82 protein-coding genes, 1 other RNA gene and 1 other annotated feature (1 of these 84 cut by a window edge) are annotated in these 82,939 nt (G+C 51.8%); of the genes, 40 read left to right on the forward strand and 43 right to left on the reverse strand.

Annotated features, from left to right (window positions below):
• On the reverse strand, positions 1-660 hold the 5' end (the start) of the coding sequence (gene gdhA, locus BZK41_RS13955) for an NADP-specific glutamate dehydrogenase (RefSeq protein ID WP_003832501.1). It extends 684 nt beyond the left edge of the window; the window shows 660 of its 1,344 coding nt (coding positions 1-660); the start codon lies at positions 658-660; the stop codon falls past the left edge of the window.
• A gap of 237 nt (positions 661-897) precedes the next feature.
• On the opposite strand from gdhA, the gene BZK41_RS13960 reads away from it, so the two are divergent.
• On the forward strand, positions 898-1,173 hold the full coding sequence (locus BZK41_RS13960) for a YnjH family protein (protein ID WP_003832503.1): 276 nt from the start codon (positions 898-900) through the stop codon (positions 1,171-1,173).
• Here BZK41_RS13960 and BZK41_RS13965 read toward each other — a convergent pair.
• A complete protein-coding gene (locus BZK41_RS13965; protein WP_079938581.1) occupies positions 1,133-1,546 on the reverse strand; it encodes a pyrimidine (deoxy)nucleoside triphosphate diphosphatase in 414 nt (137 codons plus the stop codon). The two genes, BZK41_RS13960 and BZK41_RS13965, sit on opposite strands and share 41 nt — an antisense overlap.
• 79 nt (positions 1,547-1,625) lie before the next feature.
• On the opposite strand from BZK41_RS13965, the gene BZK41_RS13970 reads away from it, so the two are divergent.
• Positions 1,626-2,195 carry a carboxymuconolactone decarboxylase family protein gene (locus BZK41_RS13970; RefSeq protein WP_079938523.1) on the forward strand — a complete coding sequence of 190 codons (570 nt, stop codon included), beginning with the start codon at positions 1,626-1,628 and terminating at the stop codon, positions 2,193-2,195.
• Positions 2,188-2,811: a CDP-alcohol phosphatidyltransferase family protein gene (locus BZK41_RS13975; RefSeq protein ID WP_079938524.1), complete on the forward strand. Its 624-nt coding sequence runs from the start codon at positions 2,188-2,190 to the stop codon at positions 2,809-2,811. The genes BZK41_RS13970 and BZK41_RS13975 overlap by 8 nt, the downstream gene beginning before the upstream one ends.
• Before the next feature lie 100 nt (positions 2,812-2,911).
• Here BZK41_RS13975 and BZK41_RS13980 read toward each other — a convergent pair whose 3' ends face one another.
• From BZK41_RS13980 to xthA, 7 genes are all read right to left on the reverse strand, one after another.
• On the reverse strand, positions 2,912-4,219 hold the full coding sequence (locus tag BZK41_RS13980; protein WP_079938525.1) for a sulfurtransferase: 1,308 nt from the start codon (positions 4,217-4,219) through the stop codon (positions 2,912-2,914).
• Positions 4,220-4,307: 88 nt separating this feature from the next.
• Positions 4,308-4,940 (reverse strand): ATP-binding cassette domain-containing protein, encoded by a 633-nt coding sequence (locus BZK41_RS13985; RefSeq protein ID WP_079938526.1) that lies wholly within the window; start codon positions 4,938-4,940, stop codon positions 4,308-4,310.
• Positions 4,940-6,475 (reverse strand): thiamine ABC transporter permease, encoded by a 1,536-nt coding sequence (locus tag BZK41_RS13990; RefSeq protein WP_079938527.1) that lies wholly within the window; start codon positions 6,473-6,475, stop codon positions 4,940-4,942. Before BZK41_RS13990 ends, BZK41_RS13985 begins: the two co-directional genes overlap by 1 nt.
• Positions 6,448-7,617 carry an ABC transporter substrate-binding protein gene (locus BZK41_RS13995; RefSeq protein WP_079938528.1) on the reverse strand — a complete coding sequence of 390 codons (1,170 nt, stop codon included), beginning with the start codon at positions 7,615-7,617 and terminating at the stop codon, positions 6,448-6,450. Before BZK41_RS13995 ends, BZK41_RS13990 begins: the two co-directional genes overlap by 28 nt.
• Before the next feature lie 32 nt (positions 7,618-7,649).
• The gene (locus BZK41_RS14000; protein ID WP_079938529.1) at positions 7,650-8,351 is read right to left on the reverse strand and encodes a TVP38/TMEM64 family protein; all 702 of its coding nucleotides are present in this window, start codon (positions 8,349-8,351) and stop codon (positions 7,650-7,652) included.
• Entirely contained in the window at positions 8,348-9,031 is a 684-nt protein-coding gene (locus BZK41_RS14005; protein WP_253193763.1) for a TVP38/TMEM64 family protein, read from the reverse strand. The genes BZK41_RS14000 and BZK41_RS14005 overlap by 4 nt, the downstream gene beginning before the upstream one ends.
• Positions 9,032-9,236: 205 nt before the next feature.
• Positions 9,237-10,043 carry an exodeoxyribonuclease III gene (xthA, locus tag BZK41_RS14010; RefSeq protein ID WP_079938531.1) on the reverse strand — a complete coding sequence of 269 codons (807 nt, stop codon included), beginning with the start codon at positions 10,041-10,043 and terminating at the stop codon, positions 9,237-9,239.
• A 444-nt stretch (positions 10,044-10,487) separates the two neighbouring features.
• On the opposite strand from xthA, the gene BZK41_RS14025 reads away from it, so the two are divergent.
• The 6 genes from BZK41_RS14025 (at position 10,488) to spy (ending at position 17,346) form a co-directional block, all read left to right on the forward strand.
• Positions 10,488-11,708: an aspartate aminotransferase family protein gene (locus BZK41_RS14025; protein ID WP_079938532.1), complete on the forward strand. Its 1,221-nt coding sequence runs from the start codon at positions 10,488-10,490 to the stop codon at positions 11,706-11,708.
• The gene (astA, locus tag BZK41_RS14030; protein WP_079938533.1) at positions 11,705-12,739 is read left to right on the forward strand and encodes an arginine N-succinyltransferase; all 1,035 of its coding nucleotides are present in this window, start codon (positions 11,705-11,707) and stop codon (positions 12,737-12,739) included. The genes BZK41_RS14025 and astA overlap by 4 nt, the downstream gene beginning before the upstream one ends.
• Positions 12,736-14,214: a succinylglutamate-semialdehyde dehydrogenase gene (gene astD / locus BZK41_RS14035; RefSeq protein WP_079938534.1), complete on the forward strand. Its 1,479-nt coding sequence runs from the start codon at positions 12,736-12,738 to the stop codon at positions 14,212-14,214. The genes astA and astD overlap by 4 nt, the downstream gene beginning before the upstream one ends.
• Positions 14,211-15,554, forward strand: coding sequence for an N-succinylarginine dihydrolase (gene astB, locus BZK41_RS14040; RefSeq protein ID WP_079938535.1), 1,344 nt, complete (start codon positions 14,211-14,213; stop codon positions 15,552-15,554). The genes astD and astB overlap by 4 nt, the downstream gene beginning before the upstream one ends.
• Positions 15,547-16,512, forward strand: coding sequence for a succinylglutamate desuccinylase (gene astE, locus BZK41_RS14045; RefSeq protein WP_079938536.1), 966 nt, complete (start codon positions 15,547-15,549; stop codon positions 16,510-16,512). Before astB ends, astE begins: the two co-directional genes overlap by 8 nt.
• Positions 16,513-16,860: 348 nt before the next feature.
• Complete coding sequence (spy, locus tag BZK41_RS14050) at positions 16,861-17,346, forward strand: ATP-independent periplasmic protein-refolding chaperone Spy (RefSeq protein ID WP_079938537.1); 486 nt, start codon at positions 16,861-16,863, stop codon at positions 17,344-17,346.
• Positions 17,347-17,371: 25 nt separating this feature from the next.
• Here spy and BZK41_RS27695 read toward each other — a convergent pair whose 3' ends face one another.
• The gene (locus BZK41_RS27695; RefSeq protein WP_275052641.1) at positions 17,372-17,500 is read right to left on the reverse strand and encodes a hypothetical protein; all 129 of its coding nucleotides are present in this window, start codon (positions 17,498-17,500) and stop codon (positions 17,372-17,374) included.
• Positions 17,501-17,699: 199 nt separating this feature from the next.
• On the opposite strand from BZK41_RS27695, the gene ves reads away from it, so the two are divergent.
• Positions 17,700-18,275, forward strand: a complete 576-nt coding sequence (ves, locus tag BZK41_RS14055) for an environmental stress-induced protein Ves (protein ID WP_079938538.1) — start codon at positions 17,700-17,702, stop codon at positions 18,273-18,275.
• Here ves and cho read toward each other — a convergent pair.
• On the reverse strand, positions 18,235-19,122 hold the full coding sequence (gene cho, locus BZK41_RS14060; RefSeq protein ID WP_079938539.1) for an excinuclease Cho: 888 nt from the start codon (positions 19,120-19,122) through the stop codon (positions 18,235-18,237). The two genes, ves and cho, sit on opposite strands and share 41 nt — an antisense overlap.
• A gap of 131 nt (positions 19,123-19,253) precedes the next feature.
• Positions 19,254-20,084, reverse strand: a complete 831-nt coding sequence (nadE, locus tag BZK41_RS14065) for an ammonia-dependent NAD(+) synthetase (protein WP_032936096.1) — start codon at positions 20,082-20,084, stop codon at positions 19,254-19,256.
• Between the two features lie 211 nt (positions 20,085-20,295).
• Between nadE and osmE the strand changes: the two genes are divergently transcribed.
• The 7 genes from osmE (at position 20,296) to chbG (ending at position 26,207) form a co-directional block, all read left to right on the forward strand.
• Complete coding sequence (gene osmE / locus BZK41_RS14070; protein ID WP_003030621.1) at positions 20,296-20,637, forward strand: osmotically-inducible lipoprotein OsmE; 342 nt, start codon at positions 20,296-20,298, stop codon at positions 20,635-20,637.
• Positions 20,638-20,935: 298 nt separating this feature from the next.
• Positions 20,936-21,256: a PTS N,N'-diacetylchitobiose transporter subunit IIB gene (gene chbB, locus BZK41_RS14080; protein ID WP_003840900.1), complete on the forward strand. Its 321-nt coding sequence runs from the start codon at positions 20,936-20,938 to the stop codon at positions 21,254-21,256.
• A gap of 86 nt (positions 21,257-21,342) precedes the next feature.
• Positions 21,343-22,701, forward strand: a complete 1,359-nt coding sequence (gene chbC, locus BZK41_RS14085; protein WP_003030619.1) for a PTS N,N'-diacetylchitobiose transporter subunit IIC — start codon at positions 21,343-21,345, stop codon at positions 22,699-22,701.
• Between the two features lie 54 nt (positions 22,702-22,755).
• Complete coding sequence (chbA, locus tag BZK41_RS14090) at positions 22,756-23,103, forward strand: PTS N,N'-diacetylchitobiose transporter subunit IIA (RefSeq protein WP_048214339.1); 348 nt, start codon at positions 22,756-22,758, stop codon at positions 23,101-23,103.
• Positions 23,104-23,113: 10 nt separating this feature from the next.
• On the forward strand, positions 23,114-23,956 hold the full coding sequence (chbR, locus tag BZK41_RS14095; RefSeq protein ID WP_085951046.1) for a transcriptional regulator ChbR: 843 nt from the start codon (positions 23,114-23,116) through the stop codon (positions 23,954-23,956).
• A 124-nt stretch (positions 23,957-24,080) separates the two neighbouring features.
• A complete protein-coding gene (locus BZK41_RS14100; RefSeq protein WP_079938540.1) occupies positions 24,081-25,436 on the forward strand; it encodes a 6-phospho-beta-glucosidase in 1,356 nt (451 codons plus the stop codon).
• Positions 25,437-25,448: 12 nt separating this feature from the next.
• A complete protein-coding gene (chbG, locus tag BZK41_RS14105) occupies positions 25,449-26,207 on the forward strand; it encodes a chitin disaccharide deacetylase (RefSeq protein ID WP_079938541.1) in 759 nt (252 codons plus the stop codon).
• Positions 26,208-26,243: 36 nt separating this feature from the next.
• Here chbG and katE read toward each other — a convergent pair whose 3' ends face one another.
• Positions 26,244-28,502 (reverse strand): catalase HPII, encoded by a 2,259-nt coding sequence (gene katE, locus BZK41_RS14110; RefSeq protein ID WP_079938542.1) that lies wholly within the window; start codon positions 28,500-28,502, stop codon positions 26,244-26,246.
• 192 nt (positions 28,503-28,694) lie between these two features.
• Here katE and cedA point away from each other — a divergent pair, with 192 nt between their 5' ends.
• Positions 28,695-28,958 carry a cell division activator CedA gene (cedA, locus tag BZK41_RS14115; protein WP_072025560.1) on the forward strand — a complete coding sequence of 88 codons (264 nt, stop codon included), beginning with the start codon at positions 28,695-28,697 and terminating at the stop codon, positions 28,956-28,958.
• Between the two features lie 61 nt (positions 28,959-29,019).
• On the opposite strand, the gene tcyP is transcribed toward cedA, so the two are convergent.
• From tcyP to hxpB, 4 genes are all read right to left on the reverse strand, one after another.
• Positions 29,020-30,411, reverse strand: coding sequence for a cystine/sulfocysteine:cation symporter (gene tcyP / locus BZK41_RS14120; protein WP_079938544.1), 1,392 nt, complete (start codon positions 30,409-30,411; stop codon positions 29,020-29,022).
• A 135-nt stretch (positions 30,412-30,546) separates the two neighbouring features.
• Positions 30,547-31,146, reverse strand: coding sequence for a metal-dependent hydrolase (locus BZK41_RS14125; RefSeq protein WP_008784570.1), 600 nt, complete (start codon positions 31,144-31,146; stop codon positions 30,547-30,549).
• Between the two features lie 83 nt (positions 31,147-31,229).
• Positions 31,230-31,991, reverse strand: a complete 762-nt coding sequence (kduD, locus tag BZK41_RS14130) for a 2-dehydro-3-deoxy-D-gluconate 5-dehydrogenase KduD (RefSeq protein ID WP_079938545.1) — start codon at positions 31,989-31,991, stop codon at positions 31,230-31,232.
• Between the two features lie 146 nt (positions 31,992-32,137).
• A complete protein-coding gene (gene hxpB / locus BZK41_RS14135) occupies positions 32,138-32,806 on the reverse strand; it encodes a hexitol phosphatase HxpB (RefSeq protein WP_079938546.1) in 669 nt (222 codons plus the stop codon).
• Positions 32,807-32,973: 167 nt separating this feature from the next.
• On the opposite strand from hxpB, the gene BZK41_RS14140 reads away from it, so the two are divergent.
• Complete coding sequence (locus tag BZK41_RS14140; protein WP_008784573.1) at positions 32,974-33,510, forward strand: YniB family protein; 537 nt, start codon at positions 32,974-32,976, stop codon at positions 33,508-33,510.
• A gap of 64 nt (positions 33,511-33,574) precedes the next feature.
• On the opposite strand, the gene BZK41_RS14145 is transcribed toward BZK41_RS14140, so the two are convergent.
• Both BZK41_RS14145 and pfkB read right to left on the reverse strand, forming a co-directional pair.
• Positions 33,575-34,435, reverse strand: coding sequence for a fructosamine kinase family protein (locus BZK41_RS14145; RefSeq protein WP_003030598.1), 861 nt, complete (start codon positions 34,433-34,435; stop codon positions 33,575-33,577).
• Between the two features lie 268 nt (positions 34,436-34,703).
• Complete coding sequence (pfkB, locus tag BZK41_RS14150) at positions 34,704-35,633, reverse strand: 6-phosphofructokinase II (protein ID WP_079938547.1); 930 nt, start codon at positions 35,631-35,633, stop codon at positions 34,704-34,706.
• Positions 35,634-35,920: 287 nt separating this feature from the next.
• Here pfkB and BZK41_RS14155 point away from each other — a divergent pair, with 287 nt between their 5' ends.
• Complete coding sequence (locus BZK41_RS14155) at positions 35,921-36,679, forward strand: YdiY family protein (protein WP_079938548.1); 759 nt, start codon at positions 35,921-35,923, stop codon at positions 36,677-36,679.
• A 163-nt stretch (positions 36,680-36,842) separates the two neighbouring features.
• On the opposite strand, the gene yniD is transcribed toward BZK41_RS14155, so the two are convergent.
• The gene (gene yniD / locus BZK41_RS26960; RefSeq protein ID WP_003030590.1) at positions 36,843-36,950 is read right to left on the reverse strand and encodes a small membrane protein YniD; all 108 of its coding nucleotides are present in this window, start codon (positions 36,948-36,950) and stop codon (positions 36,843-36,845) included.
• A 304-nt stretch (positions 36,951-37,254) separates the two neighbouring features.
• Here yniD and thrS point away from each other — a divergent pair, with 304 nt between their 5' ends.
• The 14 genes from thrS to selO all read left to right on the forward strand — a co-directional run bounded on the left by thrS (position 37,255) and on the right by selO (position 50,071).
• The gene (gene thrS, locus BZK41_RS14160; protein ID WP_003832572.1) at positions 37,255-39,183 is read left to right on the forward strand and encodes a threonine--tRNA ligase; all 1,929 of its coding nucleotides are present in this window, start codon (positions 37,255-37,257) and stop codon (positions 39,181-39,183) included.
• A 3-nt stretch (positions 39,184-39,186) separates the two neighbouring features.
• On the forward strand, positions 39,187-39,729 hold the full coding sequence (gene infC / locus BZK41_RS14165; RefSeq protein WP_048997935.1) for a translation initiation factor IF-3: 543 nt from the start codon (positions 39,187-39,189) through the stop codon (positions 39,727-39,729).
• A 96-nt stretch (positions 39,730-39,825) separates the two neighbouring features.
• Positions 39,826-40,023 carry a 50S ribosomal protein L35 gene (gene rpmI, locus BZK41_RS14170; protein WP_003030583.1) on the forward strand — a complete coding sequence of 66 codons (198 nt, stop codon included), beginning with the start codon at positions 39,826-39,828 and terminating at the stop codon, positions 40,021-40,023.
• 55 nt (positions 40,024-40,078) lie between these two features.
• Positions 40,079-40,435, forward strand: a complete 357-nt coding sequence (rplT, locus tag BZK41_RS14175) for a 50S ribosomal protein L20 (protein WP_003030578.1) — start codon at positions 40,079-40,081, stop codon at positions 40,433-40,435.
• Between the two features lie 120 nt (positions 40,436-40,555).
• Positions 40,556-40,680 (forward strand) — a sequence feature (Phe leader region).
• A complete protein-coding gene (gene pheM, locus BZK41_RS27285; RefSeq protein WP_001386830.1) occupies positions 40,561-40,605 on the forward strand; it encodes a pheST operon leader peptide PheM in 45 nt (14 codons plus the stop codon). It overlaps the preceding feature by 45 nt.
• A 124-nt stretch (positions 40,681-40,804) precedes the next feature.
• Positions 40,805-41,788, forward strand: coding sequence for a phenylalanine--tRNA ligase subunit alpha (gene pheS, locus BZK41_RS14185; RefSeq protein ID WP_003832580.1), 984 nt, complete (start codon positions 40,805-40,807; stop codon positions 41,786-41,788).
• A 15-nt stretch (positions 41,789-41,803) separates the two neighbouring features.
• The gene (pheT, locus tag BZK41_RS14190) at positions 41,804-44,191 is read left to right on the forward strand and encodes a phenylalanine--tRNA ligase subunit beta (protein WP_032943162.1); all 2,388 of its coding nucleotides are present in this window, start codon (positions 41,804-41,806) and stop codon (positions 44,189-44,191) included.
• A gap of 4 nt (positions 44,192-44,195) precedes the next feature.
• Positions 44,196-44,495, forward strand: a complete 300-nt coding sequence (ihfA, locus tag BZK41_RS14195; RefSeq protein WP_003030571.1) for an integration host factor subunit alpha — start codon at positions 44,196-44,198, stop codon at positions 44,493-44,495.
• Positions 44,496-44,650: 155 nt separating this feature from the next.
• Positions 44,651-45,631, forward strand: a complete 981-nt coding sequence (gene btuC / locus BZK41_RS14200) for a vitamin B12 ABC transporter permease BtuC (RefSeq protein WP_043016594.1) — start codon at positions 44,651-44,653, stop codon at positions 45,629-45,631.
• A gap of 60 nt (positions 45,632-45,691) precedes the next feature.
• A complete protein-coding gene (locus tag BZK41_RS14205) occupies positions 45,692-46,243 on the forward strand; it encodes a glutathione peroxidase (protein WP_079938549.1) in 552 nt (183 codons plus the stop codon).
• Positions 46,243-46,992, forward strand: coding sequence for a vitamin B12 ABC transporter ATP-binding protein BtuD (gene btuD / locus BZK41_RS14210; protein ID WP_079938550.1), 750 nt, complete (start codon positions 46,243-46,245; stop codon positions 46,990-46,992). The genes BZK41_RS14205 and btuD overlap by 1 nt, the downstream gene beginning before the upstream one ends.
• A 77-nt stretch (positions 46,993-47,069) precedes the next feature.
• Positions 47,070-47,534: an NlpC/P60 family protein gene (locus BZK41_RS14215; RefSeq protein ID WP_003836644.1), complete on the forward strand. Its 465-nt coding sequence runs from the start codon at positions 47,070-47,072 to the stop codon at positions 47,532-47,534.
• 319 nt (positions 47,535-47,853) lie between these two features.
• Entirely contained in the window at positions 47,854-48,567 is a 714-nt protein-coding gene (locus tag BZK41_RS14220; RefSeq protein ID WP_079938551.1) for an EAL domain-containing protein, read from the forward strand.
• Positions 48,568-48,628: 61 nt separating this feature from the next.
• Positions 48,629-50,071 (forward strand): protein adenylyltransferase SelO, encoded by a 1,443-nt coding sequence (selO, locus tag BZK41_RS14225; RefSeq protein WP_079938552.1) that lies wholly within the window; start codon positions 48,629-48,631, stop codon positions 50,069-50,071.
• Here the strand turns inward: selO and BZK41_RS14230 are convergent.
• The 8 genes from BZK41_RS14230 to ppsR form a co-directional block, all read right to left on the reverse strand.
• Positions 50,068-50,847, reverse strand: a complete 780-nt coding sequence (locus tag BZK41_RS14230) for a heme ABC transporter ATP-binding protein (protein WP_079938553.1) — start codon at positions 50,845-50,847, stop codon at positions 50,068-50,070. The two genes, selO and BZK41_RS14230, sit on opposite strands and share 4 nt — an antisense overlap.
• Entirely contained in the window at positions 50,840-51,832 is a 993-nt protein-coding gene (locus BZK41_RS14235) for an iron ABC transporter permease (protein ID WP_003832595.1), read from the reverse strand. The genes BZK41_RS14230 and BZK41_RS14235 overlap by 8 nt, the downstream gene beginning before the upstream one ends.
• Positions 51,832-52,653: a hemin ABC transporter substrate-binding protein gene (locus BZK41_RS14240; protein WP_079938554.1), complete on the reverse strand. Its 822-nt coding sequence runs from the start codon at positions 52,651-52,653 to the stop codon at positions 51,832-51,834. The genes BZK41_RS14235 and BZK41_RS14240 overlap by 1 nt, the downstream gene beginning before the upstream one ends.
• Positions 52,650-53,681: a hematinate-forming heme oxygenase ChuS gene (gene chuS, locus BZK41_RS14245; protein WP_079938555.1), complete on the reverse strand. Its 1,032-nt coding sequence runs from the start codon at positions 53,679-53,681 to the stop codon at positions 52,650-52,652. Before chuS ends, BZK41_RS14240 begins: the two co-directional genes overlap by 4 nt.
• Positions 53,682-53,728: 47 nt before the next feature.
• Positions 53,729-55,711 carry a TonB-dependent hemoglobin/transferrin/lactoferrin family receptor gene (locus tag BZK41_RS14250; protein WP_079938556.1) on the reverse strand — a complete coding sequence of 661 codons (1,983 nt, stop codon included), beginning with the start codon at positions 55,709-55,711 and terminating at the stop codon, positions 53,729-53,731.
• Between the two features lie 74 nt (positions 55,712-55,785).
• Positions 55,786-55,974 (reverse strand): hemin uptake protein HemP, encoded by a 189-nt coding sequence (gene hemP, locus BZK41_RS14255; protein ID WP_079938557.1) that lies wholly within the window; start codon positions 55,972-55,974, stop codon positions 55,786-55,788.
• A gap of 169 nt (positions 55,975-56,143) precedes the next feature.
• On the reverse strand, positions 56,144-57,190 hold the full coding sequence (gene aroH / locus BZK41_RS14260; protein WP_003030555.1) for a 3-deoxy-7-phosphoheptulonate synthase AroH: 1,047 nt from the start codon (positions 57,188-57,190) through the stop codon (positions 56,144-56,146).
• 126 nt (positions 57,191-57,316) lie between these two features.
• The gene (ppsR, locus tag BZK41_RS14265) at positions 57,317-58,150 is read right to left on the reverse strand and encodes a posphoenolpyruvate synthetase regulatory kinase/phosphorylase PpsR (RefSeq protein WP_043016583.1); all 834 of its coding nucleotides are present in this window, start codon (positions 58,148-58,150) and stop codon (positions 57,317-57,319) included.
• A gap of 328 nt (positions 58,151-58,478) precedes the next feature.
• On the opposite strand from ppsR, the gene ppsA reads away from it, so the two are divergent.
• Positions 58,479-60,857, forward strand: coding sequence for a phosphoenolpyruvate synthase (gene ppsA, locus BZK41_RS14270; RefSeq protein WP_003832604.1), 2,379 nt, complete (start codon positions 58,479-58,481; stop codon positions 60,855-60,857).
• A gap of 66 nt (positions 60,858-60,923) precedes the next feature.
• Here the strand turns inward: ppsA and fadK are convergent, their stop codons facing one another.
• From fadK to BZK41_RS14295, 5 genes are all read right to left on the reverse strand, one after another.
• A complete protein-coding gene (gene fadK, locus BZK41_RS14275; RefSeq protein WP_079938558.1) occupies positions 60,924-62,561 on the reverse strand; it encodes a medium-chain fatty-acid--CoA ligase in 1,638 nt (545 codons plus the stop codon).
• Positions 62,562-62,643: 82 nt separating this feature from the next.
• Entirely contained in the window at positions 62,644-62,937 is a 294-nt protein-coding gene (locus BZK41_RS14280; protein WP_003832609.1) for a ferredoxin ydiT, read from the reverse strand.
• Positions 62,934-64,223 (reverse strand): FAD-dependent oxidoreductase, encoded by a 1,290-nt coding sequence (locus tag BZK41_RS14285; RefSeq protein ID WP_079938559.1) that lies wholly within the window; start codon positions 64,221-64,223, stop codon positions 62,934-62,936. Before BZK41_RS14285 ends, BZK41_RS14280 begins: the two co-directional genes overlap by 4 nt.
• A gap of 56 nt (positions 64,224-64,279) precedes the next feature.
• The gene (locus BZK41_RS14290) at positions 64,280-65,215 is read right to left on the reverse strand and encodes an electron transfer flavoprotein subunit alpha (protein WP_079938560.1); all 936 of its coding nucleotides are present in this window, start codon (positions 65,213-65,215) and stop codon (positions 64,280-64,282) included.
• A 21-nt stretch (positions 65,216-65,236) separates the two neighbouring features.
• Positions 65,237-66,001 carry an electron transfer flavoprotein gene (locus BZK41_RS14295; protein WP_079938561.1) on the reverse strand — a complete coding sequence of 255 codons (765 nt, stop codon included), beginning with the start codon at positions 65,999-66,001 and terminating at the stop codon, positions 65,237-65,239.
• A 506-nt stretch (positions 66,002-66,507) separates the two neighbouring features.
• On the opposite strand from BZK41_RS14295, the gene BZK41_RS14305 reads away from it, so the two are divergent.
• Complete coding sequence (locus BZK41_RS14305) at positions 66,508-67,398, forward strand: AraC family transcriptional regulator (protein WP_079938563.1); 891 nt, start codon at positions 66,508-66,510, stop codon at positions 67,396-67,398.
• Between the two features lie 54 nt (positions 67,399-67,452).
• On the opposite strand, the gene BZK41_RS14310 is transcribed toward BZK41_RS14305, so the two are convergent.
• From BZK41_RS14310 to ydiK, 9 genes are all read right to left on the reverse strand, one after another.
• The gene (locus tag BZK41_RS14310) at positions 67,453-68,604 is read right to left on the reverse strand and encodes an acyl-CoA dehydrogenase (protein ID WP_003832619.1); all 1,152 of its coding nucleotides are present in this window, start codon (positions 68,602-68,604) and stop codon (positions 67,453-67,455) included.
• Positions 68,605-68,617: 13 nt separating this feature from the next.
• Entirely contained in the window at positions 68,618-70,213 is a 1,596-nt protein-coding gene (locus BZK41_RS14315; protein ID WP_079938564.1) for an acyl CoA:acetate/3-ketoacid CoA transferase, read from the reverse strand.
• A 155-nt stretch (positions 70,214-70,368) separates the two neighbouring features.
• Positions 70,369-71,127 carry a type I 3-dehydroquinate dehydratase gene (aroD, locus tag BZK41_RS14320; protein ID WP_079938565.1) on the reverse strand — a complete coding sequence of 253 codons (759 nt, stop codon included), beginning with the start codon at positions 71,125-71,127 and terminating at the stop codon, positions 70,369-70,371.
• Positions 71,128-71,163: 36 nt separating this feature from the next.
• Entirely contained in the window at positions 71,164-72,030 is an 867-nt protein-coding gene (gene ydiB, locus BZK41_RS14325; RefSeq protein WP_079938566.1) for a quinate/shikimate dehydrogenase, read from the reverse strand.
• Between the two features lie 21 nt (positions 72,031-72,051).
• Positions 72,052-73,287, reverse strand: coding sequence for an MFS transporter (locus BZK41_RS14330; RefSeq protein ID WP_032943180.1), 1,236 nt, complete (start codon positions 73,285-73,287; stop codon positions 72,052-72,054).
• A 240-nt stretch (positions 73,288-73,527) separates the two neighbouring features.
• Positions 73,528-74,748: an MFS transporter gene (locus tag BZK41_RS14335; RefSeq protein WP_079938567.1), complete on the reverse strand. Its 1,221-nt coding sequence runs from the start codon at positions 74,746-74,748 to the stop codon at positions 73,528-73,530.
• 48 nt (positions 74,749-74,796) lie between these two features.
• Positions 74,797-75,153 carry a YdiL family protein gene (locus BZK41_RS14340; RefSeq protein WP_079938568.1) on the reverse strand — a complete coding sequence of 119 codons (357 nt, stop codon included), beginning with the start codon at positions 75,151-75,153 and terminating at the stop codon, positions 74,797-74,799.
• 157 nt (positions 75,154-75,310) lie between these two features.
• Positions 75,311-75,418: antisense sRNA RprA (rprA, locus tag BZK41_RS14345), an RNA gene on the reverse strand.
• Positions 75,419-75,602: 184 nt separating this feature from the next.
• Positions 75,603-76,712 (reverse strand): AI-2E family transporter YdiK, encoded by a 1,110-nt coding sequence (gene ydiK / locus BZK41_RS14350; protein WP_003832632.1) that lies wholly within the window; start codon positions 76,710-76,712, stop codon positions 75,603-75,605.
• 213 nt (positions 76,713-76,925) lie between these two features.
• On the opposite strand from ydiK, the gene BZK41_RS14355 reads away from it, so the two are divergent.
• The 3 genes from BZK41_RS14355 (at position 76,926) to BZK41_RS14365 (ending at position 80,655) form a co-directional block, all read left to right on the forward strand.
• On the forward strand, positions 76,926-79,982 hold the full coding sequence (locus BZK41_RS14355; protein ID WP_079938569.1) for an FAD-binding and (Fe-S)-binding domain-containing protein: 3,057 nt from the start codon (positions 76,926-76,928) through the stop codon (positions 79,980-79,982).
• Positions 79,979-80,389 (forward strand): 1,4-dihydroxy-2-naphthoyl-CoA hydrolase, encoded by a 411-nt coding sequence (menI, locus tag BZK41_RS14360; RefSeq protein WP_079938570.1) that lies wholly within the window; start codon positions 79,979-79,981, stop codon positions 80,387-80,389. The genes BZK41_RS14355 and menI overlap by 4 nt, the downstream gene beginning before the upstream one ends.
• Before the next feature lie 77 nt (positions 80,390-80,466).
• On the forward strand, positions 80,467-80,655 hold the full coding sequence (locus BZK41_RS14365; RefSeq protein WP_003030540.1) for a YdiH family protein: 189 nt from the start codon (positions 80,467-80,469) through the stop codon (positions 80,653-80,655).
• Between the two features lie 67 nt (positions 80,656-80,722).
• Here BZK41_RS14365 and BZK41_RS14370 read toward each other — a convergent pair whose 3' ends face one another.
• Positions 80,723-81,574, reverse strand: a complete 852-nt coding sequence (locus BZK41_RS14370; RefSeq protein WP_079938571.1) for a Vmh family MBL fold metallo-hydrolase — start codon at positions 81,572-81,574, stop codon at positions 80,723-80,725.
• A 122-nt stretch (positions 81,575-81,696) separates the two neighbouring features.
• On the opposite strand from BZK41_RS14370, the gene BZK41_RS14375 reads away from it, so the two are divergent.
• Positions 81,697-82,572: a LysR family transcriptional regulator gene (locus BZK41_RS14375; protein ID WP_079938572.1), complete on the forward strand. Its 876-nt coding sequence runs from the start codon at positions 81,697-81,699 to the stop codon at positions 82,570-82,572.
• The last annotated feature ends 367 nt before the right edge of the window (positions 82,573-82,939 follow it).

Here is an 82,939-nt window from a genome sequence, read left to right on the forward strand (position 1 = left end):
TTCGGTGAAGTACACCAGACCGTAGCCGGTGGCTTCCGGGCGGATCAGGCTGCCGCCGAAAGAGAGACCTTTACCGGTAAAGACACAGGCGCTGTTGTTAGACAGTTTTTTCATCATCCCGGCCATAAAGCCGACTTCACGACCACCCACGCCGATGTCGCCCGCCGGGACGTCGGTATCAGGGCCTAAATGGCGGAACAGTTCGGTCATCAGTGCCTGGCAGAAACGCATGATTTCGCCTTCGCTTTTACCTTTCGGATCGAAATCGCTCCCGCCTTTACCACCGCCCATTGGCAGTGTGGTGAGGGCGTTCTTAAACGTCTGCTCAAAGCCAAGGAATTTCAGGATCGACAGGTTTACTGAAGGGTGGAAACGCATACCGCCTTTGTACGGGCCGATGGCGGAGCTAAACTGTACGCGCCACGCACGGTTAACCTGCACCTGATTGCGATCGTCCAGCCAGACTACGCGGAACTGAATCACGCGCTCCGGTTCAACCAGACGTTCAAGCAACGACATCTGACGATAACGCGGGTTCTGCTCAAGGAAGGGCCACAGCGTCGTCATTACCTCACGAACGGCTTGCGCGAACTCGGTCTGATTCGGGTCGCGCTTTTGCACATGGTTAAGGAATGACTCCAGAGAACATGTCTGATCCATAGATATAAAAACCTCTTATGTATTGATATGGTTATATTTTTGATATTTATGTTATGTGTTGTGCAGTTTTTGACTATACCATCAGCAGTGTGACGTGACGCAAGAAAAAATTAACCCCGCTAAGTAAATTAATATTGCGCCGTGGGTCATAACCAAAAACGATGATGGAAGGGACTAAAGTTTCTGCCGATTTATACCGTTATACTGAGCATAAATGTCAGTTAAAAAGGAAAGACAATGCGCCGTTTAATCATGGCAGGAGCGTTGGTACTGGTTTCCAGCGCGACGCTGGCAAATCAGCTTTATCGCCCGGATGTGCAGGTGAATGTTCCGCCGGAAGTGTTCAGTTCCAGCGGTCAGCGGGCGCAGCCCTGTAGCCAGTGTTGTATTTATCAGGATCAAAACTACTCTGAAGGGGCGGTGATTAAAGCTGATGGCGTTCTGTTGCAGTGCCAGCGCGATGATAAAACGATCAGCACGAATCCGCTGGTCTGGCGGCGCGTAAAAGGATAAACGCCTCTAACAGCGGGATATCGGCGGGCGCCAGCGGATAACGCAGCGCCTCTTCGGGTGAGCACCAGACGATATCCTGATGTTCATGCGCTCTCAGCTCCCCTTGATACGACGGCACATGCCAGGCATGTAGGTGAATAAGTCGGCCTGAAACCTCGCGCTGATGACTGGCAATGTAGCGCCCCACGACTGCCTCAATGCCCAACTCTTCACGCAGTTCACGGATCAGCGCCTCGGGTTGATTTTCACCCGGCTCAACCTTACCGCCGGCCAACTCCCACATGCCTGACTGATCCGCATGTAGCGGACGCTGAGCCAGTAAAATTTTGCCATCACGTTCAATGATAGCGGCGACCACGTCGAGGGTTTTCATCATATTCATCAAGATCTAACAGCAGAAAATGACATACTATCGTTATCTTTGTTTTATCTAAAGTATTCAGGAGCCACCGTTGAACGAACCTCACTCGTGGGTAAAGCCGTTAACGCGTATCCCTTCCAGCTTAAAACCGCTCGTTGCTACGCAGAAAAAACATTATGGCGATGTGCTACATCCCACGCGCTGGTGGGGGCGGATGCCGTTTCTGTTCTGGCTGGTGGCGCTGTTTGTCGGGTTTCTGGAGCGTAAAAAGGCGCGCTTAACGCCGGTGATGCGCGCGCTGTTGATGACCCGAGTTTCTCAGGTGTGCCAATGCGCTTTCTGTGTTGATGCAAATAGTCTACGGCTGGCAGAACGCTGTGGCGCGCTGGATAAAGTCATGCAGGTTGCCAACTGGCAAGATTCGACGCTGTTTAGCGCTGAAGAACGCGTAGCGCTGGCCTATGCCGATGCGGTGACCGCAACGCCTCCACAGGTTGACGATGCGCTGAAAGCGCAGATGAAGCAGCATTTTACCGATGATGTCATTACGGAAATGACCGCGCTGATCGCGTTTCAAAATCTCTCGGCGCGTTTTAATGCTGCTCTCGATATTCCCTCGCAGGGACTGTGCGACAGTTTTAAAGGACGCCCGCATGCTTGACCGTCATCTTCATCCACGATTAAAACCGCTGTTGCATCGGTGCGTAGGCATTATTGATAAACCGGCGATTACCCCGGACGGACTTACGCTGGTCGGTTTTGCTATAGGCGTGCTGGCGTTGCCATTTCTGGCGTTAGGCTGGTATCTGGCGGCGCTGGTGGCCATTGTGCTCAATCGGTTGTTTGACGGGCTGGATGGGGCGCTGGCGCGGCGCAGAGGGCTAACCGACGCTGGCGGATTTCTCGATATCTCGCTCGATTTTCTGTTTTACGCCATAGTGCCGTTTGGTTTTATTATTGCCGCTCCGGCGCAAAATGCGCTGGCTGGCAGTTGGCTGTTGTTCGCATTTATTGGCACTGGTAGCAGCTTTCTGGCCTTCGCCGCACTGGCAGCAAAACATCAGATTGATAACCCCGGTTACGCGCATAAATCGTTTTATTATCTTGGCGGGCTGACAGAAGGAACTGAGACGATTTTGCTGTTTGTGTTGGGGTGTCTGTTCCCGGAGTATTTTGCCGTGCTGGCGTGGGGCTTTGGCGCGTTGTGCTGGATGACAACTTTCACCCGGATCTGGAGCGGATATCTGACGCTGAAAACCGTTCAGCGTCAGGTATAAGGTATTGCGTTGCCGGATGCGCTTCGCTTATCCGGCCTACAACGATGATATATCCAGGCTGGGTAAAGCGCTCTCGCCGCATCCGGCAATAATGCCAGTCTTACTTGCTGGCGTCCGGACCCCGTTCACCGCTGGCGACCGGGTTTTTCGGATTGCTGCTCCACTCGTACCAGCCACCATCGTAAACAGAGACGTTTTTCCAGCCCATCGCGCGGGCATACATAAACGTTTCTGAAGCGCGCCAGCCGGTACCGCAATAGAAAGAGACCTGTTGATTCGGCAGGATATTCCATTGCTTCCACATGGCGGCGATGTCATCCGCGCTGCGCATGGTGCCATCCGGGTTATGGAAATCTTCCATGTGGGTGGAGTCGCTGCCCGCGTGGCCCCAACGCGCGCCTGCGATCTCGCCTTTTGGCTTAATGTAGCTGTAACCGCTGGTGGTACCGACAAATTCCGGCCATGAACGAATGCTCACCAAAGATGCATCCTGGCGATGCAGCAGACCGCGCGCCTGTTCCATATCCAGCATAAGCTGCGGCTGGGCAGGGATTTTCACGCCGAAATCAGGTTCTGGTTTTACCGTTGGCGGAGTGCCGCGTTCGACCGGTAAACCTGAGTCGGACCAGGTTTGCCAACCGCCGTCGAGCAGACGAACGTCTTTCACGCCTGCGTACAGCATTATTTGCGCCACGCGAGCGGCGGCATAGACATCGCGGCCGTATAAAATCACCGTGGTGTCGTGGCGGATACCATGTTTCGCCAGCATCGCTTTAAGCTGCTCGTCGGAAACTTTATTCCACAGCGGTTCGCTTTCAACTTCATTGGTATCAATGTAGCCCGCGCCGGGGATGTGGCTGAGCAGATACAATTTCGGCGCGCCCCAGGCGGCTTCAATCACCTTCCAGTCACCCGCCGGTTTGGCAGTTACGTCTTTACCCTGCTGAAGATCGTCCAGCCACTGTGGGTAAACCAACTGTTCGAAGTGCGGCAGACGTTGCAGACGGGCAGGGTCTGTAAGCGCATCGCTGAGGGTTGAAATCTGGTTAAAGCCAACTTTTTGCAGACGGGATTTAACGGCCTGCATGTCGTTATCGCTACCATACAGCGCCACCGGAGCGTCGGTCTTAAGCTGATGTGACTTAACCCAGGCGCTGAGTTGTTCATCATTCATCTTGTCGAGCCAGGCGGCAGACAGGTTCAGTGCGGAAGGTTCGTGTCCTGAAGGACCATTGAGCGATTGTGGCCAGCCGTTGTAAAAAGCGCTCTGACGGGTATCGATCGCCGCGCCTTGCTTTTGCTGTAACTGGTTGAGGGTGAGCGTCTGTGCTGTTTCAGCAGCCCAGGAAGAAGCGCAAGCGAGCCCTAAAGCCAGTGCCAGCGCGGTCATTAGAGAAACACGTTTCATCGAATAGCCCGACGTTGAAAAAAAGAAGACGACATTCTGTGCCGCCAGTTACGTAAAAACTTTGCGTTAACGCAGCATATCGCCACATTCACGCCCAGTTTTCCATCTGAAATACGCGGCCTGCTGGCGGGACGTCCTGCGTGTCATGGGTTACCTGTACCACCGGTATCCCCAGCTTACGCACCTCGGTGAAGACCCACTGGCGGAAGGTATCGCGCAGCGACGCATCCAGCCTGCTAAAGGGTTCATCGAGTAATAGCGCCTGGGGCTGCGCCAATAGCGCGCGAAGCAGGGCGATACGCGAGCGTTGCCCACCGGAGAGCGATGCCGGATCGCGCGAGTAAAATCCAGCCAGGTCCGCGCGCGTGAGTGCGCTTTCTACAGCATGGCGTCTGGCGGGACCTTGCAGGCTGGCGGGTAAGGCCAGCAGTAAATTCTGCCCAACGCTGAAATGGTCAAACAGCAGCGCATCCTGGAACAAAATGCCAATCTGGCGCTGCGCGGTAGGTAACGTGTCGATGCGTCGTTCATTGAGCCACAGTTCGCCTGAGGCACGAAACTGAGGAGACAACGCCCCAATCATCCATGAAAATAGCGAAGATTTCCCGCTGCCGGAAGGCCCCATAATAGTGACAATGTCACATCTATTTACCTGAAAATTAACGTCCTTCACCAGCGCTTTCGCGCCCTGATACAACGAAACGCCTCGTACGGTAAGCATTAGCGGAGTCCTTGTCGAAAACGGCCGATCCACGCGGCGAGAAAGGCTGCGAGTGCGAAAACGAGCAGTGGTAGAAGAAGCTGCCACAACGCTTGTGTTGCCAGAATCGCACTGCTACCGCCGCTGCTTAATGCCACCGCTTCGGTGGTCAACGTGGGATAGCGTCCGGCACCTAGCCACAGCGTTGGCATATACTGGGCGATACTAACCGAGAAGCCCACCGCGAAGGCAATCAATGCCGGGCGCGCCAGCTGCGGGCATTTCACCAGCCAGAATATCCGCCCCCGCGTCCAGCCCAGCGTTTGCGCAATCAAAATTATTCGTGGGTCAATGCGCTGCCACGCCGGTTTAAGCACAAACAGCATCCAGGGTATCACCCACAGCAGGTGGCCCCAGATAATGGTTGTCATTAGTCCATCTTGTCCGGCATATAACGCCAGCAGATATTGTCCGGTTACCAGCGGTAGCGCAGGCAAAATGAGCGGTAGCCAGATCCAGCGGTGTCCGGTTTGTGGACCCCATTCCAGCCAGGCAAAAAGTATCATTAGCGCCAGCACGCTGGAAAGGAGTCCCAGTTGCAGGCTATTGCTGAGCGCCTCGTGGTTTAGCGAGGAATAGCTGGCGATAAGCGTCAGTACCAGCACGCATACCACACCGCTGACGGGCAAAATCTGTACCAGCGGGCGTGCGATTGTCGCGGATGAAAAATGCAGGCGTTCACCGTTTACAGCCGGGATAGTACGTCGCCAGGCGCGCCAGAGCAGATAACCCACCAGCGCGATAATGAGGAGCAACAGCACCAGCAACAGGCTGGCGAGTGCGCCTTTCGCCTGCTGTTCGATATCGCCCTGACTGAGCCACTGCCAACTCAATACGGCAAGCGTTGGCGGATTGCCGGGGCCAAGAACGATTGCCACATCCACAACGGAGAGCGACCAGGCGACAATCGCCAGCATAGCTTTGCCTAATGCCGGGCCAATAGCGGGCAGTACCAGCCAGTTCAGGCATTGCAGTCGGCTGTAACCCAGCGAATCCAATACGATAACCTGCTGCGAAAGTTGTTTTTCACTCAGTAGAGCCGAGAGTATCCATAACAAAAAAGCGCTCTCTTTCACCGCCAGCGTTACGCCAAGTCCAATACCGTAGCGGTCCGGCTGGGGACTGAGGAACGGGAGCCATTGCCAAAGCATACCGCCTTCGGCAAAAACCAACAGCACGCTGGTGGCGAAGGCAACATGCGGGATCGCCAGCAGCCACGGAAGACGGGTGCACAGCCGCGCCCAGCCTGCGCCGGGCCATAAAGTGAGGATCGCCAGTAGCGCGATGATCAGCGCACCGCCAGCCGCGAGGCCTACGGAAACCAGCGTTGCCAGTAACGCCTGCGGGAGCTGAGGATCGGCAAAGAGCGCCAGCCAGTGCGCGGTACTAAGCGCTGGTGTTACCAGAGACCCTGCCGCAGGCACCAACGGCAGATAAACTGCCGCCATGATGGCCCAGAGTAGCAGAATTAATGTGTACCGTAGCGGCGTAGCCATTCTTGTTCCAGAGCGTTTACCCAGGCTGCATGCGGTTCTGGCAGCACGGCAGGGAGCCCCTGTGGGATCCGCGTCAGCAGCGCATCACGCTGTTCGTCAGGTAATTTTTGTGGATCAAGCACCGAAGGATCTCCCCAGACAGCCGGGTCAGCTTTGCGCAGTTGTGCTTCAGGAGAAAGCAGGAAGTTTGCCACGACTTTTGCTCCGGCACTGGCGTGGGCATTCGCCGGAATGGCAACAAAGTGCACGTTGCCGAGCATGCCCTGTGAGAAACCAAAACTGTAGCTGCTTTTAGGCAATTCGCCGCTGGCTACTTTTTGCTGCGCGTGGGCCGGGTTAAAGGTCAATGATAAACGCAGGGTGCCGCTATTGAGCAGCGCATCCATTCGTGCTGGCGTGGGCGGAAAATCTTTGCCTTCACGCCAAAGTACAGGGTGCAAGGTATCAAGATACTGCCACAATGGCGCGGTAACCTCGGCGAATGTCGCTGCATCAGGCGCAACTTTCAATGCCTGTGGTTTGGTGGTGAGCGATATTAACAGCTGTTCAAGGAAAGCCGTTCCGGTAAAGTCTGGCGGGCGCGGATAAGTCACCGTGCCAGGGTGCGCCTGCGCAAATTCAAGCAGTGCCTGCGGAGATTGCGGCGGCTGCGCGGTGAGATCTCGCCGGGCAATAAAGGTGAGTTGGGCACCGCCCCATGGTGATTCCGCCCCCTCTGTTGGAACGGAGAAATCTTCGGTCACCGGTTTTTGTGTATCAACATAGCGCCAGTTAGGCAGCGATTGCGCCCACTGGGTTTGCAGCAGCCCGGCTTCTTTCAAGGTACGGAAGTTTTCGCCGTTAACCCACAGTAAATCGACAGAGCCGCCGCTTTTTCGCCCGGATGCCGATTCCGTCTGGATGCGTTTTACGGCATCGGCGGCGTCCGCCAGGCGCACGATCTTCAGGTTAATGGCGTAATGCGTTTTCATCTCGCCGCTAACCCAGTCGAGATACTGGTTAACTGCATTATCGCCACCCCAGGCGTTGAACCACACCGTTTGGCCGTGGGCGTCATTTTTGATTTGTTGCCAGCTGGCGTCCTGGGCAAACGTCGCCAGCGGGCAGAGCAACAAACTCAGACTCAATAAGCAGTAACGCATAATATCTCCATGGCTAAAAATGAGGGAAGGTTTCAGCTTTTTTCCCGTTGACGCTCAAGATAAAGGCTTCTCGCCACCGATATCACCACGCTCAGGGCAAACAGGACAAACAGACCCGTCACAAACCAAAATGTGCCACCGGTTAACAGGCTTCCCGCCCATGAGTAGACGATAGTGGCGGGTAACTGTCCGATGCCTGTGGCGATGAAAAAATGGCGAAAACGAATTGAGGTCAGGCCTGCCGCGTAGCTTACCGGGTCGAACGGCACAAAAGGTAACAGGCGGCAGACCAGAATAGTGTGCTTACCATAGCGCTCGAAAAAAGCGTCCATATTGTTCAGCACCATTTTTCCGGTTAGCTTTTCCACCGCCCCCCGGCCTAAAATGCGGGCAATAAAAAAGCACAGCGCCGCGCCTGCCATTGCGCTGCTCCAGGATAGTACGCCGCCCCAAAATGCGCCAAACAGCGAGGCATTGGCAAACGTGATCACAAACGCAGGAAGCGGTGCAACGACGGCCTGTAAGATCATCAGGAAGAACGACACCACCGCCGCCTGGGTTCCGTAAGAACGAATGAAGTTCTCAAGAGCATGCTGATCGAGCGTGGTAAATGCCGCAAGGCTGCCGTGGAGAAAATCGCTCACGCCAGGTATCCATGCCCACGCCATTAGCGCGAGCAGCAGCAGGACAAGCAAGCTTATCTGGTAATAGCGTGTCAGCCGCGATTTTTTCATTTTGATCGCTTCCCCGCGCACTCATGACTGGCCGACGGATCAATATGCTTATGCCGGGCCCAGGCTTTGGCTGCCTGAACGAGGGCGAATAACGCCAGCCCCGCCACGCTGAGCTTACCGATAAATGCCAGGGTAATGCCTTCGCTGGCGAGCTCATGCGACATCAGCGTATAGATAAAGATACCGGGTAAGGTGGTAAATGCCGATATTACGGTAAATGACCAGAACGGAATGGCCGTCAGCCCATAGGCGTAATTTTGAATATTATAGGGGAACAGCGGCACGAGCCGGGTCAGGATCAGAAAGTCTACTCCGCTATGGGCAATGCCTTTTTCTATAGACTGAAACGTCGCCGTGTGCCCAACGTATTTCAGTAGTAGATCCCGTCCAAGCCAGCGAGCCAGCAAAAACGACAGCGCCGAGGCCACGGTTGCTGCCACTAACGAGATAAGCGTCCCAGCCAGGGGGCCAAACAGCACACCGCTGACGATCACCAGGATGCTACCAGGGATCAGACACAGCGCAGCAACAATAAACAGCAGGATATAAAGCGTATAGCCGAACATACCGCTTTGGCGGATGACGTCTTGTAAATGATGGAAATTGGTTATCAGGTCGGTCAGACCATAATGATGGAAAACTCCCGCCAGAACGCAGAACAGGACCGCGACAATCAGCAGCCGGTATTCGGCTTTATGCGAACTTCTTTTTCATGGGGGTTCTCCTGTAAAACCGAGTGCAATGGAGCATTTTCGTCAGCGAAAAGAGCGCGCGAAGATATAATAAATTTCCGGCCGCAACAATGTATTACCGTCGCTTTATTGATTTTGCACAGAATAAACTGACTCTCCAGGCCGGGCCCGGAGAGTAAAAAGACACAAACGGTCAGACGCGGAATTTAGCCCATACAGGCGCATGGTCGGACGGTTTTTCCATGCTGCGAATTTCATAGTCGATGCCGGTTTCTTCACAGCGTTCCGCCAGCGGGTTGCTCGCCAGCAGCAGATCGATACGCAGGCCACGGTTATCGTCAAAGCCTTTTGAGCGATAATCAAACCATGAGAACTGGTCATTCTTTTCAGGATTTGCGTGACGGTAGGTATCCACCAGACCCCAGCCCAGCAGGCGTTCCATCCATTCACGCTCCTCCGGCAGGAAGGAGCATTTTCCGGTACGCAGCCAGCGTTTACGGTTCTCTTCGCCGATGCCGATATCGAGGTCGGTTGGGCTAATATTCATATCGCCCATGATCAATACCGGATTGTCGCGCTTCAGCTCTGTCTCCAGATAGTTTTGCAGGTTCTGATAAAACGCGGCTTTGGCCGGGAATTTGGTTTCATGGTCACGGCTTTCGCCCTGCGGGAAATAGCCGTTGATCACCGTTATATTGCCCAGAGGGGACGGAATTTCTGCCATGATGATACGACGCTGCGCTTCTTCGTCATCGCCCGGGAAGCCACGACGTACCGCAATTGGCGTTTCTTTCGTTAACAGCGCCACACCGTAATGACCTTTCTGGCCGTGATAAAAGACGTTGTAACCGAGCTTTGCTACCTCTTCGAGAGGGAACATATCGTCGTGGACTTTTGTCTCCTGTAAGCCAATAACATCCGGTTGGTGTTTTTCAACAATGGCTGCCAGTTGATGGGGACGGGCACGCAGGCCGTTGATATTAAAAGAGACAAATTTCATAGTCGCTGCCACTTTGCAAGATGAATAGTGCAAGGATGGTAGCAGAATTTCAGCAAGCTGACTGCTTCTTGTCACCTGATTCCAACAATGATTGCTAATGGCGTTAACGATGGAGCAAAAACTGCACCGTTTTGGCGCGAAGCGCGTCGGAATGGAGCAATAATTTCCGAAAAATTTCGTATACGATCACAATTCCAGAATTATATTTGGCGACTGAATAAAACTGCGTTTTTTCCTCTGTTTAGTCGCCTGATGCGCAAACATATTCACTTTATATGCACATGCAGTGAATATCGCCACGTTGTAACCTGTTGATATTCCGTCATCGACCTCCGTTTATGCACTTTTTTCGCTGGCTGGCACGAACCCTGCAATCTACATTTACACCGCAAACACTATATTTATTAACATATAAATAACCTTTTATTTACCGTTGAGGTCGCTATGTCTCTGTCAATTACGCGTGAAAATTTTGATGAATGGATGATGCCCGTATACGCTCCGGCCCCTTTTATTCCGGTGCGGGGTGAAGGTTCACGTCTGTGGGATCAGCAGGGTAAAGAGTATATCGATTTCGCGGGAGGCATTGCGGTTAACGCGCTGGGTCACGCCCACCCGGCATTGCGCGAGGCATTAAACGACCAGGCGAGCAAATTCTGGCATACGGGAAATGGCTACACCAACGAGCCGGTATTGCGTCTGGCGAAAAAGCTGATTGACGCCACCTTCGCCGAGCGCATTTTCTTCTGTAACTCCGGTGCAGAAGCCAACGAAGCGGCACTAAAACTGGCGCGTAAATATGCCCACGATCGTTTTGGCAGCCAGAAGAGCGGGATTGTGGCGTTTAAAAATGCATTCCATGGCCGCACGCTGTTTACCGTCAGCGCCGGAGGACAGCCCGCTTATTCACAGGATTTCGCGCCGCTGCCGCCGGATATCCGTCATGCCGTATACAACGATCTCGATTCTGCCAGCCAACTGATTGATGACACCACCTGTGCGGTTCTCGTGGAGCCAGTGCAGGGCGAAGGCGGTGTGGTACCGGCAACAGAAGCCTTTTTGCAGGGGCTACGTGAGTTATGCGATCGCCATAATGCACTGCTGATTTTTGATGAAGTTCAGACCGGCGTTGGCCGTACCGGGGAGCTGTATGCCTATATGCACTACGGCGTGACGCCGGATCTGCTGACGACAGCAAAAGCGCTGGGCGGTGGTTTCCCCATCGGCGCACTGCTGGCGACAGAGCGTTGCGCCAGCGTGATGACGGTTGGCACGCACGGTACAACGTACGGCGGAAACCCGCTGGCGACGGCGGTGGCGGGTAGACTGCTGGAAATTGTTAACACACCGGAAGTGCTCAACGGAGTAAAGCAGCGCCACGACTGGTTTGTGGAGCGTATTAACGCTATTAACGAACGTTTTGGACTGTTTAGTGAAATTCGTGGACTCGGGCTGCTGATCGGCTGCGTGCTGAACGCGGAATTTGCCGGGAAAGCGAAACTCATCTCGCAAGAAGCGGCTGTTGCCGGGGTGATGGTACTGATTGCTGGCGCTAACGTGGTGCGTTTTGCGCCAGCGCTCAACGTCAGCGAAGAAGAAGTCGCCACCGGACTGGATCGCTTTGCGCTGGCCTGCGAACGTATTAAAGCAGGAGGTTCATCATGATGGTGATTCGTCCCATTGAACGCGCGGATATCACCGCGTTGATGCAGCTTGCCAGTAAAACCGGCGGCGGGTTGACCTCGCTACCGGCGAATGAAGCTACGCTGCTGGCGCGTATCGAACGTTCACTCCAAACCTGGCGCGGTGAGTTGCCAAAAAGTGAGCAGGGATATGTGTTTGTGCTTGAAGACAGTACCAGCGGAACCGTGGCCGGGATTTGCGCCATTGAGGTGGCGGTAGGGCTTAACGATCCCTGGTACAACTATCGGGTCGGTACGCTGGTCCACGCCTCGAAAGAGCTGAATGTCTATAACGCGCTGCCGACACTGTTTCTGAGTAACGATCACACAGGCAGCAGCGAGCTTTGCACTCTGTTTCTCGATCCGGACTGGCGAAAAGAAGGCAACGGCTATTTGCTGTCAAAATCGCGCTTTATGTTTATGGCGGCCTTTCGCGACCGATTTAATGAGAAGGTCGTGGCCGAGATGCGTGGCGTGATTGATGAGCACGGTTACTCGCCGTTCTGGCAAAGCCTCGGTAAACGCTTTTTCTCAATGGAGTTCAGCCGGGCGGATTTTCTCTGCGGAACAGGACAGAAAGCCTTTATTGCTGAACTGATGCCCAAACATCCTATTTATACTCATTTTCTGTCTGATGAAGCGCAAGACGTGATTGGTCAGGTGCATCCGCAAACTGCCCCGGCGCGGGCGGTGCTGGAGAAAGAAGGATTTCGCTACCGCAACTATGTCGATATTTTCGACGGCGGGCCGACGCTGGAATGCGATATCGACCGGGTTCGGGCTATTCGTAAAAGCAGGCTGGTGGAAGTGGCGGAAGGTCAGCCAGCAACCGGCGATTATCCGGCCTGTCTGGTTGCCAATGAAAACTATCAAAACTTCCGCGTCATGCTGGTTCGCGCAGATCCGGATACCCAACGTCTGGTACTGACGGCGGCACAACTGGATGCCCTGAAATGCCACGCGGGCGACCAGGTACGTTTTGTACGTCTTTGTGCAGAGGAGAAAGCAGCATGACTCTATGGATAAACGGTGACTGGGTGACGGGCCTGGGCGAGCGTCGGGTGAAAACCAACCCTGTAAGCGGTGATGTGCTGTGGCACGGTAATGATGCCGATGCAACGCAGGTGGCGCAAGCGTGCCAGGCCGCGCGTGCAGCCTTTGCCGGTTGGGCTAGACAGCCCTTCAGCGCACGCCAGGCTATTGTTGAAAAATTTGCCTCATTGCTGGAAAGCAACAAGACCGAGCTAACCCAGATTATTGCCCAGGAAACCGGCAAACCACGCTGGGAAGCCGCGACTGAACTGACGGCGATGATCAATAAAATCGCCATCTCCGTCAAAGCTTACCATGCCCGTACCGGTGAGCAGCACAGCGAACTACCGGATGGCGCGGCAACGTTGCGCCATCGCCCACACGGCGTGCTGGCGGTTTTTGGTCCGTATAACTTCCCCGGTCATTTACCCAATGGTCATATCGTTCCGGCATTGCTGGCAGGCAATACGTTGATTTTCAAACCCAGCGAGTTGACGCCGTGGACCGGTGAAGCAGTAACAAAGCTGTGGGAACAGGCGGGGTTGCCGCCGGGCGTGCTGAATCTGGTGCAGGGCGGACGCGAAACGGGGCAGGCGTTAAGCGCACTGGAAGACCTCGATGGTTTGCTGTTTACCGGCAGTGCGAATACCGGTTATCAGTTGCATCGGCAGTTATCCGGCCAGCCGGAAAAAATCCTCGCCCTGGAGATGGGGGGTAATAACCCGCTGATTATTGAGAATCCGGAGGATATTGATGCTGCAGTACATCTGACCATTCAGTCCGCATTTGTCACCGCCGGACAGCGCTGTACCTGTGCCCGCCGCCTGCTCGTAAAAAAAGGCGCGCAGGGTGATGCGTTCCTGACGCGTCTGGTGGAGGTTAGTCAGCGTTTAATGCCCGGCAACTGGGATGCACAACCCCAGCCGTTTATGGGTGGGCTGATTTCCGAACAGGCTGCGCAGCACGTCTATGATGCCTGGCAGCGTCTGGCGTCGTTGGGTGGCCGTACGCTGTTAGCACCACGTCTGGTGAACGCCGGAACGTCACTGCTGACCCCTGGAATCATCGAACTGACCGGGGCGGGGAACGTACCTGATGAAGAGGTTTTTGGCCCGCTGCTCGGCGTCTGGCGTTATGACAGCTTTGATGATGCGATTCGTATGGCGAACAACACCCGCTTTGGACTGTCGTGTGGGTTAGTTTCGCCCGATCGCGGCCAGTTTGAACAGCTATTGCTGGAGGCGCGGGCAGGGATCGTCAACTGGAATAAGCCGTTAACCGGCGCGGCGAGTACAGCACCGTTTGGCGGCGTTGGCGCTTCCGGGAACCATCGCGCCAGCGCGTGGTATGCCGCAGATTATTGCGCCTGGCCGATGGCAAGTCTGGAATCTCCGGCCTTAACGCTGCCAACGGCGCTTAGCCCCGGACTGGATTTTTCCCGCGAGGATAAGCTATGAAAGCCCGTGAGGTAAATTTTGATGGTCTGGTGGGACTGACTCACCACTATGCTGGATTGTCATTTGGTAATGAGGCTTCAACCAAACATCGATTTCAGGTGTCGAACCCGCGTCTGGCGGCGAAGCAGGGTCTGCTAAAGATGAAAGCGCTGGCGGATGCGGGATTCCCTCAGGCGGTGATCCCGCCCCACGAGCGTCCTTTTATTCCGGTTCTGCGTCGGTTGGGTTTTAGCGGCAGTGACGAACAGGTGCTGGAGAAAGTGGCGCGTCAGTCGCCTCACTGGCTCTCCAGTGCCAGCTCCGCATCGTCTATGTGGGTAGCGAATGCGGCAACGGTTTGCCCTTCGGCAGATTCGCTGGATGGGAAAGTGCATCTGACGGTGGCGAATCTGAATAATAAGTTCCACCGTTCGCTGGAAGCGCCTACTACCGAAGCATTGTTACGGGCGATTTTCCGTGATGAGAATAGCTTTGCGGTCCACGGTGCGTTACCCCAGGTTGCGCTTTTCGGTGATGAAGGGGCGGCAAACCATAACCGCCTCGGTGGAGATTACGGCGATCCGGGTGTACAGCTATTTGTTTACGGTCGTGAAGAAGGTAATGCATCCCAGCCGAAGCGCTATCCGGCAAGGCAATCCCGTGAGGCTAGTGAGGCGGTCGCCCGCCTGAATCAGGTTAACCCGCATCAGCGCATTTTTGCTCAGCAAAACCCGGACGTCATCGATCTTGGCGTGTTTCATAACGATGTGATAGCGGTGTCAAATCGCCAGGTGCTGTTTTGTCATCAGCAGGCGTTTGTCAGACAGCAGGCGTTGTTAGAGCAGTTGCGCAGTCAGGTGGCAGGTTTTACCCCGCTGGAAGTCCCGACTGCGGAGGTGTCGGTGCAGGATGCTGTGACCACCTATCTGTTTAACAGTCAGCTGCTGAGTCGTGATGACGGCTCGATGATGCTGGTCCTGCCGCAGGAGTGTCGGGAGCATGCTGGCGTGTGGCGGTATTTGAACCGTCTTCTCGAGGAAGACAATCCGATCGATGACCTGCGGGTATTCGATCTGCGTGAAAGTATGTCCAACGGCGGCGGTCCGGCCTGCTTGCGCCTGAGAGTGGTGCTCACCCCACAGGAACAGCAGGCGGTGAATCCGGCGGTTATCATGAACGATACGCTGTTTAACACGTTGAATAACTGGGTTGACCGTTACTATCGCGATCGTCTTACCGCCGCCGACCTTGCCGACCCACAGCTGTTGCGCGAGGGGCGTGAAGCGCTGGATTCGCTGACACAATTGCTCAACCTCGGCTCTGTGTATCCTTTCCAGCAGGAGGGGATGCGCCATGGATAACTTTCTGGCTATTACGCTCGCAGGCGCCACTCCAGAGAAAACGCAAGGAACCACTCATGGTTTTGACTGGCAGTGGATCGGTCACGGAATTCTGGAACTGACGCCGCTTGTACCCGTTGAACATTCTCTGGTGCTGTCTGCGGGGAGCCATGGCAATGAAACCGCGCCGGTAGAGATACTCGATTCATTGCTTTCCAGGCTGTTTAGCGGCGAGCTGATACTGACATGGCGGCTGCTGGTGATTCTGGGAAACCCGCAGGCGCTGGCGGCGGGAAAACGGTATTGTCATAGCGATCTGAATCGTATGTTTGGCGGCCGGTGGCAGATTTTTACCGCGAGTGAAGAAACGCACCGAGCTCATGAGCTTGAGCTGTGTCTGGAAGATTTTTATTCGCGGGCGAAAGAGCCAGCACGCTGGCACCTGGATCTGCACACCGCGATCCGTGGTTCACAGCATCTGCGCTTTGGCGTATTGCCACAACGCAACGTTGCCTGGGACGAGGGTTTTCTTGAATGGCTGGGAGATGCGGGACTAGAGGCGCTGGTTTTTCATCAGACGCCTGGCGGCACGTTCACCCATTTTAGCGCTGAACACTTTGGTGCACTGGCCTGCACGCTGGAACTGGGTAAAGCGTTGCCGTTCGGACAAAACGATCTGTCCCGGTTTGCCCAGACGGCAGATGCGCTGGCGAAGCTGCTGGAGGGCGAGCGAGTACTGACGGGAGCACCATCCCCGCTGCGCTACCGCGTAGTGTCGCAAATCACACGTCGTAGCGATGATTTTATTCTCCATATGGATAACCAGACGCTCAACTTTACCCCCTTTAAAGAGGGGACCTTGCTGGCGCAGGACGGAGATGAACGTTTTATTGTCACCCATGATGTTGAATACGTTCTCTTTCCGAACCCTAACGTGGCCTGCGGTTTACGTGCCGGATTGATGCTCGAAAAGTTGTGATAAATATATTTGCCCTGCAGGTTTATCCTTTAGGGCTTATTTTTGCGTGCTGTTTTTATTTATTACGGATTATTCCTGGTGAATTGCTTTCTTAATAATCAGAGTTCGGGTATAGTTCTTCATAATCCTTTCAAAATCATCCTGTTGTAATTTTTTATTGCAACTCTCCGCAATTTATTCTTTTTTTCTTCATAATTGATGAAAGTTTGTTTTTTACACTTTCACTGTTTTACCGTTGCTCTGATTAATTGACGCTTAAGCCGGTAAAGTTAATCTCGTCAACACGACATCACATTGCATAAGAGTCGCATGAGTGTCGTAAAATAACTGAAAGAAAGGATAGAAATTATGCGTAAACTGACTGCTCTGTTTGTTGCCTCTACTCTGGCGCTGGGTGCTGCGAATCTGGCTCATGCTGCTGACACTACAACATCTGCACCAGCGGATGCTAAACCGATGATGCATCACAACGGCAAGTTCGCCCCGCATCACGACATGATGTTCAAAGACCTGAACCTGACCGACGCGCAGAAACAGCAGATTCGAGAAATCATGAAAGGCCAGCGCGATCAGATGAAACGTCCGCCGCTGGAAGAACGCCGCGCAATGCACGACATCATCGCCAGCGATAGCTTCGATAAAGCGAAAGCCGAAGCACAGATTGCGAAGATGGAAGAACAGCGCAAAGCCAACATGCTGGCGCATATGGAAACCCAGAACAAGATTTACAACATTCTGACCCCGGAACAGAAAAAGCAGTTTAATGCCAATTTTGAGAAGCGTCTGACAGAACGTGCAGCGCAGAAAGGTAAAATACCGCAAGCTGCCGAGTAATCGATCAGCGTTTACACTAAATCATTCATGCTGTGTCGCACTGATAGCCGCGCAGCGTGAAACCAAACTCAAGACCGCCGCTCTTGTCCACAACACGTTTAACGATGTGGGCAGGATCGGCGGTTTTTTCTTTCCTGCCTATTGCACCGGACACACGACACGCTATTCTCCTGAAGCCCGCGAAAATTCTACCTGGATCAGCGCGTTATTCTTTTTTGCAAAATGCCGGGTTCATCGCTAAGGCAAATCAACTCTGCTGCCGATAACAATAATCTGCAGGGTGAACATAACAATGATGATTTATGGCTGTCTGTTTACGGTAGGCTGCCGTGCTGCGCCTTTCTGGAGGGATGATGGAATACTTTGATATCCGCAAAATGCCGGTCAATCTCTGGCGAAATGGTGCGGGAGAAACGCGAGAGATTTGCTGTTTTCCGCCAGCAACACGAGATTTTCACTGGCGTGCGAGTATCGCCTCCATTGCAGCAAACGGTGAGTTTTCTCTTTTTCCCGGCGTAGAACGCGTGATTACTCTGCTGGAAGGTGGAGAAGTGACCCTGGAAGAAACGAACATCTTTACGCATACCCTGAAACAGCATCAGCCTTTTACCTTTGCCGGTGACAAGGTGGTAAAAGCAAAGCTGACGGAAGGGCAGATGTCGATGGATTTTAATATCATGACCCGACGAGATGTTTGCCAGGCGAAAGTCAGAGTTGCCGACCGCACGTTTACGACCTTTGGTTCACGCGGCGGCGTGGTGTTTGTTATCAGTGGTGCATGGCAACTGGGCGATAAACTACTGACAGCCGACCAGGGGGCAAGCTGGCATGATGGTAAACACACATTACGACTGCTGGAGCGCGAGGGGAAGCTGCTGTTCAGCGAGATTAACTGGATGCCGGGGCATTCTCCGGGCGCAGTTCAATAATGTCATATTGACCAGACAGAACAGGCCGGCAGAGGATTTTGTAGCCGTCATGGTCAAAGCCGGCCGGCATACGCGCCAGGGTAGCCGCGTCATCCAGCGTTGAAACGGCTCCCAGCCACAGCCAGTTGTTGATGATATGGTACTGTGTCATTTCAGCGCCGGTTTCCTGCAGCGCAATGGCATTGCTCCATGGCCAGCAAATTACTCTCACTCTTTCCAGCGCCTCTAAAAGACGTAAATGATGCGCTTCATGACTCTCTTTCCCGCAGCACGCTCCGGCGCAGCGTTTAAGCGCGGAGCGAAAACAGGCGCGCCCGCGACTCAGAGGTTCCAGGCCCAACAGGCCGTAGCACAGCTGTTGTTCATCCGCGAGGCTTTGCAACGCTTGTAGCGCTGCGCGACGATTGGCAAACAGGCCAAACAGATTGGGGGCATGGGAGAAATCAATATCTCGTGCGTAGACAACCTGAACAGTTCGGTCGGTAAGCTGCAAGGCGCAAAGCTGACGATTGCGCCGCAGTCGTTTATTAAACAACGGCTGCTGTTCTTTGATCAACCGCGCTTCCAGCAGCAGGGCACCAATTTCTCCCGCGGTACAAATCCAGCTAATGCGTTTGGCCTGACGCAGCATTGTCGCTTCGTTTGCGGTACGCAGGTGTGCCATCACGCGGCTGCGAATATTGACGCTTTTACCAATATAGAGCGGCATAGTGTCGCTTTCACTGTGAAACAGATAGACGCCTGGCGCGGCGGGAAGCGCACTCAAAAATGGACGCAGGTGCTCAGGATATTCATAGATTGCCGCTGCCTCAAATGTCAGGCGTGGGGCTGATTGACGCCGTACCACTTCTCACTCCAGATGCTGGTTATTCATCCAGTGTAGCAGTTTGAAACCGATTAAAAAAGCGGCATCAGACCAGGAGGAGGGGCCGGACAGCGGTGATCCCAGTGCTATCCGGCAATATGTGACTAAAAGAATTACGCTTTTTTCCAGAAGTCATCAAACACCGTAATCGGTGTGCGACGTTTGTGCTCGGTCTTCAGATACCAGCCTTCAATTTTTTTCGCGACGTCGGCAGCCAGCGTTTTTCCTTCCAGGTAATCGTCGATGTTGTCATAGGTGACGCCTAATGCGGCTTCATCCGGCAGAGAAGGGCGATCGTCTTCGAGGTCGGCGGTTGGCGCTTTCTTATATAAATGCTCCGGGCAACCCAGAGCGGCAAGCAACTGCTTACCCTGACGCTTGTTCAGACGGAAAATAGGGTTAATGTCAGTACCGCCATCGCCGTATTTGGTGAAAAATCCGGTGATGGCTTCTGCTGCATGATCGGTACCCACGACAACACCGCTGGTCATTCCGGCGATACTGTACTGGGCCTTCATGCGTTCACGGGCTTTTTCATTGCCACGGACAAAATCGCTCAGTTCAATTCCCGCTTCACGCAGGGCCTGTTCACTGGCCAGTACCGCACCCTTAATATTGACGGTGAGTACGCGGTCCGGTTGGATAAAGGCGATGGCATCCTGACAGTCCTGTTCATCAGCCTGAACGCCATACGGCAGACGTACGGCAATAAACTGTAGCGCGTCATTCCCCGTTTCTTCGCGAAGCTCGGAAATAGCCATTTGGCAGAGTTTTCCCGCGAGCGTTGAGTCCTGTCCGCCGCTAATCCCTAATACCAGTGATTTCAGAAAGGGGTAAGTCTGTAGATAAGATTTAAGGAAATCCACGCTGCGGCGAATTTCTTCTTCTGCATTGATGTGCGGTTTTGCGCCAAGCGCCTGAATTATCTCTTGCTGCAGAGTCATTTAAACCCCTCCTGAAAATAAAAATGATCAAAAAAATGATGTGTTAAAGCTAACGCGTTGAGGCCCAAACGACAAGGGATGCAGGCCTTGTATAGCATCATTTTGTTTTAATAGAATTTTCCGAAACGACCTAAGTATCATCTGATTGCTTGAAAAATATGTTGTTGTGCTCCAGGCTTATATAACACGCTGAAATACAAGAGGACGGAATATGAACAAGAACCTAACAGGAATTCTAAGCGCAGCGGCTGTTTTGACTATGCTGGCAGGGTGTACGGCCTACGATCGTACCAAAGATCAATTTGTTCAGCCAGTGGTGAAAGATGTGAAGAAAGGGATGAGCCGGGCGCAGGTGGCGCAGATTGCCGGTAAACCTTCTTCTGAAGTCAGCATGATTCATGCGCGAGGGACATGCCAGACCTACATCCTCGGTCAACGAGATGGTAAAGCTGAAACCTATTTTGTTGCTTTAGACGACACCGGACATGTGATTAACTCCGGTTACCAGACCTGCGCAGAGTACGACACCGACCCGCAGGCGGCGAAGAAGTAACAACTGCTTATTGCCTGAGCATTCAGAAGAACCGGCCATCGTGCCGGTTTTTTTGTGCCGAACGATCTTATTTATTGCCGCGAATTATTTGCCCAAAATGTGAGGGGTGTCATAACGACAGGTCAAGGAGAGACAATTTAGTTGGTCAAGGAAATACCATCCACTGGTGCAATCCCGTATACTCATTTCAGCCACCTAAAAAAGTAATTTAGCTGACGCAAGTTACCCAGAGTATGGATGCAGGTTATGGCTTGCGGAGTGTCTGGTTGACAGATAATCGCATATGAGGATCGTTTTAATGGAAAAGAAACACATTTATCTGTTTTGTTCTGCGGGCATGTCGACTTCATTGTTGGTTTCGAAGATGCGTGCTCAGGCCGAAAAATACGAAGTGCCGGTTATTATTGAAGCGTTTCCTGAAACGCTGGCCGGAGAAAAAGGTCCAACGGCCGATGTCGTGTTATTAGGTCCACAAATTGCTTATATGTTGCCCGAAATTCAGCGTTTGTTACCCAACAAGCCTGTGGAAGTGATTGACTCGCTGCTGTATGGCAAAGTCGATGGTTTAGGCGTGCTTAAGGCTGCTGTTGCAGCAATTAAAAAAGCCGCAGCAAATTAATTATTTTATTTTAATTTTCCCGTCAAAGAGTTATTTCATTAACATTCACCGCAATTTTTAATTGCGGTATTTAAGGGTATTTTTCTATGAGTAACGCTATTGCTTCACTTGAAAAGGTACTCCTTCCTTTTGCTGTAAAAATTGGAAAGCAGCCACACGTTAATGCAATCAAAAACGGTTTTATTCGTTTAATGCCGTTAACCCTCGCAGGGGCCATGTTTGTATTAATCAATAACGTTTTCCTGAGCTTTGGGGAGGGGTCGTTTTTTTATTCAATGGGCATTCGACTTGATGCTTCAACTATTGAAACGCTTAATAGTTTGAAAGGCATTGGTGGAAACGTCTATAACGGCACGCTGGGTATCATGTCCTTGATGGCACCGTTCTTCATCGGCATGGCGCTGGCAGAAGAACGTAAAGTCGACTCACTGGCTGCCGGGCTGTTATCTGTCGCCGCGTTTATGACCGTAACGCCTTATAGCGTGGGTGAAGCCTATGCCGTTGGCGCGAACTGGCTCGGCGGTGCCAATATTATTTCCGGTATCATTATCGGCCTCGCGGTCGCGGAAATGTTCACCTTTGTGGTTCGTCGCAATTGGGTCATTAAATTACCTGATAGCGTACCGACATCCGTATCGCGCTCTTTCTCTGCGCTGATTCCTGGCTTCCTTATCCTCTCTATTATGGGGATCATCGCCTGGGCATTGAACACCTGGGGTACGAACTTCCACCAGATCATTATGGATTCCATTTCAACTCCGCTGGCGTCGTTGGGCAGCGTGGTGGGCTGGGCCTACGTGATTTTTGTTCCGCTGCTGTGGTTCTTCGGTATTCACGGTTCACTGGCGCTGACTGCGCTGGACAGCGGTATCATGACGCCATGGGCGCTGGAAAACATCTCTATCTACCAACAGTTTGGTTCTGTAGATGCCGCGCTTGAAGCCGGTAAGACGTTCCACGTCTGGGCGAAACCGATGCTCGACTCCTATATTTTCCTTGGGGGTAGCGGGGCAACGCTGGGTCTGATTATCGCTATCTTCCTGGCATCGCGCCGTCCTGACTATCGTCAGGTTGCTAAACTGGCACTGCCGTCAGGTCTGTTCCAGATTAACGAACCTATCCTGTTCGGTCTGCCGATCATCATGAACCCGGTGATGTTTATCCCGTTCATTCTGGTGCAACCGATTCTGGCGGCGATTACGCTGGCAGCTTACTACTCAGGCATTATTCCACCGATTACCAACATTGCACCGTGGACCATGCCAACCGGTTTGGGCGCGTTCTTTAACACCAACGGTAGCGTCGCTGCTCTGCTGGTCGCGCTGTTCAACCTCGGTATCGCAACGCTGGTTTACCTGCCGTTCGTGGTGGTAGCCAACAAAGCGCAGAACGTTATTGACCAAGAAGAAAGCGAAGAAGATATCGCTAACGCGTTGAAATTCTAAATTTAATCCGGCATGGCTTCACGGTCATGCCGGACTGAACCAGAGGAAAAAAGTATGTTGGATATCGAGAACATCGTCGACACGCAGTCTGAAGCAGAAGAACTTGAAGAAGTGGTGATGGGCCTCATCATCAACTCCGGTCAGGCGCGTAGCCTGGCGTACGGCGCGCTCAAAATGGCCAAGCAAGGCGATTTTGAGTCGGCCAGGGCCATGATGGACCAGTCTCGTCTGGCGCTGAACGAAGCGCACCTCGTACAAACGAAACTGATTGAAGGCGATCAGGGCGAAGGTAAAATGAAAGTTAGCCTGGTGCTGGTCCACGCCCAGGACCACCTGATGACATCAATGCTGGCGCGTGAGCTGGTGACTGAACTGATTGAGCTTCACGAAAAGCTGAAATAGCGAGGAGTGCATAATGCAGCTACAGATTAACGCACCGGAAATCAAAACCGTTTATGAACAGCAGCTGTTTAATGGCAAAAATTTCCATGTGTTCATCTATAACAAAACTGAGAGTATCAGCGGGCTGCATCAGCATGACTACTATGAATTTACCCTGGTTTTAACCGGACGCTATTATCAGGAAATCAACGGTAAACGCGTACTGCTCGAACGTGGAGACTTTGTCTTTATCCCGTTGGGATCGCACCACCAGAGTTTCTATGATTTTGGTGCGACAAGGATCCTTAACGTCGGCATCAGTAAACGATTTTTTGAACAGCATTATCACCCGCTGCTACCATTTTGTTTCGTTGCATCGCAGGTCTATCGGGCGAATAACTCGTTTCTTACCTATATTGAAACGGTTATTGCATCACTGAACTTTCGCGAGAGCGGACTGGATGAATTTGTAGAAGTGGTCACCTTCTATATTATTAATCGGTTACGCCATCATCGCGAAGAGCAGGTGTTGGATGATATTCCGCAGTGGCTTAAAACCACCGTCGAGACCATGCACGACAAACGGCAGTTTAGCGAGAATGCGCTGGAAAATATGGTACACCTGTCCGCGAAATCCCAGGAGTATCTGACCCGCGCTACCCAGCGTTATTACAGCAAAACGCCGATGCAGATTATTAATGAAATCCGCATTAACTTTGCTAAAAAACAGCTGGAAATGACGAACTATTCTGTAACGGATATTGCTTACGAGTCTGGCTACAGTAGTCCAAGCCTGTTTATTAAAACGTTTAAAAAGCTGACGTCGTTTACACCGAATAGCTACCGTAAGAAATTAACTGAATTTAATCAGTAGATATTATTTGCCAATAACCCATTTTTTATAGCTTGCCCAAAATAGCGTCGGGACAGCCACGCTATACCTGACATACGGGTTGAGCATAATACACGTCAGTGTTTTGACACTGAAGGGAGAAAGTATGAGCCAGAAATTAAAAGTCGTCACTATTGGTGGCGGGAGCAGCTACACCCCTGAATTACTTGAAGGCTTTATTAAGCGCTATCATGAATTACCGGTTTCTGAGTTGTGGCTGGTTGATGTCGACGGTGGAAAAGAGAAGCTGGACATTATTTTTGACCTATGCCAGCGCATGATCGATAAAGCCGGCGTGCCGATGAAGTTGTTTAAAACGCTGGATCGCCGTGAAGCACTGAAAGATGCTGATTTCGTTACCACCCAGCTGCGCGTAGGGCAACTGAAAGCCCGTGAAAAGGATGAACGCATTCCGCTGAGCCATGGTTATCTGGGACAGGAAACCAACGGTGCGGGTGGGCTGTTTAAAGGTCTGCGTACCATTCCGGTTATCTTTGACATTATTAAAGATGTGGAAGAACTGTGCCCGAATGCGTGGGTGATTAACTTCACTAACCCGGCAGGGATGGTGACTGAAGCGGTCTATCGCCACACGAATTTCAAGAAATTTATCGGTGTGTGTAATATTCCTGTCGGCATGAAAATGTTCATTAGCGATGTGTTGGCGCTGAAAGAGAGCGATGACTTATCCATCGATCTGTTCGGTCTGAACCACATGGTCTTTATTAAAGATGTGCTGGTGAACGGCAAATCACGGTTTGATGAACTGCTGGACGGTGTAGCTTCTGGTCAACTGAAAGCTTCCACCGTGAAGAACATTTTCGACCTGCCGTTCAGCGAAGGGTTGATTCGTTCGCTGAAGCTGCTGCCGTGCTCGTATTTGCTGTACTACTTCAAGCCAAAAGAGATGCTGGCGATCGAAATGGGCGAGTACTATAAGGGCGGCGCACGTGCTCAGGTAGTACAAAAAGTAGAAAAACAACTGTTTGACCTCTACAAAAATCCTGAGCTAAACGTTAAGCCGAAAGAGCTGGAGCAGCGCGGTGGTGCGTACTACTCCGATGCGGCCTGTGAAGTGATCAACGCCATCTACAACGACAAACAGACCGAGCACTATGTCAACATTCCACATCATGGGCATGTTGATAACATTCCTGCAGACTGGGCGGTTGAGATGACCTGTACGCTGGGACGTAACGGTGCTACGCCGCATCCACGGATTACCCATTTTGATGAGAAAGTGCTCGGCCTTATCTATACCATTAAAGGTTTCGAGGTCGCGGCGAGCAATGCGGCATTGAGCGGTGAGCTGAATGATGTGCTGTTGGCGTTGAACCTGAGTCCGCTGGTGCATTCTGACAGTGATGCCGAAATTCTGGCGCGTGAGCTGATTCTGGCACATGAAAAATGGCTGCCAAACTTCGCCGGATGTATTGAGAAACTCAAAAGCGAACAACACTAACTGAGGTCGGTTATGGAACGCGTACTGATTGTAAATGCGGATGATTTTGGCCTGAGTAAAGGACAAAACTACGGCATTGTTGAAGCCTGTCGCAATGGCGTTGTCACCTCGACAACGGCACTGGTTAACGGTGCGGCGATTGACCATGCGGTACAGCTGAGTCGCGACATACCGGAACTTGCCGTCGGAATGCATTTTGTTCTGACGCTGGGCAGGCCGTTGACGGCAATGCCGGGTCTTACTCGTGACGGATTACTGGGGAAATGGATCTGGCAGATGGCAGAGGAAGACAACTTGCCGCTGGATGAAATTTCTCAGGAACTGGCCGCGCAGTATCAGCGTTTTATTGACCTGTTCGGGCGGGAGCCGACGCATCTGGATAGCCATCACCATGTGCATATGTTCCCGCAAATTTTCCCTATCGTGGCCGGGTTTGCTGCCCAGAAGGGGATTGCATTGCGTATCGATCGTCAGACCGTGTTCCAGGCGTCTGATTTACCGGAAACGTTACGTACCTCCCAGGGGTTTAGCAGCGAATTTTACGGTGAGGCGATTTCTGAAGCTCTGTTTTTGCAGACGCTGGATGCGTCAGCCGATCGGGGTGAATCCTCGCTGGAAGTGATGTGTCATCCGGCCTTTATCGATGACATTATTCGTCAAAGTGCCTACTGTTACCCCCGCTTAACTGAGCTTGACGTGCTGACGTCTTCGTCACTGAAATATGCAATTGCGGAGCGCGGTTATCGTCTTGGCAGTTTTCTGAACGTGTAATTCCTGAGTTTGCGGCGCTTAATGCGCCGCATTTTTTTAGGCGGGAATCGTTTCTATTTTTCCGGCGCGTGACCAGACGCGGTGCGCGGTCATCAGCGTCAGCAGGGTATCCATAAACTGTGCGCCTGCACTGTCCGCTTCCACTACGCCTTCTTCTCCTTCATTTTTGATATTCAACGTTGCTTTAAACTGACGAGCATCGCCGGCCAGGGCGATAGGTTTTAAGTGCTTATACGCTTCGAGTAAATAATATCGGGCATCACCATTCGTAACGATATCCGCGAGATTGCCGCACGGAACGATAACCGCATCGACCGTCAGGGATGGCGAACCCGCAAAAGTACCGGCGATCGTCAGGGCAGAACCATCATCGGCAACTACCTTACCCATTCGGGAATAGAGCAATTTGGCATGAACGCCTTTGGCCTGTAGGGCTTGCATGATGGCGAGCAGGTCGGTCGATTTAACCTGGTCATTAAGTAGGATGGCGACCACGCGGCCCTTAATCTCACCTTGCGCACCTGCATATAAGCTGAGTGACGGTGCATTTTTCAAACCGTTGACGTTGGGCGGCGGCACAATTTCAGCCTGTTCCTTGGTTAGCTCAAAACCGAGATTATCGGCAACCGCCTCGGCGAGGGCAGTATCAATATGGGCCAGCTGTTCGACCACTCTTTCGCGAATATAGGGGCGCGTAACCTTACTGAGTTCGAAACTGAATCCGCCGATAATATGCTGCTGTTCAATTGGTGTCTGACTTAGCCAGAACAGGCGAGGGTGCGCATAGTATTCGCCAAAAGAGGGGCTACGTTCGCGAATTTTGTTTCCTTCAATTCGCTCCTGATATGACTCAAATCCACCGCGTTTTGGCCCCGGTGGCGTTTCGCGCGGCCAGTTATCATTGATGGAATTCGGTTCATAGTTGGCAGGATTGGTATCGATGTCTAAACGATGCATGCCGTCACGCTGGAAATTATGGTACGGACAGGTCGGGCGATTAATCGGGATTTCATGGAAGTTGGGCCCGCCCAGGCGACTGATTTGAGTATCGGTATAGGAGAACAAGCGGCCCTGCAGCAGGGGATCGTTAGTAAAATCGATGCCAGGGACGATATGTCCGGGATGAAATGCGACTTGTTCATTTTCAGCGAAGAAATTATCTGGATTGCGGTTCAGCACCATTTTACCGACGCGCTGCACCGGAACCAGCTCTTCCGGGATCAGTTTGGTCGGGTCGAGCAGGTCAAAATCGAACTTGAATTCGTCTTCTTCGGGAATCAGCTGTAGCCCCAGTTCATATTCAGGATAATCGCCCGCTTCGATAGCTTCCCACAGATCGCGACGATGAAAGTCGGGATCCCGACCGGTAAGTTTTTGCGCTTCATCCCATACCAGCGAGGCTTTACCTGCCAGCGGTTTCCAGTGGAAACGGACAAAGGTGGCTTTCCCTTGCGCATTAATCAACCGAAATGTGTGAATGCCGAAGCCTTCCATCGTGCGATAGCTGCGCGGAATACCTCGATCGGACATTGCCCATATGACGTTGTGCAACGTTTCAGGCTGTAATGAGACATAATCCCAGAAGGTGTCATGGGCGCTTTGGCCCTGCGGGATAGCCCAATGCGGCTCCGGTTTAACTGCATGGACGAAATCCGGGAATTTATGGGCATCCTGAATAAAGAAGATGGGAGTATTGTTTCCCACCAGGTCGAAAATGCCCTCTTCAGTGTAAAACTTGGTCGCAAATCCCCGTATATCTCTGACCGTGTCCGCAGAGCCTGCGCCGCCCTGAACCGTAGAGAATCGGACAAAAACTGGGGTGATTTTATTTTCATCACTCAGAAAGTCCGCTTTCGTCGTCGCACTCAAGTTGGTATAGGGCTGAAAGTAACCATGAGCGGCAGAACCTCGGGCATGTACGATCCTCTCCGGGATGCGTTCATGATCAAAATGGGTAATCTTTTCCCGCAGGATAAAGTCTTCCAGCAGGGTTGGCCCACGATTACCTGCACGCAGAGAGTTTTGGTCGTCTGCGATTCGCACTCCCTGATTAGTTGTCAGAGCAAAATCTTCGCTTCCTTTACGAAAACTATCCAGCGCGTTGAGTTTATCACTTTTGATATCCGGCGCTTTTAAGCTGCCGGACGTAGTGGGCTGCATACCTGGCGGCGTGGGTTCAGGTGTTGGCCGATGTGAACCGTCTGTAGGCGCCAGTGAGTCAAGTCCTGGCTGGGATTCGCTGGCATCATGAACCGGCGCTGAGTGATGGAGTGGATGCTTATCATTCTGTGACATTAAACTCGTCTCCTGGTTTCATTGCTGAAAGGGTCGTTGTTGCTGTCAAAAGCTTTAACTATAGACCACTCACTCAACGGCGCAGGTACAGGCCGATGACGTAAAGCGCGATGAACCAGGCAAACAGCGCACGCAAGGCAGGACGCAAGGCGGCAAAATCGGCTAAGATAGCGGTTTTCTGATTTTTAGAATTTGTCTTTAGTGAAGCAACTGATTATGAAACCTCTTCGCCAACAAAATCGTCCGGTTATCAGCTATGTTCCTCGCGTGGAGCCCGCTCCACCAGAGCATGCGGTTAAAATGGATGCGTTTCGTGACGTATGGATACTGCGCGGAAAATATGTCGCATTTGTCTTAATGGGGGAGGCGTTTCAACGTTCGCCTGCATTTACGGTCCCGGAATCAGCACAGCGCTGGGCTAATCAGGTTCGCCAGGAAAATGAACTAAGCGATTAATGAATATAAAAAACCGCCGGAGCATGACGCTTCGGCGGTTTTGTTTTTTTAGCTGACAGACTTAGCGATGCGCCAGTTCGGCGTTATCGTCGCTGTCCATAATCGTTTTATCAGTCTGCTTGAGCCATTGGCTGGTCAGCGTACCGGCAGTCATAGAACCGCTTACGTTCAGTGCAGTACGACCCATATCGATCAGCGGTTCAACGGAGATCAACAGCGCAACCAGCGTGACCGGCAGACCCATAGCAGGCAGGACGATCAGCGCGGCAAACGTTGCACCGCCACCGACACCCGCAACCCCTGCGGAACTCACGGTCACGATACCAACCAGCGTGGCAATCCACATTGGGTCCAGTGGGTTGATACCGACGGTCGGTGCAACCATTACTGCCAGCATTGCCGGGTACAGGCCCGCACAACCGTTCTGACCAATCGTGGCACCAAAAGAGGCGGCAAATGAGGCGATGGATTCAGGCACGCCCAGACGACGGGTCTGAGCTTCAACGTTCAGCGGAATTGAGGCTGCGCTGGAACGGCTGGTGAAGGCGAAAGTCAGCACCGGCCACACTTTGCGGAAGTATTTCAGCGGGCTAACGCCGTTAATACCCAGCAGGATCCCGTGAACCACGAACATAATGCCCAGACCGAGATAAGAGGCCACGACGAAGCTACCCAGCTTGATGATGTCCTGCAGGTTGGAACCTGCAACCACTTTGGTCATCAGCGCCAGAACACCGTACGGCGTCAACTGCATCACCAGACGAACCAGTTTCATCACCCAGCTTTGCAGGGTATCGATAGCGACCAGAACACGCTCGCCTTTTGGTGCATCATCTTTCAGCAGTTTCAGCGCGGCTACACCCAGGAATGCTGCGAAGATAACGACGCTGATAATCGACGTCGGGTTGGCGCCAGTCAGATCGGCAAACGGGTTTTTCGGAATAAACGACAGCACCAGTTGCGGAACGCTGAGGTCAGCTACTTTGCCAACATAGTTGGTTTCAATCGCGTTCAGACGTGCGGTTTCGGCACCACCTTGCACCAGACCTTCGGCGGTCAGGCCGAACAGGTTGGTCACCAGAACCCCTACCAGCGCGGCAATCAGCGTGGTAAACAGCAGCGTTCCGATGGTCAGGAAGCTGATTTTACCTAACTGAGAGGCATTATGCAGACGTGCAACGGCGCTGAGAATAGACGCAAATACCAGCGGCATAACAATCATCTGCAGCAGTTGGACATAACCGTTGCCGACAATGTTGAACCACTGTACTGAATCTTTAAGAACCTGGCTGTCAGAGCCATAAATGGTGTGCAGGGCAAGGCCGAACACAACACCCATGACCAGACCGACCAGTACTTTTTTGGCCAAACTCCACTGTTTGTGACGGGCTTGCGCCAGCACGAACAGCAGCACTACGAACACGATAATGTTCGCGATTAATGGAAAGTTCATCCCCGTTCTCCTGATCTTATTATGCGTATCACCGTTTAAAGGTGATTCTGTTGGCGCAAGATTAGCAGAACTGTGACTTGCCTCTTATATTCAAATGGAATTGTTTATACCGAAAATGACTTTTTGGCTGATTTATTAGTCAATCTGATGCGTTATGAAACGATTGAACTGCATTTGTAGCGTATTAATCATCTGCGAAGACCAGCGTACCGCGCTGTTCTCTTGTACGGTCTGCGGCATCCAGATTGCCCACGCGAACAGTGCCATGCACAGAAATCGCTCCAGTTGATTGCCTTTTTGCGGCACGAGGATGGGCAGACGAAAACGCCAGCGGCAGGGCCAAAGCAGGGGAACGCCTGCTGGGGTCAGCATGTCGGCCAGAATGTGGCTGAGATAGCCGAGTACCATACCTTGTAAGGCATCAGCCGGTATTATCCAGGTATCCGGGACTTTCAGGTAGAACGTGGCCAGCAGGGCAAAAACCGCCAGCAGGCTATGTGTAAACCCGCGATGACCAAATGCCCGGGCAATGGGTTTTGATATCCACTTCAGACGCTGCCCCAGCAGAGATTTGGGATGATCGATATCTGGCAGCAGGCACGTTAAAATGGCTGAAGGGACAATATGCCACCAGTCACCCTGCGCAAGAACGGGCGTTAGCTCGGCATTCTTGGCAAATACCGCACAGGCAATAGAAAAAAGAAGGTGGCCTTCCGCCGTCATGATAAAACCCAATAAACTGTCGATTCATACAGTATAGGGGTTTTATACAGTAGGCGGAAGAGGTGACGTTGTAACCCTTTGTCACAAGTGCGCCTTTACCGCGCCAGCCAACCGCCATCCACGGCCAGCGTATAGCCATGAATATAGTCAGAGGCGGGACTTGCGAGGAACACGACCGGGCCTTTCAGGTCATTTGGCGTGCCCCAGCGCCCTGCGGGAATACGATCGATAATCTCCTGATTGCGCTCGCTGTCTGCGCGCAGTTGCTGGGTGTTATTGGTCGCCATATAGCCGGGCGCGATAGCATTGACATTAATTCCCTTGGCCGCCCATTCATTGGCGAGCAGGCGAGTGATACCCAGCACGCCACTTTTTGATGCGGTATAGGAAGGAACGCGGATACCGCCCTGAAAAGAGAGCATTGAGGCAATATTAATAATTTTTCCGCCATTTCCCTGAGCCAGAAACTGGCGCGCCACGGCCTGCGACAGAAAGAAAACAGATTTGAGATTTAGATTCATCACGTCATCCCAATCTTTTTCACTGAAGTCCAGCGCATCCTGACGGCGTATAGTTCCTGCATTGTTGACCAGAATATCGACCTGGCCAAACGCCGACACCGTTTGTGTCACGATGCTGGTGAGAGCATCTTGTTGGCTGAGGTCGGCCTGAATGGCCATAAAGCGTCGACCGAGGGCGTTAATTTTCTCTGCGGTTTCATGCGGTATTTTACGATTCACGCCGACTATATCGCAGCCCGCTTCAGCCAGCGCCACTGCCATACCCTGCCCAAGGCCGGTGTCACATCCAGTGACGATGGCTACTTTACCTTCGAGACGAAAAGCTTCCTGAATCATGTTTACCTCAACTATTTATGTCATTAACGCTTGCTCTATAGGGCAAGGATAGGAGAGGTTAAACAGAAATACAATTAAAAATGAAACGGTGTTTTAAAAACAAAAGGCAGAGAAGGCGGGCAATACAATCATTGCCCGTTACAGGATTAGCCGCACAGATGAGCGGCAGTGAGTTCGGTGAGTGAGGTTAATTTGACGTTGGCAAGAACGAAGCGAGGATCGTCCTGATTCTCATGCGCTGGTACGACGATGGAACGCATGCGGGCAGCTTTCGAGGCAATCATGCCGTTCACTGAGTCTTCCAGTGCTACGCAGTTTAACGGGTCAATGCCCAGTTTTGCCGCGCAATCGAGGTAAACCTGCGGGTGCGGTTTGCTGTAAGGCAGTTTTTCTGCAGAAGCCAGCGCGTCGAAGTCATCGCGCAGATCAAACATGGTCAGCACTTTTTCCAGCATATGAAGCGGCGAGGCGGATGCCAGTCCTACTTTGATTCCCTGAGATTTGCACAACGTCACAGCTTCACGAACGCCTGGCAGCAGCGGTTTTGTTTCTTCAACCAACGCAATGGCCCGGGTAATGATGCGATCGGTGACTTCCTGACGTGAGGGGCCGTTCCAGGGTTGCTGCGCAAACCACAAATCAACCACCATGTCAATGCGTAAGCCAAGGGTATCGGGAAGTTCATGGCGGCGGGAGATATCAACGCCTAAACTTGCTATCACATCCAGTTCAGCCTGATCCCAAAGCGGTTCAGAATCGACCAGTAACCCATCCATATCGAAAATTGCAGCAAGAATTTGACGCGGGGTTGACATTACAACCTCTCCTTTACGGTGATAACAGGGATGTAGAGCCAGCCTGGACGGACTCTGAGCGTTTATTATGGCTAGTTCAGCAGTATACCGCCTTTAAAGATCAGGCGAAAACGGTAATCAACGGGTAAACTTAGGCCAAAATGACACGTCTTAATCAAGGGGAACTCATGACGTATCAACAAGCTGGACGCATTGCCATCTTGAAAAGGCTGGTGGGATGGGTGGTTTTCATTCCCGCGCTGATTTCAACGCTGGTTTCAGTACTGAAGTTTATGTATGCGCACAGCGAAAAGCAGGAAGGGATTAACGCGGTTATGCTCGATTTTGCCCATGTGATGATCGACATGATGCGGGTGAACACACCTTTTCTTAACGTGTTTTGGTATAACTCGCCGACGCCCGATTTTCAAAGTGGACTGAATCTCGTTTTTTGGCTGATATTCATCCTGATTTTTATCGGTCTGGCGTTGCAGGATTCAGGCGCCAGAATGAGCCGCCAGGCGCGTTTCTTACGCGAAGGCGTTGAGGATCAGCTGATTCTGGAACAGGCAAAAGGCAGTGAAGGATTATCCCGTGAGCAACTTGAGTCGCGAATTGTGGTACCGCACCATACGATCTTCTTACAAATTTTCCCGCTTTATATTCTGCCGGTGATCGTTATCGTGATCGGCTACTTCTTCTTCTCATTGCTGGGCTTTTTGTAAGTGCCGCTCTATCGGGCCTGCCACGTTGCGAAACGGCAGGCCTGATAAGCAACGCGGTACGTAGTTAAGCCGCCAGTAATCTATCCAGCGCTTTCTGCGCCACAACCAGATGCTGTCCTCCGAACAGAATTGCTCGATTCAGCAGCGTATAGAGCTGGTAGATTGGCTGCCTGTCAAGAAAGTCCAACGGTAGTGGTGAGACAGACTGGTAACCGTCATAAATTTGCGGCGGCTGATCGGTATGTAACGGCAGCATTGCCAGGTCACACTCTCTGTCCCCCCAGTAGCAGGCGGGGTCAAAGATGTACGGACCGTTAGGACCGAGAGCGCAGTTCCCGGACCACAAATCACCGTGCAGGAGAGACGGCTGTGGTTGATGGGAAGAAAGACGCTGCTGAACATGCTCGACAATGGCGTCGATGTTGCCAAACGCTATGCCTTTTTCAGCGGCGAGTTCCAACTGCCAGCCTATACGTTGCTCGGCGAAAAAGGTTGACCAGCGACGTTGCCAGGTATTGGGCTGCGGCGTGGTAGAGAGCGCGTTATCGAAGTCGAGACCAAACTGAGGCTGGTCGCTCCATTCATGCAAATGCGCAAGCTGCTGGCCGAGGATAAACGCGTTATGCGCATCAAGCGGACGGGGAGGGAGGAAATCCATCACCAGAAAGCTGTAATCTCTGTCTGCGCCTACTGCCCAGACTTTCGGTACAGATACAGTTTGACTGCGGGAAAGTAGCTCCAGCTGATCGGCTTCTGCCGTAAAGCCGGTTAACAGCTCTCTTTCATCGCATTTGACGAAAAAATCTCGCCCCGCATAGCGTAAATGCCATGCGGCGTGGATCTCTCCGCCGGGCAGTTCATTACGCAGTTCGATTTCGCCTTCACCTAATTGCTCGCTTAAAAGACGACTGATAGCCTGCCACATGATGTCTCTCCCCATGTTGTCTGCCAGATCATAAGGTTAGCGCAAGAATGCGGTTAAAAAACACGAACTGACGCACACCACGGACGCGTCATCGCTGGAAAGGCACTTAATGTTTGTCGTTCTTCCTCACCCCGTACCGTTGTGGAGACGTCTGACTGCACATGATTCACTTCTTTGTAATCACGTGACTTTTTATCATAGTCGCATAACACCCATGCTGACAGTTTTCGCGAGAATCCCCCTTTCTCTTCAAAAGGGGGTTGTGTCATCACTGAGTGAGATACGAATAAATTTTTTGCGTGTCGTCCAAAGAGCACAGGCGCGTACCCTGATTTAGCGTTGCTGCGCTACCTGCGGCCACACCGTAACGGACAATATCCTCAAAAGGCACGTTCTCAGCCAGTTTAAGCGTCATGGCCCCGACCATACTGTCGCCCGCACCTACAGTACTTTGACTTTTCACCGGTGGTGGAACCACCTGAACGCAGGTATCTCGATCTACGCCCAGCGCCCCTTGCGGCCCAAGCGAGACCACAACGCGGTGCGCTTTCCCACTATGTACGATTTCCTGTGCGGCCTTGCGCACATCATCGGGCTGTGTCAGTTCGCGATTTACCAGAGCACTCAGTTCTTTGAGGTTGGGTTTGACTAGTTCGATATTGCCGATGGCTAACGCCGCCGTCAGTGCTTCGCCTGAGCTGTCGACAATACAGCGGATCCCCTGTTTTTGTGCGGTGGTAATGAGTCGGGTCAACTTCTCAAGCTGTACGCCGGGCGGCAAACTACCGCTGATGACCAGCAGCGCACCAGATTCGATTTCCAGCACCTGATCCTGAAGATGGTAGAACTCGTCATCGGTTAGCGCAGCGCCAGGCATGACAAAACGATACTGTTCACCGCTGGACTCAACGTGGACATGAAGATTTTGTCGGGTCCAGTCTTTGGCTTCGACGGTTGATACGGGAACATTTTCGTCGGCGAGCAATGCAACAAGATGCTCTCCGGTTGCTCCCCCTGCGGGGAAAATCGCCGTTGCGGTTCCGCCAAGATGGGCAATTGCGCGAGCGACGTTGATACCGCCGCCGCCGGGTTCAAAAACCGGCGAGGTGCAACGAAGCTTACCTTCCGGGTAAATTTGCGGGGTGATTGTTGCGCTATCGAGAGAGGGCGCAAGTGTTAACGTATAGATACGTACCATCTTTACCTCCTGTTAGGCTGAACTTAGTCTGGCACTTAACCTCCCGAAAGTGAAGTAATTAACAACATGATTTTCCATATCTTTATTTAAAATTATCGTCATAAAGATATATAAATAAAATAGAGGTTTAGGAACGCTCTTATTCAAAAAATGAAATAAGAATTTATTGCTATGTTATTCGAGTCTTTTTATAATTTGTTACCTTTCAAGGGTCTTTTGTCATTGATCCATATGAAAGTTTCCGAGACCGTAATGGTCTCTTTTTTTGTTGTACGGACTCTTAATAAATGAAGCTTTTGAAGACAGTGCCCGCAGCATTACTGCTGACGGGAGGCCTGCTTGCGTCAATGCATGCTGCCGCCGATGATTCCGTTTTTACTGTCATAGATGACCCTTCCAGCGCGAAAAAACCCTTTGAAGGTAACCTGAACGCGGGATATCTCGCCCAGTCAGGCAACACAAAAAGTTCTTCTTTAACCGCGGATACCACCATGACCTGGTACGGCCAAACGACCGCATGGTCTCTGTGGGGAAATGCCAGCAATACCTCCTCTAATGATGAGCGTTCATCGGAGAAATATGCCGTAGGTGGCCGTAGTCGTTACAACATGACCGACTATGACTATCTCTTTGGACAGGCAAGCTGGCTGACCGACCGCTACAACGGCTACCGCGAGCGTGACGTGCTGACCGCGGGTTATGGTCGTCAGTTCCTCAACGGACCTGTGCACAGCTTCCGTTTCGAATTCGGTCCTGGCGTGCGCTATGACGAGCACACGGATGGCACCACCGAAACGCAGCCGTTGGGCTATGCGTCTGGGGCTTATGCATGGCAGATGACGGACAACACCAAATTTACTCAGGGTGTGTCGGTATTCGGCGCTGACGATACCACGCTCAACTCTGAAACTGCCCTGAACGTTGCCATCAACGAACACTTTGGGTTAAAGGTGGCTTACAACGTGACCTGGAACTCTGAACCGCCGGCAACAGCGCCGGAGCATACCGATCGCCGCACGACAGTTTCCCTCGGCTATCGGATGTAGTGACAAGCCGGGTCAAATAAATGACCTGGCTTTCCTAAATTAAAGTTAAGTTTATTTAATATTTAATTTGCGTTTTATTTTTTACCTGGCCATAACGCGTTATTTTCAGACGAATTCGATTAATCGATAAATAAACGAAAGCGGAACAGCGGGTGAGCGTCATTTAGCCCCAGATCATTGCAGCCCAGCGCAGCATCAACATTGCCGCACAAATAACGAGCAGAATCACAACCATCTTCCAGTGTTTCTTCGCAAAGCGATTTGTGGGCATTGTTTTTTTCCTGCTCAGGTTAGATGACTTTGTGCAAGTGTAACAAAGACGGTTGGGTGTCAGTGAATTGATTTACATCATAGAGCGCACGTCGATTGTTGCTTTGATCGACCCGTAATGCCGTGTACACTGTCAAACGGTGTTATCAAAAAGCGGGTGTAGGTCCAGTGTGGTCTTTAAGGCGACCAGTGACATATTTCGCAGAGTGAAGCGGGAATCAGCCCATTCCTTTTTGATAATTTTAAATATTGAATCTTTGTATGTGATCTTACGTGTGGGTCACCACTGCAAATAAGGATATAACATGCCTGTTATTACTCTTCCTGATGGCAGCCAACGCCATTACGACCACGCTGTAAGCCCCATGGATGTTGCGCTGGACATCGGTCCAGGTCTGGCGAAAGCTACTATTGCTGGCCGTGTTGACGGTGAGCTGGTAGATGCTTCCGATCTGATTGAGCATGATGCGAAGCTCTCCATCATCACCGCGAAGGATGAAGAAGGTCTGGAGATCATTCGTCACTCCTGTGCGCACCTGTTAGGGCACGCGATCAAACAACTCTGGCCGCACACCAAAATGGCGATCGGACCGGTTGTTGATAACGGTTTTTACTACGATATCGATCTTGACCGTACGTTAACCCAGGAAGACGTCGACGCGCTCGAGAAGCGGATGCACGAGCTCGCTGAGAAAAACTACGATGTCATTAAGAAGAAAGTCAGCTGGTACGAAGCGCGTGAAACCTTCGTGAAGCGTGGCGAGACCTATAAAGTCTCCATTCTTGATGAAAACATTGCCCATGATGACAAGCCTGGCTTGTACCATCATGAAGAATATGTCGATATGTGCCGTGGCCCGCACGTGCCGAACATGCGTTTCTGCCATCACTTCAAACTGATGAAGACCGCAGGGGCATACTGGCGTGGCGACAGCAATAACAAGATGCTGCAGCGTATTTATGGTACTGCATGGGCAGATAAAAAAGCCCTGAATGCCTACCTGCAACGTCTGGAAGAAGCGGCCAAACGCGATCACCGTAAAATCGGTAAACAGCTTGACCTGTATCATATGCAGGAAGAAGCACCGGGTATGGTGTTCTGGCACAACGATGGCTGGACTATCTTCCGTGAACTGGAAGTATTCGTTCGCTCAAAACTGAAAGAATACCAGTATCAGGAAGTGAAAGGTCCGTTCATGATGGACCGCGTGCTGTGGGAAAAAACAGGTCACTGGGATAACTACAAAGATGCGATGTTCACCACCTCTTCTGAGAACCGTGAATACTGCATTAAGCCAATGAACTGCCCAGGCCACGTACAGATCTTTAATCAGGGTCTGAAATCCTATCGCGATCTGCCGCTGCGTATGGCTGAGTTTGGTAGCTGCCACCGTAATGAACCGTCAGGTGCGCTGCATGGCCTGATGCGTGTTCGTGGCTTCACTCAAGATGATGCTCATATCTTCTGTACTGAAGAGCAGATTCGTGATGAAGTTAACGCGTGCATTCGTATGGTCTACGATATGTACAGCACCTTTGGCTTCGAGAAAATCGTCGTCAAACTGTCCACTCGCCCCGAAAAACGTATCGGTAGCGATGAAATGTGGGACCGTGCTGAAGCTGACCTGGCCGTTGCGCTGGAAGAAAACAACATCCCGTTTGAGTTCCAACTGGGTGAGGGCGCGTTCTACGGTCCGAAAATTGAATTTACCCTGTATGACTGCCTCGATCGTGCATGGCAGTGCGGTACTGTACAGCTGGACTTCTCCCTGCCGTCCCGTTTAAGCGCCTCTTACGTTGGCGAAAACAACGAGCGTCAGGTGCCGGTTATGATTCACCGTGCAATTCTTGGGTCGATGGAACGTTTCATCGGTATCCTGACCGAAGAGTTCGCTGGCTTCTTCCCGACCTGGCTCGCGCCGGTTCAGGTTGTGGTCATGAACATCACCGATTCTCAGTCTGAATACGTTAACGAATTAACGCAGAAACTACAAAATGCGGGTATTCGTGTAAAAGCAGACTTGAGAAATGAGAAGATTGGCTTTAAAATCCGCGAGCACACTTTACGTCGTGTCCCTTACATGTTGGTCTGTGGCGACAAAGAGGTAGAAGCAGGCAAAGTTGCCGTGCGCACCCGTCGTGGCAAAGACTTGGGCAGCCTGGACGTAAATGAAGTGATTGAGAAGCTGCAACAAGAGATTCGCAGCCGCAGTCTTCAACAACTGGAGGAATAAGGTATTAAAGGCGGAAAACGAGTTCAAACGGCACGTCCGAATCGTATCAATGGCGAGATTCGCGCCCTGGAAGTTCGCTTAACAGGTCTGGAAGGCGAAGCTTTGGGTATTGTGAGTCTGAGAGAAGCGATCGAAAAAGCTGAAGAAGCTGGAGTAGATTTAGTTGAAATCAGCCCTAACGCCGAACCGCCAGTTTGTCGTATTATGGACTACGGCAAGTTCCTTTATGAAAAGAGTAAATCTTCTAAGGAACAGAAGAAAAAGCAAAAAGTTATCCAGGTTAAGGAAATTAAATTCCGTCCTGGCACCGACGATGGCGATTACCAGGTAAAACTCCGCAGCCTGGTACGCTTTCTGGAAGATGGCGATAAGGCTAAGATCACGCTGCGTTTTCGCGGTCGTGAGATGGCCCACCAACAGATCGGTATGGAAGTGCTCAACCGCGTCCGTGACGATCTGAGTGAACTGGCAGTAGTCGAATCCTTCCCTACGAAGATCGAAGGCCGTCAGATGATCATGGTGCTCGCTCCTAAGAAGAAACAGTAAGGCCTTCAAGTAGCAATGTCTGTGGAGCCTACGGGTTCCACAGCCGTTGTTCGCCTACGTTTCGTTTATTAACAATGCGAAGTGGAAGTTATTAAAATGCCAAAAATTAAGACCGTACGCGGTGCTGCTAAGCGTTTCAAAAAAACCGGTGGTGGTGGATTTAAGCGTAAGCACGCAAACCTGCGTCATATTCTGACCAAAAAATCTACTAAGCGTAAACGTCACCTGCGTCCAAAAGGCCTCGTGTCTAAAGGCGATCTGGGTCTGGTTATCGCGTGCCTGCCGTACGCATAAGCCGTTAACGTTTAATTCATTTTTTTACTAAGAATATAGATACAGGAGAGCACATATGGCTCGCGTAAAACGTGGTGTAGTTGCCCGTGCACGTCACAAGAAAATTTTGAAACAAGCTAAAGGCTACTACGGTGCGCGTTCTCGCGTATACCGCGTTGCCTTCCAGGCTGTTATCAAAGCTGGTCAGTACGCTTATCGTGACCGTCGTCAGAAAAAGCGTCAGTTCCGTCAACTGTGGATTGCGCGTATCAACGCAGCAGCACGTCAGAACGGTATTTCTTACAGCAAATTCATCAACGGCCTGAAAAAAGCCTCTGTTGAAATCGACCGTAAGATCTTGGCTGACATCGCAGTATTCGACAAAGTAGCGTTCACCGCTCTGGTCGAAAAAGCGAAAGCAGCTCTGGCATAAGCCGGTGAAAAGAGGGAGCCTGGCTCCCTCTCTTTTATTTGTAGTGCAATCAATTAGTTGACAATTTATCCGTAAGCCTTTTCAATAAAGGTTGTCCGGTTTTTACCACACAAGGTAACGCAAGCATGAATGCTGCTATTTTCCGCTTCTTCTTTTACTTTAGCACCTGAACTCAGGAGGCTTGCGCGTGAAAGAAGAAACGGAAAACAGCGCCTAAAAGCCTCCCTGGTGGAGGCTTTTTTTATACGCGTCATCCTTCGAGTTGTCTCTGTATTGGCTGCATTCGCTCTTTTGCTGCGTTGATACAATTTGAATGATTTTGCGTATATACGAGCGACTAGTGAATATCGCAACATAACGAGGAAAACCATGTCACATCTCGCAGAGCTGGTTGCCAGTGCAACGGCCGCCATTAACCAGGCTTCAGATGTTGCCGCGTTAGACAATGTCCGCGTCGAATATTTGGGCAAGAAAGGGCATCTGACCCTTCAGATGACAACCCTGCGCGAGCTGCCGCCAGAAGAGCGCCCGGCAGCAGGTGCGGTGATAAACGAAGCCAAAGAGCAGGTACAGCAAGCGCTGAACGCGCGTAAGGCCGAATTAGAAAGTGCTGCGCTCAATGCTCGTCTGGCTGAAGAAACGATCGATATCTCCCTCCCTGGGCGTCGTATCGAAAACGGCGGTCTGCATCCTGTAACGCGTACAATCGACAGGATTGAAAGTTTCTTCGGTGAGCTGGGCTTTACCGTGGCGACCGGTCCGGAAATCGAAGATGACTATCATAACTTCGATGCGCTGAACATTCCTGGCCATCATCCGGCGCGCGCTGACCACGACACTTTCTGGTTTGACGCGACGCGTCTGCTGCGCACGCAGACTTCCGGCGTACAGATCCGCACCATGAAAGAAAAACAGCCGCCGATCCGTATTATCGCCCCGGGCCGTGTATATCGTAACGATTACGATCAGACTCACACCCCAATGTTCCACCAGATGGAAGGGCTGATTGTTGATACCAACATCAACTTCACCAACCTGAAAGGCACGCTGCACGATTTCCTGCGCAACTTCTTTGAAGAAGATCTGCAGGTTCGTTTCCGTCCTTCCTACTTCCCGTTCACTGAACCATCTGCGGAAGTTGACGTGATGGGCAAAAACGGTAAATGGCTGGAAGTGCTGGGCTGCGGGATGGTTCACCCGAACGTGTTGCGTAACGTTGGCATCGATCCAGAAATCTATTCCGGCTTTGCTTTCGGTATGGGTATGGAGCGTCTGACCATGCTGCGTTACGGCGTTACCGATCTGCGTTCTTTCTTCGAAAACGATCTGCGTTTCCTCAAACAGTTTAAATAAAGGCAGGATAAAACAATGAAATTCAGTGAACTGTGGTTACGCGAATGGGTAAATCCGGCGATTGATAGCGATGCGCTGTCAAACCAAATCACGATGGCGGGTCTGGAAGTTGACGGTGTGGAACCTGTTTCTGGCGCGTTCAACGGCGTTGTGGTGGGTGAAGTGGTTGAATGCGGCCAGCACCCGAACGCTGACAAACTGCGTGTCACCAAAGTGAATGTAGGCGGCGACCGCCTGCTGGATATCGTCTGCGGTGCGCCAAACTGCCGTCAGGGGCTGAAAGTGGCTGTGGCAACCGTTGGTGCCGTTCTGCCGGGCGATTTCAAAATCAAAGCGGCAAAACTGCGCGGTGAACCGTCTGAAGGCATGCTGTGCTCGTTCTCTGAGCTGGGTATTTCCGACGATCATAACGGGATTATCGAACTGCCAGCCGATGCGCCAATTGGCACCGATATCCGTGAATACCTGAAGCTTGACGACAACACTATCGAAATTAGCGTCACGCCGAACCGCGCCGACTGCTTAGGCATCATCGGTGTGGCGCGTGATGTTGCTGTACTGAACAAAGCCCCGCTGGTTGAGCCGGAAATCGCGCCTGTAGCCGCGACTATTAGCGACGTCCTGCCGATTCAGGTCGAAGCCGTGGAAGCCTGCCCACGCTATCTGGGCCGCGTGGTGAAAGGCATCAATGTTAAAGCGCCAACCCCGCTGTGGATGAAAGAAAAACTGCGCCGTTGCGGGATCCGTTCTATCGATGCCGTGGTTGACGTGACTAACTATGTGCTGCTCGAACTGGGCCAGCCGATGCACGCATTCGACAAAGACCGCATTGAAGGCGGAATTGTTGTCCGTATGGCAAAAGAGGGTGAGACCCTGGTATTGCTGGATGGCAGCGAAGCGAAGCTGAATGCAGATACTCTGGTGATTGCGGACCACAACAAAGCGCTGGCGATGGGCGGCATCTTTGGTGGCGAACATTCCGGTGTGAATGATGAAACACAAAACGTCCTGCTGGAATGTGCATTCTTCAGCCCGCTGTCTATTACCGGTCGCGCACGTCGTCACGGCCTGCACACCGATGCATCTCACCGCTATGAGCGTGGTGTCGATCCGGCTCTGCAACATAAGGCCATGGAACGTGCAACGCGCCTGCTGATCGATATCTGCGGCGGCGAAGCGGGTCCAGTCATTGACGTGACGAACGAAGCCACGCTGCCAAAACGCGCAACCATTACGCTTCGTCGTAGCAAACTGGATCGTCTGATCGGACACCATATTGCGGATGAGCAGGTGAGCGACATTCTGCGTCGTCTGGGTTGTGACGTGACGGAAGGGCAGGATGAGTGGAAAGCGGTCGCACCGAGCTGGCGTTTCGATATGGAAATCGAAGAAGACCTGGTCGAAGAAGTCGCCCGCGTATACGGTTATGACAATATCCCGAACACGCCGATTCAGGCGGGTCTTATCATGGGTACGCATCGTGAAGCGGATTTGTCGCTGAAACGTGTAAAAACCATGCTGAATGACAAAGGCTACCAGGAAGTAATTACCTATAGCTTCGTCGACCCGAAAGTCCAGTCATTGCTGCACCCGGGTGAAGAAGCGCTGCTGCTGCCAAGCCCAATCTCTATTGATATGTCGGCAATGCGTTTGTCCCTGTGGACTGGCTTGCTGTCTACGGTAGTGTATAACCAGAACCGTCAGCAGAACCGCGTACGTATTTTCGAAACGGGTTTACGTTTCGTGCCAGATACGCAGGCCAACCTCGGGATCCGCCAGGATCTGATGCTGGCTGGCGTGATCTGCGGTAACCGTCATGATGAACACTGGAATCTGGCAAAAGAGACCGTTGATTTCTATGATCTGAAAGGCGATCTGGAAGCGGTTCTCGACTTGACCGGTAAACTGGCGGACATTCAGTTCAAAGCTGAAGCGAATCCAGCACTGCATCCGGGTCAGTCTGCGGCGATTTATCTGAAAGGTGAACGTATTGGTTTCATTGGGGTTGTTCATCCTGAACTGGAACGTAAACTGGATCTGAACGGTCGCACTCTGGTGTTTGAACTGGAGTGGAATAAGCTCGCAGACCGCGTGGTGCCTCAGGCGCGTGAAGTTTCTCGCTTCCCAGCGAACCGTCGCGATATCGCAGTCGTTGTGGCAGAAAACGTTCCCGCTGCGGATATTTTATCCGAGTGTAAGAAAGTTGGCGTAAATCAGGTAGTTGGCGTAAACTTATTTGACGTGTACCGCGGTAAGGGTGTTGCGGAGGGCTATAAGAGCCTCGCTATCAGCCTGATCCTTCAGGATACCAGCCGTACACTTGAAGAAGAGGAGATTGCCGCTACCGTCGCCAAATGTGTAGAGGCATTAAAAGAGCGATTCCAGGCATCATTGAGGGATTGAACCTATGGCGCTTACAAAAGCTGAAATGTCAGAATATCTGTTTGATAAGCTTGGGCTTAGCAAGCGGGATGCCAAAGAACTGGTCGAGCTGTTTTTCGAAGAGATCCGTCGTGCTCTGGAAAATGGTGAGCAGGTAAAACTCTCTGGTTTTGGTAACTTCGATCTGCGTGATAAGAATCAACGTCCGGGCCGTAACCCGAAAACGGGCGAAGATATTCCCATTACAGCACGGCGCGTGGTGACCTTCAGACCCGGACAGAAGTTAAAAAGCCGGGTTGAAAACGCAACGCCGAAAGAAGAGTGATTTAACAACATGTTAAATCTTTTGTGCCGCCAGCAAACCGGTGGCATAAAAGATGACGCGTATAACTAAAAAGGCCGCTCTGCGGCCTTTTTCCTTTTCACTACCGAATCAGCACCGTAGAATCACCTCCATCTCTTTTCAGCAGAATGGAAAACATGCTGACTTTTGCCCATCAACAACAGCGTCGAAACGTGCGCTGGATACTGTCACTGTCAGTACTTATGCTACTGGCAACGATTCTAAGCTTGTGCGCAGGAGAACAATGGATCGCTCCCGGCGACTGGTTCAGCGCCCGCGGAGATCTGTTCGTCTGGCAAATCCGACTTCCCCGTACCCTTGCCGTTTTGCTGGTAGGCGCTGCGTTGGCCTTATCAGGCGCAGTGATGCAAGCTCTGTTTGAAAACCCGCTCGCAGAGCCGGGATTATTAGGCGTGTCTAACGGCGCGGGAGTCGGGCTCATCGCAGCGGTACTGCTGGGGCAGGGGCAACTCCCCGGCTGGGCATTGGGCCTTTGCGCCATTGCCGGGGCGCTGATTATCACGCTTATTCTGCTACGCTTCGCCCGTCGACATCTGTCTACCAGCCGTCTGCTGCTGGCGGGAGTGGCGCTGGGGATTATCTGTAGCGCGCTGATGACATGGGCTATCTACTTCTCCACCTCGTTTGACTTACGACAGCTGATGTACTGGATGATGGGGGGCTTCGGTGGCGTAGACTGGCATCAGGCCTGGCTCATGGTGGCGTTGATTCCGGTGCTGGTGTGGATCTGCTGTCAGTCGCAGCCGATGAACATGTTGGCGTTAGGAGAGACTTCTGCACGTCAGTTGGGACTGCCATTATGGTTCTGGCGCAACCTACTGGTGGTCGCTACAGGCTGGATGGTCGGCGTGAGCGTGGCTCTGGCAGGGGCGATTGGTTTTATTGGGCTTGTGATCCCGCATATTTTGCGACTGTGCGGCCTCACCGATCACCGTGTTTTACTGCCAGGTTGTGCGTTGGCTGGCGCAATCGTATTACTGTTTGCTGATGTTGTCGCGCGTTTGGTGCTGGCCTCGGCTGAGTTACCTATCGGCGTGGTAACGGCCACCATGGGCGCACCGGTATTTATCTGGCTATTGTTAAAAGCCGCGCGCTAGAACGTGTTGGTTCGGTCTATGATTAAAAACTGAAAATCCACCTGTTGTTCTGGAGATACTATGCAAAACACTATCCTCGATACAGAAGTGACGACCATCGACGGCGAGGTTACCTCACTGCAGCCGTATTCCGGGAATGTGCTGTTAATCGTCAACGTTGCTTCAAAATGTGGACTGACACCGCAGTACGAGCAACTGGAGAAGCTGCAGAAAGCCTGGCACCAACAGGGCTTCAGCGTTCTTGGTTTCCCTTGCAATCAGTTTCTGGGCCAGGAGCCGGGCAGCGAAGAGGAAATAAAAACGTATTGCAGTACCACATGGGGCGTAACTTTCCCGATGTTCAGCAAAATTGACGTCAATGGCGAGGGACGCCATCCGCTGTATCAGAAGCTGATTGATGCCGCGCCAACGGCCGTTGCGCCTGCGGACAGTGGGTTCTATGAGCGTATGGCGAGCAAAGGTCGTGCGCCGCTCTACCCGGACGATATTCTGTGGAATTTCGAGAAGTTTTTAGTGGGTCGCGATGGAAAAGTGCTGCAACGTTTCTCACCGGATATGACGCCTGAGGATCCCATCCTGGTGCAAACCATCAAGCAGGCGCTGGCAAACTAATGTCTCGATTGATGCAGCTACAGGATGTCGCGGAATCGACCCGTCTCGGCCCGCTTTCTGGTGAGATAAAAGCAGGAGAGATCCTACATTTAGTAGGACCAAACGGTGCCGGAAAGAGTACGCTGTTGGCGCGCATGGCGGGTCTGACGAACGGCGAGGGCAGCATCATTTTTGGTGATATGCCGTTGGAGGATTGGCCGGCCGCCAGGCTGGCACAATATCGCGCCTATCTTGCGCAACAGCAAAATCCGCCGTTTGCGATGCCGGTCTGGCATTTTCTGACGCTGCATCAACCTGACAAAGCACGTACCGATCTGTTACAGGAGGTCGCTGATGTACTCGGCCTGGGAGATAAACTGGGGCGCGGCGTGAACCAACTCTCCGGCGGTGAGTGGCAGCGTGTGCGCCTGGCTGCGGTTATTCTGCAGATTTGCCCACAAGCGAATCCATTAGCTCAGCTTTTACTGCTGGATGAGCCGATGAACAGTCTGGACGTCGCGCAACAAAACGCACTGGATCGATTGTTGAGTCAGCTGTGTTTGCAGGGCATAGCGATTGTGATGAGTAGCCACGACCTTAATCACACCTTACGCCATGCGCATAAAGCCTGGCTACTCAAACGCGGGAAACTACTTGCCAGTGGTTCACGAGATGCGGTACTGACGCCGGCCAATCTGTCTGCGGCCTATGGCGTCAACTTCCGACGTTTGGATATTGAAGGGCACAGAATGCTCATATCAACCACTTAAGTTAAATGGGTTCTTGAAAATCATATAATTTCCACGCTAAATTAGCATAAAAATAAAATTCAGAGGATTCGTACTGAATGCGCTTTTGGCTCCTTTTAATCACAGCATTGTTTTTGGCGGGCTGCAGCAGCCATCGTGCGCCTGCGCCAAATGCCCGCTTGTCGGATTCTATCGCCGTTATCGCCGGTCTTAATGATCAGCTACAAACCTGGCATGGCACACCCTATCGTTATGGCGGTATGAGCCGTAGCGGGGTGGATTGTTCTGGATTTGTTTTGATGACGATGCGCGATAAATTCGATCTGCAACTCCCGCGCGATACGCGCACACAATCAAAGATTGGTACCGAAATTGATAAAGACGATTTGCTGCCCGGCGATCTGGTTTTCTTTAAAACCGGGTCTGGGGAAAGCGGTCTGCATGTCGGTATTTACGATACCAATAATCAATTTATTCATGCCTCAACCAGCCGTGGCGTGATGCGTTCGTCTCTGGATAACGTTTACTGGCGTAAAAACTTTTGGCAGGCGCGACGTATTTAATCCCCCCACAACTCCGAGGCTGCCATCGAGTGCGCAGCCTCAACATCACCGTTTGAAAGTTAACTTTTATTTCTGCCTTTAGTTAGACAATACCCCTGAACATTAAGAGCGTATCTTGCTAAAAATATGATTTATTCCGAGATATTAAAAAGTGCAAAGCTGGATATTCGCTTATAATCAGGATAAGCTAAAAAAAAGGATTCGATTTACCGGCTAAAAAGGGAAAAATGAAAGGGCCTCTACTTGCATCAGCAGTAACGTATTTCTCCATCCTTTGCTACAGGATGCCGGATAACACCCATGCAGCGGGGCTGGCTCGATGATTGTTTCACTGGATAATCTTTACTATTCTGAGTTCTCTTTTCTTCCTGCGAGAAGCGAAAAAGGCGATCTTGAGTTCGTCGATATCATCACCAATTTCGTCAGTGCGCATGGGGATGTGCGTATACCCACCGACTTGGTCCTACCTCGGATGTCGGACGATGAGCAATGTCGCTTATTTACCGAAAAGCTTGAATTAATCGAAACGTGCCAACTCTTTTTTATTCAACGGAAAGTTTCCGCCTGGATTAATTTAACGCCGGCAATTGCTAATACTTTATTATCAGATGCTAAATTTGCTTCACAAGTTGAACGATTTTCATTTCTGGAGCTGACTATTAATGAAAGCTATCCGGAGTTAAACAAAGGTAAAGATAATCCAACATTGGCCGAACTTGCTGCGCGATTTCCATTAGTCCTGACAAACTATGGTTCTGGCGGTATATCAACAAGGGCAATTTTTGACGGCCTGTTCAAACGCGTCGTGCTGGATAAAAACTTTGTTCAACAAAGAATTGCACATATTTCGTTTGAACCGTTTATGCGGGCTATTCTGGCGCAACTATCGCCCAGCTGTGAGTCAATAATCATTAGCGGAATTGATACACAAGAGATGCTGGAGCGCGTCTTGCCTGTGGGATTCAGTGCCATGCAGGGAGGATTGTGGCCTGCGGTGCCTCCTGCGCAGATAATTTCGCTCGCTAAAATATAACCCTTTTATTTGCTGGTGTTTAACAGGCTTTTAACAGTCTACACTAGAGGCAGGAGGCCCTATGACCCTGTCTTTTACCACTCGCTGGCGTGATGAACTACCAGCAACCTATACCGCGCTTTCACCCACCCCTCTGAAAAACGCGCGCCTTATCTGGCATAACGATGCGCTGGCGGAGCAATTAGCTATTCCTGCGGCGCTATTTGATATTCCGATTGGTGCAGGTGTTTGGGGAGGTGAATCGTTGCTTCCCGGGATGTCGCCTTTAGCCCAGGTTTATAGCGGGCATCAGTTCGGCGTCTGGGCTGGTCAGCTTGGCGACGGACGTGGGATCCTGCTGGGCGAACAACAGCTCGCGGATGGTGCAACGTTTGACTGGCATCTGAAAGGTGCCGGACTCACGCCGTATTCCCGCATGGGTGATGGGCGCGCCGTGCTGCGCTCGACCATTCGCGAAAGCCTGGCCAGTGAAGCGATGCACTTCCTGGGAATACCGACCACGCGGGCATTGTCGATTGTCACCAGCGACACACCGGTTTATCGCGAAACGGTCGAAGCGGGGGCGATGCTCATTCGCGTGGCGCAAAGCCATATGCGGTTTGGTCATTTTGAGCATTTTTACTATCGCCGGGAGCCGGAAAAAGTGCGCCAGTTGGCTGACTTTGCGATTCGCCATTACTGGCCGCAATGGGAGGAAGAAGCCGATAAGTATCAGCTGTGGTTTAACGATGTTGTCACGCGTACAGCGACGTTAATCGCTGACTGGCAGGCGGTAGGATTTGCGCATGGTGTTATGAACACGGACAACATGTCGATTCTGGGTCTGACGATGGATTACGGTCCATTCGGTTTTCTTGATGATTACGTGCCCGATTATATCTGCAACCACTCTGACAACCAGGGGCGATACAGTTTCGATAATCAACCGGCCGCCGCGTTGTGGAACCTGCAACGTCTGGCGCAAACCCTGTCGCCATTTATCCCGGTCGAGGCGCTCAATGATGCGCTGGACAGTTACCAGCTGGCGCTGTTAACTCGCTACGGTCAGCGGATGCGGCAAAAGCTCGGCTTCTTTAGCGAGCAGAAAGACGACAACGAACTGCTTAGCGAACTGTTTAGTCTGATGGCGCGGGAAAGAAGCGACTATACGCGAACGTTTCGCATGCTCAGCGAGACGGAGCAGCGCAGTGCGCAATCTCCGTTGCGCGATGAGTTTATTGACCGCGCAGCGTTTGACGACTGGTTCACGCGGTATCGCTCGCGCCTTCAGCAAGACAATATTGCCGATGCTGTCAGACAAACACAGATGAAGGCGGCAAATCCGGCGATGGTATTACGTAACTGGCTGGCGCAACGGGCGATTAGCCAGGCAGAGCAGGGGGATTACGCCGAGCTGCATCGGTTGCACCAGGCGTTGCGTACCCCATTTGCCGATCGTGATGATGACTATGTTAGCCGTCCACCTGACTGGGGCAAACGGCTGGAAGTGAGTTGTTCAAGCTAAGGGGCCAGAAATACCTGCGGGGAGGCGTTGGCCGGATGTCGGCCAACGTGTACCTGAGCACCGTACCAGCGCTGCAGATCATCGGCCTGTAACACAGTTTCAGGTGTTCCCTGCGATACCAGCCTGCCGTTGTGCAGCAGCACTATTCTGTCTGCCCACAGTGCGGCGAGGTTCAGATCGTGAAGCACAATGCACACATGCAGCTCTCCTGAAGCGGTTAGCGTTTTTAGCATGCGCAACAGATGCTGCTGGTGGTAAAGATCCAATGCGGAGGTTGGTTCATCAAGGAATAACCAACCGCGAGGTGCGCCGTCGCACCAGAGTTGCGCCAGCGCACGGGCTAACTGCACTCTCTGTTGCTCGCCGCCGGAAAGCGCGGCGTATTGCCGGCCTGTCAGTGGCGTACATCCGGTCATCGCCATTACCTGCGCAATAAGCTCAGGTTCCGGTCGTTGGGTCCAGGGCGCGCGACCCATCGCGATCACGGCCTCTACTGGCCAGTCAAATCCCAGTTGCGTTTGCTGACGCATGACCGCCCGATGCCGCGACAGCGTTTGGGTAGGCCACTCCTCGAGCGGTTTGCCTGCCAGCACGCAGCGCCCGGTTGCTGGTTTGAGAAAACCGGTCAGCAGGCGCAGCAGGGTGGATTTTCCCGCACCGTTTGGGCCGATAAGTGCCACCAGTTCACCTTTTGCGAGGGCGAGTGATACATTGTCAATTACCGCTCTGTCAGCTACGCGATAGTGAAGCTCTTCAGCGATGAAATGTTCAGCCATGCGGTCCTCGCTGACGAAAAATAAGCCATAAAAACCACGGCGCACCGAGAAGACTGGTCAACAGACCGACCGGCATCTCCGCAGGTGCAACTGCCGTACGGGCCAGTGTGTCGGCAATCAGCAATAAAAACGCGCCCGCCAGCACGGAACCCGGAATAACGGCCCGATGGTCTGAGCCGAGCCACATACGTATTAAATGTGGGATGACCAACCCGATAAAGCCAATCACGCCGCTTACCGCCACGGCTGAGGCAACCAGTAATGCGCTACAAAGCAGCAAAATACGCTGGATTGTACGTACATCAACGCCGAGATAATGCGCCTCTTCCTCACCCAGTTGCAGAAGATTCAGCGCCGGAGCAAGTCGCCAGATGATCAGCACTGTCGGGATTGTCAGTGAAGTGACAGCCAACAGTGTGGACCACTGCGCGGCCCCCAGACTTCCCATTCCCCATAGCGACAGCTGGCGCAGTTGCGCATCATTACTGACCCACGACAAAACGCCAACCGCCGCCCCGCAGAGCGCGTTGATGGCAATGCCGACCAGCAGCAGGCGTGAGAGTGAACCGTCGCGCTGTTGGCTGAGGATAAAAATCACTACGGTTGCCGCCAGCGCGCCGAAAAAAGCGGCCAGCATTGGAGCATACAACATCAACAGCGCGGGCAAAGAGACAGGCAGCACCACCCACAGGGCCACAGCGCAGGCGGCGCCGCTGCTTATTCCCAATAATCCAGGGTCGGCAAGCGGATTGCGAAACAGCCCCTGCATCACGCAGCCAGCGAGCGCCAAAGAGCCGCCGATCACCAGCGCCAGCAGGACGCGGGGAAGACGAATCGTGAGCCAGATTTGACGCAGTGCCTCATCGCCATCACGCCAGAGCAGACTTACCGGCAGGCGCAACGCGCCAAAACCGGTAGCCAGAACCGTCATTACAACCAGCATCAATGCCAACATCCACAACGAACAGGTGATTCGCCGGGACATCAGGGCAATTGCTCCGCTTTAGCACGAAGCTGCAAAATCGCCTGTGGCGTGCGAACGCTAAACCCCAACAGCGCCATATCGTCAACCTGCAATACCTGTTTATTCCTTCCGGCAGGTGTTTGCGCAAGTCCTGGTAGCGCCCACAGGTTTGCTTCGCCACCCATTGCCTTAACGCCTTCTTGTGAAATCACTACCAGATCGGGCTGGCTGGCAATGACGCCTTCTTGTGACAGCGGTTGATAGCGATTAACGCCCTGCATCGCGTTGCGTAATCCTGCGGCACGAATCGCTGCATCGGCTCCGGTTTGCTGGCCCGCCGCCATCGCGGTCATCCCGCCATGATTGAGAATAAACAGCACACGTTTATTAAGTTCAGACGACGGGAGCGTCGCCAGTTCCTGACGTAACGTTGCGCGCAGCGTTTCGCCGTCGGCCTCCCGATGAGTAGCCTCAGCGATAACCCGAACTTTTTCATCAATCGCGTTAAGATCGTTGCTTGCTGGGATCGTGACAACCCTGATGTTGCTCTGCTCAAGCTGTTTTAGCGCCAAAGAGGGCTGTGCCTGCGCGCTGGCAAGGACCAGCGTAGGGCGGGTAGCCAGGATCCCTTCGGCGTTGAGCTGGCGCAAATAACCAACATCAGGTAACTCGGTTGCCGCAGCAGGCCACTGGCTGGTGCTGTCTCTCGCCACAAGGGAGGGTTGTGCTCCCAGTGCGTATACGATCTCGGTGACATCGCCACCGAGGGCAACAACCCGTTCCTCGGACGCAGCCAGCGCCGCGAGGGGCAGCAGCGCGATCAGGGTCAGCAGTTTTTTCATGCAGCCAGTCCTTTCGGCGTCAGAGCGTCAATCTGTGCGCGCCATTGCGTCTGCTCCGGCTCGCCTTCCGTACGTTGACCATACAGTTGTGCGATTTGCGTACCGTCGGCAGCAAACAGTTCCAGACTGGTGACGTGACCATCGGCGGTCGGTTTGCGCGTCACCCACGTTTCGGCCACGCTTTCTTCCAGCAGATGCAGGGTAAAGGTTGGGTTGAAGATGTTCAGCCAGCCTTTCATCGGTACCAGTTTTTCAATCACGCCGGTAAAAATCTGTACGCAGCCGCGATTACCCACAAAAACCATAATTTCGTTGCCATCCTGACGCGCGGTGTCGAGTAACTGCGCCAGTGCGCTATTAGAAACCTTACAGGCCAGATCGTCGCCAACCAGATTAAACGCCTGTTGGCGAGTGAGATCGTGGCGTTTCAGCAAACCGAAGAACTGGTGGACATCGGTCATTGCTCGCCACTCTTGATCAACGGTCTGTGCGTCGACCGTGACGACGGCAGGCGCAGAATTGTTGGCAGGTTGCAGCACCAGCGGCGGGTTTTCTGCAAAGATGAAACGGGTCAGCAACGCTGCCCATTCCTCAACGAGGGTATTTGGCGTGGTATAGACCTTCAGCAGCGCATCTCCCTGATGGTCAAAGAACTGAATGCTCTGGCGCTCACCATGGGCGGTTGTTTCGCTGATATGAAAGGTGCTGGCCCACTGATTCAGGAACAGACGCAGGTCGAGGGTGCGCGGATTGAGTACCAGGCCGGCATGACCGTTCAGGTGCTGATTGGTAAACGTACCAACCTGCTCATGTACCGCATATTCGTTGCGGCAAATACATTTGGTTTCGCCAACCGCTTCCAGTGCGCCGAGGATTTCGCGCACTTCGCCACGTAAGCGCCAGGCGTCATGACCGACGCGAGCAAAGGTCAGTTCGGCTTCACTAATATTCATCAACCCCGCAATATCACGTGCGTATTTGCCAGGATTTTCTTTCTTCAGTTCCAGCCAGCGTGTGTAATGATTCATTGTCTCTTCCTTCCAGATTGCTGCCCCGGCGAACCGGGGAAAAGTGATTACCACTGATAACTCACGAAAATTTTGCCATTACGACCATCCTGCGGAATGCCTTGCGGCGACCAGTACTCTTTGTCGAATGCGTTGCCCAGTACCAGCGTGGTGGTCATGCCTTTCAGCGCTTGTTGACCCTGATAGCTCACGTAGAAATCATTTACCGCATAGCCGGGCTGTTTAGTGTAGCTGTTGCTGATATGTGTTGAACGGTCAGCAAATGTCCCAATCCAGCCTACGGAGAAACCGCTGTGCGCAACCGGCACATTCAGTTTGCTGGTGACGGTATCCGGGTTAATGCTGGAAATGTATTCACCGGTGTCAGTATCTTTTCCGCGAGTGCGGTTATAGGCCATGTCGAGGCTGAACAGGTCGGTGGAATATTTCGCCATCACGTCCCAGCCCCAGATTTTGGCGTTGGGTACGTTATAGGACATGGTTGTCGCAGCGGCGAAGTCGACGCTGGTGGAGATGTAATCTTTCGCTTTGGTGTCGAAATAGCTGGCTTTAAATTCGAGCGCATCGCTCGCCATCAGCAGATCGTCAAAGCGCAGGCCAAATCCGTATTCCTGCGTTTCGTTGGTTTCCGGGCGCAGGTTAGGGTTAGGTACCCAGTAGTTGGTGTAAAAACGACCAATCGAGAAGTGTTTCGCATCGTTATACATTTCGCCCATAGTCGGGGCACGGAAAGCCTGAGCGTAGGAACCGAACAGCATCAGCCAGTCGGCTGGCGCAACGGTGAGCCCGGCGCGGGACGACCATTTATCGGCATCGACATCTTCATAGCCGTCACTGCTGCCGCGATAAGAGTCATAACGGGTACCGCCCAGCAGCGTAACCGGCAGGTCGCGCAGGGTGATTTCATCCTGTAGCCAGCCGGAGCTGAAATCGATCTTTGCCTCCGGGAAACCGGTGGTTGAACCACCCGGTTGTTGCTCCTGGCGATAGTATTCACCGCCGTAGGTCAGCAGGTGAGACGCAAAAGAGTCGGTAAACAGGCGGCTGCGGTTGTCGATCTTCCCACCTTTGGTGGTTTGCTTACGAAATTCGCTGGTGTTATCTGCGTTCTGAGCATTAATGCGCGCTTCGGACCAGTAGATACGGGCGTCAGCGTTCAGCCAGTCATTGTCTTCTGGAGCGAGCGAGTAGGTCAGCTGTGCATCGCGCTGGATGGTTGAACGGTTGGTCATCGGGTTGCTGGCATCCGCCGTGCTGGTTTGCGGGTTTTTAGGTTCCCGGGCGTCATTGTTGTAGTAACGCAGCGAACCGGCCAGCGTCTGGGCGCTGTCAATTTTCCAGCTACCTTTCGCCAGCATATTGTTAATTGCTTCGTCATTCGGCGCAGTAGTACCGTCACTCTGGCGTAAATCACCGCGATCGCGGCTGGACCAGGCAAGTAGTCCGTCCAGCGTATCGGTACGGCCATACGTGCTGGCGCCCATGCCAAGGCTGTGATCGCCAGTTGCCGCGGTACCGAACACGCGATAACCGCTGTTTTGCCCGACTTCCAGTAGATCTTTGGCATCTGCAGTGTCATAGGCGATCACGCCGCCTAGCGCGCCGCTACCGTACAGCAGTGCGGAAGGGCCACGCACGACTTCAATGCGTTTGATGAGCGCCGGGTCTAGGAAAGTACTGTTCAGGTGTCCGGTGTCGGTTCCCTGGCGAACGCCGTCAACCAGTACCAGAACACCGCGTCGATCGTAGCCGCGCAGATTCACGTCCTGGCCGTTGGTGCGGCCCGTACCGTCAAGGGTTAGGCCCGGAACCTTACGCAACAGGTCGGCAGCTGAGCTGGCGGTTTGGTTTTCTGGGGCGGTGGCGTCAATGACGCTGACCATCATCGGCGCTTCAAAGGCGCTACGAGCATTGCCGGTGGCGGTGACGGTCATATCTTCTACCGCCGCATAGGCGACGGCGGGCAGGTTACTGACAATCGCCAGCGCCAACAGCGATGGGCGCAGGGATGCAGTGTGCAGGTAAGGCATAGCAACTCTCCATTAGGAAATCGAAAAGCGCTGGCTGCCTGGGTATGACCTGGGTGGCTGGCGAAATGTGTTGTTTATTTAGTCAGAATGAGTTTTCCGGCTTGTGTCTGGCGCAGCAGGTAGTGCTGACCATCATGTTCTATGATCACGCGTCCTTCTTTCCCCAACAGGGTTTTACTGTCAATTCGTCGCTCGTTTGGCGCGACGGAAGGCGGTGTTGTGTCTTTTGCAGGCGTTGCCGTTGTGTTATCCATACGTGACATAGTGTTTAAAAATAACAATCAATGTAACAATGATAATCATTATCATCAAACTACAAATTTGCGGCAAGCGTTTTTGTGAAATAATTGTGACGAGAACGTTTTTTGCACAACAATCGGGGAAAAACAAAGGATTAGCACCGGGCAAAGTGATATTGCCCGGCGAACAGCATTAAAAACGGCTATCAACCGCAGAGGCGAGTTTTTCAACCAACAGTTCAGTATCTTCCCAGTTCAGGCACGGGTCGGTAATGGACTGACCGTAAACCAGCGGCTGGCCGCTAACGATTTTTTGCGTACCTTCACGCAAGAAACTCTCCGCCATGATCCCGGCAATTGCCGTCGAGCCGTTACGAATTTGCTGGCACACGTCATCACAAACGTCTAACTGACGGCGATGCTGCTTCTGGCAATTGCCGTGGCTAAAATCGACCACCAAATGCTCAGGCAGGGAAAACTCGTGTAGGGTATCGCAGGCGGCAGCAATATCTTCAGCATAATAATTCGGCTTTTTACCGCCACGCATGATGATATGCCCGTAAGGGTTACCGCTGGTCTGATAAATGGTCATCTGACCGGTTTTATCCGGCGAGAGGAACATGTGACTGGCGCGAGAGGCGCGAATTGCATCGACGGCGATGCGCGTGTTGCCATCCGTTCCGTTTTTAAAGCCGACCGGGCAGGAGAGCGCGGAGGCCATTTCACGATGGATCTGACTTTCGGTGGTGCGCGCGCCAATAGCTCCCCAACTGATTAAATCGGCAATAAACTGGCCGGTCACCATGTCGAGGAATTCAGTCGCCGTGGGGACGCCCAGTTCGTTGACCTGCAACAGCAGTTTTCGCGCCAGTTCAATACCGTGGTTTACACGATAACTGCCGTTCAAATCTGGGTCGGAAATCAGGCCTTTCCAGCCCACGACAGTGCGTGGTTTTTCAAAATAGGTACGCATTACGATTTCCAGACGCGCCTGGTGCTTAGTGCGCAGCGCCTGTAAACGTGTCGCGTATTCCATCGCGGCATCAAGATCGTGAATCGAGCAGGGACCTACGATCACCAGTAAACGGGGGTCTTCACCATTTAAAATTTTTTCTATCCGACGTCGGGAGTCCGTAACATGACGGGCGACGGAGGACGAAACAGGATGCCGTTGCGCAAGCTCTGCTGGAGTGACCAGGTTGTCAATACGCGCAGTACGGAGTTCATCGGTTCTGTTCATTACTTGTCTCAGAAATTTGTTGCTTCAACGGCAGGACTACCGGGAAGTGATGTACATCACAATATCACACTCATCCTGCCTGGTGGCGAGCATAATAACAAAAAATCGAACCAATGCACTAGCATTCTAGTACATACGGCGATTCAGTCCCATGATATCGAGGATCTTGGTAGCAATCTCTTCTACCGAATAATTGGTACTGTTCAACCAGGGGATCTGGTTTTTCCGGTATAGCGCTTCTACCTCAGCAACCTCCATTCGGCACTGGCGCATTGAGGCGTAACGGCTGTTCTCCCGACGCTCTTCGCGGATGGCTGCCAGGCGTTCAGGGTCGATGGTCAGGCCGAATAATTTATGCTGCAACGGTTTAAGGGATGCCGGCAGCACCAGATTATCCATATCATCGGCAATAAAGGGGTAGTTGGCGGCGCGAATACCAAACTGCATGGCCAGATAAAGACTGGTCGGGGTTTTACCGCAACGGGAAACGCCGAGCAGGATCACCTGTGCCTGATCGAGGTTGCGCAACGAAATACCGTCGTCGTGGGCGAGGGTGTAATCAATGGCGGCAATACGCGCGTCGTACTTGTTGAGATTACCGGGATTCAGACCGTGTGTGCGATGGGCGATTGGCGTAGGGTCGAGCTTCATCTCGTGTTGTAGTGGGGCAACCAGCGCCTGCACAATATCCTGACAAAATCCCTCGCTTTGCAGAATGATCGAGCGAATTTCCGGCAGGACGATGGAGTAAAACACCAAAGGGCGCACGCCAGTTTGTTGATAGATCGCGTCAATCTGGTCTTTAACCGCACGCGCACGGCTCTCATTTTCCACAAACGGCAGCGTAATGCTGCTGATCGTGACCGGAAATTGCGACATCACCGCGTGACCCAATACCTCGGCGGTGATGGCCGTACCATCAGAAATATAAAATACGTGACGATCAACAGCATTATCCATTTTGCTCATCCTGGGGCAGATATAATTCTCTGAAAGCATAAATTAAAATTCGCCAGAAGCGAATATTGCCGCATCTATTTTATAAAATGAAACGCTATTTTTATATTTAATGAAAAGTACATTTCATTTTTCGGAACAAATGTTTATACCGATCGTTTTTGTGGTGATCCCGTGTGGCTCGCGGGTTTGCGCAAATGCGGAAACAATCTGAAAAAATAAAAAATAAAGTTGCTTGAACGATTCACCGTTTTTTTCGCCGGAGTAAATATGCCAAGATAATTACGCAAAATTGAGTTTCCTAACCTCGTTCATATATAAGGATTGTTCGATGTCCAACAATGGCTCGTCACCGCTGGTGCTTTGGTATAACCAACTCGGCATGAATGATGTAGACAGAGTTGGAGGCAAAAATGCCTCCCTGGGTGAAATGATTACTAACCTTTCAGGTATGGGTGTTTCCGTACCGAATGGTTTTGCAACGACCGCCGATGCGTTTAACCAGTTTCTGGACCAGAGCGGTGTAAACCAGCGCATTTATGAGCTGCTGGATAAAACGGATATCGACGATGTCACTGAGCTTGCGAAAGCCGGGGCACAGATCCGCCAGTGGATTATCGACACTCCTTTCCAGCCCGAACTGGAAAATGCCGTCCGCGATGCCTACGCGCAGCTGTCAGCGGACGATGCCAATGCCTCTTTTGCCGTGCGTTCTTCCGCTACCGCAGAAGATATGCCAGATGCGTCATTTGCCGGTCAGCAGGAAACTTTCCTCAACGTCCAGGGATTTGATGCCGTACTGGTTGCCATCAAACACGTATTTGCCTCGCTGTTTAACGACCGCGCGATCTCTTATCGTGTTCATCAGGGCTATGACCACCGTGGCGTCGCGCTTTCTGCTGGTGTTCAGCGGATGGTGCGTTCTGACCTCGCATCCTCAGGCGTAATGTTCTCCATCGATACCGAATCCGGTTTCGACCAGGTCGTCTTTATCACGTCCGCATGGGGCCTGGGCGAAATGGTCGTGCAAGGTGCCGTTAACCCGGATGAATTCTACGTGCACAAACCGACCCTGGCGGCTAACCGTCCGGCGATCGTCCGTCGCACAATGGGTTCGAAAAAAATCCGCATGATCTACGCACCGACCCAGGAACACGGTAAGCAGGTGACCATTGAAGATGTTCCGCAGGAACAACGCGACATTTTCTCCCTGACTAACGAAGAAGTGCAGGAACTGGCCAAGCAGGCGGTACAAATCGAGAAGCACTACGGTCGTCCGATGGACATCGAATGGGCGAAAGACGGTCATACCGGCAAGCTGTTCATCGTTCAGGCGCGTCCGGAAACCGTGCGTTCCCGCGGTCAGGTGATGGAGCGTTATACGCTGCATGCGCAGGGTAAAATTATTGCTGAAGGTCGCGCCATCGGTCACCGCATTGGCGCGGGCCCGGTCAAAGTCATTCATGACATCAGCGAAATGAACCGTATCGAACCTGGCGACGTACTGGTTACCGACATGACCGACCCGGACTGGGAACCGATCATGAAGAAAGCGGCAGCAATTGTCACTAACCGTGGCGGTCGTACCTGTCACGCGGCAATCATTGCCCGTGAACTGGGGATCCCAGCCGTGGTGGGCTGTGGCGATGCGACTGAGCGCATGAAAGATGGTGAGAAGGTAACTGTCTCCTGTGCCGAAGGCGACACCGGTTATGTTTACGCTGACATGCTCGACTTTAGCGTGAAGAGTTCCAGCGTGGAGACCATGCCAGATCTGCCGTTGAAGGTGATGATGAACGTCGGTAACCCGGATCGGGCTTTCGATTTCGCTTGTCTGCCAAACGAAGGCGTCGGTCTGGCGCGTCTGGAATTTATCATCAACCGCATGATTGGCGTACACCCGCGTGCGCTGCTGGAGTTTGATGACCAGACGCCTGAGCTGCAAAATGAAATTCGCGCCATGATGAAAGGTTTCGATTCCCCGCGTGAATTCTACGTTGGTCGTCTGACGGAAGGGATCGCGACGCTGGGTGCGGCGTTTTATCCGAAACGCGTCATCGTGCGTATGTCTGACTTTAAGTCCAACGAATATGCCAACCTGGTCGGCGGGGAGCGTTATGAACCGCATGAAGAGAACCCGATGCTGGGCTTCCGTGGGGCGGGCCGTTATGTTGCCGATAGCTTCCGCGACTGCTTCGCGCTGGAATGCGACGCAGTAAAACGTGTCCGTAACGACATGGGCCTGACTAACGTTGAAGTGATGGTACCGTTTGTACGTACCGTTGCCCAGGCGAAAGCGGTGGTGGAAGAGCTGGCACGCCAGGGGCTGAAACGCGGTGAGAATGGACTGAAGATCATCATGATGTGTGAGATCCCGTCTAACGCCTTGCTGGCCGAGCAGTTCCTTGAGTACTTCGACGGCTTCTCCATCGGATCAAACGACATGACGCAGCTGGCGCTGGGTCTGGATCGTGACTCTGGTGTGGTTTCTGAACTGTTTGATGAGCGTAACGACGCGGTGAAAGCGCTGCTGTCGATGGCGATTCGTGCAGCCAAGAAACAGGGCAAATACGTGGGTATTTGCGGCCAGGGCCCATCTGACCATGAAGACTTCGCGGCCTGGCTGATGGAAGAGGGGATCGACAGCCTGTCGCTGAACCCGGACACTGTCGTACAGACCTGGCTGAGTCTGGCTGAACTGAACAAGTAACATCATGCCTTATCCGGCCTATCAACGTAGGCCGGATAAGATGCGTGAGCATCGCCATCCGGCGCTTTATCCTGTAATACTCTCCATACTCAAACGCTGAATAATATCCTTACGCAACTGGTATTTTTGTACTTTACCGGACGCCGTACGCGGTAATTTCTCCACGATCACAATGTGCTCAGGGTATTTGTACTTTGCCACTCGCTTGCGACTAAAAAAGGCTACCACTGATTCCAGCGACAACGAATGATGCGGCGGTTTTAGCACCACGTAAGCACACGACCTTTCACCTAAGCGTTCGTCCGGCATCGCGACAACACAGGCATCGTGAATGCGGGGATGCTGCAATAAGATATCCTCAACTTCGCGGCTGCTGATGTTTTCTCCACCGCGGACAATGATATCTTTTTTCCGTCCGGTGATTTTGATGTACCCCGCATCGTCCATTCGGCATAAGTCGCCGCTGTAATACCAGCCGTCTTGATCCAGCGCACGGGCGGTGAGTTCGGGTTCATCGAGATAGCCCATAAACACATTGGGACCGCGTGACGCTTCTTCGCCTTCTACACCCACAGGCAACGTATTGCGTGCTTCATCGACCACTTTAATTTCGACGCCTGCAGCAGCATATCCGTCGGTATTCATCATGCGAGAAAGTGAATCGTCAAGATTGACCAGCGCATGCGGTGAACTCTCTGTCGAGCCATAAATGCTTAATAATTTTATGTCGAGCTGCTGGCAGTCACGGGCAATCTTCTGTGGAATGGTTGTGCCCCCACATAAGAAAAAGCGTAGCGATGAGAGATCGCTTGGGCGTTTTTCCATGCTACATAACATGTCGTAGACGAAGGGTGTTGCGCCGAGCACACAGGTACAGCGCTGTTGCTCCAGCAGTTCAAGACAGGCGGTTGGGGTGAAAATATCTAACAATACGCTGCGTGCGCCGATTAAAAACGGTGCGGTAACGCCATGCAGAAAACCGGTAGCGTGTCCCAGTGGTGCGGGCATCAAAAACACATCCTGCCAGGTGAGATTGAGGCGGGCACAGTAGGCGCGCTCGCTGGCAAGGATGTTGTTGTGGGTCAGCATTACGCCTTTTGGCATTCCCTCGGTTCCGGAGGTAAACAACACCGCCGCCAGTTCATCGGCGTGAACATTAATCGTTTGGGTTAATGGCGGAGCTAAAAGCAGTTGGCTGAGCGCCAGCGAGGTAGTTGCCGGAGCCAGTTTATCCACGGCAACGATCTGTTGCAGATGCGGCAACTGGTTTTGTAAGGGCAGGATCAGATCGACCGGTCGGGTCTGTTTAAACAGCGTCGGTGCGAAAAAAATCTTCGCTTTGCACTTATTCAGCACCCATACCAGCTCTGCTTCACGCCAGGCAGGCAGCAGCGGTACGGAAACGGCCCCGGTTTTCAGACAGGCCAGGTAGATTATCGTAAACTCGCACCAGCCCGGTAACTGGAAGGCAACGCGGTCGCCAGGTTGAATACCGCAGGCTAAAAACCAGGTTGCCAGACTGCTGGCTGCACTGTCGAGTGCAGCATAGGTGAATGAAGCGCCATGGTTATCAACCACGGCGATTTTATCTGGCATGGCTTTGGCAGTTTGGTGCCAGTAATCGCCAAGCGAAGCATCTCCCCATAAACCCTGTTGTCGCCAGGCCTCGCGACGTTCGGCGTTAAACGTTAGTGTGATACTCATGAAGTTATTCCCAGGATGATTTCGGCATACATCTGACCGGATGGCCGGTGTGGCCGATCCGGTGTACTACAGGCAAAATCCGTTAGCCGTAGCGAAAATCAACGCCAAATGTTCCGACCGGATATTCCCATTGGTCGAGGATCGTGTCGCCGCACAGTACTCGACACGTTCCGCACTCCAGGCAACCAGCAGAATCAAAATGAATGTTTCCACTCTCGTCCTGCTTATACAGCCCGGCGGGGCAGGCTTTCAGCAGCTTGCGAAATTCATTAAGATCGGGATGTTCGGCCAGGATGATATGCGGGTGGCCTTCATCGACATTGAATTTATTAACGCCCAGTTTGACGTCAACGTTAACGGTATTGTCCTGATTCATAGTGCAGTTGCCCCCTTGATACCGTCTTTCAGTAAGTTCATCAGCCCGATTTGTTTTGCGTGGGACATAATCATCTTGCGAACCGGTTGATTTGGACGTCCGTCAACGGTGAACATATCGCTCATGATGTCGGCCACCATACGTGGGTACTGGGTGAACAGACGTGGGTTTTCCATCAGCACCGGGATCTTGCGAAAATGCTGTAAATCGCGCATCACACAGCCCTGTTCGAGCGCACGTTTGTAGTCCATCAGACTGCTGGCAGAGAAATCCTGTCGTTCTTTTGCTGCAATGGCTGTTTGGGCAGCGGCTTCTGCGGAAGCGATGGCCAAATCCATACCTCGCACCGTGAAACCCAGGTTCAGACAGAAACCGGCGGCATCGCCCACGATCATCACACCGTCATCGACCAGCTTTGGAACCATTGCCAGACCGCCTTCCGGCACCATATGCGCGGAATATTCCAGTAGTTCACCACCGGCAATCAATGGCCGAATAGTTGGATGTTGCTTAAAGTCTTCCAGCATTTGTGGAATGCTTTTTGTGGCATGGGCAATATCCCCCAGACCGCACACCAGACCCAGAGAGATGGAGTCCTGGTTGGTATACAAAAATCCTCCTCCCATCAATCCATCAGACGGTGAGCCCGCAAACAGCCAGGCCGCGCCTTCATTACCTGAAAGGTTGAAGCGATCTGCAATGACCGCTGGAGGTAAGCCGATCAGCTCTTTTACGCCGACGGCATAGTGATGTGCAGAAGAGGGCGGAACCATCCCCAGGGAGCGCCCCAGCATAGAGTTGACGCCATCGGCAAGGATGACAATATTGGCTTCGAGGATATCGTCACCGGCCTGGACTCCGGTGACCTTATTACCTTCGCGGATCAGGGCATCGACGCGCACGCCGGGGATGAACTGCACGCCAGCTTGTTCCGCTTTTTCCATTAGCCACGGGTCAAGTCTGTTGCGCAAAACGGTATACGAATCCTGCGTTGGTGCGTCAGCTTTTTCACGATGGAAATCGAGAGTGACGGCGCTTTCTTCGGTCAGAAAGGAGATTTTTTCGCGGGTGACTTTACGCTCGAGCGGCGCTTCCTGCGCGAACCCCGGCATGATGCGCTCAAGACTATGTGCATAGAGTCTTCCGCCGGTCATATTTTTACTGCCTGCACTGTTTCCGCGCTCGATGACCAGCACGTCCAGTCCGGCCTGAGCCATCACGTAGCCTGCAACCGTACCCGCCACGCCAGCACCGACCACAATGGCATCAAATTTTTCATCTGACATGCTTTATGCTCCCTTCCCGCTGCAAGGGCAGCGGGATATGTGAGTTAAATGTGGGGTTAGCGGCTGAGATGCTCGATAAGAGCCGGAACGACTTTGTAGATGTCGCCGACCAGTCCGTAATCGGCGTAATTGAAAATAGGGGCTTTCTTATCTTTGTTGATGGCAACAATGACTTTCGCGCCGTTACCGCCGACCATATGCTGAATTTGTCCTGAAATGCCGAGGGTGAGGTAAAGGTCCGATTTCAGTAATACGCCAGAAACGCCAATGTAGCGTTCGCGTTCCATCCAGTTTTCACCTTCGGCAATCGGTCGTGAACAACCCACTTCTGCACCCAGTACAGATGCCAACTGGCGCACCATCTCCAGATCGTTTTGCGCAACCAGGCCGCGGCCCACGCCCACCACGCGTTTGGCTTTGCTGAGATCCACGCTGCTCACGGATTTGGCGCGACGCTCCTGACACATAATTTCATGGTGCGGTGCGATGTAAGGTGCAGAGACAACAGGGCAGGTATGTGAAGCATTAGCTTCTACCGGTTCAAGTACGCCTGGGGCAAGGGTGATAATTGCCTGCGTGCTTTTGGTTTTTTCTTTGCCGAATGCCAGACCACCATACATACGGTGTTCTGCGAACAGTGAGCCATCATCAAGCGTTACCGACGTGGCGTCGTTTACCATCGCTGCATTGAGCTGAATACTTAACCGCGCGCCAAGGGATTTGGCCCGTTTGGTGGCTGGCATCAGTAATAGCCCGGCATGTTCTTGTATCAGGGCGGCGATGGTCTCGGCGAAGTTTTCAACACGCTGTAAACCGGACGTTGCTTCCAGCACGATTATCTCATCGGCTCCCAGAGGTTTAACCTGATTGGCCTGTTCGTTGCCTTGTACAATAAGGTGTACCTGTTCACCCCACAGGCGTGCGCCGGCCATTAATTCTGCATAGCGTTCTACGTTATCGCTGAACACCCATACGTTAGCTAATTTACTCATGATAATTTCTCTCCGTTGGGCTTAGTTCAGGGCTTTTTTCAGATGTTCAGCCAGCTCGGCGATGGCTTCTGCTGAGTCATTTTCCAGAATAATGTGCTTACGTTCTGTTTGTGGCGGAACGATGAGGCTCACCAGTTCTGCTAACGGTGAAGCAGGTGTCCAGCCAATATCGCTGGCTTGCCACGGTGTGACCGGTTTTTTACCCGCGCCCAGAATGGCTTTCATCGAGGGAATACGCGGGGTGTTGATATCTGAGGTTACGCACAGCACGGCGGGGAGCGGCAGTTCAATCACTTCAACTTCGTCTTCCAGCGTACGTTCAACCACAATGCGATCGCCGTTACGTTGGATGTTGCTGACGGCGTTAATCACCGGAAGTTGTAAGAGTTCGCCAACCAGTAAGCCCACCTGCTGGGCGTAGATGTCTCCAGACCCCTCACCGAACAGCATCAGGTCGAATTCAATATTTTTGGCTGCGCAGGCCAGCGCCTGAGACGTGTCTCGCGGTAATGAATGTTCCAGTTGGGGATCTTGCACCATAAACAAACTGTCTGGCCCGCGGGACAGTACGTCTTTACGCACTTTGGAGTTTTGCAGTAGCGAGCCGCCAACCGTTAAGGCGACGATTTCATCACCTTCCGCACTAAGTTGCGTCGCGGCCTCTATTGCATTCAAATCAAACTGACTGATTTTGGCATCGGCCCGGTCAAAGTTAAGTGAACGTTGTGGGGTAACAACAATGTCCTGTTCTTCAGGCACCAACTTAAAGCAGGTTATTAGTTTCATGGTATCTCCAGTGATTCTCGTGTGGATGATGACGGGGAGTGCCATCATCAACAGTAGGGAAAATTGACTGAAAATAGTGTGCGGCAGAGGAAGACTGTTTTCGACGGGGCAATCTGTTTTCATTCCCAACAATCTTGCAAAAAAAAGGACTTTATGAATGCTGAGTTTATGAACGCAAAGCCGACGTCGGGAGTTAAGGTGATAAATATGGAAATAAAATCGAGGCGCTTTTTTGAGAAATGGATCATATTTTTATCCGTTTCTGCACGCACTTTGTTTCTGGTGTGTAAATTATTATTGCTGACTTAATAACATTTATACTTTCCAGCTTTCTTAAAATAAAAATAATTTGTGAGAGCAGTGTGCTGGAGTTGGAGGTGCCATCTTGCAGACGACGCAAATAATTTTGTTTCGTCTGGGCAGAATAACGTTGTATAACGTCATCATCGTTTTTACTTTTCGATATTAATTATCCGCAAAATTACTGCCTTTCGGTGGAGGTTGTCATGTATCAACGCTGTTTTGATAATGCCATGGAGACCCTTTTTGAACAGGGGAAAACCCCGAGATTTTCGCGATTCGTCATCAGTGATGATCCTAACTGGGAGTCGGGCCATCATGTTCATGACAATGAAACAGAGCTTATCTATGTAAAAAAGGGTGTCGCAAGATTAATTATCGACTCTTCGCTGTATGTCGCGCATGCGGGTGACATCGTGGTGATAGAACAAGGGCGGTTACATGCGGTTGCTTCCGATAGCAGCGCGCCTGCAACCACTTACACCTGTGCGCTCTACGGCTTTCGTTTCAACGACTGGCAGGAGAACCAACTCTTGCAGATGCACTCGTGTCCGGTTATTAGCGTCAGTCAGGGCAAAGAGGTTATTAAAAGTATCTTTAATGAACTGAGTGTTATGATCCCGCAGAGTAAGAATAACCTGACGTCTTCTGCTTATGACGCCTTCGCTTATGCACTAACCGTTTTATATTACGAGAATTTTAAAAATGCTTATCGTTCTGAGCAGGGACATATTAAGAAAGATATCTTAATTAAAGATGTGTTGGTTTATTTAAATAACAACTTCCGAGAGAAAATTACGCTGGAACAATTGTCTAAGAAGTTTCGCGCCAGCGTGAGTTATATCTGTCACGAATTCACTAAAGAATATCGTATTTCGCCGATTAATTATGTGATTCAGCGACGAATGACAGAGGCAAAATTTGCCCTGACGAATACGGAGTCCTCGTTGGCAGAAATTTCCTGGCGGGTAGGGTATGAAAATGTCGATCACTTTGCCAAACTCTTTCAGCGGCATGTGGGTTGTACCCCCAGCGATTATCGTAAGCAGTTTAAAAATAACCTCGTAGAACAGGAATGTTTGATGCCAGAAATATGATTAACCTGGCACGTGCCGGATAACGCATTTGCGCTATCCGGCAAGCATTACTGCTTACTTATTCTGATAATCTTTCAGGATTTGGCGGCCTGCGACGTAAATCATGATTTCATCTGTACCACCGCCAATGCGTTCACAGCGGACATCGCGCCAGAAGCGGGAAACGCGTGCTTCGTCGGTGTAACCCAGTCCACCCATAATCTGAATGGCGTCATCAATCACTTCCATTGCCGTACGTGCGCAATACAGTTTTGCCAGCGCTGCACTGGTGCGCAGAGACTGTTCCTGATCGGCCTGCCAGGCGACTTTCAACACCATATTGCGCATGTTATCGATTTTAATCGCCATCAGCGCCAGTTTTTCCTGGATCATCTGATTGTGACCAATTGGCTTACCGAACGCGATGCGCTGGTTGGCGTAACGGGCGGCATCTTCGAAGGCGCATTCAGCAAAACCGGTACTGCGCGCAGCATTGATCAAACGTTCCATCTCGAAGTTGTACATGACGTTGAGAAAGCCCATGCCTTCCTCTCCGACCATATCGCTTTCGTCGACTTCAACGTCATCAAGATAGACTTCGCAGGTGCTGAGCATATGCCAGCCGATTTTATGCAGCGGGTTAACCTTAATGCCGGGTTTCTTCGAATCGACCCACCACAGCGTAAAGGCTTTTTTCGGATCTTTGGGTTCCGGATCGCGGGCCAGTACCAGCATATAGGGATACTCTTTCGCGCCGGTGATAAAAGTTTTCTGCCCGTTGAGATAGACCTTACCATTTTTGCGGGTGTAACTGGTGGTCGCGCTGTTGTTGTCGGAACCCGCTCCCGGTTCGGTTAATGCCAGCGCATACGCCGGATCGCCCGTTTCCATGGTGCTTTCTGCGGTCTTACGCAGTTGTTCGGCGGATCCAAAACGACGCATACTGTGAATGCACTGCCCGTTAGTGATCAAAAAAGCGGGCGCGCCACATTTTGAAACTTCCATCAGCGCCAGCATCTGCGTGACGTAATCCGCCGGGATGCCACCAAACTCTTCCGGAACGCCCAGCATCGAAATACCGTTGTCCGCGAGGGCACGCATAAACTCTTTCGGGTAAGTAGCCGTCTGATCGCAGGTGCGGAAATATTCTTCCGGGAAATTGCTGGTAATCAGTTCCCGAATGCTGGCAAGCAGCAGTTCTTGTTCTTCAGTTAACGAAAAGTCCATCAGGGTACTCCTTTTAATTGGCAGCGTCGGGTAATACAAACCCCATCGAGGCATCGATAAATAATCTTTCGTCCATCAGTTTCAGATTTGGAGAAATAATTGGCGTGAAATCCATCTTGTCCAGAATGTCTTCCTGTAAAGAGACTCCCGGTGCAATTTCGATTAAATGAAGACCATCTGCTTTTAACGTAAAGACAGCGCGTTCAGTGATGTAGCGCACATCAAGTCCACGTTCGAGGGCAATTTTTCCGCTGAAAGTCACTTCAGGTAATTCGTTGACGAATTTTTTCACCCGACCTTCCTGCACGATATTTAACTTGCCATCGGCAACTTCCGTTTTCAGACTTCCGGCAGTTAACGTGCCGCAGAAAATAATTTTTTTGGAGGTGGCGCTAATATCGATAAAACCGCCGGTACCCATGATTTTGCCATTGAATTTGTGTACGCCGACGTTGCCGTGGCGATCCACTTCGGCAAAACTTAAATAGCACACATCCAGCCCGCCACCGTGATAGAAGTCAAACTGGGAGGTCATATCCAGAATGGCGCGGGTGTTGACGTTGGCACCGAAAGCAATACCTTGAGAGGTGATTCCGCCAATCGGACCCGTTTCGACTGTCAGAATAAAATCGTCAGCACAGCCTTCTTCGCGCGCGACGAGGCCAATGCCATCGGCAATCCCTACGCCAACGTTGCCGACAGCACCTTTGCGCATTTCAAACAGGGCGCGTCTGGCCACCAGTTTACGCTGATTGAGCGGCAGGGCAGTCTGTTGGCTGTCATCGAGAACAAAATCGCCAGAGATAAAGCGGTTAACCGGCGCGCCGCCGTACAGTTGTGTTTGGTCGGGGTCGATGACCACAATATCGACCAGATAGCCGGGAATACGCACCGCTTTCGGATGCAACGTGGCTTTCTTCACCATTTTCTGCACCTGCATCATAACGATGCCGCCGTTATTGTGTACGGCCTGGGCAATCACCAGCGCATCGAGATACATCACTTCATCTTCAAAGGTGGCGTAGCCTTCGCTGTCGCAGGTGGTGGCACGAATAAAGGCGATGTTTGGCGCAATGGCTTTGTAATACAGGTACTCTTTGTTATCAATTTCCACCAATTTGATCAGATCTTCGGTGGTCACTTCATTCAGTTTGCCGCCTTGTTGGCGAGGGTCAACAAATGTACCGATGCCGATATCACTAAGGATCCCTGGCTGGTGAGCCGCCGATGCACGCAGGGTTTGGGTTAATACGCCCTGAGGATAGTTATAGGCGGCAATTTTATTTTGTTCAGCCAGGTCGGAGATACGCGGTGATTGTCCCCAGTGTCCGCATAATGCCCATTTGACTAAACCTTCCTGTGCCAGCGGGCTAATTCCCCGGTCGGCACGGTCACCCAGACCTGTAGGACTAATCAACGCTAAATTTCGTGGCGACTGAGAATTTTTATATTTTTCTGCCAGTGCTTTAATTAATGTTGTTGCTTCGAGAATACCCCCGCCCGCACCTAATATACAAAGCGTTGCTTCATCAGGAATATAATCAACTGCATCTGCAGCGGATAATACGGGTACCCGACCATCTATACGATTTGGTCTTGAAAATTTCATTTGAACTCCAGATTATATGCGTGCGACTACCTGTCGCTATATTCGACAATAATATTGTGAGTTATTTTATAACGCTTAATTACCGGCCAGATATCCGTGGTTAGACGAATATCTGGGGCAGGGCATTACTGATATTTATATGGATATATCTGTAATTAAGCCTGATGCAATATTGTCAATACAGTACGCAGGTCGGTGACCGAAATTTGTCCTGGGGCGGAGGCTTTTTTTACTGCCCCAAAGGTTGCCGCTGAACCGAAAACCTCACCAGACAGACGTGAAATCACCCCTGTTTTAGCCATCGACATGGTGATTATCGGGCGATCGGCATAGCGTTCTTGCATTTCCAGCGTGGCGCTAAGCAGCGTCAGAACATCCGCTTTATTTTGCGGCATCAAGGCAATCTTCGGGATATCTGCGCCCAGTTCCTGCATTTTACGCAAGCGCAGGACAATCTCTTCCGCGGCTGGTGTCTTATGAAAATCGTGATTGGACATAATCACAAAGACATTTTTCGCGTGGGCATGCTCGACGGTCGCTTTGACCAGTTCGTCTCCGGTAAACAGTTCCAGATCGATCATATCCACCAGACCGCTGTCTACTGCCGCGCGGTTAAGTGCAATATAGTGCTCGACAGACAGAGCCTGTTCACCGCCTTCTTTGGCGCTACGGAAGGTGAAAAGCAGTGGTTTGTCAGCCATCACATCGCGGATGGTGCGCGCAGCTTCCAACACCGCCTCAATGGAAGAGACATCGGTGAAATGGTCTACGCGCCATTCCAGAATGTCGAAATCCGCTTCGCGATAGGCCAGCGCTTCGCTTTTTACCGTTGCGATGTCTTTACCCATCAGCGAGACAATGATCTTCGGCGCACCCTCGCCAATAGCGAGGTTTCTTACGGTTACGGTTTTCATTGATTACCCTTTAACTATTGTACAAATGCTTGCCCGTCAGGCGGCAAAACCCATAACCTGTTTCACATACTCCAGTGGGAAATCTTTCCCGGTCCAGAGCTTGAACTGTTCAGCCCCTTGCCACAACAACATGCCGTAACCATCAATTGTTTTGCAACCAGCACTTTGTGCCTGCTGCAATAATTTGGTCATATGCGGGTTGTAGACGCATTCGGTTACCAGCAGTTCCGGACGCAGCAGGGAAACGTCGGTCACAAGAGATTCATTTTCCAGCGGCTTCATGCCGACTTTTGTGCCGTTGGTTAAAATATCCGCGCTGGCAAGTGCGTCAGCAAAAGCCTGGCGATCGGCGAGATCGATAACGGTGACCACGCAGTCGGTGTTTTCATTGACGCGTTTGGCAAACTCCTGCGCTTTGGCAAAAAACTCATCCTGGCGGTTAAAGAGTTTAATTTCTTTGATGCCTTCAATCGCTGCCTGGGCACCAATAGCCGTCGACGCACCGCCTGCGCCCAACAGTACCATGGTTTTACCTTTGATATCGAAACCACTTTCCTTAATTGCACGAATATGCCCTGTGCCATCGGTATTGTAACCGCGCAGGTAACCATCATCATTGACGATAGTATTAATTGCGCCGACCAGTTTGGCAGCAGGCGTTAATTCATCAACATATTCACATGCCAGCTGTTTGTTGGGCATTGAGACCCCGGTACCACGCATCTTTAAGGCCTTCAGCCCGGCAATGGCATTAGCAAACGTTGAGTTATCGACTTCAAATGCCATGTAAGTGAATGGCAATCCTGCTTTTTCTAATGCCTTATTTTGCATTTCAGGCGACAGGCTGTGTCTGATAGGGTAGGCCATCAAACCAATCAATTCATATTTTGCAGTTACATCCATTTGAAACTCCTTCTAAACAATTTATTGAAAATAACGCTCGCCCAACCGCACATCATTTTTTGGGATATCAAACACGCGGTAGTAACGAATAAAGACGATGATGGCGGTGACAAAAGCCAACAGAGCAAATGCAAGGTCCAGCAAAATAATGTACTGCAGACCAATGTTAGAGAGGTATCCGGTGATTAATGGGATAATAAAGTTGGCTACGCCCCCCATCATCATATAAATACTGGTGACTTTGGCTTTGCTCTTGGGAAAGAACTCCGACATCACCGAGACACCGAGCTGTAAAATACCGCCAGCGGCAGAGAACCCAATGAGAAATGAACCGGCGTTACATACCAGCGGAGATGGGTATAAATAGATCACGGCTGCGGTGATGGTTGCCAGTCCGGCATTAAATACATTCGCCCAAATAGGTCGTACCCATTTTTTCAACAGCGCGGCAAAGATAAATACGCAGACCAACGAACCCATACTGTAGTAAGAGATTGTTTTCAGTGCGTCGGATTCTGCCATGCCGGCAAAGGCCATCGCATACTTCGGCATCCAGACCACGATGACGTAAAAAGTTGAAAAGGCAGCAACACCAAACATGACGGATGCCACACCTTCCAGCCAGACCAACGGTTTACTGTTCATCTGTGGCAGATCTTTCGCGATGCCAGCATCCACCATCTGACTGGGGAAACGACTTTTTAGCAGCATCAAGGTAATGACTACAAACAACGCACCCGGGATAATGACCGCATAACCGTACCAGATATGGTTGAGCAGCATGGTGCTGACGACGATGGGGTAGATCATCTGCCCAAACGAGACCATCGCTTTCACCAGGATAACGGCTGAGCCAGAGGCTTTAGGGAAGCATTCCATTAACGCTGGGTACCCACCGGTATCCAGTGCCGAGTTTGCCACGCCAACGCAAACGGCCAGAATAAAGGCAATCATCAGATTAGGGCTGGCGGGAATACCGAAGAAGAACAGTATATAAAGAATCGCGCCTAACAGAATGATAGCCCGACGACCAAATTTATCTGAGAGCACACCAAAGAATAAGATGCTCACTAGTCGCCCCAGACCAATGCCTGAAATCAAATAGGCAATTCCTGCATTGTCGGTGGAAAATTTTTCTGCAAGAGAGGTCATATTTTGCGCCAGTGTAATGACGCTAATGCCGTGTAGGAAATAACTTAAATAAATACAGGTTATCGCCAAAAGAAATGGCGTATTAAAGGTCTTGCTTTGAGACATTTTCACAACTCCTTGCGGATTTTAAAATTGTTCTGTGCTCGTCGATATTGTTTAAATTGCGGCGACCTTGTAATTAATATACCGGGCGGCAGCCACAGAACCTACATAGCATGGCGTTTAAGTTGCCAGGTATATTGCATAACACACTGTGAAATTGAACTCTGCCATCCGGTGTTTTGCTGATTTTTTAAAATATATGCCAATTATTTTGCAGAAGGGGGGAACAATATTGCATCCACGTTATTCTACCGCTTGTATCATTTTCAGATGATGCTTTGACGCGATGTGGCTGCGATAACCAATAAACAACGCCAACAGGAACCCAACAGCGGCTATGCCAGTATCAAACCACATGATGTGAGCAATACTGGTTTCTGAGAGTTTTGCTGTTATCAATGGAATGGTGAAGGTCGCAATGCTGCCCGCGCTGTAGTAAATCCCGGTCGCTTTGCCCTTTGCATGTGGAAAGCGTGCGGCCATCAGCGTTAAACCGATTTGCACAACGCCTCCGGCTGACGAAAAACCGATGACAAACGCGAAGATAATGACCACGTAGGGTGTCGGATGCAGACAAACCATCAGCAGTGCGGTAAATGAGATAAACGTATACAGCATCAACATTGATGTCGCGCGTTCTGCTTTTCGCGCAAGCGGGGCGGTGATCAGCACGCACAGTAGAGAGCCGCAGGTATAAATGCTTAACAGTTTGATCGATAACGTATAGGACATTCCGGCGACAAACTGTCCGTATTGCGCCAGCCACTGGCTTACCAGGTAAAATGTTGCCATTGCGATGTAGCCGTACAGGGTATAGCTGGCAAGATCGAGCAGGGAGCAACGATGTGCAGGTTGTCCGGTTTCGCGTTCAACAGGTTGTGCCCTGATGACGGTATGTGGCCCAGGGTGTGGCGGAAACCGACAGCGAAACAAAAACACGCCGTTGAGTATCATAACGGCTGCCGCCAGCAGGAAGGACCAGCCAAACCAAAGTTCGGCCCACACCAGCAGACTGATAATCATTGGCAGCAGGAACTGACCGCTGGAGACGAAGGCTTTTATCAAAATATTGGCCGTGCTGGGTGAACGGGGGAATGCCTCCATCAGGCTGGGATAGGTTCCGGCATCGAGAAAACTGTTTGCCATTCCTGCTAAAAAACCAAAAGCATAGGCAAGAAAAATACTGTGAGTATTGATGATGCCAATAAAGAAAATCAGGTAGCAGGTCATACCAAGGATAATAAATGGTCTGCGACCGTAGCGATCGGAAAGCATCCCTGCCACTAATAAAACGCTTAAGCGGCCGATACCAAGTGAGGAAATAACTATCGAGACGCCCGCAGCATTGGTTTGCCACTGTTGTTCCAGCGAAGACATATTGAGGCTCATCAGAATGACCCCCATGCCGTGCACCAGGTAATTTAGGTACAGCCCTATCGCAGTGGAGAAATAGGTGTTTTTCATAATGTGATACTCAGCGAAGAGGCTAAATAGGTATGGCGTTGCAATCTCTTAACACATACGCTCGAGATCGTGAGCATAGAGTTCAACAGCTGCCGACTGATAGATTTTCCAGTCGAGAAAACCCTCATGGTGATAAACCGCCTGAAAAGCGTTCAGATCAGGGAAAAAACGCATGGTGTTATTACCGATACGATTATTTATTTTGTCGATAATTGCATTAATTCTTAACTTCCTCCTGGCTTTCATTTCTGAACAAATGCGGACGATGTCGCCTGGAATTTCTTTTTCACCCTTTTCCCATTGCTGCCAGGCGGCAACATTGTCATCGCGCGCGATATACCTGGCACTTTCTTCCACCGTCATAGCAAAAATATGGCGGATCGCCTGTAGCTCTAATGCGTTCATTATTTGGTCACTTCATAAAAGACGGTAGAATAGTAATAACATTGCTGTGGATATTTCGGCTTGAAGAGAGTCACAGTATTTTGTGCAATATTATTTGTTCCCTGGCTGGGAAGAGAATGTGTTGGTGCGCTAAGGTTGGTGGAGCGGCACGGGAAGGACAAAAAAAAGCCCATCGTGGGAGATGGGCAAAGACTACACACAGCAATTCGTTGTTTCACTCAGGGGATTTCCATGCTTATAAATCAATGTGTTGATCTAAAGCCATGGGTTAATAGTAGGCATACTGATTTTTTACGTCGATCAGATTCATCTCAATAGTTTAAAAACTGTAAAGAATTTGCGACACAAATGAGTATTGAAAGAAGGACGAGGTTGGGTCTAATCCCGTAAGAGGAAGAGATTGATTAGTATTGTTAAATAATCAGGCGGCGCTGCCGCCTGATGTTGGATTACTTATTGCGTTCGATTTCAGCAATTTCTTCGAGGATTTCATCCGGATTGGTACCTGGCGCAGGCGCTTCGTTTACCCAGGCGGAGAACAGACGCCAGGAAACAGCCAGTACCACTGGGCCGATAAACAGGCCAATCATGCCGAAGGCAATCAGCCCACCGATGACCCCGGAGAGAATCAGGATCAGTGGCAAATCAGCCCCCATACGAATCAGCATCGGTCGAATCACGTTATCCAGTGTTCCGACCACGCCGCTCCACACCAGCAGCACGGTGCCCCAGGTTGAATCCCCCGTCCAGTATAGCCAGATAATGGCCGGAATCAGCACCGGCAACGGCCCCAGTTGCACCAGACAAGACAGGATCATCAATACCGCCAGCAGTGTGGCATACGGCACGCCGGTCACCGCCAGACCAATACCCCCGAGCACTGCCTGCACCAGAGCGGTGACCACAACGCCTAATGCGACGGCGCGTATGGCTTGCGCTGCCAGCAGAATGGCAGCATCGCCACGTTTTGAGGCAAGACGGCAGGCGAAGTGACGAATACCTAATGCGACCTGTTCACCGCGCCAGTACAACAGGGCACTGAACAGCAGCATCAGACCACAGTGCATCATAAAGCGGCCGATATGCGCGGCCTGACCGACGAACCATGTGGTGGTGGTACCGATATAAGGACGAACCTTGGCCATAATGGCCGAACCGCCCATATCCAGTAAGCTGTGCCATGCGCCATACATTTTGGCACCCACCAGCGGAATGCTGTTCAACCACGCCAGATCCGGTAGCGTCATATCACCTGCGGTTACGGCATGGATCAGCGGCCCACTGCCATCGACGATGCTGTTAACCAGCAGTGCGATGGGGATGATGAACAACAGCACTAACAACAGCGTCATCACCAGTACGGCAAGTGAACGACGTCCCCAGAGCAATTTTTGTAAGCGTAGCAGGATAGGCCAGGTTGCAATGACAATCGTGCCTGCCCAGGCAAAACCGAGGATAAAGGGCTGAACAATCCAGAGACAGGCCACAATCAGGATGGCTAAAAACAGCACCGATAGCAGCACTTGTGCAATATCCCTGGGCTGACGGAAATTTACCATAAATACTTTTCACCTTTGTCTTTGCGCCAGAACGTTGACGCGACGTGAATACTTAAATGACACCCTGTAATGATGAGCAATTTCAGCGGTTTTGAACAGGCGGATTCTGCCTGTAAATCTGCTGAGCGTATTAGAAAAAAATGTGATACAACAAACATAGCAACACGCAAACGATTAAATTCACAACACAGACCGCAGGAAAGGGTCACTATAATGATTCCACAAATTTCTCAGGCGCCAGGTGTCGTTCAACTGGTGCTCAATTTTTTGCAGGCGCTGGAGCAGCAAGGATTCACGGGTGATACGGCAACGAGCTATGCCGATCGTCTGACAATGTCGACGGATAACAGTATTTATCAGCTGCTACCTGATGCTGTCGTTTTCCCTCGTTCAACCGCAGATGTGGCGCTAATCGCCCGTCTGGCGGCAGAACCGCTTTTCTCGTCGTTGATTTTTACCCCGCGCGGCGGCGGCACCGGGACCAACGGTCAGGCGCTGAACCAGGGCATTATTGTTGATATGTCCCGCTATATGAGCCGCATTATTGAAATCAACCCGCAAGAAGGTTGGGTGCGGGTAGAAGCCGGGGTGATAAAAGATCAGCTCAACCAATTTCTGAAGCCATACGGCTATTTCTTTGCCCCCGAATTATCCACCAGTAACCGGGCAACGCTCGGCGGGATGATCAACACCGATGCGTCCGGGCAAGGATCGTTGGTTTACGGTAAAACTTCCGACCATGTGTTGGGCATCCGTGCGGTGCTGATGGGCGGTGATATTCTGGATACCCAGCCCATGCCGGTCGAGCTTGCCGAAATGCTGGGTAAAAGCAATACCACGATTGGCCGTATCTATAAGACCGTTTATGAGCGTTGTCGTGAGAATCGACAGCTGATCATGGATAAATTCCCGAAACTTAATCGCTTCCTGACGGGTTACGATCTGCGGCACGTCTTTAACGATGAGATGACCGAATTTGATTTAACCCGCATTCTTACCGGCTCTGAAGGTACGCTGGCGTTTATCACCGAAGCCCGCCTTGATATCACGCCGCTGCCCAAAGTCAGACAACTGGTTAACGTTAAGTACGACTCTTTCGACTCGGCGTTGCGTAACGCGCCGGTGATGGTGGAAGCGCGCGCATTGTCGGTAGAAACCGTCGACTCCAAAGTACTCAATCTGGCGCGTGAAGACATCGTCTGGCACTCGGTAAGCGAACTGATTACCGATGTAGCGGATAAAGAGATGCTGGGTCTGAACATTGTGGAGTTTGCCGGTGACGACGAAGCCTTAATTGATTCACAGGTCAGCGCGCTGTGTGACCGACTGGATGGGTTAATCGCTCGTCAGGAAGCGGGCGTTATTGGCTGGCAGCTGTGTACCGAACTGGCGGGTGTCGAACGTATTTACGCCATGCGTAAAAAGGCCGTCGGTCTGCTGGGCAATGCAAAAGGTTCCGCGAAGCCAATTCCGTTTGCCGAGGATACCTGCGTTCCTCCGGAGCATTTGGCTGACTATATTGCCGAGTTTCGCGCGCTGCTCGACAGCCATGGTCTGAGTTACGGCATGTTCGGTCACGTGGATGCTGGCGTGCTGCACGTCAGACCGGCGTTGGATATGTGCGACCCGCAGCAGGAAGTGCTGATGAAACGCATTTCTGATGATGTTGTCGCGCTGACGGCAAAATATGGCGGTCTGTTGTGGGGTGAGCACGGGAAGGGTTTTCGTGCGGAATACAGCCCGGCGTTCTTCGGTGATGAACTGTATCGTGAACTGCGCAAAGTGAAATCGGTGTTTGATCCGCAAAACCGGCTCAATCCGGGTAAAATCTGTCCACCGGAAGGCGTTGATGCGCCGATGATGAAAGTGGACGCGATGAAACGCGGAACGTATGACCGTCAAATCCCGTTGGCCGTACGCCAGGAGTGGCGGGGGGCAATGGAGTGTAACGGCAACGGGTTATGCTTTAACTTCGATGCGAAAAGCCCCATGTGTCCGTCGATGAAAATCAGCCTCAACCGTATTCATTCGCCGAAAGGGCGAGCCACGCTGGTACGTGAATGGCTGCGTCTGTTGGCCGATCGCGGGATCGACCCTGTGCAACTGGAAAAAGAGCTACCGGAGAAACGCGCCAGTTTACGCACGCTGATTACCCGTACCCGCAACAGCTGGCATGCGCGTAAGGGGGAATACGATTTCTCGCATGAAGTGAAAGAGGCGATGTCAGGGTGCCTGGCGTGTAAAGCCTGTTCCACACAGTGTCCGATTAAAATTGATGTGCCGGAGTTTCGCTCACGCTTCCTGCAGCTGTACCACACGCGTTATCTGCGCCCGTTGCGCGATCACATGGTGGCGACCGTTGAGAGCTATGCGCCGCTAATGGCACGGGCGCCTAAAACATTTAACTTCTTCATCAATCAGCCGCTGGTGCGAAATCTGGCTAAAAAGCACATTGGAATGGTTGATTTACCGCTGTTGTCTGCGCCGTCGCTGCAACGCCAACTGGTGGGGCATCGTTCCGCCAATATGACGCTGGAACAGCTCGAATTACTCAGCCTTGAGCAAAAAGCCCGTACGGTGCTGGTGGTGCAGGACCCTTTCACCAGCTATTACGATGCGCAGGTGGTCGCTGATTTTATACGTCTGGTAGAAAAACTGGGTATGCAGCCGGTACTGCTGCCGTTTTCGCCAAACGGCAAGGCGCAGCACATTAAAGGCTTTTTAAACCGTTTTGCCAAAACGGCGAAAAAGACATCCGAGTTTCTTAACCGGGTAACGAAGCTGAATATTCCGATGGTGGGTGTTGATCCGGCTCTGGTGCTTTGTTATCGCGATGAATACAAGCTGGCGCTGGGAGAACAGCGGGGTGATTTCCAGGTATTGCTAGCCAACGAATGGTTATCGAAAGCTGTGGAAGCACAGCAGCCAGTCGCTGTTGGCGGTGAACCGTGGTACTTCTTTGGCCACTGTACGGAAGTGACGGCTTTGCCGGGTGCGCCTGCACAGTGGGCGGCTATTTTTGCTCGCTTTGGCGCAAAGCTGGAGAACGTCAGCGTGGGGTGCTGTGGTATGGCTGGCACCTATGGTCACGAAGTGAAGAACCACCAGAACTCACTAGGAATCTATGAGTTATCATGGCACCAGGCAATGCAACGATTGCCGCGTAACCGTTGTCTGGCTACAGGGTACTCCTGTCGCAGCCAGGTTAAACGCGTTGAAGGTACGGGCGTTCGCCATCCATTACAGGCACTGCTGGAGATTATAGGATGATCTGGAAACGTGAAGTCACACTCGAGGCGCTCAATGCCATGGGTGAAGGAAATATGGTTGGGTTGCTCAATATTCGTTTTGTGCATATTGGCGACGATACGCTGGAAGCGACGATGCCGGTGGACCATCGTACTAAGCAACCCTTTGGGTTGTTACACGGCGGCGCATCCGTGGTGCTGGCGGAAAGCATTGGTTCGGTAGCGGGCTACTTATGTACTCAGGGTGAGCAGAAAGTGGTGGGCCTGGAGATCAACGCCAACCATATCCGTTCTGCACGGGAAGGGCACGTCAGGGGCGTATGTCGCGCGTTACATACAGGTTCTCGTCACCAGGTGTGGCAAATAGAAATCTTCGATGAGCAGGGACGATTGTGCTGCACGTCGCGTCTGACGACCGCAATTTTGTGATGCATATTGCTTTTGGTCATTATCTGCACAGGGAATGGTGTTATACTGTGCAGGTTTTGAACACAAGCGAGGATGATATGTCTACCCAATTAGACCCTGCCCAACTGGCAATAGAATTTTTACGTCGTGATAAAACCGATCTTTCACCGGCTCAGTACCTGAAAAGGCTGAAACAGCTTGAGCTGGAGTTTGCAGATCTGTTGGCGCTCTCTTCCACTGAACTGAAAGAAGAGATCTATTTTGCCTGGCGCATGGGCGTTCATTGATTCCTGTATGCTTATCGTAACGAAACCCCGACACGCGTTCGGGGTTATTTTTTGCCTTAAAACTTCATTACCACTTCATCTCGCCGCTATTAACTTTTGCACTTAGTTCCAGCGAGCTTACGTCCGCCAGACCTGGCCATGCTGCCGTCATGGTTTTAATCACATAATCCGATCCTTTCTTCGCCGCAAGCGCCTGCTCAAACGACTGCAAATAGTCCTGGGTGAAGCGAATAGCTTTATCGCCAGTTGGGCGGTCGCCAATGTAATGACCCGGGACCACCTGAGTGGGCTGTAGGCTCTGCATTTCGCTCAGTACGCTACGCCATGCACTACGTTGTTGTTCAGACTGTGTATCCGCCGTCCAGACGTGAATACCTGAAGCCACGCCTGTGCCGCCAATAATGGCGCGATTCGCCGGGATCCAGACATACGCTGCATAATCGTTGGGGTGACGCAGTTCCAGCGTTTCGCCATCAACCGTGAACTGCGTTTGCGTAGTTGCCTGCGGAACGGTGAGCGATGTTGGCGCGCCGTCCTTCATTTGCGGGCCCCAGAACTGCAGCTTGGCCTCTTTGGTGGCGCGGATATGGTCTACCACCTGCGGCGTAGCCAGGACTTTTACCTGTGGGAAGGCCTTTACGATGGGCTGCAGACCAAAATAGAAATCCGGATCGCCGGAGGTGATCACTATAGCCTTCAGCGTTTTACCGCTGGCGCGAATCATCTGCACCAACTGTTCGCCATCTTTGGTACTGAACTGGGCGTCAAACAAAATCGCCTCTTTTGGGCCAGACACCAGCGTCGAAGAGACCGGGAAAATAGCCTTATCTTGCGGATTATAGACGTCCAGCTGTAGCGGTGCGGCAAAAGCGGAAGATGCAAACAGCGGTAACAGCAGAGCCAGAGTTTTAACTTTCATACCAGGTAACCTTGTGCAGGAAATTGTCTTTTGATAGTTCCCGTATTTTAAGGAAATTCGGATCTGTTAGAATTCCCTCATTAGGACATGCTGAGTTTCATAAAACGATCGGATGGGATGCAATGGACAGAGTGATGGCGGCAACGGTATTCAACCATATCTGTGATTTGGGCAGTCTGAGTGCCGCCGCGCGTGCATTGGGGTTGTCACGCCCGATGGTCAGTCGATATCTCGACGAGATGGAGAAATGGGCAGGCGCAAGGCTTATCCATCGCTCATCGCGTCGCTTGACGATCACGCCTGCAGGTGAAGAGGCATTAGTGAAAACACGTTCTCTGGCGCAACTTTCGCTGGATATTGGTGCCGCCAGTGCTGCGCAAATTCCCTCCGGCACGCTACGTGTGGCCTGCGCCCATTTTACCGCCATGCATATTCTTGCTCCGGTTCTGCCGACGTTTATGGCGCAATATCCGCAGTTACGTATTGAGGTGGAGATCAATAACCAACCGGTAAGCCTTGTGGGGGAACGCATCGATGTGGCGATCCGCATAACGGATAATCCAGAGCCAGGGACCATCGCCCGTCGGTTGGGCGACTGTAAATCGGTTCTTTGTGCGTCTGTCGATTATCTGCATCAGCATGGCACGCCTGAGACAATCGACGATCTCACACGGCACAATTGCCTGTACTACAGCGGTTTTGCCGGACAATCCTGGCACTTTTTGGATCCTCTGGGGCAGCCGGTCTCCGTTGCAATCAGAGGCAATTTGAGCGCCGGGATCTCTTCGCTGCTCTGCGAGTCGGCGCTGGCAGGAATGGGGATCGCGTTGGTGCCAGAGCTGGAGGCACAGGAAGGATTGGCGCAGGGAAAACTGATTAGACTATTGCCCGAGCTTCAACCTAAATCCCTGCCGATATATGGTTTATACCTTTCGCGTGAACATCAACCCGCAGGGCTACGCCTTCTGCTGGACGCGATCAGTGAAGTACAGCGCTAATCATGTGGCTAGATGTGCTTATAAAATAGTCAAACAGCAATTAATGTTAAAAAAAACTAATCGGTCTATGAGATTCTTCTTATCGCCCCTTCAAGAGCTAAGCCAATATGAGTGCCGGAGATAAGCGCCGGATGGGGTCGGAACCCTTAAGCCTGCCAACAAGCAGACTTAAGGGTTTTTTGTTGTTTGTCGTTGATACTGAAAACAGTGGGACGGAGGTCCTGCTGTTAAGTAGGCATTTAATTTTTACATCTTTCCATTATCATTGATACGGATAATATAAAAATTCCATTCAATAATAATGCGGCTATAAAAATAACGGTCATATGGGTATTATCCCACGTATTTGGATCCATTTCTTTACGCT

Origin of the sequence: Citrobacter sp. A316 (assembly GCF_002042945.1) — a bacterium.
GTDB classification, from domain to species: Bacteria; Pseudomonadota; Gammaproteobacteria; order Enterobacterales; family Enterobacteriaceae; genus Citrobacter; species Citrobacter portucalensis.

Excerpts from the sequence above, each read along its gene's own strand:
- ydiB (WP_079938566.1), bottom strand. The coding sequence starts at position 72,030 with ATGGATGTAACTGCAAAATATGAATTGATTGGTTTGATGGCCTACCCT.
- katE (WP_079938542.1), bottom strand. The coding sequence starts at position 28,502 with ATGTCACAGAATGATAAGCATCCACTCCATCACTCAGCGCCGGTTCAT.
- kduD (WP_079938545.1), bottom strand. The coding sequence starts at position 31,991 with ATGATTCAGGAAGCTTTTCGTCTCGAAGGTAAAGTAGCCATCGTCACT.
- BZK41_RS14315 (WP_079938564.1), bottom strand. The coding sequence starts at position 70,213 with ATGAAATTTTCAAGACCAAATCGTATAGATGGTCGGGTACCCGTATTA.
- BZK41_RS14250 (WP_079938556.1), bottom strand. The coding sequence starts at position 55,711 with ATGCCTTACCTGCACACTGCATCCCTGCGCCCATCGCTGTTGGCGCTG.
- thrS (WP_003832572.1), top strand. The coding sequence starts at position 37,255 with ATGCCTGTTATTACTCTTCCTGATGGCAGCCAACGCCATTACGACCAC.
- BZK41_RS14240 (WP_079938554.1), bottom strand. The coding sequence starts at position 52,653 with ATGAAAAAACTGCTGACCCTGATCGCGCTGCTGCCCCTCGCGGCGCTG.
- BZK41_RS14215 (WP_003836644.1), top strand. The coding sequence starts at position 47,070 with ATGCGCTTTTGGCTCCTTTTAATCACAGCATTGTTTTTGGCGGGCTGC.
- BZK41_RS14295 (WP_079938561.1), bottom strand. The coding sequence starts at position 66,001 with ATGAAACTAATAACCTGCTTTAAGTTGGTGCCTGAAGAACAGGACATT.
- spy (WP_079938537.1), top strand. The coding sequence starts at position 16,861 with ATGCGTAAACTGACTGCTCTGTTTGTTGCCTCTACTCTGGCGCTGGGT.
- hxpB (WP_079938546.1), bottom strand. The coding sequence starts at position 32,806 with ATGTCAACCCCGCGTCAAATTCTTGCTGCAATTTTCGATATGGATGGG.
- BZK41_RS14330 (WP_032943180.1), bottom strand. The coding sequence starts at position 73,287 with ATGTCTCAAAGCAAGACCTTTAATACGCCATTTCTTTTGGCGATAACC.
- BZK41_RS14100 (WP_079938540.1), top strand. The coding sequence starts at position 24,081 with ATGAGCCAGAAATTAAAAGTCGTCACTATTGGTGGCGGGAGCAGCTAC.
- btuC (WP_043016594.1), top strand. The coding sequence starts at position 44,651 with ATGCTGACTTTTGCCCATCAACAACAGCGTCGAAACGTGCGCTGGATA.
- BZK41_RS14370 (WP_079938571.1), bottom strand. The coding sequence starts at position 81,574 with ATGAAAGTTAAAACTCTGGCTCTGCTGTTACCGCTGTTTGCATCTTCC.
- BZK41_RS13995 (WP_079938528.1), bottom strand. The coding sequence starts at position 7,617 with ATGCGTTACTGCTTATTGAGTCTGAGTTTGTTGCTCTGCCCGCTGGCG.
- ppsR (WP_043016583.1), bottom strand. The coding sequence starts at position 58,150 with ATGGATAATGCTGTTGATCGTCACGTATTTTATATTTCTGATGGTACG.
- BZK41_RS14025 (WP_079938532.1), top strand. The coding sequence starts at position 10,488 with ATGTCTCTGTCAATTACGCGTGAAAATTTTGATGAATGGATGATGCCC.
- BZK41_RS14145 (WP_003030598.1), bottom strand. The coding sequence starts at position 34,435 with ATGTGGCAGGCTATCAGTCGTCTTTTAAGCGAGCAATTAGGTGAAGGC.
- astB (WP_079938535.1), top strand. The coding sequence starts at position 14,211 with ATGAAAGCCCGTGAGGTAAATTTTGATGGTCTGGTGGGACTGACTCAC.
- rpmI (WP_003030583.1), top strand. The coding sequence starts at position 39,826 with ATGCCAAAAATTAAGACCGTACGCGGTGCTGCTAAGCGTTTCAAAAAA.
- astE (WP_079938536.1), top strand. The coding sequence starts at position 15,547 with ATGGATAACTTTCTGGCTATTACGCTCGCAGGCGCCACTCCAGAGAAA.
- aroH (WP_003030555.1), bottom strand. The coding sequence starts at position 57,190 with ATGAACAGAACCGATGAACTCCGTACTGCGCGTATTGACAACCTGGTC.
- BZK41_RS14335 (WP_079938567.1), bottom strand. The coding sequence starts at position 74,748 with ATGAAAAACACCTATTTCTCCACTGCGATAGGGCTGTACCTAAATTAC.
- chbA (WP_048214339.1), top strand. The coding sequence starts at position 22,756 with ATGTTGGATATCGAGAACATCGTCGACACGCAGTCTGAAGCAGAAGAA.
- BZK41_RS14305 (WP_079938563.1), top strand. The coding sequence starts at position 66,508 with ATGTATCAACGCTGTTTTGATAATGCCATGGAGACCCTTTTTGAACAG.
- BZK41_RS14000 (WP_079938529.1), bottom strand. The coding sequence starts at position 8,351 with ATGAAAAAATCGCGGCTGACACGCTATTACCAGATAAGCTTGCTTGTC.
- BZK41_RS14235 (WP_003832595.1), bottom strand. The coding sequence starts at position 51,832 with ATGTCCCGGCGAATCACCTGTTCGTTGTGGATGTTGGCATTGATGCTG.
- BZK41_RS13965 (WP_079938581.1), bottom strand. The coding sequence starts at position 1,546 with ATGAAAACCCTCGACGTGGTCGCCGCTATCATTGAACGTGATGGCAAA.
- BZK41_RS13985 (WP_079938526.1), bottom strand. The coding sequence starts at position 4,940 with ATGCTTACCGTACGAGGCGTTTCGTTGTATCAGGGCGCGAAAGCGCTG.
- BZK41_RS14280 (WP_003832609.1), bottom strand. The coding sequence starts at position 62,937 with ATGAATCAGGACAATACCGTTAACGTTGACGTCAAACTGGGCGTTAAT.
- astA (WP_079938533.1), top strand. The coding sequence starts at position 11,705 with ATGATGGTGATTCGTCCCATTGAACGCGCGGATATCACCGCGTTGATG.
- pheT (WP_032943162.1), top strand. The coding sequence starts at position 41,804 with ATGAAATTCAGTGAACTGTGGTTACGCGAATGGGTAAATCCGGCGATT.
- hemP (WP_079938557.1), bottom strand. The coding sequence starts at position 55,974 with ATGTCACGTATGGATAACACAACGGCAACGCCTGCAAAAGACACAACA.
- chuS (WP_079938555.1), bottom strand. The coding sequence starts at position 53,681 with ATGAATCATTACACACGCTGGCTGGAACTGAAGAAAGAAAATCCTGGC.
- BZK41_RS14220 (WP_079938551.1), top strand. The coding sequence starts at position 47,854 with ATGATTGTTTCACTGGATAATCTTTACTATTCTGAGTTCTCTTTTCTT.
- pfkB (WP_079938547.1), bottom strand. The coding sequence starts at position 35,633 with ATGGTACGTATCTATACGTTAACACTTGCGCCCTCTCTCGATAGCGCA.
- ydiK (WP_003832632.1), bottom strand. The coding sequence starts at position 76,712 with ATGGTAAATTTCCGTCAGCCCAGGGATATTGCACAAGTGCTGCTATCG.
- BZK41_RS14365 (WP_003030540.1), top strand. The coding sequence starts at position 80,467 with ATGTCTACCCAATTAGACCCTGCCCAACTGGCAATAGAATTTTTACGT.
- BZK41_RS13980 (WP_079938525.1), bottom strand. The coding sequence starts at position 4,219 with ATGAAACGTGTTTCTCTAATGACCGCGCTGGCACTGGCTTTAGGGCTC.
- BZK41_RS14285 (WP_079938559.1), bottom strand. The coding sequence starts at position 64,223 with ATGTCAGATGAAAAATTTGATGCCATTGTGGTCGGTGCTGGCGTGGCG.
- ves (WP_079938538.1), top strand. The coding sequence starts at position 17,700 with ATGGAATACTTTGATATCCGCAAAATGCCGGTCAATCTCTGGCGAAAT.
- BZK41_RS14290 (WP_079938560.1), bottom strand. The coding sequence starts at position 65,215 with ATGAGTAAATTAGCTAACGTATGGGTGTTCAGCGATAACGTAGAACGC.
- chbC (WP_003030619.1), top strand. The coding sequence starts at position 21,343 with ATGAGTAACGCTATTGCTTCACTTGAAAAGGTACTCCTTCCTTTTGCT.
- BZK41_RS14205 (WP_079938549.1), top strand. The coding sequence starts at position 45,692 with ATGCAAAACACTATCCTCGATACAGAAGTGACGACCATCGACGGCGAG.
- aroD (WP_079938565.1), bottom strand. The coding sequence starts at position 71,127 with ATGAAAACCGTAACCGTAAGAAACCTCGCTATTGGCGAGGGTGCGCCG.
- BZK41_RS14230 (WP_079938553.1), bottom strand. The coding sequence starts at position 50,847 with ATGGCTGAACATTTCATCGCTGAAGAGCTTCACTATCGCGTAGCTGAC.
- BZK41_RS14375 (WP_079938572.1), top strand. The coding sequence starts at position 81,697 with ATGGACAGAGTGATGGCGGCAACGGTATTCAACCATATCTGTGATTTG.
- menI (WP_079938570.1), top strand. The coding sequence starts at position 79,979 with ATGATCTGGAAACGTGAAGTCACACTCGAGGCGCTCAATGCCATGGGT.
- fadK (WP_079938558.1), bottom strand. The coding sequence starts at position 62,561 with ATGAGTATCACACTAACGTTTAACGCCGAACGTCGCGAGGCCTGGCGA.
- BZK41_RS14310 (WP_003832619.1), bottom strand. The coding sequence starts at position 68,604 with ATGGACTTTTCGTTAACTGAAGAACAAGAACTGCTGCTTGCCAGCATT.
- yniD (WP_003030590.1), bottom strand. The coding sequence starts at position 36,950 with ATGCCCACAAATCGCTTTGCGAAGAAACACTGGAAGATGGTTGTGATT.
- BZK41_RS14140 (WP_008784573.1), top strand. The coding sequence starts at position 32,974 with ATGACGTATCAACAAGCTGGACGCATTGCCATCTTGAAAAGGCTGGTG.
- chbB (WP_003840900.1), top strand. The coding sequence starts at position 20,936 with ATGGAAAAGAAACACATTTATCTGTTTTGTTCTGCGGGCATGTCGACT.
- nadE (WP_032936096.1), bottom strand. The coding sequence starts at position 20,084 with ATGACTCTGCAGCAAGAGATAATTCAGGCGCTTGGCGCAAAACCGCAC.
- BZK41_RS14155 (WP_079938548.1), top strand. The coding sequence starts at position 35,921 with ATGAAGCTTTTGAAGACAGTGCCCGCAGCATTACTGCTGACGGGAGGC.
- astD (WP_079938534.1), top strand. The coding sequence starts at position 12,736 with ATGACTCTATGGATAAACGGTGACTGGGTGACGGGCCTGGGCGAGCGT.
- BZK41_RS14340 (WP_079938568.1), bottom strand. The coding sequence starts at position 75,153 with ATGAACGCATTAGAGCTACAGGCGATCCGCCATATTTTTGCTATGACG.
- tcyP (WP_079938544.1), bottom strand. The coding sequence starts at position 30,411 with ATGAACTTTCCATTAATCGCGAACATTATCGTGTTCGTAGTGCTGCTG.
- chbG (WP_079938541.1), top strand. The coding sequence starts at position 25,449 with ATGGAACGCGTACTGATTGTAAATGCGGATGATTTTGGCCTGAGTAAA.
- osmE (WP_003030621.1), top strand. The coding sequence starts at position 20,296 with ATGAACAAGAACCTAACAGGAATTCTAAGCGCAGCGGCTGTTTTGACT.
- rplT (WP_003030578.1), top strand. The coding sequence starts at position 40,079 with ATGGCTCGCGTAAAACGTGGTGTAGTTGCCCGTGCACGTCACAAGAAA.
- selO (WP_079938552.1), top strand. The coding sequence starts at position 48,629 with ATGACCCTGTCTTTTACCACTCGCTGGCGTGATGAACTACCAGCAACC.
- ppsA (WP_003832604.1), top strand. The coding sequence starts at position 58,479 with ATGTCCAACAATGGCTCGTCACCGCTGGTGCTTTGGTATAACCAACTC.
- BZK41_RS14355 (WP_079938569.1), top strand. The coding sequence starts at position 76,926 with ATGATTCCACAAATTTCTCAGGCGCCAGGTGTCGTTCAACTGGTGCTC.
- xthA (WP_079938531.1), bottom strand. The coding sequence starts at position 10,043 with ATGAAATTTGTCTCTTTTAATATCAACGGCCTGCGTGCCCGTCCCCAT.
- BZK41_RS13975 (WP_079938524.1), top strand. The coding sequence starts at position 2,188 with ATGCTTGACCGTCATCTTCATCCACGATTAAAACCGCTGTTGCATCGG.
- BZK41_RS13990 (WP_079938527.1), bottom strand. The coding sequence starts at position 6,475 with ATGGCTACGCCGCTACGGTACACATTAATTCTGCTACTCTGGGCCATC.
- ihfA (WP_003030571.1), top strand. The coding sequence starts at position 44,196 with ATGGCGCTTACAAAAGCTGAAATGTCAGAATATCTGTTTGATAAGCTT.
- BZK41_RS13960 (WP_003832503.1), top strand. The coding sequence starts at position 898 with ATGCGCCGTTTAATCATGGCAGGAGCGTTGGTACTGGTTTCCAGCGCG.
- btuD (WP_079938550.1), top strand. The coding sequence starts at position 46,243 with ATGTCTCGATTGATGCAGCTACAGGATGTCGCGGAATCGACCCGTCTC.
- pheS (WP_003832580.1), top strand. The coding sequence starts at position 40,805 with ATGTCACATCTCGCAGAGCTGGTTGCCAGTGCAACGGCCGCCATTAAC.